Below are 110,637 nucleotides of genomic sequence, written 5' to 3'. Positions count from 1 at the left end.
GCTCTACCAACTGAGCTATTCCCGCAACAATTTGGTTGTCTTTAGGCTGGCTGATGATTGGAGCGGGAAACGAGACTCGAACTCGCGACCCCGACCTTGGCAAGGTCGTGCTCTACCAACTGAGCTATTCCCGCATCGGGCTGGTTTGCACCAGTGTCATCATCAGATTTTTGGAGCGGGAAACGAGACTCGAACTCGCGACCCCGACCTTGGCAAGGTCGTGCTCTACCAACTGAGCTATTCCCGCAACTACCTTAAAACAGGCCGTACAGCATTTGGTTGCTTGCGCTACTGTACGGGAGCCGAATTATAAGAGCAGTCATTCCAATTGCAAGGGCTTTTTTGTCTGGTTGCGCGCGTTCGCTCAAAAGCTGGTCGAACTGTCGATTTTAGCAGCCAGCGCATGACAACCCCTTGCCGGGGAATCAGATCTTGAAGACGTGGCTGCGATAGAACTGCAGCTCGGCGATGGATTCGCGGATGTCGTCCAGCGCCTGATGGGTGCCGCTCTTCTTGAACTGATCCAGCAGTTCCGGCTGCCAGCGGCGTACCAGCTCCTTGATGGTGCTGACGTCGACGTTGCGGTAGTGGAAGAAGGCTTCCAGATCGCTCATGTGCTTGACCATGAAGCGGCGATCCTGACCGATGCTGTTGCCGCACAGCGGGCTGGTGCGCTCCGGTACCCACTTGCGAATGAACTCGAGGGTCTCGGCAACGGCTTTCGCCTCGTCATGCTGGCTCGCCTTGACCCGGGCCACCAGACCGCTGTTGGTGTGGGTGTTGACGTTCCACTCATCCATCTTGGCCAGCTCTTCATCACTCTGATGGATGGCGATCACCGGCCCTTCGGCCAGCACGTTCAGGTCCTTGTCGGTGACGATGGTGGCAATCTCCAGTACCACGTTCTCTTCGGGGTCGAGACCCGTCATCTCCATGTCGATCCATACCAGGTTCTGCGCGCTGACTGTCATGATTACTCTCTCTGTTGGGAGGAATGGCGGAATTTTGCCAATTTGCATGTATCATACTGGCTTTGGATCTGTTCATAAACTGGCGAATCGAGTGGCAAAGAAAGCAAAACTCAATCTGGGTCAACAAAGACGCGTCCAGGCCAACCGCGAGCGTCGGCTGCAAAAAGAGCACACCACAGAGGTGGATGACACCCTGTTTGGCCCGGCCATCGAAGGGGTGGTGATCAGCCGTTTCGGTCAGCACGCGGACGTGGAAGCGAGCGATGGCACCATTCACCGCAGCAACCTGCGGCGCAGCAGCATCAGCAGTCTGGTGTGCGGCGACAAGGTGGTGTGGCGTCCCGGCCTCAATGCCGCCATCGCCGGCGTCATCGAGGCGGTGCATCCGCGCCACTCGGTTCTGACCCGGCCGGACTTCTACGACGGGGTCAAACCCATCGCCGCCAACATCGACCAGATCATCATCGTCTCGGCGGTGATGCCCGAGTTCTCCACCAACATCGTCGACCGCTATCTGGTGGCCGCCGAGGATGTGGAGATCCGCCCCCTCATCGTGCTGAACAAGGTCGATATGCTGGACGATGCCGCCAGAGCGCGCATCGAACGCCAGCTCGAAACCTACCGCAAACTCAATTACGAGGTATTGCTGGTGAGCTGCGAGAGCGGTGAAGGGCTCGATGAGCTGAAAGCCAAGCTCACCGACAAGATCAGCATCTTCGTCGGCCAGTCCGGGGTGGGCAAATCCTCGCTCACCAACGCCCTGATGCCGGGGCTGGATGTGCTCACCGGCGAGATCTCCGAAAACTCGGGGCTCGGCCAGCACACCACCACCACGGCGCGGCTCTACCACTTCCCGAGCGGTGGCGATCTCATCGACTCCCCCGGGATCCGCGAGTTCGCCCTCTGGCATCTGGAAGCCGACCGCATCACCTGGTGCTTCGTCGAGTTTCGCGACTATCTGGGTGGCTGCAAGTTCCGCGACTGTACCCACAAGGACGATCCCGGCTGTGCCCTGCGCGCCGCGGTCGACGCGGGCGCAATCAGCGCCGATCGCTTCCACAACTATCACCGCATCCTGGAAACCATGCAGGAAGCCCGTCACGGTCGCCAACAGGCGCGCCTGTGACCCTGTTTAACCTACGTTGATGATGAACATGAGCATTACTGACAACCTGAAAATTGCCGGTCAATACTGTCTGCCCAAGCACGCCCTCTCCCGTCTGATCGGCAAGTTTGCCGCCGCCGAAGCGGGCAACATCACCACCAAGGTGATCGAGGCTTTTATCAAGCAGTACAAGGTCGACATGAGCGAGGCGCTGCACGAGAGCCCGGCCCACTACAAGAGCTTCAACGAGTTCTTCACCCGCGAGCTCAAGCCCGGCATCCGCCCCGTGGTAGAAGATGCCATGACTCTGGCGCTGCCGGTCGATGGTACCGTCAGCCAGCTCGGCCCCATCCAGCAGGGTCGCATCATTCAGGCCAAGGGCCACGACTACAGCGCCCGCGAGCTGCTGGGCGGCTATGAGGATCTGGTTGCGCCGTTCAAGGATGGCGACTTCGCCACCATCTATCTGGCGCCCAAGGATTACCACCGCATCCACATGCCGCTGGACGGCGTGCTGGAGAGCATGGTGTTCGTGCCGGGGGATCTCTTCTCCGTCAACCCGCTCACCGCCGAGAACGTGCCGAACCTGTTTGCCCGCAACGAGCGGGTTGTGGCCACTTTCCGCACCCCGCACGGCCCCATGGCGCTGGTACTGGTCGGTGCCACTATCGTGGCCAGCATCGAGACCATCTGGGCTGGCAACATTGCGCCGACCAAAGAGAAGAAGGTGGTTCGCTGGGACTACACCGGCGACGAGGCCATTACCCTGCAAAAAGGAGCCGAGATGGGGCTGTTCAAACTGGGCAGCACGGTGGTCTGCCTGTTTGGCCCGGGCATGCTGGCCGGTTTTGAGCCGCATCTGGCCAACGGGGTCACCACCCGCATGGGCCAGCCCTTTGCCAAGCTGGCGGAGCAGGCATGAGCGAGCAACCGAACGCCTCGCAGAAGAACAACCCGCTGCATGGGCTGACGCTGGAAGCCATCGTCAGCGCGCTGGTCGAACACTACGGCTGGGAAGAGCTGGGGCAGCAGATCAATATCCGCTGCTTCACCCATGAGCCCAGCGTCAAATCCAGCCTGAAGTTCTTGCGCAAGACCCCATGGGCCCGGGAGAAGGTAGAGAGCCTCTACCTCTACGTTCAGCGCAAGCAAGCCAAATCAAAGGAATAACGCCATGGCGTTCAAGATTACCTACACCTACAAGAAGCAGGCCAAAACGATCGGCTATGCCAACGACAAGTTCAACAGCATCTATGATGCGGTTGCCGCTGCCGAAGGGATCGATCTCGCCAGCTTCCACGCCATGGAGGCTCAGCTGGCTCAGGTGTGCCGGCGCGACAAGAAGAGCGTGAAGGATTACCGGGAGAACTACTTCAAGGAGCTGGGGTTCTCCAACATCGTCATCGAACGGGACAACCTCGAAGAGGATCAGAAGTAAACATGCGAACCTTGACTCTGATGGCCGCCTCTCTGCTGCTGGCGGCATGCAGTACACCGGAACAACATCTGGTTGGCAGCGATCGCGACAGCTACGGCTGCATCGGCAGTGCGGGCTATCAGTGGTCAGCGCTGACCGGCAAATGCGTGCGCCTGTTCGAGGAGGGCATCCGGCTCAATCCGACCGATGCCAGCCAGACCAGCAGTGCATTCGTGCTGTTCAATACCGATCAGAGCAAGGCCGAGCTGACCCTGCCCACCGGCGAGCAGCACCAGCTTGCCCGTCAGGGCATGGAAGGCAACTGGTCGTGGCAGGGTAGCGGCTACACCCTATTCCCCTGGAAGGGCTATGTGCTCAAATCCGGTGACAAGGTGCTCTATCAGGGGGAGTGACCAGAGCGCCTGATATCTTCCCGATATCCGCCAAATAAAATGCCGACCCAAGGGGTCGGCATTTTTGTATGTGAAACAACCGGTTATCAGGCGCGACTGAGGTAATCCGCCTGCCCCACCCACTTGTAGCTGGTGAGCTCGGTCAGCCCCATGGGGCCACGAGCGTGCAGCATCTGGGTCGACACCGCCACCTCGGCCCCCAGCCCAAACTGGCCGCCATCGGTGAAACGGGTCGAGGCGTTGACGTAGACCGCCGCCGAACCGGCGCCGTTGACGAAACGCTCGGCGTTGGCCAGATCGTTGGTCAGAATGGCATCGGAGTGGCCTGCGTTATGCTCGCGCATATGGGCCAGCGCCTCGTTCACATCCGCCACCAGCTTGATCCCCAGAGTCAATCCCAGCCACTCGGTATCGAAATCCTCCGGCCCCGCCTCGCACAGGTTGTCGGCGCCCGCCAGCAGCGTCATGGCGTTGGCCGCGGCCACCAGCGTCACCTTGCGCTCGTTCATCAGCGTCACCAGCTGCGGCAGGAAAGTTGAAGCGACTTTCTCGTGTACCAAAAGGGTATCGAGGGCGTTGCAGGCGGAGGGGCGCTGCACCTTGGCGTTGTCGATAACCGCCAGAGAGCGCACCAGATCGGCACTCTCGTCGACGAAGATGTGGCTGATGCCGAAACCACCGATGATGACCGGAATGGAGCTGTTCTCCTTGCACATCTTGTGCAAGCCGGCACCACCGCGGGGAATGATCATGTCCACAAAGCGGTCGAGGCGCAGCAGCTCGGCCACCAGCGCCCGATCCGGGTTGTCGATGTACTGCACTGCAGCCTCGGGCAGGCCGGAGGCCGCCAGCGCATGCTGGATCACCCGCACCAACTCCAGATTGGAGTGGAAGGTCTCGCGCCCGCCGCGCAGTATGCTGGCGTTACCGGTCTTGAGGCAGAGGCTGGCGATGTCGATAGTGACGTTGGGGCGCGCCTCGTAGATAACGCCGATAACCCCGATGGGTACCCGACGACGGGAGAGGCGCAGGCCATTTTCCAGCACCCGGCTATCCATTTCGGCGCCGACCGGATCATCCAGCGTGATCACCTTGCGCACATCTGCCACGATACCGGCCAGCCGGGCCGGATTGAGCAGCAGGCGATCCAGCATCGCCTCTGACAAGCCCGCCTCACGGCCAGCGGCGATATCCTTGTCGTTGGCAGCGAGGATCTGCTCACTGCGCGCCTCCAGCTCGTCGGCGATGGCGGCCAGCGCCCGGTTCTTCTGCGCCGTGCTGACGGTAGCCAGCTGATAGGCGGCTTCTCGAGCCGCCAGCCCCATTTTCTCCAGACTCATCTCATTTCCCTTTGTTCATGCCGTGCCGCCCTGATTAGAGCAGCACCATGTCGTCTCGATGGATAGCCACAGAGCCGTAGCCATAGCCCAATACCTGTTCAATCTGATCAGAGTGGACGCCGCGCAGCTTATCCAGCTCCAGATGGTCGTAACGGCAGATGCCGCGGGCCAGCTCTGCGCCTTTGGGATCAAGAATTCGCACCACATCACCTCGAATAAAGTCGCCCTTGACCGCAACGATCCCCTTGGGCAGCAGGCTGGAGCCTTTATCCTTCATGGCGGCGACAGCCCCCTGATCAACATGGACTTCGCCGTGAGGAGGCGGGCCTGCCAGGATCCAGCTCTTGCGCCCTTCCAGCGGGGAGGCCAGCGCCGGGAAGAGGGTACCGATACGCTCGCCCTTGGCGAGACGGCCGATCACCTCCGGCATCTGGCCGGTCGCAATCACCACGTTGACGCCGGCGCGACGTGCCACATCGGCCGCCTGCAGCTTGGTGGCCATGCCGCCGGTACCGAGGCCGCTGACACTGTCACCTGCCAGCGAGCGCAGGGTATCGTCAATGGTCTGCACCTCTTCGATGAGCTGGGCATCGGGATTGGTACGCGGATCGGCGGTAAACAGCCCCTTCTGGTCGGTGAGCAGGATCAGCAGATCGGCATCCGCCAGGATGGCGGCGCGGGCGGAGAGGTTGTCGTTATCACCGACCTTGATCTCGGCGGTCGCTACCGCGTCGTTTTCGTTGATGACAGGAATAATGCGGTGATCGAGCAGGGTGCGCATGGTATCGCGGGCATTGAGATAGCGCTCCCGATCTTCCAGATCGGCGCGAGTCAGCAGCATCTGGCCGATATGCAAGCCATAGAGGTTGAACAGATCCTGCCACACCCGAATGAGTTGGGTCTGACCGACCGCCGCCAGCATCTGCTTGTTGGGCAAGGTTGGCGCCAGTGGCGGATGGCCCAGATGCTCACGCCCGGCGGCGATAGCCCCCGAGGTGACCACCACGACCCGATGGCCGTGACGGTGCAAGGCCGCACACTGTCTGACCAGCTCGACCATATGGGCACGATTGAGCTGGGAAGACCCCCCTGTGAGCACGCTGGTGCCCAACTTGACGACTATGGTTCTGTTTTCCATGGGAGCATAAAGGCTAAAAAAGTAAGGAATATCTTTATACCCACGGCCATGGAGCCCTGCAAGGCAATTCATGGTGCGGTGGAAGAGTAGAAAAAACGGGAGGAGAGAGAACTGAAGCCCTGCGAGTGACAGATGCAACTCGCAGGGCTTCAGGGGATCAGGCTGCCGTTACGGTCAACTCGTTGGTGACCTGCTCGGCAGGAGACAGGTGACACTCAAGCGCGGCCAGCTTGTCGCTGATGAGCTTGTAGAAGCGGTTGAGGGTGCGTTCCACCTCCACCTGATGCTTCTTGGGGATCGGCTTGTCGAGCCACTCGCCATCGGCATTGTAAAAACCGAACTGATAGTGATAGCGGAACTGGTGATCATCCTGCTCCAGCACCAGCCACCAGCCCCAGAACTCCCGCTTGTCCGGCGCCGGTTTGGCGCTGACGCAGACAGACAAACAGTCGAAGCGGTAACGCCCCTCTTCACAGAGATCTTCGCGCAGATAGGGGCCAATGGCAGCAAACTGCCGCAGCAGCCGCTTGTAGGTCACTCTTTCAGACATGTTAACCTCCCTGTTAAACAAGCCGCGCCACCTGGTGATGGCGTCAGATTTTTAGCGCAATATCAGGCACACAGGTGCCGTTTCAACCACTCGACAATCTCATCCAGCGCCTGGTCATAGACCTCCAGCAAGGGCTGTTTGTCAAACACGATGGCCTTGCCATTGCGGCTGGCCGACGCCAACGCCCGGACATCCTGCTCGGGACAGATGAAATCTCTCTTGTGTCCGATACTTAATATCGGCACCGATGTGCGAGTCCCGAGCAATCCTTGCGTTTTCAGTGAAAATACCTGGCACTTGGTGCGCATGGTATCCCACTGTGCCGCATCGGCCCCCAACCGGTTGGCCAGACTGTCCCGCATCATGCGCGGGCATCGGGCAAACAACTCCTGATTGGTAAACACCTGATTGACCCCGGCCCCGACGCAGACCACGGTTTTGAGCTTGAACGGCTCGATAAAGGCCAGCCGCGCCGCCACATTGCCCGCCAGTCGAAAACCGACCATGGCAATACGCTGGTGATCGACCCAGGCCACCTCGGAGAGGTAGTGCAGCACCGCCTGATGGAGACGACTGGTATCCTGCACCAGCGGCCAGTGCTCGGCATAGCCGATACCCGGCATATCCAGCGACAACATGCCGATGCCGTTGGGTTCGAGCCGTTTGAGGTAGAAGTTGAGAAAATCGAGCTGCAGGGAGTCGATCCCCCCGCTGATGATCACCAGCGGCACCGGCTTGTCGGTAGCCGGCAGGTGGAGATAGCCCTGGATATTCTTGCCGCGAAATGGCACCTGGATCTCTTTGAGCGGCACCTTGAACAGCCGGCCCGCTTCGCGATAGGCCATGTTGCCGAGCAGTTGGGCCTGATCCGCCAGTTCGTCATCTTTCAGATGGGGGTAGCTGGCGATGGAGTAGTAGCGCACCGCCTTGAGCAGTTGCTTGAGCGCCCCTTCCTTATCGCCCTGCTCGCACAGTTCGCGGCCCTGCTTGAAATAGGTGCCAGCCACCTGGCTCCACTCGTAGATCCAGTTGCCGGGCACATAGCCCTTGATGGTATCGAGATAGCAGTCGTGGGTGCGCTCGCCGGTCGCCATGGCGATGCGGGCCAGAGTCTGCTCCACCTCGACCGGATCTGCCCCCTGCCAAGCCCAGGATGGGCGGCGCAGTAAGCGATACCAGCTCTTTGACATGGAGCCGTCAATAAACATCTCGTCTGACTCGGCCTCGGCCAGTTCGGCAGGGCTGGAGTTGGAGATCTCGGAAGTTTCCAATACCTTCTTGACCCGGGTGAACAGTTTTTCGGTCAGATTAAGGTCGTCGTTCAAGTCCAAGATAATGTCTCTTTCAATCAGGCAATGGTTCATCTTAACCACTTTTACTGCCCGTCAGCCACCCCGCAACAGATTGATACACAAAAAAACAGGGCTCCTTCAAGGAGCCCTGTGAAACCATTACTCTTCGTCGCAGATTGGCGTGACAAACTCCAGCGCCATATCCCACGGTTGCTCGATCCAGGTGTCCTGCGGGATGGCAACTTCGAAATCATCCAGCAGCGGCTCACCCATCGGCTTGGCAAAAATGGCGATGAACTTGGCTTTTGGGTAGAGATCGCGAATGGCCTTGGCGGTTGTGCCGGTGTCCACCAGATCTTCCACTACCAGCCAACCTTCGCCGTCACCGGCAGTGGTCGCACCCTTCACAACCACCAGCTCGCGCTGGTTGTCATGGTCATAGCTGGAGATGCAGAGGGTCTCTACGTTGCGGATGCCGAGTTCACGGGCCATCAGGGCTGCGGGTACCAGACCGCCGCGGCTGACCGCGATGATCCCTTTCCACTGGTTGGCAGGCAGTTGACGACGAGCCAGACGGCGAGCTTCACGTTGCAGGTTGTCCCACGACACATAAAACTTTTTCGGCATATTATCGATCTCGAATAGTTGTACAAAAACAATCACTTAAAATAATGGCATCCGAAAGTATCCTCTCGAATGCCAATAAATGGCGGCTCTTGTCCGGCTGAATTCAGATTGCACTTGGTCTGCCTGAGAGATGACCTCGGCAGCAAATCTGATAACAGTGGAAGCAAGATGGACATATCCGGCGCTTGGGTCGATAAGAGTGCCAAAACCGCGGACAGGCTGTTGGGCCGATATGATAGCACCCTTTGCAGAGAAAATGCCTGGCAAACGTATGCCAAATTCAGGAAAAATTGGCCTCTTCATCTTCAAATGACCCAACCAGAGAGTCGAACGGCCAATCTTGTTCCCCTTTCGTCAGCGACAATTGACGCTCTTCGGCAAACGACAGATAAAAAAATAGCAGGGGGAGGATTTACCTCGCGCACCTGCTGCTTTGTCGTCTGCACCCAATCGGGTGACTTGCCCCTCAGGACAAGCTCGTCTTAGCGACGGCTGACGAAGGGGTTAGGGTAGCTGAAACCCTGGGTATAGAGAGATGGGGCGAACCAATAGGTAGAGTTGCTGCCTGGCATCTTGAATCTCCTGATTGCTTAACAAGTTACGTACCTTTATGCGGGCTCAAATCCTTGAACGAACACTCGGTTCCATGGAGGCGCACTTGCTTTGCTTCGGTTCCCTGGAGGCTTTCATCGTCATCCTGACGGGTGGCGAACCACGGGAGCTAATTTACCAGCCGGCACCGTAAATTCAATCTTTTTGTGAAGCTCGTCACATAAATTTCGTTTCTGCCAAACAGTGTCACCCGAGCCTGACAATTGCACTGCCCCGGTGGCCACCGACAGCACAACCGCCCTGCGATTTGCGCTAACCGCTCACATTTTTCTGCGATTGACTGTATTATCGTTATCCACTTTCCAGGCCCACTGACGGGGCCTCTCTCATTCCGTGCTGGTAAGGAGTCCTGACGTGGCACAACTAAGTTCCTTGTCCCCCCAACTGATTTGGCATTTCTTCGAACAGATCTGCTCCATCCCCCACCCTTCCAAGCATGAAGCCAAGCTGAGCGCCTGGATCGTCCAATGGGCGCAAGGGGAAGGTCTGGCGGTCAAACAGGATAACGTCGGCAACATCATCATCAAGAAACCGGCTACCCCGGGGATGGAAAACCGCAAAGGTGTGGTGCTGCAGGCCCACATCGACATGGTGCCGCAGGCCAACGCCGACACCAAACACGACTTCGCGACCGATCCCATCGATGCTTATGTCGATGGCGAGTGGGTCACTGCCCGTGGCACCACCCTGGGTGCCGACAACGGCATCGGTATGGCCGGTTGCCTGGCCGTGCTGGCGGACAAGACCATCAAGCACGGCCCGCTGGAAGTGCTGCTGACCACTGACGAAGAGACCGGCATGACCGGCGCCTTCGGTCTGGAAGCGGGTTGGCTGGAAGGCGAGATCCTGCTCAACACCGACTCCGAAGAGGATGGCGAGGTCTATATGGGCTGCGCCGGTGGGGTGGATGCCAATATCCGTTTCCCGCTCGAGCTGGCTGATGCTGCGGAAGGCGAAGCCCTCGAGCTGGCCGTCAAAGGGCTGCGTGGCGGTCACTCCGGTTGCGACATCCACCGCGGTCGTGGCAACGCCAACAAGCTGCTGGTGCGCCTGCTCAAAGCAGCCGAGCCGCTCGGTATCCGTCTGGCCGAGATCCACGGCGGCACCCTGCGCAACGCCATCCCGCGCGAAGCCCGTGCCACCCTGCTGGTACCCGCTGCCAGCGTAAACGAGTTCAAGGCCCTGGTTGACCGCTATACCGGGATCTACCAGACCGAGCTGGCCGCCACCGAGCCGAACCTGACTCTGCTGGTCAACAGCGCCGCCAAACCGGCCAAGCTGATGAGCGTCTCCCTGCAGCAGCGCCTGCTGGATGCCCTGATGGCCTGCCCGAATGGCGTGATGCGCATGAGCGATGCCATGCCCGGCGTGACCGAAACCTCTACCAACCTGGGGGTCATCAAGACTCAGGATGGCGAAGTGTACGTCCAGTGCCTGATCCGCTCCCTGATCGATTCCGGTCGCGAGAGCATCGAGCAGATGACCCGCTCCCTGTTCACCCTGGCGGGTGCCAGCTGCGAATTCACCGGTGCCTATCCGGGTTGGGCGCCGAACGTGGACTCCCCCGTCATGGCGCTGGTGCGCAACAGCTACCAGACCCTGTTCGGCACCATGCCCAACGTGATGGTGATCCACGCCGGTCTCGAGTGCGGTCTGTTCAAGAGCGCCTATCCGGAGTGGGACATGGTCTCCTTCGGCCCGACCATCCGCGGTGCCCACTCCCCTGATGAGAAGGTACACATCCCGGCAGTCGAGCGTTTCTGGCAACTGCTGGTACACGTACTGGAAGCCATTCCGGCCAAATAACCCGGCCTACGCCACACAGCAAAGCAAAGCCCCGCACTGCTGCGGGGCTTTTTATTGTCTTTTCCAGCCTGACTTTGGCGCTTAACGAATGCCGCGGGCCTCGCGGATCCACTCCCAGGCTTGCTGGATCTCCTGGGTCTTCTCCTTGGCCATCTCCATCATCTCCGGTGGCAATCCCTTGGCGGCCAGCTTGTCCGGGTGATGCTTGCTCATCTCCTTGCGGTAGGCGCGCTTGATATCCTGATCGCTGTCGCTCTCGCTTACCCCCAGCAACTGGTAGGCATTCTTGAGGCGATCCGCCGAGGGAGGCGCCTGCCGATACTGCTGGCCACCCGCACCGCCCCCCTGATACTGGCCATGGGCCTGATTGAAGAAGTTCATCTGCGCCTCGGCCATCGCCAGAATACGGGCCAGCTCGATGCGGCTGAAGCCCAGCTCGTCAGCAATGGTGTGCAGGATGGCGCGTTCACCATCCTCTAACCGACCATCGGCAAAGGCGGCCTGCAGCTGCACTTCCAGAAAGAAGCGCAGGATATCGCGCTGGCCCTGGCTGGCCCGACGAAACTCGGCCAGGGTCTCGCGCAGCGGGAAACCGGCCTCCTTGCCCTGCCGGAACGAATCCTGCGCGCGGCTGCGCAGCTCGCCGGAGAGACGCATCCGATCCATCAGATTGGAGGCGACCCGGATCTCCTGCTCGGTCACCTGGCCGCTCGATTTGGCGATATGGCCCATCACCGAGAAGGTGGCATGGAAGAAGACAGCCTGTTGCTCCTGAGTCGGGGTACGACGAAACGCCCCCTGCAGCCCCATGCCGCGATCGAAACGGTGGCCAATCCAGAGACCAATCAGGGCACCAACAATGTTGCCGAGCAGAAAACCGAAGAAGGCGCCCAGCACCTTACCCCAAATACGCATGGTTCAAGACCTCTTGATGTTATTGAGCGCGGCGCTGAAGCTGTTCGTCCAGCTCGCGCAGACGCTCGACAGTGCCGATATCGCGCCACTCGCCAGCCAGCAGGCAGCCACCTACCAGACCCTGCGCCATCCACTCCCGCAGCAGGGGAGCCAATTTGCGGGCACCGGCAGGCAGACCGGCAAAGGCTGCGGGCCGATAAAGACCGACGCCGCTGAACGTGAAGGCGGGGGTGTCTACGACCTTGCCAGCCTGCAGGGCGAAGTCCCCGGCCGGATGCTGGGGAGGATTGGGCGCCAGCCAGAGGTGGGCCAAATGTTCACCCAGGTGCAGCTCAACCAGAGAGCGATAGTCGAGATCGAGCCAAGTATCGCCATTGATCACCAGAAACGGCTCATCCCCCAACAGTGGCAGCGCCTGAATGATGCCGCCGGCCGTCTCCAGCGCACTCTCCTCGGCCGACCAGTGAATGGCCACGCCAAGCGCACTGCCATCACCCAGGCTCTCGACCAGCTTGTGGCCGAGCCAGGCGTGGTTGATCACCAGCTCGGTGACTCCGGCTGCTTTGAGCTTTTCGATATGGTGGACGATGAGCGGCTTGCCCCCGACAGCCAACAACGGCTTGGGCAGCAGGTCAGTCAGCGGGCGCATCCGCTCGCCACGGCCAGCGGCCAGGATCATCGCCTTCATGGTTTCACCCCGGCGTTGGCGATCCCCGGCAACACCACCTGCTCGAGCCACAAACCAAAACGAGCCAGCACCGGATAGGCGCTACCGTGGCTGCGACAGACATCCACCACGTAGCCGAGAGTACGGGGAATATCCTTGAGATAGCCGGATTTGCCGTCGCGATGATAGAGGCGGGTGAAGATTCCCGCCGCTTTCAGATGGCGCTGCATGCCGGTCAGGTCGGCATCGCGGCGGAAACTGGCGTAGTCGCGCTCGCCAAGCAGTCCCGCCTGCTGCAGAGTGGCAAAACCGTGTTGCATCCCCTGCTCGATCACTGCGTCCGGCCAGCGCACATAGCAATCTTTCAGCAGGGAAACCAGGTCATAAGTGAGCGGTCCGATGACCATATCCTGAAAATCGATGATGGCGAGTTCGCTGGTATCAGGAGTGTCTCCGCCGCACACCATCAGGTTGCGACTGTGGAAGTCACGGTGCATGACCCCTTGTGGCTGAGCCAGATTACAGGCGGTGAGGCAGGCAAAGGTCTCATCAAGCAATTGTTGCTCTTCATCGCTCAGGGTCAGTTGCAGATGATGGCCAAGCAGCCACTCGGGGAAAATGCTGTTCTCCCGCGCCATAAAGGCGGCATCGAAGGGCTCAAGCGCCAGCTCTACCGACCCCAGAGTTGGCAGCAGCTCTATCGCCTTGCCATACCAGGCCAGCACATTTTGCTCGTTCAGGCAGCTGATCAGCTGGGTATCGCCCAGGTCGCTGACCGCCAGCAAACCTTGTTCATAGTCAACGGCCTTGACCTCTGGCGCCAGGAGCTGACGCGCATGCAAGGCCGCAGCATTACGAACAAACTCATGATTTTTTTCGGTTTTCGGATTGGCATCCACCCATACCAGCCCGGCACCACGGTAGTAGCGGCGGAAGCTGGCATCACCGGAAATGAGGGTCAACTGAAGGGTGGCATCGCCTGAAATCTGGCGTGCCCACTGCAATAGCAGGGAATCGCGATCGTGCATAAGTCGGGGACCAAGGTGGAAAGCAGCACTTGGCTGTTAGCCCTGGCCGCAATAATGCTTTATCATTGCCGGCTAACATAAAGCAATGACATGCAATGTCAACTCGATGAAACCTGTCGTAAAATGCATGCCTTGGATCAACCGTATCTATCACGGATTGCACGAGTCTTTCACATGACAAAATGGACACTGGGATACCGTTATCCCATCGCCCTGACTATCAGCCTGGCACCGGCCCTGACATCCATGATGGTTCAGGCTGCCCCTTTTGAGACGCCGCCAGCCACAGGGATCCTCGACAGCCTCTGTTACGACTATGTCCCCAAGGTCGAAAAACCAGCCTCTGCCGAGGAGGCCAATGCGCTGCCGGTCGAGGTGGATGCTGACCGCCTCGAAGCCAAGCAGGGCGGCACCGCCGTCTATGAAGGGGATGTCAAGGTTCGTCAGGGGGTTCGCAAGTTTGACTCCGACTATGCCCAGCTCGACCAGAAGAGCCGGGATGTCATCGCCATCGGCAACATCTATTACAACGACGGTCAGGTGACCGTCACCAGCGACAAGACCCTCAAATCCAACCTGGATACCAAGAACTCCGAACTGGAAGAGGGCAAATATCAGGTTCATGGCTCACCGGTGCGCGGCTTTGCCAAGCGGGTCACCATGACCAACAACAACCAGAACATCACCATGGAGGGGGCCCAGTACACCACCTGCCCCCCGGGTCAGGAGGTGTGGACCCTCAAAGCGGGCAGCATCGACATCGACCAGAAAGAGGTGTTCGGCGAGGCGTGGAACGCCAGCCTCTGGCTCTATGACTATCCTGTTTTTTACTTTCCCTATATCAACTTCCCCATCAAGGATGAGCGGAAGACGGGCTTGCTCTACCCCGGCTATACCCAGAGCTCCAGCAACGGCATGGATATCACCCAGCCATTCTACTGGAACATAGCCCCCAACTACGATGCCACCATCACCTCCCGTTTTATGGACAAACGCGGCCTGATGGAGCAGGTGGAGTTCCGCTATATGCCGGACCCCGCCCACGCAGGCATCCTCTACTTTGAAAACCTGGCGGACGACAAGCAGTACGATGCCGGCAACCCCAGCTTCATCAACACGTCGACCGGCACCCCTTACCTGTCTGATGGCCACCGCTATCTGATGAACGTGCGTCACGGCTCAAGCCTGATGGATGGTTCCTTGCGCTTTGGTGTCGATTACACCCAGGTGCGCGACAAGGATTACAACTACTTCAACGACTTCAGTCCTCAGGTGGGCACCCAGGTCGACAGCCAGTTGCAGCAATCCTTTACTGCCGGTTACTACCAGCAGAACTGGAACCTCACTTCCGAGGTGCGCCGCTATCAGATCCTGAGCCCTTACGCGCTACTGCCCCACGAGATGCTGCCGCGTATCGACTACAACTACTACCAGCAGGGCAAGTGGTTCGATCTGGCCTGGAACAGCGAACTGACCAAATTTGGTTATGACAGCGGCAGTGCCAGTGCCCAGCAGTCCGGTGAGCGTTACACCGCCACCCGTCTGCACTTGGCTCCGACCCTGACCGTACCTCTCATCGATGCCCCTGGCTACTACCTCACCAGCCAGTACAAGCTGATGTTTACCTCCTACAACCAGGAGGTACCCAAGGATCTGGTCTACACGGATCGCTCGCGTTTTACCGACTCCAGCACTGGCCAGCTCACCCTTAAGGATGGCACTGTCAACCGTACCCTCCCCTCCTTCCGCCTCAAGGGTGGGCTCAACTTCGATCGCCCGGTTGACTGGTATGATGGCAAGGGTACCCAGACGCTGGAGCCGGAGTTCCAGTATCTCTATGTCCCCTATCGGGATCAGGACGACATCGGGATCTACGACTCCACCACCACCCGTCAGGATTACTACAGCCTGTTCAGTGATCGCCGCTACGCCGGTCTCGACCGCATCAGCGACGCCAACCGCGTCACTGCCGGTCTCACCAGCCGGATCTACGACAACGTAGGTGACGAGCGGCTGCGTTTGGCAGTAGCCCAGGCCTTCGAGATTACGCCGCCCAAGGTTCGCCTCTATCCTTCGGATCCCGAGAGCACCAACTCTCGCTCCCTGCTCTCCTTTGAGGGGGATGCCCGGGTCACGGAGCAGTGGTTTGCTCACGCTGGCACTCAATACGACACCGAGAAAAGTCAGTTCAGTGCGGCAAATGGCGCGGTGGAATACCGCAACGAGAAGTTCATCAGCCAGGTCAACTACCGCTTTATCAAGGATGGCAATAAGAGCTACTACAACAGTGCGGTGGCCGAAGACTTGAGCCAGGCAGGTTTGGTGATGATGGCGCCGATCGCCGATCAGTGGCAGATGTATGGTGGCTACTACCGTGACATCCAGCAAAACGTCAATATTGACCGCAAAATAGGCGTCAAATATGACTCCTGCTGCTGGAGCATCAACCTGAGTCTGGAGTGGCACAACCAGCCAGACAACATCACTCTGAAGCCCACCTCCGAGAAATCGATCGGTCTTCAATTCGAGATGAAGGGGCTTGGCAGTGTCGGTACCGGTGGCCGCAGCGTCACGCTGGATACCGAGCTGTTGCCCTATGTTCGCCCGTTTAATCTGAAAGACCAGCAATGATGCTGGTCCAGCCTTGAGAGATGGATATGAAAAAGACCCTGATTGCCCTGCTGACCGCGGGTATGTTTGGCGCCATGAGTCAGGCGGCACTGGCGGCCCCCGAGCTGATGGACAAGGTACTGGCCGTGGTCAACAAGGACGTGGTGCTTGCCAGTCAACAGGATGCACTGGTCAACAAGGTAAAGCTCTCCGCCCAAGAGAGCGGCCAGTCCCTGCCCGATGACGCCACCCTGCGCAAGCAGGCACTGGATCGCCTGATCCAGGAGAGTCTGCAGCTGCAACTGGCTGATCGCCAGGGCCTCAAGATCAGCGATACCCAGCTGGAGCAAGCTATCCAGGGGATCGCTGCCGACAACAAGATGACCATGGATCAGCTGCGTGCCCAGCTCGCCCGTGAAGGGATGAGCTATGCCCAGTATCGGGAGGAGGTGCGCCGCGAGATCCTGATGAACGAGGTACGCCGCAATCAGGTACGCCGTCGCATCAACATCTCCGATCAGGAGGTGAAGCAGGTGGTCGAGATCCTGAAAAAACAGGGTCAGCAACAGAACGAATACCACGTCGGCCATATCCAGATCTCCCTGCCGGATAACCCCACCGCAGCCCAGCTGGATGCCGCCAAGAGCAAGATCGAGCGTATCCTGGCTGCCCTCAAGCAGGGTGCCGACTTCCGCAAACTGGCCATTGCCGAAAGTAACGGCCCCAAGGCGCTGGAAGGTGGTGACTGGGGCTGGATGAGCCCGCAAGAGATGCCGACCCTGATGGCGGAAGCGGTACAGGGCGCCAAGAAGGGCGACATCGTCGGCCCGCTGCGCTCTGGTGCCGGTCTGCACATCATCAAGGTGTTCGACACCAAGGGCCAGCAGCAGGTGATGCTGACCGAGGTGAAGGCTCGCCACATTCTGATCAAGCCCTCCATCATCCTGAGCGAAGAGAAGGCCAAGGGGATGCTGGACGGCATCCTGCACGACATCAAGAGCGGCAAGGCAAGCTTCGCCAGCATGGCTGAGAAGTACTCCGAAGATCCGGGCTCTGCAGTACAGGGCGGCGAACTGGGCTGGTCTGATCCCAACGTCTATGTGCCCGAGTTCCGCGACATGGTCAACCGCCTGCAGCCGGGCCAAATCAGTGCCCCGTTCCGTACCAGCCATGGCTGGCACATCGTGCAGGTGGAAGATCGCCGTAGCCAGGACGCCACCGACAAGGCACAGGAGCAGCGCGCCTACCAGCTCATTTACAACCGTCGCTTCGTGGAAGAGTCCCAGGCGTGGCTGGACGAGCTGCGTGACGAGGCCTACATCCGCATCGAAGGCGCCGGTAGCTGATGAACTGCCGTCGTCTTGCCGTCACCCCGGGCGAACCGGCCGGGATTGGGCCTGATCTGGTGCTGCAGATTGCCCAGCAGGATTGGCCGCACCAGTTGGTGGTCATTGCCGATCCGGTATTGCTGCACGAGCGGGCGGCCCTGCTGGGGCTGCCCATCGAGCTTGAGCCCTATGATGCCAGTCAACCTGCTCAACCGCAGCGAGCCGGCACCCTGACGGTATGTTCTGTCTCTCTCGGTACCTCTGTGGTACCGGGCGAGCTGAACGAAGGCAACGGCGCCTATGTGCTGGCGACCCTGCAGCGCGCCTGCGATGGCAACATGAGCGGCGAATTTGCCGCCGTGGTGACCGGGCCGGTACACAAGGGGATCATCAATCAGGCCGGTGTCTCGTTTAGCGGTCATACCGAGTTCTTCGCCCAGCAGTCGGGCACCGCCGATGTGGTGATGATGCTGGCAACCGAGGGACTGCGGGTTGCGCTGGCGACCACCCATATCCCCCTTGCCTATGTGGCGATGGCGATCACGGAAGATCGCCTCGGCAAGGTGATCCGCATCCTCAATGCGGATCTCGCCACCAAGTTTGGCATCGCCAAACCCCGAATTTACGTCTGCGGCCTCAATCCCCACGCCGGGGAAGGCGGCCACCTCGGACGTGAAGAGATTGACGTGATCGAACCCGCTCTGGCCACGCTGCGCCAAGAGGGGATCGATCTGGCCGGCCCGTTGCCGGCCGACACCCTGTTCCAGGAGAAATACCTCAAGGATGCGGATGCGGTACTCGCCATGTACCACGACCAGGGGCTGCCCGTGCTCAAATACAAGGGCTTTGGCAGTTCGGTCAATATCACTCTGGGGCTTCCCTTCATCCGCACTTCGGTGGATCACGGCACCGCGCTGGATCTGGCAGGCAAGGGCCTGGCTGATTCGGGTAGCCTTGTCACCGCGATTAACCACGCCATCAAGATGGTAGAGAAAAAAAGATATGAGCAGTAAGGTGCACATGGGCCACACGGCCCGTAAGCGTTTCGGTCAGAACTTCTTGCACGATCGCTACGTGATCGACCAGATCGTGGCCGCCATCAATCCGCAGCCGGGCCAAAACCTGGTGGAGATCGGCCCGGGTCTGGCCGCGCTGACCGAGCCGGTTGCCGCCCAGATGGACAAGATGACCGTGGTCGAGCTGGACCGGGATCTGGCGGCGCGCCTGCGCGAGCACCCGACCCTGAAGGAGAAGCTCACCGTCATCGAAGCCGATGCCATGCGCTTCGACTTCAGCACCCTGATGGGTGAAGGCAAGGGGCCGCTGCGTATCTTCGGCAACCTGCCCTACAACATCTCCACCCCGCTCATCTTCCACCTGTGCGAGTTCGCCGATCGGGTCGAAGACATGCACTTCATGCTGCAAAAGGAAGTGGTATTGCGTCTGGCCGCCGGCCCCGGCAGCAAGGCTTATGGCCGTCTGAGCGTGATGACCCAGTACTACTGCCAGGTGATCCCGGTACTGGAAGTGGGCCCGGGCGCCTTCAAGCCAGCACCGAAGGTAGACTCTGCCGTGGTTCGTCTGGTGCCGCACAAGAACCCGACCATAGTCGCCAAAGACATCCGTTGTCTGAATCGCGTCTGCACTGAGGGCTTCGGCCAGCGTCGCAAGACCATCCGCAACAGCTTCTCCAACTTCATCACCGACGCCCAGCTGACCGAGCTTGGTATCGATGGCAATCTGCGCCCGGAGAACCTCTCCCTCGAGCAGTTTGTCATGATCGCCAACTGGCTGGCGGATCAGCCAAAGGCCTGATCCGGTGTCGCTCCCGCACATCGTTGTCCGCCCATACCCCTCGTATGTGGCGGATAGCAAAGACCCCTACCAGTTTCACTATCTTATCGAGATTGAGAATCTGGGGCCCGGCCCGGTGCAGCTGCTGCATCGGCGCTGGCTCATCACCGATGCCAATGGCAAGATGCAGGAAGTCTCGGGCCCCGGCGTGGTCGGGGAGCAACCCCTTATTGCCGAGGGAGAGACCTACCGCTACCAGAGCGGCGTGCCGCTGGCGACACCGCTCGGAGTGATGGAGGGGAGTTACACCCTGCAAGATGGCTCTGGCCAGCAGTTTGAGGCGCCCGTCGCCCCCTTCACGCTGGCCATCCCCAACATTATCAACTGAGGTTTCATGGCGAACTGTTTTGTCGGTGACATCCAGGGCTGTTACGACGACTTGCGCCGTCTGCTGGATCTTGCCAAGTTCGATCCCGAAAATGACGTGCTCTGGCTCTGCGGCGATCTGGTCGCCCGCGGCCCGGACTCGCTCAACACATTGCGATTCGTCAAGGATCTGGGCAACCGTGCCATTACCGTGCTCGGTAACCACGACCTGCACCTGTTGGCGGTGGCCAATGGCGTTGCACCGCTCAAGAAGAAAGACAAGCTGCAGAGCCTGATGGATGCGCCGGATCGGGACGAACTGCTGGAGTGGCTGCGCCACCGCCCGCTGCTGGCCGAACACCCCGACCTGCCCATCATGATGGTGCATGCCGGTATCTCTCCGGCGTGGGATGCCCGCACCGCCCGCAACTGCGCCCGCGAGGTAGAGAGCCTGCTGCGTGGCGATCAGTACCTGTGGCTACTGCACAACATGTATGGCGATCAGCCGGATGGCTGGAAAGATGATCTGGTCGGGATCGACCGCTACCGCTACATCATCAACACCTTCACCCGGATGCGCTTCTGCTACTTCGATGGTCGGCTCGACTTCAAATGCAAGAAGGGCCCCAAAGAGTCGACCCCGGGGCTGCGCCCCTGGTTCGAGCAGCGCGAGCATCACGTGGATGACCCCATTCTGGTGTTCGGCCACTGGGCGGCCCTGATGGGCAACACCGGCAAGAGCGATATAAAGGCGCTCGATACCGGCTGTGTCTGGGGCAACAGCCTCACTCTGTGGCGCTATGAGGATGATGCCCTCTTTGCCACCCCCTGCCCCACTCACGCCAGCTAGGGCAGTGATTGCAAAGACCTGAACCAAAAAGAGAGCCCGGCAACTTGCCGGGCTCTCTTTTTCCACAACAGCTCTGGTTACAACTTGCGCCCCAACCGTTTCTCGATCTGGCGTCGCTCCCACTCCGGGCCAAACAGTTTGAAAGGCTCGAATATCCGAATGGCATGGGACGCCAACCCCAATCCCCACCCCAATGCCGGCCACCAGGCCCAGATATACCCGGGGTTGCTCAGGTAGTTGATGGCAAACAACCCGCCAATCACCAGCAGATAGCTGGCGACATGGTGATAGAAGCCCTTGAGCCCCTCCACATACTTCATGGCGGCCCGCTCCTCAGCCGAGACCTGCAATCCATCCTGTTCCATCGTGTCACTCCCTCTCATCTCATGCTCCTGTTGCCGTGTGCCGTCCAGTTGCGCCACATCGAGCTCAAAGACGGCGGCCAGGGCCTTGAGGGATTCCAGTCCGGGTTGCTGACCCTGCTCGATCCGCTGAATGGTGCGAACGCTCAGGCCGGTAAAGGCTGCCAACTGCTCCTGTGACCAGCCCCGCTGCAATCTCAACTTCCTGACGATCATCTCGAACTCCTTGTGGTTGCTTGACGGAACCAGAATAGGGGCTGGAGGGTGGCACGCGACACGACAGCAGCCTGACACCAACCTGACTTTCCTTTTAATTCAGTACATTAGATAAAGGCTTGATATCCGGGATCCGGTTCCCCAACAGCCCCCTTGCGAAAATCTGACAGCGGGGCGACACCAGACTCTCTCTGCAAGATAGCGCCTTTGTATGCGGGGAGGCGAGCTTATAGATCCCGCATCAACCCGGCTGCGATCTCGAAAGAGCGCAAGCGAGCCTGATGATCGACGATGGGACCGTTGAACATCAGCTCATCGGCTCGGGTTTCCGCCAGCAACGCTTTGAGGCCATGGCGGATCTGCTCCGGATCGCCCACCAGAGAGCGGGCAAGGGTCTGCTCCATCGCCATCAGCTCGCGCGGCGACCATTGCTCGCCCAACTCGGCAACCGGTGCTGGCAGCTTGCCCGCATCGCCACGATGGAGGCGCAGGAACTGCTGCTGCAATGTAGTGAACTGGAAGCGCGCCTCCCGCTCGCTGTCGGCGGCGATCATGTTGATGCAGACCACCGCATGGGGCTTGGGCCAGCGAGCAGAAGGGCGATACTGGTTGCGATAGAGCTCAAGTGCTTGCAGCAACATGGCTGGCGCAAAATGGGAGGCAAAACCGAACGGCAAGCCCATCGCCGCAGCCAGTTGGGCACTGTAGAGGCTGGAGCCCAGCAGCCAGATGGGCAGATGCAGTCCCTGCCCGGGCACCGCCTGCACCGCGCCAATCTCGTCGCCAAAGTAGCTCATCAGCTCGCGGACATCGGCCGGGAACTCATCCACCTCACCACTGCGTTGGCGTCTGAGGGCCCGCATGGTGCGCTGATCGGTACCGGGGGCGCGACCAAGGCCGAGATCGATGCGGTCGGGATAGAGAGAAGCCAGGGTGCCAAACTGCTCGGCAATGACCAACGGCGAGTGGTTCGGCAGCATGATGCCACCCGCCCCGATCCGCAGGGTGCTGGTTGCCCCGGCAAGATGGCCGATCAACACAGATGTCGCTGCACTGGCAATACCCGGCATGTTGTGGTGTTCGGCCAGCCAGTAGCGATGGTAACCCCAACGCTCGGCATGTTGTGCCAGATCGCGCGAATGGTGGAACGATTCGGCAGGATGGGAACCCTCGGCAACCGGCACCAGATCGAGAAGGGAATAGGGAATGGCAGACATAAATACACTCCGTTGCATCACAATTTGCTAACAGAGGGGCACTCTACCATGAGATGTTCGAACGGAACACTTTCTGCCGTGGCAAACGCCAGATAGCAAAAGGCCACTCCATAGGGAGTGGCCTTAAGGCTATGGCAGTCTGTATCAGAACAGCAGATGAGCCATACCGGCAATTACCGGCAGGGTCACCAGAGTGCGCATCAGGAAGATAATAAAGAGCTCCCACAACTTGACCGGAATTTTGCTGCCCAGCAACAGCGCGCCCACTTCAGACATATAGATAAGCTGGGTCACCGACATGGCCGCGATGACGAAGCGGGTCATCTCGCTCTCGATGCTGGATGCCAGCACAGCCGGGATAAACATGTCGGCAAACCCGACCATGATGGTCTTGGCGGCCGCTTCGGCCTCCGGCAGTTGCAGCAGTTCGAGCAAGGGAACGAACGGCGCACCCAGCCAGTTGAAGACGGGGGTATGTTCAGCCAGCATCAGGGCACAAGTACCGATCGCCATCACCACTGGCAGCACGCCAAACACCATGTCCAGCGCGTTCTTCACCCCTTCCCGCACCACAGCGCCGAGATCGGTCATCTTCTCCGCCTTGGTCAGGGCACGCTCAAGACCATAGCTCAGCACACTGTGTTGATGCGGTACAGACTCCTGCTTGCGGCACAAGGGGGTGCCATCGATATAGACATCCCTCTTCCAGCAGAGCGGGGGCAGGCGTGGTACCACGATGGCCGCAACCACACCGGCCAAACAGACGGTCAGATAGAAGGGCACAAACATGTGCTCCAGCTTCACCTGAGAGATCACCACCAGACAGAAGGTGATGGAGACGGCAGAGAAGGTGGTACCAATGACGGCAGCTTCCCGCTGGGTATAAAACTTCCCTTCGTACTGCTTGCTGGTGAGCAGAATGCCGACGCTACCATCCCCCAGCCAGGAGGCAAAACAGTCCACGGCGGAGCGACCCGGCAGACGGAACACCGGGCGCATGATGCGGGTCATCATGGTGCCGACGAACTCCAGCAGCCCGAAATCGAGCAACAACGGCAGCAGCAGGCCGGCAAAAATGAAGACCGAGAAGAGCACTGGTAGCAGATCGTTGAGCACCAGCCCGCCGGTTGCGCCGGAGTGTAGCACTTCAGGCCCGGTCTGGAAGAAGGTCAGCAGTACGAAGATCCCGCCCAGCACCCGCACACAGGCCCAGAAGGGAGAGACGTTAAACAGGCTGTTGAGGAAAGGACGGTGCACCAGGATCGCCGGTTTGAACAACCAGGCGATGACGGTCATCAGCATGGTAGTAGTGATCACCGCGCTGACCATGGCGACCAGATAGTCGGCAAACACCCGCTGAACCAGCTTGGCCAGCACGGCTACCGGAATGGTGACATTCCCGTCATAAAGTACCGGAGTCATGAACAACAGGATCCCGATCAGCGAGGGGATCAAGAACATCAACAGATTGCGGCGGGTATTGACCGCAGGCGCTTCCAGACTCTTTTCCAACATAATCTACTGCCCTGACATAGCTAAAACTTATGCCGGATAATGCGCATATTCATGCACATCCAGCCAAACGGGGCGCAAGAATATCCCAATAGAATGGATTAAAAAAGCAATTTCAGATTAATTAACGAATAAATACCCAAATAAAACCGGCGTGAACGGGTAAACAGGCAGCTGACAGAATATTAATTCACTAAACACTCGGCCCGCCCCAAGCTAATCAGGTAGAGACAACAGAGACCAGGCGCCAGCCATAAAAAAACCGGAGCCTCTGCAGGCTCCGGTTTTTGGCAAAGAACAACGAAATCAATCGCGGACGTAGATCACTTCCACGCCATCATCATCTTCGTCATCCCAGTCATCATCATCGAGGCTCTCGTCGAAGGCCATGGAGGCGGCAAGCGCTTCCGCTTCGGCCTTGGCCAGCTGGTTCTTGTGGTAGTCATCCCACTTGAACTCCACTTTCTCGATCGCCTCTTTGGCATCCTGCTCCAGTTGACGGGGCATGGTATCCAGCAGATCCAGAATGTCGTAGCAGACCTTCTTGGTCCCTTCCTTGCTGATGGCAGTGATGGCGTAGACCGGCCCTTCATGGTTGAGGGCGGCTTTCACGCGGTCCATCACCTCCTGAGCCTCTTCTTCCAGAATCAGGTCCATCTTGTTGAACACCAGCCAGCGCGGCTTGCCAGCCAGCTCGGGGCTGTACTTCTCCAGCTCGCGCACGATGGTCACGGCATTTTCGGCCGGATCGGAACCATCAACCGGGCAGATATCCACCAGATGGATCAATACGCGGCAGCGCTCGAGGTGTTTCAGGAAGCGGATCCCGAGGCCCGCACCTTCGGCGGCCCCCTCGATCAGACCCGGGATATCGGCGATCACGAAGGAGCGTGAGTTCTCGCCACGTACTACGCCCAGGTTCGGCACCAGGGTAGTAAAGGGATAGTCAGCCACTTTCGGACGAGCGGCTGATACGGCGCGGATGAAGGTGGACTTGCCGGCATTCGGCAGACCCAGCATACCGACGTCAGCCAGCAGCAGCAGCTCCAGCTTCAGGGTACGCACTTCACCCGGAGTACCGTTGCTCTTCTGGCGCGGCGCCCGGTTGACCGAGCTCTTGAAGCGGGTATTGCCAAGACCGTGGAAGCCGCCCTTGGCGACCAGCAGCTTCTGCTCGTGGTGAGTCAGGTCACCCAGCAGCTCGCCGGTATCTTCGTCGGTCGCACGGGTACCGACCGGCACGCGCAGGATTTTGTCCTTGCCACGGCGACCGGTACAGTTGGCGCTCTGGCCATTCTCGCCACGTTCAGCGGCATGGAAGCGCTCAAAACGGTAGTCGATCAGGGTGTTGAGGTTCTCGTCGGCAACCAGATACACGTCGCCACCGTCACCACCATCGCCACCATCCGGACCACCGTTGGGAATATATTTTTCACGGCGAAAGCTTACACAACCGTTACCACCGTCACCGGCATCGACTCGAATCTGGACTTCATCAACAAACTTCATAGGTAACCGTCACCTTAATTCGAAAAACCGATACGCAATTATAGTGGTACAGACCCCTGCGGGCGATACGCATCTTGCCTCACCGAGCCATCTCTGCGCCCGGGTCATCTGCGTTCCGTTTTTTCGTCATCATTTCGGAAAAACAAAAGCCCCGCCTGTTGGCGGGGCTTCGGATCCTTGCGGTCCGTAATTACTCAGCAACGATGCTAACGTACTTACGGTTCAGCGGACCTTTAACTTCGAACTGCACCTTGCCGTTCGCGGTAGCGAACAGGGTGTGGTCCTTGCCCAGACCAACGTTCTCACCTGCGTGGAACTTGGTGCCGCGCTGACGAACGATGATGCTGCCAGCCAGAACTGTTTCGCCGCCGAAGCGCTTCACGCCCAGGCGTTTGGCTTCAGAATCGCGACCGTTGCGGGATGAACCGCCAGCTTTTTTGTGTGCCATCTATCGGACTCCTCTAATTAAGCGCTGATGCCAGTGATTTTGACTTCAGTGAACCACTGACGGTGGCCCGCTTGCTTACGGTGGTGCTTACGACGACGGAACTTGACGATAGTCACTTTCTCGCCACGGCCGTGAGCCACAACTTCAGCTACAACCTTGCCACCTTCAACGAAAGGAGCTCCTACTTTAAAAGTGTCGCCTGCAGCAACCATCAGAACTTCGTTGAAGTCGATGGTAGCGCCAGTCTCAACGTTCAGCTTTTCCAGACGAACGATTTGACCTTCGGCCACACGGTGTTGTTTTCCGCCGCTTTGGAATACCGCGTACATTTGATTAACTCCGTAAAGGCATGTCTTTTGCTCAAGGCAGACATGCACAAAAACCTATAACAATGGGCGGGCATTCTACGCAAATCGATCTGCTCAGGCAAGGCCATTTTCGCAAAAAGTTTATTTTGTGCGCATATCTGCCGCCGTGGATAAACGCTTAACTGTAACCCATTGTGAAATCGTGTAGAATCCCCAGCATTACTAAAAATCGCAGTTATTGCTGCTGTCACGTTACGAGACTTATGGACCAACAGACTATCCGTGCGCTCTGTGCCGCCGACATGACGGCGGTCAATGAACTGATCCTGGCCCGACTCCAGTCCGACGTTAGTCTGATCAATCAGCTGGGTTTCTATATTGTCAGTGCTGGCGGCAAGCGGATGCGCCCCATGCTGACTGTGATGGCTGCTCGCGCCTTGGGCTACGAAGGTGAGGATCACCTGAAACTGGCCGCCATTATTGAATTTATCCACACCTCTACCCTGCTGCATGACGACGTGGTCGATGAATCCGACCTGCGCCGTGGCCGCGAAACGGCCAACGCTCTGTTCGGCAATGCGGCAAGCGTTCTGGTGGGTGACTACCTCTACAGCCGCTCCTTCCAGATGATGGCCGAGCTCTCCAACCTGCGGGTGATGGAGATCCTCTCCGATGCCACCAACACCATCGCCGAAGGGGAAGTGTTGCAGCTGATGAACTGCAACGATCCGGATACCACCGAACAGAGCTATATGACGGTCATCTACTGCAAGACCGCCAAGCTGTTTGAAGCCGCGACCCGCCTCGCCGCAGTGCTGACTCATCAGCCCGCGCCCGTCGAGCAGGCGATGACCGATTACGGCAAGTATCTGGGCACCGCCTTCCAGATCATCGACGACGTGATGGACTACTGCTCTCAAAGCGAAGAGATGGGCAAGAATGTCGGCGACGATCTGGCCGAAGGCAAACCGACCCTACCGCTGCTGCGTGCCATGGAAGTGGGTTCGCCCGAGGAACGTCAGCTGGTACGCGATGCCATCGAGCACCGCAACGGCATGGAACACCTCGACCAGATCCTGGCCATTCTCGATCGTACCGGTGCGCTGGAATACTCCCGCATGCGGGCTCGCGAAGAGGCTGACAAGGCCATTGCCGCCCTCGCCATTCTGCCTGACTCCCAGCACAAGCTGGCTCTGGAAACACTGGCTCACATGGCCGTGCAGCGCAGCGCCTGATATCGTCACTGTTTTCATAAACAACAAGAGGCCATATGGGCCTCTTGTTGTTTATGCGTTTGCTACCAGCGGCTCACCATCCAGAGGATCACTGTGCCTGCAACAACCAGCGAACCGCCGATACGGCGCAGCTGCTCCGCCGGCTGATCGCTCAGCAGTCGCAGCATCTGCTGCCACCCTTTTGGCATCAGCAATGGCCCGAGCCCTTCAAACAACAGCAACAGGCCAATCCCTGTCAGTATGGATGTCATCATTGTGCCCTTCTCCCGTCAAAAACCACCTTATCCGATGGTTTGGCAGACAAATAAAAGGGCCTGACAATGCAGGCCCTTGGCAAGACAAACTCCGGCGATTACTGCTTGGTACCGTGAGGAGACTTGAGATAGCGGAAGAATTCGCTGTCCGGCTTGAGCACCATCAGCTCGTTGCCGCCGGTGAAGCTCTTGCGATAGGCCTCCATGCTGCGCACGAAGCTGAAAAACTCGGGGTCTTTCTTGTAGCTTTCGGCATAGATCTTGGCCGCTTCCGCATCACCTTCACCACGCAACTGACGCGCATTACTCTCGGCATCCGCCAGCATGACGGTTACCTTACGGTCGATATCGGCGCGCAGGATCTCGGCCTTCTCGCGACCCTGTGAACGATGCTCACGGGCCACCGCAGTACGCTCGGCACGCATCCGCTGATAGATGGAGTTGGAGACTTCCACCGGCAGGTTGATCTGCTTGATCCGCACATCCACCACCTTGATGCCGAGCTCGGAGGAGCGCGCCATCTTCTTCAGGGCATCTTCCATCACGGTACTGCGCTCACCGGAGACGATATCCTTGATGGTACGGTTACCGATTTCGGAGCGCAGACCGTTGTTGATCTTGCGCTTGAGCAGATCTTCTGCCTGCAGTTTGTTGCCACCACCGGTTGCCAGGTAGTACTTGGAGAAGTCCTCTATCTTCCACTTCACGTAGGAGTCGATGATCAGGTCTTTCTTCTCGGAGGTGACGAAACGGTCGGCCTGGCTGTCGATGGTCTGGATACGGGCATCCATCTTGCGAACCTGATCGATGAGCGGCACCTTGAAGTGCAGACCCGGCTCATAGAGACGGGGCTCACCGGAATCAACCCGCTTCACCTTGCCAAACTGCACCACGATCCCCTTCTGACCTTCATCAACGATAAAGACAGAGGAGAAGCAGACCATGGCAGCCACAGCGATTGCACCAATAGCTAGCTTTTTCATCTATCAGTTTCTCCCTGAGCTGAAGCGGTCACCGCTACGCAGCGGCATCGGAGTGGAGTTGGCACCCTCGTTGGGAACTGGCGCAGGCTCTGCTACCGGCACAGTCGCAGGACGAGCCTGCTGAGCAGCTGCCGGCTTGCCAGTCAGCTTGTCGAGCGGCAGATAGATCATGCTGTTGTTGCCAGCCGGCATATCAACAATGACCTTGTTGGCCTGCTGATAGAGCTCTTCCATGGTTTCCAGGTAGATACGGTTGCGAGTCAGCTCGGGCGCAGCCTGATACTGGGGCAGCAGCTCGTTGAAACGGGCCACTTCACCCTGTGCTTTCAGCACGATCTGGGACTTGTACGCTTCGGCTTCCTGCTCCAGACGCTTCACCTGACCACGGGCCTTGGGCTCGACTTCACGGGCATAGGCTTCCGCTTCGCGGATGAAACGCTGCTCATCTTCCTGAGCGGAGATGGCGTCATCGAACGCATCCTTCACCTCTTCCGGCGGACGCGCCGGCAGGAAGTTGACGTCGACAATCTGCAGACCCATCTGGTAAGGCTCGATGATGCCATCGATCACCTGCCAGGTCTCCTGACGCACTTTTTCACGACCAGTGGTCAGCACATCATCCATCTTGGTGTGGCCAACCACGTAACGCAGGGCGCTATCGGTAGCCTGACTCAGACTCTCGTCGGCATTGGTCACGCTGAACAGGTACTGCTCCGGATTGACGACACGATACTGCACGTCCATCTCGACCCGTACCACGTTCTCGTCCTGAGTCAGCATAAAGCCGGACGCAGGCAGGGAACGCACGGACTCAACGTCCACCGGGATCACCTGATCGATGAAAGTCGGCTTCCAGCGCAGGCCCGGCTCGACGATATGGGAAAACTTGCCAAAGCGCAGCACAGCGCCACGCTCGGCTTCACGAATGGTATAGAAGCCGCTCACGACCCATACCACCACGGCGACAACCAGCGCGATGGAGATACCAAAGCGGCCTACATCGCCGCCAGATTTGCCACTGCCAAACAGGCCGCCAAAGCGACGACTCATTTTGCGCAGCATCTCGTCCAGATCAGGGGGCCCCTGATTCTTGCCGTTATTCCCCCAGGGGTCACGGTCTTTGCCGTTGTTACCAGGCTCATTCCAAGCCATCAGCGTCTCCATTAATACATGCAGATGGATATCATCTCTATCGGGTCACTGCTCGTTGACGAAACCGCCAGGCGGTTATCCTCATCAACGGATCAATGCCTGATAAAGCGTTGTAAATTCTCACCTTCCTGTTTCACGAGGCGGTTCCAGTCAGCCAGTTGCAGGCGGACTTCCAGCACAAAATCCCCTTCCTCGCTAAAACCTTCCTGCTCGATCCCTTTCAACTGATAGAGCGCACTGCGCAATCTCGCAGCAGAAGGCGGCAGTTGCAGGGTGTGGTGCACCATGGAGCCAGCCAGCAATTCGGTCAGCGCCGCAAACAGATACTCACACCCCTCGCCAGTCTGGGCAGACAGCCAGACCCGCACCGGACGACCTTCCTCATCCCGCTCCAGACCCGCCGGGCGATCGGCCAGCTTGTCGATCTTGTTGCAGATCATTAGCTGGGGACGGTCATCTGCCTCGATTTCAGCCAGCACCTGTTGCACGGAGTCGATATTCTCCTGCATCTGCTCATCGGCACAATCCACCACATGGAGCAGCAGGTCCGCTTCGCGAGTCTCCTGCAGGGTCGCTTTGAATGCTGCGACCAGATCATGGGGCAAGTGTCGAATAAATCCAACCGTGTCGGCCAAAATCACATCGCCCACATCCCGGATCACCAATTTACGCAGCGTCGGATCAAGGGTTGCGAACAACTGGTCGGCAGCATACACGCTGGCAGCTGTAAGTTGGTTGAACAAAGTGGACTTTCCGGCGTTTGTGTAACCAACCAGAGAAACTGTCGGTACTTCATTGCGGTTGCGGGCACGTCGCCCCTGCTCCCGCTGTTTGGCCACCTTGTCGAGCCTGCGCAAAATCGCTTTGATGCGCTCGCGCAACAGGCGTCGGTCGGTTTCAAGCTGGGTTTCACCCGGGCCACGCAAGCCGATCCCGCCTTTTTGACGTTCAAGGTGGGTCCAGCCTCGAACCAGACGGGTAGAAAGATGACGCAACTGGGCCAGTTCGACCTGCAGTTTACCTTCATGGGTACGGGCGCGCTGGGCGAAGATATCAAGGATCAGACCGGTGCGATCCACTACCCGGCACTGGAACAGACGCTCCAGGTTACGCTCCTGGGCAGGGGTCAGGGCATGGTTGAAGATGACGACGTCGGCATCCAGCATCTGGACCTGGTACGCAATCTCTTCAGCCTTGCCACTGCCGACAAAATACTTGGCGCTGGGCGCACTGCGGCTGGTGGTGATGACACCCAGTGCATTGACGCCAGCCGAGCTCACCAGCATCTTGAGCTCTTCCAGATCCTCCCGCTCACCCTCATCACTGAAGTTGACGTGCACCAGAACGGCCTGTTCGCCAGCTTCATAACGGTCAAACAAGCGCTTGCTCCTTAACAGGTTTCATGATGAATCTGAGTTGGCGAGTCGACTCGCCCCGGGATATCACGCCTCGGCATCACCCTGTTCATCACCGGCGCCACCGGCAGCCTGCTGATGATGGTTGACGGCACGGGCCGGAACCACGGTAGAGATGGCATGCTTGTAGACCATCTGGCTCACGGTGTTCTTCAGCAGAATGACAAACTGGTCGAAGGACTCGATTTGACCTTGCAGTTTGATGCCGTTCACCAAATAGATAGAAACAGGAATCCGCTCACGGCGCAGCGCATTCAAAAACGGGTCTTGGAGAGATTGCCCCTTAGCCATTTTTCTTTTCCTTATAGTTTGTTGTTTTTAAACACCGGATATTCAATATAACAACCTGATTATACAGGGAGTGTCAAGCCGCACCAGCGCGAGCAAGCACGCGGGCGAGGTTGTCAGACTCACCGGATTCCAGCCAGGTCACATCGGCCCAACCGCGCAACCAGGTCATCTGCCGTTTTGCCAACTGGCGAGTGGCAACAATGCCACGATAACGCATCTCATCATACTCTATCTCGCCGTTCAGGTAGTCCCACATTTGGCGATAACCTACACAGCGAATGGAGGGGAGATCTGGGGTCAGATCGCCACGAGCCATCAAAGCCCGCACCTCCTGCTCGAAATCCCCCTGCAGCATCTTGTCGAAACGCTGTTCGATCCGCTGATGCAGCACGGCGCGATCGCTCGGGGCGATGGCAAACTGCTGTACCCGATAGGGCAGCCCCTCCCCCTGTACCTGGGTCAGCTCGGTGAGGGTCTTGCCGCTAATGCGGTAAACCTCGAGCGCCCGACTGAGCCGTTGCGGGTCATTGGGATGAATACGCGCCCCGGCGACCGGATCGATACGCACCAGCTCGTCATGCAGCGCCTGCCAGCCAAGACGGGCAGCCTCCTCTTCTATTCCGGCCCGAATGACGGGGTCGGCAGAAGGGAGCGGAGAAAGTCCTTCCAGCAACGCCTTGAAATAGAGCATGGTACCGCCCACCAGCAGCGGAATGCGGTCGCGGTCGGCGATCTCTTTCATCTCTCGCAGGGCATCCTTGCAAAAATCGGCTGCCGAATAGCTCATAACGGGATCGAGAATATCGATCAGCCGGTGCGGGGCCCGAGCCAGTTCATCGGCGGTCGGCTTGGCGGTGCCTATGTCCATGCCGCGATAGATCAGAGCCGAATCGACGCTGATGATGTCGCAGGGCAACACCTGACACAGTTCAATGGCGAGATCCGTCTTGCCGGAGGCCGTCGGCCCCATCAAAAAAATTGCGGTCGGCAAGTCACTCGCCATGTTCAAACTCCTCAAGCACAGCCGCCAGCGAGAGCGGGCGGGCCATGCGAATATCTGCCAGTTGGTCACTGAAATCGGCCACAAGTTCCGTCAGCAGACGACTGGCAGTTGAAAAATCGTATATTTTTTCGCGGCTTATCCCCTGCTCCACCAGCCATTGGCATAATACTTCAGCCTGCTGGCCAGCATCACTGTCAGATCCGCCCTCGATAATTTGCAGCAATTCGGGTAACAGACGCACCAGATCGGTCTGACGCAGCAGAGCAGGCACCCGCGTCAGGATCATGGTGTCGCGCCCCCCACTTTTCAACTCCAGCCCCATCCGTTTCAGCAGTCGCTCCTGCTCTTCTACCAGCGAACTCAGGTTCTTCGGCAGCTTGAAGGAAACCGGCAAGAGCAGCGGCTGGGCTGCCAGCCCCTGGCCCCAGGTCTCCAGCAGCCAGTGGCGCAGCAGCAAACGCTCGGCGCGTACGAGTGAAAGCAGCGCCAGCTGACCATCCCGCTCGAACAGCAGATAAGCCTGCTCCACCAGAGTCAGTGCCCGGCACCCGCCCTGTTTTGAAACAGTCTGAGTGGCAACACCCGGCTCGGGAGCTGAAACGGTTGTGGCAACGGGCAGCGTGGTAAGCAGGGCACCCATGCCACGCATCGCCTCCCGGCTCGGCGGCTCGGGTGGTTGATAGTTGCTGACCCGGCCTGCACCACCACCGCTCCCTTCCCGCACCTGCGCCGGTGCCCGATAGCTGTGTTCGGCGCCATACCACTCGGTACGCGGTGCCTGACCGGGATATTCAATCTGCGGGCTGGCCGGCAGCTCGACCAGCGTCTCGGCCAGCGGCTTCTCTTGCTCGTTGACGGCGCGGCCTTCGCGGCGCAAGGCGGTAAAGAGTGCCTGAAAGATAAAGTCGTGGATCAGCCGCGCCTGATGGAAGCGCACCTCGTGCTTGGCAGGGTGAACGTTGACGTCCACCTGACGGGGATCCAGCTCGATATAGAGCACATAAGCGGCAAAGCGGTCGGCGGGCAGCAGCTCGTCATAGGCCTGACGAATGGCGTGATTGATGAGCTTGTCGCGCATCATCCGGCCATTGACATAGGTGTATTGCAGATCGTTCTGTGGTCTGGCGCCCTCGGGGGTCGCCAGCCAGCCCCACAGACGCACGTCGCTGTGCTCGCTCTCCACCGCCAACGCATGGTGCATGAAGGGGGTACCGCAGACGGCAGCAAGACGCCGCTCCTGCTCCGGCACCGTATTGGCAGCCTTGTACTGGCGCACCACCTTGCCGTTGTGGCGCAGGATCAGGGTGACATCGAAGCGGGAGAGCGCGATGCGGCGCACCAGCTCGTCGATATGGGCAAACTCGGTCTTTTCGCTGCGCATGAACTTGCGCCGCGCCGGGGTATTGAAGAAGAGATCCACCACCTCCACCGTGGTGCCCACCGGATGGGCCGCCGGCTTGACGGTAACGCTCATCTCGCGCCCTTCGGCCTGCGCTTGCCAGGCCTCGCCCTGCTCGGCAGTGCGGGAGGTGAAGGTGAGGCGGGAGACCGAGCTGATAGAGGCGAGCGCCTCGCCACGAAAGCCCAGGCTGTTGATCCCCTCCAGGTCATCGAGGGTCGCCACCTTGGAGGTGGCGTGGCGCGACAACGCCAGCACCAGCTCATCCTTGGCAACGCCGCAGCCGTTGTCACGGATGCGGATCAGCTTGGCGCCCCCCTTGTCGATATCGATTTCGACCCGGTCGGCGCCCGCATCCAGACTGTTTTCCACCAACTCCTTGACCACGGAGGAGGGCCGCTCCACCACCTCTCCGGCGGCAATCTGGTTGGCCAGAATAGGTGGCAAAATACGGATCGGCATCGCTAGCTCCCGCTCAGTTATTGCTTGGGAATATAGAGCACCTGCCCTATCTGGATTTCCCGTGACTTGAGTTTGTTGATCTCCGCCAGTCTCGCCTGACTCACGCCGTACTTCTCGGCCAGGCGCGAGAGACTCTGACCGCGCGTGACCACATGGCGGATCATCTGCGACTTCTCGTTTTCCTGCACGCTGGTGACCGGAGCGCCGGTCTCTTTGGCCGCCTCGGAATAAGGCTTGATCACTCCGGCACCGGAGGAGCTGCCAGAAGCGCTTCCGCTGTCGCGCACCGTCGCCGGCATCCGGTTGGTCACAACCGGCTGGGACTGAACTGGAGCCGACTTGCTCGCAACCTGCCTGGCTGGCGCAGGTTTGCTGACAGCCACCTGTTTATGGGTCGCGGCCGGGACGCTGGCGACCCCCTTGCCAGTGAGCATGGCACCCTTGGTCGGGTGAGCACGGTAGTAGTTGCGGATACCTTCGAAAATGGCGCGAGCCAGCTGATCCTGATAGCTGGCGGTAGCCAGCAGCTGCTCTTCCGCATGGTTGGAGATAAAGCCGGTCTCAACCAGCACAGAGGGAATGTCAGGGGCTTTCAGTACCGCCAGACTGGCGTGCTCCGGCGCTCTCTTGTGCAGCCGTGCCACCTTGCCCAGCGAGCGCAGGATCTGGCGACTGACGTCATAACCCTCGGCACGGGACTTGTCCATCGAAAGGTCGAGGAAGGTCTGCGCCAGATAGGGGTTGGGATCGGATTCGGCCAACACCTTGCCGACACCACCCAGCAGCTCGCCCTGCTTCTCCTGCTTCTCCAGCCAGCTGCCCATCTCGCGGTTGGCGCGGTTGGTCGAGAGTACCCAGACCGAGGCACCACGCGGGGTGGAGTTGTGGAAGCTGTCCGCGTGCACCGATACCAGCAGGTCGGCCTTGGCCTTGCGCGCGATCTCGGAACGCTTGTTGAGATCAACGAAGTAGTCGCTGCGGCGGGTCAGCACGGCGCGCATGCCCGGCTCGCGGTCGATCAGTGCCGCCAGTTTCTGGGAGACCGCCAGGGTCACCCGCTTCTCATAGGTACGGCGCGGGCCGATGGAGCCCGGGTCTTCACCACCGTGGCCCGGGTCGATGGCAATCACCACCCCCTTGCCCTTGCCGCCAACCGGCGTGGACTGCACCGCAGCGGCCGAGCGCTTCTCTTCATAGGGAAGGTCGATCACCAGACGGTGACCATAGGGGCCGGCAGGCGCCAGCGGAAAGACTACCGGCTTGATGGCGGAGCTGAGATCGAGCACCAGACGCAGCCCCCCCTTCTCCAGCGGCGAACTTTCACGAATTTTACGCACCAGTTCGCTGCTGTTCTCGACCCGCGCCAGATTGGTGGCGTTGCTCGCCCCTTTCATGTCGATCACCAGCCGATCGGGGCCGGTGAGGGTGAAATAGTTGAAATCGGGGGCGCTGCTCATGTCGAGTACCACCCGGGTGTTATCAGGTGATGGCCAAATCCGCACGCTCTTGAGCTGATTAGCCCAGGAGGGTAACGCCATCAGGGAGAGAGCAATAGCAAGGATCAAACGCACGTGGATGACAACCGTTCCAGAATAGCTTCGCCAGTAGCAGAACGAGCTTCAATCAGAGCTTCGCGCTGCTCGCCTACATAAGTGAGGGTGATCTCGAGATCAGGCGCCGGCAACCAGCCCTCTCCCTTCTCCGACCACTCCACCAGACAGAGGGTATTGGCGGCAAAATAGTCGCGAATTCCCATGAATTCCAGCTCTTCCGGATCGGCCAGACGATAGAGATCGAAGTGGTAAACCTGCCACCCCTCCAGCTCGTAGGGTTCAACCAGGGTATAAGTCGGACTTTTCACCTTGCCCTGATGGCCAAGCCCCTGCACCCAGCCACGGGTCAGGGTTGTTTTGCCAGCCCCGAGCGTCCCGTGCAAAAACACGGTCGTCGCCTGCTGGCAAGCCTTTGCCAGACGGCCTCCCAGAGCCACTGTTGCTGCCTCGTCCGGCAGTGTCATCATCAACTGTTTTGCCATGTTCTTCTTTTTAACTTGTTATGGTGTCGGGATTAACCAGCTTGCGGATAAAGGGCAGCAGATCTGATGCCAGCATGCCACGCTCTCCGTCAGCAGCAGCCAGATCGGCCGCCTCGCCGTGGATCACGGCCCCCAGCCAGGTTGCCAGGGTGGCAGACCAACCCTGAGCCAAAAGGGCGGCGATTATACCAGATAACAGATCGCCCATGCCGCCACTTGCCATGCCGGGATTGCCTTCATTGCACACGGCAAGCCGCTCGCCATCATGGATGAGAGTTCCCGCCCCCTTGAGCAGCACCACTCCGCCGTAACGCTGTTGCAGCGCCCGCACGGCCGCAAACCGGTCTGCTTCAATCTCGGCAATGGAACACCCCAGCAGCCGCGCCGCTTCGCCGGGGTGCGGAGTGAGCACCCAATTATCCTGATGGCGGGGAGATTGCGCCAGCCAATTCAACCCGTCGGCGTCCAAAACCAGCGGCAATTGTTCGGTCAGGTGCCGAGCAAACTGCTGTCTGCCCCACTCCCCCTGACCCAGCCCGGGGCCAATGACCCGAACCGAGGCCCAACCGTTATCATCTTCTTCCCGCAGACTCATCAATTCAGGCTGATAGAGGCTGACTGGGGGTAACACAGGGTGCTGGCTGACTCGCACCAGACCGGCGCCAGCCCGCAGACAGGCCCTGCCGGCGAGCACAATGGCCCCCTGCATGCCGCACTCCCCGCCCACCAGCAACACCTTGCCGTGGGAACCCTTGTGCGAGGAGCGCTGACGCGGGGTCAGCAAGGATTGCAGCACCGGATAATCGAGCCGCCATGCTGCGGGGTGAATCTCATCATCAGGCATGACACCAAGCGGCTCACAATCGAGCTGACCGGTCACATCGACCCCGTCAGCGGTGAGCAGCCCCTGCTTGATACCGATAAAGGTAAGAGTTCGGGTCGCCCGCACGGCAGCCCGCATGATCCTGCCTGTATCGCCGTTGAGGCCAGAAGGAAGATCGACCGCCAGCACAGGTGCAGCCAACTCATTGATTGTTGCGACGATCTTTGTCAGTAACGGAGCAAGGGGTGTACTGACACCGGTGCCAAGCAGGGCATCGACAACCAGATCGGGAGGAGGAAATAGCGCCTGATCGAACTGCTCTGCCAGCCAGACCTCACCACCGGCCGCCAGCCAGCTGTCGGCGGCGATCCTGGCATCCCCTTCCAGTTGGTCGGGAGAGCGGGCGGCGATCACTACCGGCTCAAGGCCACGTTCACGGGCAAGGCGGGCCAGCACATAGCCATCGCCGCCATTGTTGCCGGGGCCGACAAAAATCCACCAGCAATTGCTCGCGGGCCAGTGGCTGCAGGCATAGGTGCACAGCGCCAGCCCTGCCCGCTCCATCAGCGCATAGAGGGGTTGCCCCTCACGCTCGGCCCAGCGCCGCTCTCGCGAGCGGATCTGTTCAGTCGACCACAGCCCCTGTGATAGACTGCTTCCCACTTTTTTGCACCAAGCGTCCCCGATGACCTCTACCATGATGGCTCCCGATCTGCTCTCTTTCGCTCCAAGTGCTCAAGTGCCGGGATGCCATGCAGCATGACAACACCTGATTTCAACCAGCTGGCTCAAGATATCAAGCTCTGGGCGAGCGAGCTAGGATTTGACCAGGTTGGCATCACCGACACGGATCTGCGGGCCGAAGAGCCGAAATTGCAGGCCTGGCTGGACGCCGGTTATCACGGCAGCATGGATTACATGGCGCGCCACGGCATGATGCGCGCTCGCCCCCATGAGCTGCTGCCGGGCACCTTGCGGGTTATATCGGTGCGAATGAACTACCTCCCCTTCGAGGCGGGCTTTGCCGCCACCCTGCGCGACCCGACTCTCGGCTATATCAGCCGCTACGCCCTCGGCCGCGACTACCACAAGGTGCTGCGCAATCGCCTCAAACAGCTGGGTGACCGAATCGAAGCGCGATACGCCGAGCTGTTTCAAGGCACATCTGACCCCCTTGGTGAGTGGCGCCCCTTCGTCGACTCCGCCCCCGTGCTGGAGCGGCCGTTGGCCGCCAAAGCGGGCCTCGGCTGGGTTGGCAAACACTCACTGCTACTCAATGAGTCAGCCGGGTCCTTCTTCTTTTTGGGGGAGCTGCTGGTAAGCCTGCCACTCCCCATCGATGCGCCGGTGGAAAAAGAGCAGTGCGGCAAGTGTGTCGCCTGCATCAACATCTGCCCCACCGGCGCCATTGTGGCTCCCTATGTGGTGGATGGCCGCCGCTGCATCTCCTATCTCACCATCGAGAACGATGGCCCTATTCCGGAAGAGTTCAGACCCCTGATGGGCAACCGCATCTACGGCTGCGACGACTGCCAGCTCATCTGCCCGTGGAATCGCTACGCAGATGCCAGCCCGGAACCCGATTTCAGCCCCCGCCCCAGCCTGCATCGCCCGCCCCTGCTGGCGCTGTGGCGCTGGAGCGAGGCCGAGTTCCTCAAACATACCGAGGGGAGCCCAATCCGCCGCATCGGCTATCAACGCTGGCGCCGCAATCTGGCGGTAGCCCTTGGCAACGGCCCGGCCAACCCGGAAGTGATGGCTGCCCTGCAGCAAGCACTGCCGGAAGCAGAGCCCATGGTAGCCGAACATATTGAATGGGCGCTGGCAACGCTGGCCAGACGCCAGGATGAAACGAACAAGAAAACCCGCCTGCTGATCCGTTGCATCGAAAAAGGTCTGCCGGATCACGCCTGAGTGATCTGCCCCTTGCCGGATTGCAGCAGTTTTTTCATGCTCTGCCGACCCACAAAGATCAGCACGCCATGGTTGAGCAACAATGGTCGGCACACAAAAAGGACATCACAGATGCAAATGTTGGGAGTGGATATTGGAGGCTCGGGGATCAAGGGCTGTCTGGTCGATACCGAAACCGGTGAGCTGATTGGCGAGCGCCATCGCATTGCCACACCACAGCCGGCCACCCCGGCCGCCATTGCCCATACCCTCAAGGCGCTGGTGGAACACTTCGACTGGAAAGGGCCGGTGGGTTGCGGCTTCCCGGCCACCATCCACAACGGCATTGCCAAGAGCGCGGCCAACATCGACAAGAGCTGGATTGAGACCGATGCCGAGCACCTGTTTGCCGATGTCACCGGCAAGCCCTGCTATGTGCTCAACGATGCCGACGCCGCCGGTCTGGCCGAGATGCGTTTTGGTGCCGGCAAGGATCGCAAGGGGGTTATCATCCTCATCACGGTCGGCACCGGCATCGGCACCGCTGTCTTCGTCAACGGTCACCTGCTGCCCAACACCGAGCTGGGCCATCTGATGCTGGAAGGGATGATTGCCGAGCACTACTGCTCCGACGCAGTGCGCAAACGCGAGGATCTCTCCTGGGGGCGCTGGGGCAAACGCTTCAACAAATATCTGGCTCGCCTCGAGTTTCTCTTCTCCCCCGACCTCTTCATTCTGGGCGGCGGCAGCGCAGCCAAACTGGAGAAGTTCGTCGATCGCATCGAGACCCGGGCACCGCTCATTCCCGCTGCCAGTCTCAACCAGGCCGGTATTATCGGTGCGGCGCTCTACGCCGCCGAACGACATCAGGGCTGATTGCACATCGGAGCCATGAGCTCCCGATACGAAGAGGGCCCAGCAGCAATGCCGGGCCCTCTCTCTATCTGGTGATCGACCCTCAGTCTTTGCTACAAGTCATCGAGCTGGTGAGCACCGTGCACCAAGCGGGTCAGACGGGTCTGTTCCAGTCGGGCCAAATTATCCAGCAATTCAGCCGTGCTCCGAGTCGGGCACTCCCGGGCCAGATGACCCAGTTCACCAATCAACTGCTCCTCCCAGCGGCAAACCAGGGCAACGATATCTTCGGTTCTGGCTGAAGCAGGCAACTCGCAGCGCATAATTGCTGGCAACATGTCCTCGCTAAAGCTCTGATCCAGCCAGGTCTCCCGCACCGGGCCGCCCAGCTGGCTGGCGTACTCCTGCAGATGGACACTGGCGGCATCCTCCCGCCCTTGCAGATAGACCAGCAACATCCGGCAGCGTTCGCTATCCACCTGATTGGCCAGACGCCGGTAACAGAGACCTAGCTGGTGATGCACCTGCTCGAGGTAGTGCAGCAACTCTTTGATCTGTTGGAATCTCATCGCTCTGCCCTCCATGGGAAATCCGCAACCTCAGTATAAAAAACGGCCAGCCAGGCCCCAATCACGATCCGGCATCTTCTTGCGCTGCATCAAAATTGGCCGAGGTATATATAAGTGGGCAGACAGGGGGTTCAACTTTATGCAATTCTGGGACTTGTGAGAGGTAGGCTCCACAGCCGGATAGTCGCGACAGGGATACCTAATAGAACAGAGCATCACACGCCATTAACCAACTTTAATTCGGCTCTTTGGCTTTAAAGCGAAATTCAATATGGAACAATGCCAAACCCTGCTATTCCTTATCTGCCAACCGAAAATCCTTATCACTTTTTTAGACGTCTAGACGTAAAAACATGCGTTGACACAGCCATCCGGACATCTTAGCATCATCCCCCATGATGGCAGTGCAACCTAGTGAAACCTCTGCCCAATTTTCTCGCCTGTAGCGCCCTGTGCTGTAAGGCTGTTAGCACGGAAGAATCCATGATTAAGTTGATCGGTCTCAACAAAGTCTACGGTACAGGCAGTGACGCCGTGCACGCCCTGCGTGACGTGAGTCTGCATGTACCCCAAGGCAAAATCTTCGGGGTGATCGGTGCATCCGGCGCCGGCAAGAGTACCCTCATCCGCTGTGTCAACCTGCTGGAGCGCCCGACAGAGGGTCAGGTGATTGTCGATGGCCAGGATCTGGTCGCCTTGAGCGAACGGGATCTGACCCAGGCCCGTCGCCACATCGGGATGATCTTCCAGCACTTCAACCTGCTCGCCTCCCGTACCGTGTTTGCCAACATCGCCTTTCCGCTGGAGCTGGCGGGCTGGAACAAGGATCAGATCAAGAGCCGGGTCGAAGAGCTGCTGGCGCTGGTCGGGCTGGAAGCCCGTGCCCACGCCTATCCATCCGAACTCTCCGGCGGCCAGAAACAGCGGGTCGCCATCGCCCGGGCATTGGCCCCTGCGCCCAAGGTGCTGCTCTGTGACGAGGCCACTTCGGCCCTCGATCCGCAGACCACCCGCTCGATCCTGACCCTGCTCAAGGAGATCAACGTCAAGCTGGGGCTCACCATCCTGCTCATCACCCACGAAATGGATGTGGTGAAGGGGATCTGTGACGAAGTGGCCATCATCAGCGATGGTAGCCTGATCGAACAGGGCGAAGTGGCCTGGTTCTTCAGCAATGCCAAGACCCAGCTGGCCCGCGATTTCATTCGCTCCACCATCCATCTCGAGGTACCGCAGGAGTATCAGGATCGGATGAGCAACGAGCGAGTGCCCGGCAGCTACCCGCTGCTGAAGCTTGGCTTTACCGGCAGCACGGTCGATACGCCGCTCATCTCCGAGGCGAGCCGCCGTTTCAATATCGATATCAGCATTCTGAGCGCCGACATCGAGTACGCCGGTGGTGTCAAGTTCGGTTTCCTGCTGGCAGAACTGTTCGGAGATGAAGCCCAGTGCGAGGCGACCCAGCAGTTCCTCATCGACAACCACATTCAGCTGGAGGTAATGGGTTATGTCCGAAGCCATGATTAATCTGCTCATCACGGCCCTGGGCGACACCCTTATCATGGTGTTTGCCTCCACCCTGTTTGGCTGCCTGCTCGGCCTGCCGCTCGGCGTGGCGCTGCATGTGACCAAAGCCGGCCAGATCCTGGCCAACCCACTGCTCAACCGTACCCTGGGCATGGTGGTCAACGTGGGTCGCTCGGTGCCCTTTATCATCCTGCTGGTCGCGATTATTCCGCTGACCCGGCTGATTGTCGGCACCAGTATCGGCACCATCGCCGCCATCGTGCCGCTGACCGTCGGTTGCATCCCTTTCATCGCCCGTCTGGTGGAAGGTGCCCTGATGGAAGTACCCGACGGCTTGCTGGAAGCGGCCAAGGCGATGGGCGCCAAGCCATTGCAAATCATCACCAAGGTGCTGCTGCCCGAGGCCCTGCCCGGCATCCTCAACAGCGTCACCATTACCCTCGTCACGCTGGTGAACTACTCCGCCATGGCAGGTGCCATCGGTGGTGGTGGTCTCGGTGATGTGGGCATCCGTTACGGCTATCAGCGCTTCGATCCGACCGTCATGCTGGTCACCGTCGTGATACTGGTCGTGCTGGTTCAACTTATCCAGAGCGCGGGTGAGCGCCTGGTCAACAAATGTGATCATCGTTAATCGTCGATTTCTGACAGGAGGTTTTATGAAATTTGGCATCAAATCCGTTGCGGCAGCCCTGCTGGCTGGTCTGGTACTGGCCGGTTGCGGTCAAAAGGAAGAGAACAAGACCCTGAAAGTAGGCGCCATTGCCGGCCCTGAGACCGAGCTGGTCGAAGTAGCCGCCAAGGTGGCAAAAGAGAAATATGGTCTGAACGTCGAGATCGTCAACTTCTCCGACTATGTCACCCCGAACGTGGCGCTGAACGATGGCAGCATTGACATCAACGCCTTCCAGCACAAACCCTATCTGGATGCACAGGTACGTGATCGCGGCTTCAAACTGGTACCGGTCGGCAACACCTTCGTCTACCCGATCGCCGGTTACTCCAAGAAGCTGAAGTCGCTGAGCGAGCTGAAAGATGGCGCCCAGATCGCGGTACCGAACGATCCGACCAACCTGGGCCGCTCGCTGATCCTGCTGGCCAAGCAGGGCCTGATCACCCTGAAAGATGGTGCTGGTCTGGAGGCGACCGTACTCGATATCGCCAGCAACCCGCGCAACTTCAAGATCGTTGAACTGGAAGCAGCTCAGCTGCCCCGCTCACTGGAAGACGTGGATCTCGCCATCATCAACAATACCTTTGCCGGCCAGATTGGTCTGACCCCGACCGAAAATGGCCTGTTTGTTGAAGACAAAGAGTCCCCCTACGTCAACCTGATCGTCGCCCGCGACAACAACAAGGATGACGAGAAGGTCAAACAGTTCGTACAGGCTTTCCAGACCGATGATGTCTACAAGAAAGGGCTGGAACTGTTCAAAGGCGGCCTGGTAAAAGGTTGGTAATTGCTCACTCGACAAAAAAGGCCACGCAATGCGTGGCCTTTTTTATTGCCGCCGCTATCATATCGGCGAGCACGGCAACACGAATATAACATCACATGAAAAAATGGTATCTGGCCTACTGCAAGCCAAAGGAAGAGGCCCGCGCCCGCGCCCACCTCGATGCCCAGGGCATTGAGTCCTACTACCCTATGGTGGAAATCGAGAAACTGCGTCGGGGCAAGCGAGTCCCGGTAAAGGAACCCATGTTTCCCAACTACCTCTTCATCTACGTCGATCTGGAAGAGGTCACCCCGGTCACCCTGAAATCGACCCGTGGCATCAGCCGGATCATCCACTTCGGCAGTGAATGGACACCCATCAGCAACAAGCTGGTCTATCAGCTGATGAGCCGCGATGATAGCGACGAGGCGCGCGCCAGTTACGCCAAACTGCCAAATGCGGGCGATAAGGTATTGATTGAAGAGGGGCCATTGGCAGGCTTTGAAGCCATCTATATGGAGCCGGATGGGGAGAAACGGGCCATTCTGCTGGTCAGTCTGCTCAATAAAGAGACCACCAGCAGCTTCGAAAACCACGCCTTCAGACGAATCGACTAAGAGGTGGGCAGGATACCCTGCCCACCCATCACTCCAGCTCGAAACGGGCGATCACCGCCGTCAGCTTGCCGGTATCACCCGCCAGACGGGCGACGATTCCCTCACCCTGCTGGCTCTGCTGACAGGATTGACGGCTCAGAGCGGCAATATCCTCTACCGTTCCAGCCACTTCGGCGGAGACCTTGGATTGTTGCTCGGTCGCCGTCGCGATGGCCTCCAGCTGGCCAGATAGCGCCTGCACCAGCTGGTTCATCGCATTCAACGTCTCGGTTACCAACCCGACTGCATCACGCCCCTGCTCGACCAGCTGGGTGCCACCGCTCACCGTGGTGACGGTCTGGCGGGTTTGCTGGGAAATGGCGCTAATGGTCTGGCTGATTTCGGCGGTTGACTGGTGGGTGCGGGTTGCCAGCTGACGTACCTCATCGGCGACCACGGCAAAACCGCGCCCCTGATCACCGGCCCGCGCAGCTTCTATTGCCGCATTAAGGGCCAGCAAATTGGTCTGTTCGGCTATGGTGGCGATCACTTCGGTGATCTGGCCGACCTGTTCGCTCTGCTTCTCAAGCAATCCCATCGCGTGATTGGCTTGCCCGATCATGGCGGCGATCTGCTGCATGGCATCTGTCATCCGTGCCAATGCATTCTGTCCCTGCCGGGTTTGCTGCTGCACCTGATGGGCACTATCGGCTGCATTGGCAATATTGCCCGCCACCTCTTTCGTACTGACCGACATCTGCTCGATCGCGCTGGCGACCGCTTTTACCCGGATATCCTGCGCGGTCAAATCGGTCACTATCGCCTGAGTTGTGCTGCCAACATCCTGACAGGCGACGTCAACCTGTCCCACCGCCCCCTGCAGCTCGCTCACCAGATTGCGTAGCTGGGCCGACATCCGGTTGATGGAGCCGGTCAAACCGCCCAGCTCATCCTGACTCAGTACGGGCAAAGGGTTGGCAGCCAGCTTGCCGTCGGCGACCTCACCTGCCCGCACAACCAGACTGGCGATGTCACGAGTCAAACGACGACTGAAGAGCCACGCCACCAGCATGCCAAGCACGATGGAACTCCCTGTTGCCAACAACAGAGTACGAGTGATGGAGTGGCCAGCCTGCGTCATCTCTCCAGAGATTGCAGTCACTTTGCTGCGGGTCTCCCCTACCTGTTTGGCCAGCCGCTCGTAGAGGATCTCCTGCATCGGCTCAATCTCTTTTGCCATCAGATAGTTGGCCTGATCCCAATCCGGTGCTTGCCGCTTGCTGATGACCTGGCCCACCAGCTCCGAGAAGGGGGTTCCCATCTCCTCAAACAGCTGCCAGAGGCTGCGCTCGGTTTCGGAAAAGAGACTGGACTGCTGCTTGAGTTCTGCCACCCGTTGCTGATGGAACTTGTAATAGTCCTCATACTTGCTGCGATATTCCGGGTCGCCGGAAATAAGAAAATCTCGCAGGGCGGAGAGCGCATTGGACAAGCTGTTGTAGGCATCTCCCACCTGCTTGAGCAACATGCGGCGATCTCCCGATAGCTGATCCTGAGGAGTCGCCACCTCTTCATTGGCGAAAGATTGCAGCTGATCGAGCGCCGCTTCGGCAAGCGGCCCGGCCTCCTGCAACATCAGGGTATGTGCTGGCAGATTCTCCTCTGTGTGGGCAATCGCCCACACCTTTTCCTGACTGCTCTTGAAACTCTTGAGTGACTGTACCAACCCCACATCAAACTGCTGGCTGGTAATAATCTGCCAGGCCCCCTCCCACTCCTGCTTCAATCTGGCTGCTTGGGCGGGATCCTTGCCAAGAATGAGATAACCACGCAGAGCTGAGACGGTGGCGACCAGCGCTTTCTGGCTAGCCTCATCCCGCTGCAGAGCCGGCAGCGCCTGCGCCAGCAGCGTCTGCTGGGATTGATTAATCTGGTTTAGCCGGTAGTAGACCAGCGCAGAGGAGAGGGCGATCAGAAGATTGATAAATCCGAAGCTGATCAAAAGCTTGTGTGAGATTTTCATGAACATCCTTGTTCAGATGAGGCCCGCAGACCAAAAGAATCAGATCGATATAAGTGTAGGCAATCTCTCCTGCCAGGAGCGGTGCCACTCCTGCAATTCACTGCGCGGCATCGGTCTGGCAGAGAAAAAGCCCTGACACACGTCACATCCAAGTTTTGCCAACTGTTGCCAGGTCAACTCATCCTCGACCCCTTCCGCCACCGATTTAAGCCCCAGCTTGCGGGCAAGCTCGATACTGGACTCGATAATGGCCAGACGGGATGGATCTGCATAGCAGCGATCGACGAAGGATCGATCCAGCTTCAACTCGGTAAAAGGCAGCAGAGCCAACTGCTGCATCGACGAGTAGCCGGTGCCGAAATCATCGATAGAGAGACCGAATCCATGCATCCGCAGTCGGGTCAGCACCTCCAGCGACTTGCCCACATCCTGCACGAAGGAGCTCTCGGTCACCTCCAGGGTGATCAGTTCTGGATTGATGCTCCAGCGCTGACATTGCGCAATCAGGGAGTTGCAGAGATCCCCCTCAATCAGCGAGGTAGTGGAAAGGTTCATCGACAGATTGAGGGAGAGACCGGTCTCCTCCCAGAGATGACCATCGCGCAGCGACTTGTTGATGATGATCTCGGTCAGTTGATCGATGAGCCCGTTGTTTTCCGCCAGCGGAATGAAGCGACCCGGCGAGACCAGGCCATATTCCGGGTGCTGCCAGCGCGCCAGAGCCTCCATCCCGACCCATTCACCAGTGGCAAAGCTGACTTTCGGTTGATACCAGGGGACGATTTGGTCGTCATCCAGTGCGCGTCGCAGCTCATCCAGCCCAAGCCGATGCCCATCCTCTTTTTGGGCCTGCTCCTGACGGGGAGACCACGACTCGATCAACACCTTTAACTGTTGCTTGGTCGATGGTTTTTCGATTCGTCCCAGCACCTGCAAACCATAGGCGGCACTCATCCGCAAAACCGCTTCCACGACGTCATCCTCCAATGCACTGGAGAGAATGATGCCACCGCTGAATCCTCCCAGGGAGAGGCGGCGCAACAGAGCCATCCCATCCATGCCGGGCATGCGCAGGTCACAAAAAAGGATATCAACCGAGTGACGCTGGCACAGCTCAAGTGCCTCCTGCCCATCACGAGCCTCCAGCAACTGTTGATAACCCAGGTCACGGATCTGGTGCATCAGGGCCTTGCGTTGAAACGCATGATCCTCGACAACCATGATGACCAATTCATCGTGTACGTTTTGTACGTTATTCATCGAGCCATAATCCAATTTCGTGGGAGATTGCGTTCATCAATACCTGTACCCCGCAAACCAACTCTTCCAGCTCCTCCGTCTGCTTCAATCGTGCGGCCGATTCGAGTCTGGCGGCCTGTGCTGCCAGCTCTTGCAGCCCCACCATGCGTGCGGCCCCCTTGATACGGTGGGCCGTTTCTACCAGCGCCTGAGTATCGTGGCAAGTCAGTGCCACCATCATATCCTTGCCATCCTGACGGTTGGAATCGAGATATTCTTTTGCCATTGCCCGAGCAGCCTCCTCATCACCAAAGAGCCCTTGCCAGCGTTCCGCCTGCTCGGCGATTTGCTGCTGTTCTGCGGGTTCTTCTGTTGAGACTGTAGCCACGTCAGCCAGCCAATGTGCCAATAGTTGACGCAGGGTCTCGAGAGGATATGGCTTGAACAGCATGTCACTCATGCCCGCCTCAACCATCCGCGCACTCGCCTCTTCCGAAGTATCAGCCGTTACCCCGATTATGGGCGCAGTCACACCTTGGGCTCGCAACGCCCTGGCCAGACTATAGCCATCCATCACCGGCATATGACAATCAGTCAGCAGCAGAGAGAAATCCTGCCCCTGCCATGCCCGCAAAGCCTTCTCGCCATCCTCAACCACCTGCGCCTCTATCCCGAGAATGGCGAGCTGTCTGGCCAGCAGAGCACGATTGACCGGATGATCGTCGGCCACCAGCACCCTCCCTCCCAGCTTCTCCCCAAGTGCCGTGAGCATGGGGGTAACCTGCTCATTGAGCAATTCGTTGCAACTCTCCAGCAGCAGATCCGGATAGAGAGGGGAGAGTCCCAGTCGCCACCAGTGAGCAGCACCGAGGCGCCCGCGAAGCGCCTCGCGGGGAGACACAATGATCCCTTTGAGAGCCCTTTGTTGAAGCCAGCTTTGCCACTCGGGCCCCAGCGTCTGCTCCAGCCAAAGTTCGTCTGCCAGCAGCAATCCCTGCAAATCATCACTAAAATTCGAAGCTTCAATGGGTTTTAGCTTGGCACCAAGACGTCTCATGGCCATCTCCAGCACCGGATCGTTGCTGAAATACCACCACTCGCTCCCTGCCAAAGCTGGCAGATCCCATTGTGGTTTCTGCAGCGGTACGGTGAAGGTAAAACTCGATCCCTCACCCGGCTTGCTGACCAGATGCAGGTTGCCCCCCATTTTGCGCACCAGCTGATCGCAGATGGCCAGCCCCAGCCCTGTACCACCGAAGCGGCGATTGATGTCTGACTCCACCTGTTCAAAAGGAGTGAAGAGCAGCGCCTGCTTCTCTTCGGCAATCCCGATACCGGTATCGGCGACCATAATGCTCAACAACCCGTCGAGGTAGTTAACAGCAAGAGTGATGCCCCCCAGCTCGGTAAACTTGACGGCATTGTTGAGCAGATTGGAGATGACTTGCCCTACCCTGACGCCATCCATCTCGGCCTGATCGGGCACGGATTGACCCCACTCCAGCACCACCTGCAACCCTTTGCTATGCGCGAGCGTCGCATGGCCACGGATCGCGTCACAAATAACTGATTGCACGCGACAGAGCTGATAGTGCAATCGCAACTGGCCAGCCTCTATCTTGGAAAAGTCGAGGATGTCATTCACCAGATAGAGCAGGTTGTTGGTTGAAGTGACGACATTGCGCACCATGTAGCGCTGATCGTCATCCAGCTCGCTCATCTGCAACAGCTCCAGCATGCCGTGCATACCGGAGATGGGGGTTCTCAACTCATGGCTCATGGTGGCAAGAAAGCGGCTACGCGCCTGCATGGCCTGCTCGGCATAGGCTTGCGCCTCGCGCAACTGGTGCTCCTGCAGCTTGAGCGCCGTAATGTCCTGGATCACCCCGTTGAGGATCAGCTCCTGCTGCTCCTGGCGCACGAAACTGCCGCGTACCTGCAGATAGCGATCCCCCTCCGGCCGCTCGACCTTGACCTCGAGATCAAGCGGGGCCAGGGTCTCGGCATGATTGGCCACCTTGCTGACAAAGTCCTGCAGCGCCTCCTCGGTAAACCCGAAGATCTCTCCTCCCGACTCGGCAGCAAAAAGCTCCTGATGACTGACCCCGAGGATCTCGCGAGCCCCCTGGGAGGCATAGAGAAAACGTCCCTTGCCCGGTCCCTGCCACAGATACTGGTAGACAATGCCCGGCATACTGTCGGTAATCTGGGTCAGGCGGGTTTCCGCCTTGCGCGCCCGCGCCTCCGCATCCTTGATCTGGCTGACATCGGTGAGCACGGTCAATACCCCAAGCATCTTGCCTGCCGGGTCGCGATAGGGGAGTTTGGCGTACATCACATGAAACGGTGAACCATCGGCCCGCACACTGTTGCCCGCCCCCTCCAGCTTGCGACCGCTCTGCCAGACGGCTCGCTCCTCCTGTACCATCTGGCGACGAACCGGCTCGGGCATATGCGCGAGATCGTCTCGCGGCTGCCCATCATGCTCGATGAAAAAGGTCTCGCGATAGGCTTGATTGCAAAGGGTGATATGTTGCTCGTTGTCACGCAGCGCCACCATGGTCGGCAAGGAGTTGAGCAGTGTCTGCACAAAAGAGAGCTGCTCATTCAACTTGCTTTCCGCAACCTTGCGCTGGGCAATCTGGCGGCGCAGGCTGCGCGCCCACAGCAACACCAGCAGACCCGAGGTACCAAGAGCTGCTACGGCAAAGGCCAGCCATTTGTATAGAGGGCTATTGTCCACCGCCATATTGACCGAGATGTTGAGCCAGCGGCGATCGAACAACTGCCACTCTTCATCGGTAATGGTCTGCAGCAACTTGTCCATAATCCTGGTCAACTCGGGCTGTGCGATATCGACCGCCATACTGATCGGCACCGAAAATTCTGGGCTCCCCAGCACAACCTGATACTTCTCGTTGAATCCTTTCATCGCCTGCTGGCCAAGGTTGGTCATGGTCAGCAGTACATAATCGACCTTGCCCGAGTCGAGCAACTTCAGAAGATCTGCATCGCGGCCAACCTCAACAATCTTCCCGCCAAAGTTGCGAATCAACGATGCCTCGTAGGAACCTGTCACCCCCCCGATCTGACGCCCCTTTAAATCAGCCAGAGATTTCAAGCTGCGAGCTCCGATCCTGGCAACGATGTAGCTGTCAAACTTGAGGTAAGAGGAAGTAAAGGAGGCGAACTCCCGCCGATCCTTCAGGGGAGTCATCAGAGGGATCAAATCAATCTTGTGCGCTTGCAGTAGTTCGATGGACTCTTGCCAGGTGCGGGTCGGAACCAGCTCAAACCGGACTCCGGAACGCAGACTAATGAGCTTCATCAGGTCAGCGGCATACCCGTGCAATCGCCCCTCTTCATCGATCTCGCTGATACCGGAAAAAGAGGGAGCTACGGCAAACCGGATCACTTTTTTCTGTTTTAACCATGCCATCTCGGCAGGCTCCAGCAGCAGATCGACCTTGAAGCGGCTATCCCCCTCCGCCAGGCGCAGGCGGGAATCGGTAACCGGGATCCTCTGATATGCCTGCCAGATCCGCTCTGTCAGCTCACTATTATTTGTACTGGTCGCAATCGTCAGGGCGCTGCTGCTCAACCAGCGAGGCGTCGCAATCCCCATGGTGTCCGGGAGGCGCTGCAGCTCCCGCACCAGAATAGGACCCAGCGCCAGATAACCATCGGCCAGACCCAGCTTGACCATATAGGTTGCCTCATCACGGCTCTCGACCTGGGTCACGTTGGGCATTCCCAGCGATGCCAGCTCACGGCAACTGCCAAACCCGCGGATACAGACCCAGCGCATTTTTTTTGCCTGCTCGATCGTCAACCGCTGGTTGGGATGTTGCATCAGGATAGCGCGGCCATAAGAGCCGAGGTGACCGATATGGTTCACCCCCTCCACCGGCAAGGCATCAAGCTCCACCCCGACCAGCGCATCAACCTTCCCCTTCTTCAGCGCTTCCTGAGCTTCAATATAAGAGTTAAAGGATACGCAACGCAGCGTTAATCCCATCTCGGCGGCAATCCGCAGGGCCAGCTCCTTGAGCGGACCGGCGTACTGTTTCGATGGCACCTCGTAGATAAAGGGGGGATAGCCCCCACGGGGGACGCCCACCACCAGTTCCTGAGAGAAGCCCTGCTCATCAATTGCTCTTTGTTCCTCTTCGGGCGATGACTCTGCAGCAACGTGCCAACTCAGCAGAAGCAGTGAGCAAAAAATCAGTAGGAGATGACAAGCGCGAGACATGAGCTATTTGTCCTGATGAGTGAGGCCAATACGATTCATCCTCGACCCTCTAGATAATGGCTCTAGCCGGTGAGAAAACAAACAGTTCCGCTATAAACGGGGCCGAGAGGATAGAGGGATATTGGCTGAATGTGAATAAACAATCCTTTTTAAAGCAAAAAACGTGACAGATTTTGGTCTGTCACGTCATTTTTTCGCAACGTTAAAGAGATTGGGGGGAACAACGCCCCCACCACATCAGGTTATTCGATTCCCAAGCCGGAAGCCTGTTTGATACTCGCGCTCACGGATATGGGAGATCTGCCCCTCATACCCTTCCAGACCGATATCTTTCAGCAGGGCAGGCGAGAGATTGATCACGGCGAGACGACGCTCGACCTTGGCGATCCGCTTTTGTACCAAAGACTCGACGCTACGCAGTAAAACCAGTTCGATAGACATGACATTCTCCAGTTGAACATGCGGTTCTCCCGGAGAAAGTGGATATCACCCTGCGGGACGAACCGCGGGTGATAAAAAGACAGGGGCTACCTGTTTACGCCACGCGGTAAAAGAGCACGAGATTTCACGCCGCACGCAGTGCCGCGAGAGAATGCAAGATTTAGCATCTGATGGTGCATTTTCGTCTCCTTACCGGATAAAAGTTGAACAGGTTGCAGCAGTCTAAAAAAACTCCGAATTTAACACAAGCCTCTTGCGACTCCTTTTTAAACGTTTTTACGGTATTTTATGCTGCCAGAAAGGGAGTCCGGGTTATCAGATCCCCGATAGCAGGCGGTACTCTTCCAGCACATAGGTATCCGTCATGCCGCTGACATAGTCGAGCAGCAGGCGTACCCGGTAATACCACTCCTGCTCATGCTGGCAGACAAAGCGTGGATCCGGGGTGGCGATCGCCAGTCGATAGGCCTTGATATGACGTGCCGAGAGGCGGTGATAGAGGCGGCGAGCAAAAAAGAGTTCACTCCCCCCCTCGCCCGCCAGCAGACGGGAAAATTGCCCGGATGGCATTGCCAGCAGGCAGGAGTAGGTGGCGAGCACACCGCGCAGGGCGGCGTAGCCTTCCAGTTCGAGCGCCTCTACCTCGGGGCGCATGAAAACCTGCGCTCGCGCAACCTGTTTGAGGATATCGAGCACCCGCGCCGCGGGAGCCTGACCGTGGAGCAGGGCCTGTGGATAGCTCCCCTGCAGGATCGCCTCATGCTCGCTGATATAAGTGCTGGCCGCCAGCGCCACCAGATCTCTGGTCAACTGGTGACGAAAATGGGGGAAGAAACCCCAGCTGGAGCGCTGTGCATCACCAAGCAGGGTCGTCATGTAATCGCTGCCATCAGCGCTGCAGAGGGCAGCCAGCAGCTCATTCAGGGTGAGAATGCGCCTGTCTACCGCATCCTCCAGATCAGCGATGCAGTAGGAGATGTCATCCGCCGCCTCCATGATGTAGGCAAGCGGATGGCGGCAGCCTGGGGCCAACCCCAGACTCTGGCCGAGGGCGCGATAGAGGGGCTGTTCACTGAAGAAGATGCCGCGCTTGCTGCTCCAGCCATGATGCTGGCCGTAACTCACACCGGGTTGCGGCTGCTGCGGGTATTTGCACAGCGCCCCCAGCTGGCCGAGAGTCAGGTTGAGCTCGTGCAGGCTGTGTACCAACCGCAAGCTCTGGGCATTGCCGTCAAACAACAGCAGATCCTGACGCAGCTCCGCCCACTGGACCGAGGGGGGCTGTGCCAGTGCCTGCTGATAGAGGGGATCGAGCATTTCACCGAGCCACTGGCTCATCACCTGCTCGCCGAAGTGGCCGAACGGCGGGTTGCCCACGTCGTGCAAGAGGCAGGACATCTCCACCAGATTGATAAAAGCCCCCTCGCACACCACACCGGCTGGCAATTCCGCCAGAATGCGGCGACTGATCTGGCGGCCGGTCTCCTGCACCTCCAGCGAATGGGTGAGACGGCTGCGCACCGAGGCTTTCACATCGAGCGGAAAAACCTGGGTCTTCTGCTGCAACCGGCGCACCGGCGCCGCCTGCACTATGCGGGCGCGATCCAGTTCGGTCGCCTCCAACAGATCCTCATTTCCCCAGGGGTGAACACGCTCGGGGGTGATCAAACGGCTATACATCCTGTGGCTCCTTGCCCGCGGCTCCCATTGGATTCAAGACAACAACCAGCGGCGCAGACGGGCGATATCACCCGGGTATTCCCGGCGCAGCGTCTCAATCCAGTCTTCCACATTCTCCCACCAGGCGGGATGATCCGGGCTCTGGATGAGTTGCGCCGTCTGCTGCAGGCGACGCAGGCCGATGGAGCCTGCCGCCCCCTTGATCTTGTGCGCCTCCTCCACCACGCCAGCCTGATCCCGCGCGATCATGTTAGAGTCGAGCACCGCCATGTAGTCGGGCATCATCTTCTCGAACAGCTCGACGCTGGAGAGCAGTACCGGCTTGCCCACGGTATCGGCATAGTCGGTGAGGAAAGGGAGATCCAGCAACGCATCCTGAGCCACCGCATCAGCCTGCTCGTCCGCCTCGTCGTCGGCCAGATCGGCAAACAGGTGACCAATCACCTCGCGCACCGCCTTCGAGCCGAGCGGCTTGTTAATCACATCCCGCATGCCGCGATCCAGATAGTACTGGCGATCGCCGGTTACATTGGCCGTCAGGGCAACCATGGGCGGCAAACTTTCGCCGTAGCGCTCGAGCAGGGTTGCCGCCACATCGAACCCGGTCATGTCCGGCAGCTGGATATCGAGCAGGATAAGGTCGAAATCATCCGGGTTGGCCATCGCCAGCGCCTGGGCGCCATCGCGTGCCACCTTGACCTGATGGCCGAGCTTGTTCAGCAGGGCGCAGGCAACCGTCACATTGAGCTCGACATCCTCCACCAGCAGGATGTCGAGGGAAGGCATCTCCTCTTCCAGTTCCGGCAACGCCTGTTCGACACAGGCGACCTCCAGCTCGGCGGTAAAGCAGGAACCCTCACCCGGCTCGCTATCCACGTAGAGCTGGCCGCCCATGGCCTGTACCAGCTGACGGGAGACCGCGAGGCCGATCCCGGTACCGGTTGCGTGTTTCTTGCCCTGCACCTGATAGTACATGGCGAAGATCTTCTCCTGCTGGGCGCGGGGAATACCGACGCCGGTGTCTTCCACCTCGAAGTGGAGCGCCAGCTTGCCTGGCTCGTCGGCAGGATGGGAGAGGCAGCGCACGGTGACGCCGCCCTCATCGGTAAACTTGACTGCATTGCCCACCAGATTCCACAACACCTGACGCAGTCGGGTGCCATCCGCCATCACGAACTGCGGCATGTCGCCATCGCGATCAAAGTGCAGATAGAGCCCCTTCTGCTCCGCCTGAATGCGCGACAGCGTCTCCAGCTCGTCGAGGAAAGCAGGCAGGTCGATCCGAGTTGGCGCGATCTCAAGCCGGCGCCGATCGAGTTTGTCCAGGTCGATGATGTCGTTGAAGATGTTGCCGAGGGTGACCGCACTTAAGTGAATGGTCTTGAGCTGCTGGCGCTGGCTCGGGTCGAGTGGAGTATCCATCAGCATCCGGCTCAACCCCACAATGCCGTTGAGCGGGGTACGCAGCTCGTGGCTGATGGTGGAGATGAAGGTGGTCTTGTCGCGGCTCGCCTTCTCCAGCTTGTCCTGATACTGCTTGCGTTCGGTGATGTCACGGCCAAAACCGAGCAGGCCGAGTCGCTTGCCGAAGCGATCGAAGAAGGGCACCTTGCGCAGCTCGAAGTAGGCCTTGCGACCATCAGGGTACTCCAGCCACTGCTCGTAGGTGAGCGGCTCGTTGCTGGCAAAGACCTGGCGGTCGGTCTCTACCACCTTGTTGGCGATCTCCTGCTTGTAGACATCGAACGGGGTAAGGCCAATCAGCTCGCTCTCTGCCTTGCCGGTCAGCTCCTCCATGGCGCGGTTGCAGCCGGAGAACTGCTCATCCTCATTGCGGTAGTAAACCAGATCGGGGGAACAGTCGATAAAGGAGCGCAGCAGAGCGGTGCGCTCTCCCAGATGAAGCTGTGCTTTTTCACGCTGGAACACCTCGTTCTCCAGATCCTCGATGGCCTGCAGACGCAGACTCTCGGCCCGGTTGGTCTCGGCGATCTGGCTGTTGAGGCGGCTGATGTTCTCCTGCAGCTGATTGTTGAGCTCGAGATCCCGCTCGCGCATATCCTGCAGCTTGCGCACCATCCGGCTCAGCCGCTGACGGGAATCCTCCAGCTGATCCACCACGATGGAGAGAAAATAGACCGCCCAGGGGGTGACCAGCAGACCAAAAAACACCGAGCGCACGAAATCGATGACATCGATGCTGCCCCGCAAAAACAGGGTAACCCCCATCTGGATGGCGACCGCCAGCACTATGATGCCGGTGGCCAGAAACATGCTGAAACGCACCAGACCCAGCTTGGTCATCAGATCGACGTAATATTGCGCCCAGGATTTAATCTGCTTCATCTTGTTGTTTTCTCCCCGATATTCGCCGGACAGAATACCAGCACAACGCGCTTAACTCTTGTGTGATAAGCCAATAATTGGAGATTCCTGTATCATATGTGACCATTGCACTCGCCCGGGTAATACCAAGGTGACATCAGCAGCACGAGCATCCCGGGCTTTACACCTCAACAGTTTGATATATCAGGAGTCTTTTGATGCGCAACCTCACCTTGCTGGGTCTCGGCCTGCTTGCGAGCCACGCAGCCTACGCCGATCTGGGCGAAATTCCGCGCCAGTCCGGTTGGTCCGGCTTCCTGCTGGGCGGCGTCAGCGCCACCAGCTACAAGTCCAACTTCTATGCAGGTGACGACAACCACAGTCGCATCAACGATCTGGGCTCACCGGATAGCGAGAACAAGCTGACTCCGCTGATCAATGCCGATATCCGCTACACCTTTGCCGATACCCGCACCCAGATCTTCCTCGGTAACCTCATTCAGGATGCCATCCGCTTCGACTTTACCCAGCAGTTCGGTCTGCGTCAGGAGATGGGCGACAAGGGGATCGTCGCTACCTCGCTGGTATTCAACGCCATGCCGGTCGAGCTGTGGAGCGATCCTTTTGCCACCGGCGTGGATCGCAGCTCCACCGACCTGAAATCCAAAGGGGCGCGTTTCGCCTGGGACAAGATCTGGGGCAGCAACTTCAACGGCAGCATCACCGCTCGCAGCATCGACATGGATGATGAGCAGAGCGGCCAGCAGTATGACCGGGTTCATGGCACTCACTACGCATCCATGCTGGATCGCAATGGCAAGATGTATGACATGCAGCTCTCCTACAAGTGGACCTTCGCCGACGGTCAGGCTCTGGAACCTGCGCTGATCTACAAACAAGCCAACCTCGATGGCAGCGCCGAGAGCTTCGAAAACACCGGCCTGCAACTGACCTATGCCAAACGCGGCCCCCAGTGGTCGATTGTCAGCAACGTCTATGCCGGCAAGCGCAAGTATGACGAAGCCAACCCCATCTTCGGCCAGCGCGCCGATGCGGACGAATTCGCCATCAACGGCACCTTCTTCTGGCACAGCCTGTTCGGGGTGAAACCGCTCAGCGCGACCTTTACCCTCTCCTATGCCAACGCAAGCTCCGATATCGGCTTCTACGATACCGAAGCGAGCCGCGTCAGCACCGGCCTGCTCTACAACTTCTAACCTCAGCAAAGCCGCGATAAAAAAGGCCACCCCATGGGTGGCCTTCTTATTGCTGCCGTAGACCTGCTTCAGATACCAAGCGAGTCGAGCAGGTCGTCGTGATCGTTGCTGGCGGCCGGAGCTGCTGCTGGCGCCGGTTTGGCTGCATCCTGCTTGGCCTGAGCGATCAGGGCATCGGGATCCAGCTCCTCGTGCTCCATCCCCTCATTGTGGATGCGGATGAACTCGGTCTTGTCCATCGCCAGCTCCAGATAGAAGATGTTGTTGCGAGCGGTGAAGAAGGTGACGCGGCGGGATTCCGGGCTGTCGAGATTGGTATCGACGCTCAGCATCACCTGCTTGTTGAGGGCCAGCATCTTCGGCTGGTTCTGGGTGATGTGAGTCTGCAGATCGCGGCCCACCTTGACGGTGAAGCTGCCGACGATCTGGTTCATCAGCTCGCCCATCACGTTGCTCACCTCGTCAGAAGTGTGGGAGATGGCGAGATCCTCCTTGGAGAGCCCCATGCTCAGCATGTAGCTCTCATAGAGCTCCATGGCGGCAGCGGCGGAGAAGTTGATCACCACCAGACCGGAGAAGCCGCCATCGAATAGCACGAAGCAGCCGATATCGGGCTTGAGGCAGGTCTTGCTGATCCGCTGCACCATACCGGAAAAACGTACCTGACTCATGGTCGCGGCACTCAATACGTCGGTTACCGAGTTGCACAGACTGAGCAGTACATCCTCAGTCGTCAACACGACGTCATCATCGGATCTTGTAACTATCATGTGTCCTTCCTGAACATCGAGAATGGGCTTATCTATACCATAACTCTAACAGATGGCGCGGCCAGAAGACTGAAATAGCGACACGCCTCTCAGTTGACTCTGTTATCAGTGGCCGCCGGGGTAAATCCGTCCAGATTGCCGAGTCGCGTAAGCCAGCGATCGGCCTCATGTTGCAGAGTCTCTGGCTGGTAGGGAACGGCAGGATGAGCTCCCCAGATGGGGCCAGGCCAGGCGGCATCGGTGGCAAAGCGGGCGACATGATGAATGTGCAGTTGCGGCACCAGATTGCCGAGCGCCCCGATGTTGATCTTGTCCGGACTGAGGGCCTGCTCCATCAGCGCCGCGACGGCGCAGGACTCCTGCATCAGCTGTTGCTGCTGCTCCGGTGCCAGATGGTGGATCTCGCGCAGGTTGGCCACTCGCGGCACCAGAATCAGCCAGGGGTATTGACTGTCTTTGGCCAGCAGGACGCGGCAGAGCGGCAGATCGCCAAGCCAGCAGGTATCGGCCTGCAGGCGGGAATGCAATTCAAACATGAACACCTCGTTGAGTACGATGAAGAGGGCATCCGACAGGGATGCCCACGTTACTGCAACGGGCGGCAAACTTAAAGCTGCGGCACGGCCCAACTGATAAAGCGCTTGCGCAGGGCCGGGTCTGCCTTGAGGAACAGCTGCTGCAACTGCCCTTCCAGCTCGCTGGCAGCCACAACAGGTTGAGAGCCACCAGAAACTGCATTGATTGACGGAGCCGCAACCACTCCCGCCGTCAGCGCCGCCTTGCCACCACTGCGGTTGTATTCAGCCAGTTTCCCGTTCCAATCCACCCCAAGCAGCATGCCGCTGGTCACCAGTGCATCCTGCTGGATGGCAAGTGCCCGGCCACTCTCCTGCAACGCCACTGCGGGCGATTTGGCATAGGCCTGCATCCCCTGCTCATCGGCCGGTACGCTCGCCACCAGTTGCAACCGCTGGTTGCTCGCCTGATAGCGCACCACCTGCGGCTCGGAGCGAACCTGCCGATCATTCTCGCTGCTGCTGCGGCTGGGGATAACCCCCTCGAAACGCACCAGCAGTTGCTGCTCCCCATCGCTCAGGGTGGCGTGCTGCTCATCCTGCAGCGTGCCACTGCTCACCGCGAGGATCCGAAAATTCTCCGGCACACTCACTTCAACCGCCGCCTGCACGCTGGCGATGCCGCACAGCAGCGCCAATCCCGCCCATCTCCAATGCTTGTTCATCGTTTCTCGCTTCCTGATGCCGACAATGGGCGCAGGGTAGCAGCCGAAGATGACAGAAAAATAACGCAGTCGGGCCCCATCAGTGCAGCCGGAGCGATACGCCCTCTTACAGCAGATAACGGGGATGATCGGCAAACCACTGGGCCAGCACCTGCTTGAACAAGCGGATTTTGCGTGGCACCCGCCGCTGCTGGGCATGCAGCACATGAAGCTGGTGCAGGCCGCTCTGCCAGTCGTCGAGCACGGTCACCAGCTCTCCCGTCGCCAGCAGGGCATCCACCGCCACCAGCGGGCATTTGGCATAGCCCATGCCTGCCCGGGCCAGCTCAATGACGGTGCTGTATTGATTGGCCCGCACCCTGCCCTGCACCAGAATGTGGGTCTCTTCGCCCTTGCGGCTGAAGTGCCACTGCTCCCAGGCCGGATTGCTCCCCATGGGCAGGCAGGATAGCCCCCCCAACTCATAGGGAGTTGCCGGTTTCCCCTCCCTCGCTACCAGCGCAGGACTGGCCACCACCACATCCTTAAGCCGGCCAAGGGGGAGTGCGACCAGATTGTCCGGCACCTCATTGATGGCGCGCAGGGCGATGTCATTCTCCCCCTGGCTCATGTCGACCACCTGATTGGTGAAGTTGAGCTCGACCGCCACCCCGGGACAGAGCGCGGCAAAGCGAGCGATCAGCTCGCTCACCATGCGATCGCCGGTGCTGATCGGGCAGGTGAAGCGCAGTCGTCCGCTATCCTCTTCGGTCAGCGCCTGAATATCCTGCTCCGCCTGCCGTGCCAGCGCGAAGATCTCGCCCGCCTGCAGATAGAGGGTCGACCCAGCCTCGGTCAGACTGAGCCGGCGGGTGGTGCGTTGCAGCAACTGGGCGTTGAGGGAGGACTCCAGCGCGCTGACGTGGCGACTCAGCATCCCCTTGCTGACCCCCAGTGCATCGGCGGCGGCAGAGAAACTGCCCCGCAAAACCACCTCGTAAAAGCTGGCCAGATGGGCGATATCCATCATTAGCTCCAATATGGAAACAATGGGTTTATTTTACGCGCTTTTTCTCTTTTTTTGTTGCACTAGAATCAACACATCCCAACCGAGGAGTGACAGAGATGAAGATTGTGATTGTGGGTGCGTCCGGCACCATAGGTTCTGCCGTCAGCGAATTGCTTGCCAAAGATCATCAGGTGATCCGGGTCGGCCACAGCCAGGGGGATGCCACGGTCGACATGCGCGATCCGGCCTCCATCAAGGCGCTGTTCGCCGGGCTGGGCCAGTTTGATGCGCTGGTAGTGGCCAGCGGCAACGTGGCCTTCAACGCCCTGACCGAGATGACCGACGAGCAGTGGCAGGTGGGGCTTCAGAGCAAGCTGATGGGCCAGATCAACCTGACCCGTGCCGCGATCCCCCACCTGAGCGACAAAGGTTCCATCACCCTGATCAGCGGCATCCTGAGCGAAGAGCCCATCAACTGGGGGGCGAGTGCGACCACCATCAATGGCGCCATAGAGCACTTCGTCAAAGCGGCCGCCTGCGAGCTGCCCAGGGGCCTTCGCATCAACGTGGTAAGCCCGACCGTGCTGGCGGAGTCGATGGACAAATACGCCGACTTCTTCCCGGGCTTCGTGCCGGTGCCCGCCGCCAAAGTGGCGCAGGCCTACAAGAAGTCGGTGCTGGGCATCCAGACCGGCCAGGTGTTCAAGGTCAACGGCTGATCGCCGTGCGTCGGATACAAAAAACGGGCCCCGCAATGGGGCCCGTCTGTTTCTCTGCGTCTCTTCTTCATCATCAGCAAACGTTTGTTTCCTGATGACAAAAAAGAGCGAAACCCTTAGTCGATCAGACCGTACTGCGCGCGCAGGACATCGATGATCTCCTGCTTCGGGTTGGCCGACAGTTCCAGCTTGTGGCCGATGATCTTCTCGGCGATCCCGACGTAGGTGCTGGAGATGTCCATCATCACTTCGGTCGGCAGCTTGTTGTCGCGGGCCAGGGCGAAGCGTTCCGGCATGCGGTTCTTGTTGAGCAGGATGTCCGGATCCGGGAAGTGGTTGAGCAGCCACTGACGGAAACCCTCTTTCGACTTCTCGACGATCTGGCCGTCGCGCAGGGCCGCGCCATCCCAGATGCGGGAGCTGTCGGGTGTACCCACTTCATCCATGTAGATGAGCTTTTCGTTGCCGGCGGCATCGTGGACGTAGCCAAACTCGAACTTGGTATCGACGAACACCTGATCCAGCTCGGCCAGCGCGTCGCTGATGACGTTGAAGCCCTCTTTGAGCAGCACTTCGTAGCGGTCGATATCGGCCGGCTTGCTGAAGTTGAAGCCCTGGTAGTGGCGCTCGATATCGGCACGGGAGACGTTGACGTCATCGGCTTCCGGCACGCCATCCAGTCCTTTCAGCACGCCCTTGGTGGACGGGGTGATGAGGATCTCCGGCAGCTTCTGATCCTTCTTGAGCCCTTCCGGCAGGGTGATGCCGCAGAACTCGCGCTCGCCATCCTTGTAGGCACGCCACATGGAACCTGTGATGTACTGGCGGGCGATCGCCTCGATCATCACCGGACGGGCTTTTTGCACGATCCAGACAAAGGGGTGCGGGATGTCAAGAATGTGGCTGTCGGCCAGCCCCTTCTCCTTGAACAGCTTGAACCAGTGGCTGGAGATGGCGTTGAGCGCCGCTCCTTTGCCCGGTACGCCGTTCAGCCCGTTCACACCTTGCCAGATGCAGTCGAAGGCAGAGATCCTGTCGCTGATCACCATGATGGCGAGCGGCGCATCCGCTGGCACGTCATAACCCTTCTCGCGGATGAGACGGGCGCTGTCTGCGGCGGTCAGCCAGTAGACACTACGCACTTTACCGGAATGGACAGGCTTATCGGTACGGATCGGCAAATCGTCATTCACCGCCAATACTTGGTCTGCAAGACTCATGGCTAATAACACTTCCTGTTTGTGGGGGGTATTAAGAGAGGAGCCGCAAGCTCCGCTCTCGTTGGGGGTAATCAATCCATGCCCTGCACGCCAGCATCCACATTGAGTGGCTGGCCAGCCGTGCAGAGATAAAAAAACAGGGGCACAAGGCCCCTGTATTTATTCTGATTTTGCTGCCTGTGCAGCCAGTCCTTTGGCAAACGCCTCGGACATGCTGATGTACATCTGGGAGATAACCCCGGACGACACCGGCTTCTTGTCCTTGTCGAACAGGGTGATGGAGGTCTTGCCTCCTGCCATTTCACCCAGCTGGAAGCGGTACTTCTCCTCTTCCAGTTTGAACGGCTCGCTCCCTTTCGCCTTCCAGAACTCGGCGGACGGGGCTTCATACTCGACGTCGATCCAGCCCAGCGACTGCTGGGTATCCTTGATGACGAAGCCGTAGCCCGGCAGCACCTGGTTGAGACGGCGCCATACCTGCTCGAAGGAGCCATCGGCAATCCAGGCGCTCAGCTCGTTGTTGTCCAGACCCAGTTCCAGCCCCATGCCCTCGTTGGACTTGTGCTGTTCGCGGGACTTGAGCTGGCTGTCGTAATAGAGAGAGAACTGGTTGAGCACCCGCACAGCATAACGCTGCGCTTCAGCCGGGCTCAGCTGGGTAGTGGTCTCGCCATCGAAGCTCTCTTCGTGATCCAGTACCCGTACCGACATGTTGACGGCGTGGCGCGCAGCATCGTTGCGCACGGTGAACTGGTAACGCTGACGGATTTTGAAATCGTCGTCATCTTCACCCCAGCCATCGAGGGCGACCGTGTTGTCAAACCAGCCGGTCTGCAGCACGCCGGCCTGCTGGTCCAGCTTCTCGGTGGTGACCTTGTACTTGGCCAGGAAGTTCATCAGGAACGACCAGGTGTCGCGCTCCACGCTCTGGCTGGTGCTCAGGGCATAGTAGGCAATGGTCGGTTCACTGGCATTCTGGACGACCTGGCTACCCGGCACCACGGTCAGCAGCTGGGCGGGCGGACGCACGTCGATCTTGGCGCCGAGGGCACCGTCACGGCTGCTCTCTGGCAACGGCGGAATATCGAACTGGCTGTTGAAGGCGGGGGCGCTCAATCCTGACGGGATCAGGAATGCACGGCCCTCGAGGCGGGCATCTTCATAACCGAAGTCGCGGTTGGCCATTTTGCGATCCTGGGGCGTGCTGCACGCGGCCAGCACAGCGGCGGTCGCAACAGTCAGCACCAGACGGGCACTATTTCCCTTTCCATTTGATTTAAACACTCGCCATCAACTCCGCAGTGGTCAGTGCTCGCGCCATCTGCTGTTCACCCTCGGGAGAGAGTTCAACCAGCGGCAGACGCAAGGTTGCTGTTGCAATCAATCCCAGCTGGGCACAGGCCCATTTCACCGGGGTGGGGCTCGGTTCGCAGAACAGAGTCTTGTGCAACGGCATCAAGAGATTGTTGATGTCGTGGGCCAGACCGGCATCACCGGCCAGCGCAGCACGACACATGTCGGCCATCTGGGCCGCTGCAATATTGGTGGTGACCGAAATGACACCATCACCGCCTTGCAGCATAAAATCACAGCCAGTGGCATCGTCGCCACTGTAGAGCGCAAAATCCGGCCCGCACAGCTCGCGCAGCAGCGGGGTGCGACTCAAATCGCCGGTTGCCTCTTTCAGGCCGATAATACCGGGCACCTTGGCCAGACGGGCCACGGTCTCCGGTTTCAGATCGCAGCAGGTGCGACCGGGCACATTATAAAGAATTTGGGGCAGACCACTAGCCTCGGCGATCGCACAATAGTGGCGATAGAGACCTTCCTGAGTGGGTTTGTTGTAGTAAGGGGTCACCGAGAGACCAGCAACCACGCCGGTTTTGGCCAGGCGTTTGCTCAGTTCGATGGCGTGGGCAGTATTGTTGGAGCCACTGCCGGCAATGACAGGAATGCGACCGGCAGCATATTCAACGGTCTTTTCAACGACGGCAATGTGCTCTTGCTCGCTCAGGGTCACCGACTCCCCTGTGGTACCAACCGCGACAATGGCGCTGGTTCCGGCGCTGACATGATACTCGACCAGCTTGGCCAGACTGGCCCAATCGACTTCACCTGAAGCCAGCATAGGGGTAACGAGGGCAACAATACTACCGCGCAACATGGATATTTCTCCCGATTTTCAGGGCCGTAATGGTAAAGCTGCCCCCTTTGAAAAACAAGGGAGAGAGGGGACAAGCCGTGATACCATCGGCCACAAAAAGCAATAAATGAGAGTCGGAGGAGCACCTCGCGGCGGGCCATCAACAGCCCGAAAATCGGCAATCCTGTGCGGCTTTCAAGATACATAACGGACGAGAGAAGATTTATGACTCACTATCTGGTCGTAACGGCCATCGGCACGGACAGGCCTGGCATCGTCAATGAAGTGACCCGTCACGTCAGTAGCTGTGGTTGCAACATTGTGGACAGCCGTCTTGGCATCTTCGGCAATGAATTCACCTTTATCATGCTGCTCTCGGGCGACTGGAACAGCATGATGCAACTCGAGATCAGCCTCCCCCTGCGCAGCCAGGAGTGGGACCTCATCACCATGATGAAGCGCACCGAGCGCCACCAGTCGCTCCACTATGACGTGAGCGCCAGCGTCGGGATCCTGATCCGTGACGAGCCGGGCATCGTAAGCCAATGCACCCAGTTCTTCAGCGAACATGGCTGGAACATTCAGGCGATGCAGTCCATGACCCTGGAACAGCAGCCATTCAACCTGCTCAAGATGAGTTTCCAGCTCAATCTGGCCAAAGAGGGAGAGGTTGAACGGTCGCAGACCGCCTTCGCCGGATTCTGTCGTGAACTGGGCGCAGAATCGTTCGAGTTTATCGTCAATCGCAAACACGCCTGAGCACTCACTCAAGGAGACCCCATGCAACCATTACAAGCTGGCAGCCCCGCCCCCGACTTCACTTTGCCCGACCAGAACGGCAATCCGCTGCAACTCTCCTCCCTGCGCGGCAAAAAAGTGCTGGTCTACTTCTACCCCAAGGCGATGACCCCCGGCTGCACCACCCAGGCCTGCAGCCTGCGTGACGTGAACGCCGAGCTGGCCGCCCTCAATGTGGTAGTGCTCGGTATCAGCCCGGATCCGGCCAAACGCCTGAAAAAGTTCGAAGAGCGCGATCAGCTCAACTTCACCCTGCTGGCCGATGAGGATCACGCCGTCGCCGATGCCTTTGGCGTCTGGGGTCCGAAGAAGTTCATGGGCAAGGAGTATGACGGTATTCACCGCCAGAGCTTCCTGATCGACGAAGAGGGCAAGATTGCCCACCACTTCGACAAGTTCAAGACCAGCGATCACCATCAGGTGGTGCTGGATTTCCTCAAGGGGTAACCCTCCCCTGCATTATTGAAAGGCCTGCCACGCAGGCCTTTTTGTGCAGGCAAGCCATCCCTTGCCTGAAGATTTTTCTCACCAACTCCCCCGCCCAGATCAAAAAATTCATTTTATATATGGGTTAACGTGACCCCAGAATCATCTTCCAGCGAGATATCCCATGAATATGAGCAACACTGAGCGTTTGATCCTGAGCAACCAGTACGAAATTCTGGCGAAACTCAATCCGGAGAAAGCGGACTTCTACCAGCGCGCCAGCACCATCATCGAGCGCGGCTACTGCCTGCAGATCCTCGAGCTGGAGAAGAGCTTCGGCCATCTGGATCTGGCGACCTGCCAGGAGGTGATCGATACCCTGGAGCTGCACCACGCACTGGCCATCTCATGGGGCAATCTTGATGCGGCCGATCAGGGCGAGATCAACGCCAGCCGGCTGGAGTTCAACGGCTACAGCCGCAGTCAGGAGCGTGAACTGGCCGACTATGTTTGCTTCCTGCTGGAAGTGGACAAGCGCTTCCCCGAGCTCAAGTGCCCGTGCGACGAGCTCTCCAGCGACATCGCCATGCGCGACAAGTACCAGCGGATGCTGACTATATGGCGCCAGTGTCCCCGTCAGTACAAGCTCTCCATCCAGGAGATCCGCAAGGTACTGGCGGCCTGATCCGCACACCGACCGCAACAAAAAAGGCGCCACTGGCGCCTTTTTGCATCTGAATCGGGTTATTCGTAGAGAAAGGATTTATCGAGCTGCTGGAAGGCGGCCTTGAGGGTATCGGCCAGCTCTTCATAGCGGGGTTGTGACACCAGCTGACGACGACCACCCTGCTCGTTCATCTTGCCGTTGATCTCCCGATACCAGCTCGCCAACGAAGGGGGCAAACGGGTGTCGGCCCGCTGACCGAGCCAGTAGTAACCCTGCAGCGGCAAACTGAGCAAAAACAGCACAGAAGTGATGACGGAGGGCCAGTAGTGCAGCTCCCCAAACTGGAACTGCAGCATTACGCTCAGCACCGCCAACGCCGGAATCACCTTGAGAGCGAATTCGGTCGCCTTGATCACCCGATTTTCAGGAAACATCGAATTGAGCTCGGGACGGCGCGGCCAAAGCGTCATATAATGGCGGCCTTGCTGTAACTTAGTTCCAAAAATGTTCATGCTCATACTACCTCCGAGCGCTTTTTGAACGTACTAACGGCAAAACCTCGACAAAATTTGATGCAAAGTAACAAAGGTTGAGGATGACTTTGTTATTTTTCAACAATCGGGTTATCCTTTGTACGCCCATTTTTGCGTCAAAAGCATCTTGCTATTGACCTGTCAGGGACGTCTGGATTTCGGGTCTTGTATCACTATACAAGGGGCAAGCAACAGATTGCCAACCCTCATAAGGATAAGTTGAAAGTTTTTGGACGTCCGGCGTCCAACGCATCCGCCTACACAACCCAATCTGCGATAGGATTTATTCATGAGTAAGCTGGTTCTTGTTCTTAACTGTGGCAGCTCTTCCCTGAAGTTTGCTGTCATTGACGCAACCACCGGTGATGACCTGCTGTCCGGCCTGGCCGAGTGCTTCAACCTCGACGACGCCCGCATCAAGTGGAAACTGAATGGCGAGAAAGGCAGTGCCGATCTGGGCGCTGGTGCCGCTCACCAGGAAGCGCTGGACTTCATCGTCAACAAGATCCTGCCGCTCAATCCGGAACTGTCCAAGAACCTGATCGCCATCGGTCACCGTGTTGTTCACGGCGGTGAGCGCTTCACCTCTTCCGTCGTTATCTGTGACGACGTGATCGCCGGCATCGAAGCCGCCGTTCCGTACGCGCCGCTGCACAACCCGGCTCACCTGATCGGTATCCGTGAAGCCCGCCGCGTATTCCCGGCGCTGGCTGACAAGAACGTGGCCGTATTCGATACCGCGTTCCACCAGTCCATGCCGGAAGAAGCCTTCCTGTACGCTCTGCCGTACAAGCTCTACAAAGAGAACGGCATCCGTCGCTACGGCGCTCACGGCACCAGCCACTACTACATCAGTCTGGAAGCTGCCAAGCAGCTGAACAAGCCGGTTGAAGAGCTGAACATCATCAACTGCCACCTGGGCAACGGCGGCTCCGTCTGCGCCATCAAGAACGGCAAATCTGTTGATACTTCAATGGGCCTGACTCCGCTGGAAGGTCTGGTGATGGGTACCCGTTCCGGTGATCTGGACCCGGCCATCATCTTCTTCCTGCACGACAAGCTGGGCATGAGCGTGGCCGATATCAACACCATGCTGACCAAAGAGTCCGGCCTGCAGGGTCTGACCGAAGTGACCTCCGACTGCCGTTTTGTTGAAGACAACTACGACAGCAAAGAAGAAGCCAAGCGTGCCATGGACGTTTACTGCTATCGCCTGGCCAAGTACATCGGCGCCTATGCTGCCGCCATGGACGGTCGTCTGGACGCCGTTGTTTTTACCGGTGGTATCGGTGAAAACTCCGCCCCGATCCGTGAAATCACCCTGAACAAGCTGGGCCTGCTGGGCTTTGACGTCGATCACGACGCCAACCTGAAGGCTCGTTTCGGCAAGGGTGGCGAGATCACCAAGGCTGGTTCTACCAAGGCTCTGGTAATCCCGACCAACGAAGAGTGGGTTATCGCCCACGACGCGCTGGAACTGGTCGGCGCTTAATTGACGCAGTAACTCGAGGCCGCCCACCAGGGCGGCCTTTTCCTGATCCCAAAAAATGAACAAGGGGTATAAAGTGGCACGCACTATTATGCTTATCCCGGTCGGCACTGGTGTCGGCGTAACTTCCGTAAGCCTTGGCGTTGTTCGCGCCATGGAGCGTCACGGTGTCAATGTCAGCTTCTTCAAACCGGTTGCCCAGCCGCGTCCGGGTGAAACCGGTGCCGAGCGCTCAACCGCCGTTATCCGCGCAGCTGCCAACATCAATCCGCCCGAGCCCTTCACCCTCTCCTACGCCGAGAACATGATCAGCTCCAGCAACACCGATATCCTGCTGGAAGAGATCGTTGCCCGTTTCGAAGAGCACGTAAAATCCAGCGGTGCCGAAGTGCTGGTTGTCGAAGGTATGGTGCCGACCGACAAGCAGCCCTTTGCCAACAAGCTGAACTACGACGTTGCCAAGGCGCTGGATGCCGACATGGTATTCGTGACCCACCCGGGCCATGACTCCAGCCAGAAGCTGAAAGAGCGCATCGAACTGGCCTGCTCCAACTTCGGTGGTGTCAACAACCCCCGCATCGTTGGTTGCGTTATCAACAAGGTTGGCGCGCCGGTTGACGAGCATGGCGTAACCCGCCCTGACCTGACCGAGATGTTCGAAGCCCATCACCACGCTTCCGACGCTGCCCACAACCTGGAAGTGCTGCAAGTGTTTGGCAAGAGCCCGCTGCGCATCCTGGGTTGCATCCCCTGGAACACCCAGCTGATCGCCCCGCGCGCCAAGGATCTCGCCAAGCATCTGGCCGCCAAGATCCTGCACAAGGGTGAGCTGGACAGCCGTCGCCTGCAGACCGTGACCTTCTGTGCCCGCTCCATCCACAACATGGTCGAGCACTTCCGTCCGGGCAGCCTGCTGGTCACCTCTGGCGATCGCTCTGACGTCATCGTCTCTGCCTGCCTCTCCGCCATGAACGGCGTCAAGCTGGGCGCCCTGCTGCTGACCGGTAACTATCATCCGGAGCCGCAGGTAATGGCGCTGTGCCAACAGGCCATGGCCACCGGCCTGCCGATCATGATGACCGGTACCAACACCTGGCAGACCGCCGTCAGCCTGCAGAACTTCAACGTCGATATTCCGGAAGATGACCGCGAGCGTATCGAACTGGTACAGGACTACGTCGCTGGCCACATCGACAAACACTGGATCGAGTCGCTGACCATCAGCTCTACCCGTTCCCGTCGTCTGAGCCCGCCGGCATTCCGTTATCAGCTGACCGAGCTGGCCCGTCAGGCCAACAAACGTGTCGTGCTGCCGGAAGGCGACGAGCCGCGCACCATCAAGGCTGCCGCCATCTGTGCCGAGCGTGGCATTGCCCGTCCGGTGCTGCTGGGCAACCCGGAAGAGATCCGTCGCGTTGCCGAGCAGCAGGGTGTTGTTCTGACCGATCGCGTCGAAATCATCGATCCGGCCGTTGTGCGCGAGCGCTATGTGCCGCGTCTGGTCGAGCTGCGCAAGAACAAGGGCATGACCGAAGTGGTTGCCCGCGAGCAGCTGGAAGACAACGTGGTACTGGGTACCATGATGCTGGAGCGCAATGAAGTTGACGGCTTGGTATCCGGCGCGGTGCACACCACTGCCAACACCATCCGTCCGCCGATGCAGATCATCAAGACCGCTCCGGGCTCTTCCCTGATCTCCTCCATCTTCTTCATGCTGCTGCCTGACCAGGTTCTGGTCTACGGTGACTGCGCGATCAACCCGGATCCGACTGCCGAGCAGCTGGCCGAGATCGCCATCCAGTCCGCCGACTCCGCTGCCGCATTCGGCATCGAGCCGCGCGTCGCCATGATCTCCTACTCCACCGGTACCTCTGGCGCCGGTGCCGATGTAGAGAAAGTGCGTGAAGCGACCGAGCTGGCCAAGGCCAAGCGCCCCGACCTCATCATCGACGGCCCGCTGCAGTACGACGCGGCCATCATGGAGAACGTGGCCAAGTCCAAGGCGCCGAACTCACCGGTTGCCGGTAAAGCTACCGTGTTCGTCTTCCCTGACCTGAACACCGGTAACACCACTTACAAAGCGGTGCAGCGTTCCGCTGACCTGGTCTCCATCGGCCCGATGCTGCAAGGCATGCGCAAGCCGGTCAACGACCTCTCCCGTGGCGCCCTGGTTGACGACATCGTCTACACCATCGCCCTGACCGGTATCCAGGCTGCCCAGGCTGACGAACAAGCCTAATCAGCTTTAGTCTGAAAAAACCGATCACAAAGGCTGCTCACCCAAGGTGAGCAGCCTTTTTTGTTGGGAATTTTTCTGAAGGCAGCATAACCAGTCGAAGATTCAGGAGCAGACAGATAAAAGTATGAGAGCACGATGAGCGCTACGCTCCCTGTCACACAATACTTTCCATTTTGTATGTACTAATAAAAGTCTTTATATATCTTGTCGTTAGTCGAAAACTGCCATCTCTTATAGCAAAGCAAGCCGCACTCAATACCTGTAAAAAATGACAGCCGTCACACCTTCCAAATCTGGTTAATCATCCATACGAATCCCCCACCACAAGGAAGTGTGAAATGCGTAAAAACAGCTTGTCCATCATCATGTTGCTGTCCGCCCTGCCATTGTTCACCCAGCCCTCACTGGCGGCAGACAAGGTCGCACCGAAGCAGGCCACCACGGTTGCCGCCAAGCAGGAGAGCGGCAAAGTGGATATCAATACGGCAACCCTTGCCGAGCTCACCAACCTCAAGGGAATTGGTGACAAGAAGGCACAAGCCATCGTCGACTATCGCGAAAAACAGGGGAAATTTACCTCAGTTGATCAACTGGTTGATGTAAACGGCATCGGCCCGGCCACGCTGGAAGCCAACCGTGACATGATCATCGTCAAATAACGTCCGAGCACTGCATATGCAAATGGGGCAGCCTGTGGCTGCCCCATTTTTCTTCGGGTATCATGGGCCCACTTTGTATCTCTGGATATCTCTCCATGAAAAAGACACCTCTCGTTGTTCGCAAGGCCGTGCTCCCGGTAGCCGGTCTGGGTACCCGCATGCTTCCCGCCACCAAGGCCATTCCGAAAGAGATGCTGCCGGTGGTCGACAAACCGCTGATCCAGTACGTTGTGCGCGAAGCGATCGCCGCCGGTATCAAAGAGATCGTGCTGGTCACCCACTCCAGTAAGAACTCCATCGAAAACCACTTCGACAAGAGTTTCGAACTGGAAGCGACCCTCGAGAAGCGGGTCAAGCGTCAGCTGCTGGAAGAGGTGCAACAAATCTGCCCGAAAGACGTCACCATCATGCACGTCCGTCAGGGTGAGGCGAAAGGTCTGGGCCACGCAGTGCTCTGCGCCCGCCCGCTGATCGGTGACAACCCGTTTGCCGTGCTGCTGCCGGATGTGCTGATCGACGACGTTGCCAGCGACTTGAAAAAAGACAACCTGGCCGAAATGGTGCACATGTTTGAAGAAGACCAGATCAGCCAGATCATGGTGGAAGCTGTGCCCGAGAGTGAAGTGGACAAGTACGGCATCGCCGACATCAAGGGGGAAGCACTGACCGAAGGGATGTCCCTGCCGATGCAGGCGATCGTCGAAAAACCACCACGCGATGAAGCCCCCTCCAATCTGGCGGTAGTGGGCCGTTATGTGCTCTCTTCCAATATCTGGCCGCTGCTGGAAAAAACCCCTGCCGGTGCCGGTGACGAGATCCAGCTGACCGATGCCATCGCCATGCTGATGGAGCAGGAGCAGGTCAACGCCTACTTCATGAAGGGCAAGAGCCACGACTGCGGCAGCAAGATCGGTTATATGAAAGCGAATGTGGAGTATGCCGTGCGTCACCGCGAGCTGAACGGCGAATTCATCGGCTGGCTGAAGCAGTTCGTCAAGCAGTTGTAATAGCTGAAAATTCCGTTTTTCATAGTGGTATTCAAGGAGCATCAAATGATGCTCCTTTTTCATTTGCGCAACAAAAAATCAATCAAGAATAAATAAATCCTCAGCAAATCATAATGTTGTAATTTATTCACACATGCTCTATAAGGATTGAGGCGTGTTTCTCGCCCTTGCATAAAAAACTCAAAAAAATATAAGACACAGGTGGAAGTTCCAATGAATAACCCGTCAAAAGGGACCTTTTTAGGTCACCCTAAAGGGCTTTTTTTGCTCTTTAGTACCGAACTCTGGGAGAGATTCTCCTATTACGGCATGCGTGCCGTACTGGTGCTCTATCTGACCGACCTGACTGCCAATGGCGGTCTGGGCTGGAGTCAGGCAGACGCCCTCAAACTCTACGGTATCTATACCGGTCTGGTTTACATCACTCCGCTGATCGGCGGCTGGCTGGCTGACACCTTCCTGGGTCAACGCCGTGCCATCCTGATCGGTGCCGTGCTGATGGCCGCAGGCCAATTCACTCTGGCTCTGCCCCATGCAATGTTCCCGGATATGGTCAACAGCGTCTTCTATACCGGTCTGGCTCTGCTGATCGTGGGTAACGGTCTGTTCAAGCCGAACATCTCCACCATGGTAGGCGACCTCTATGCAGAGGGTGACCACCGTCGTGACGGTGCCTTCACCATCTTCTACATGGGTATCAACCTGGGCTCCCTGCTGGCAGGTGTGATCTGTGGTGCTGCCGCGACCGCCTACGGCTGGCAAGCAGCCTTCGTCGGCGCCGGTATCGGTATGCTGCTCTCTCTGGTGATCCAGGCGACTCTGGCCCAGCGTTTCCTCGGCGACATCGGCCGTGTGACTGCCGCCCAGCGTGCCGCCGCTCTGCGTACTACCGAGCAGAAAGCGCCGCTGACCAAGCAGGAAGTGGATCGCATCAAGGTCATTCTGGTGCTGGGCCTGTTCACCATCATCTTCTGGGCTGGTTTCGAACAGGCCGGCGGTCTGATGAACCTCTATACCCAGGAGTACACCGACCGCATGATCGGCTCTTTTGAAGTGCCGACTGCCTGGTTCCAGTCCCTGAACCCCTTCTTCATCATCACTCTGGCGCCGGTCGTTGCGGCCATCTGGATCAAGCTCGGCAAGAAAGAGCCGAACTCTCCGGTGAAATTCGCCATGGGTCTGCTGTTCCTGGCCGTTGGTTTCCTGTTCATGGTCGGTGCAGTGCTGCAGCAGGGTGGTGACAACACCGTCAAGACCTCCATGTTCTGGCTGGTTGGCGCGTACCTGTTCCACACCCTGGGCGAGCTCTGCCTCTCCCCGATCGGTCTCTCCATGGTGACCAAGCTGGCTCCGCTGCGTCTGGCCTCCCTGATGATGGGTGCCTGGTTCGGCTTCGTGGCACTGGCCAACTACGCAGCGGGCTTTATCGGCTCCTTCGTGGGTGAAGCCGGCCCCATCGCCATCTTCGGCGGTATCGCTCTGGCTGCCGTGATCAGTGCCGTGATCCTGCTGACCATGGCCAACCGTCTGGTCTACTGGATGCACGGTGCCGAAGGCCCGGCAAAATCCACTGACCATCAGGATGAAAAACTGCAGTCCGCTACTGCATAAGCAAGTTGGACAAGCAGACATAAGAGAGGGCGCCGATGGGCGCCCTCTCTTTTTATCTGACCGATATTCAACTATGGCGCCATGGCCATCAGTGGTAACGCACCTGAACATGAAGGGCGCTGCCGCTATCGCTGCAAAACTGCAGGTCAAAGGGCTCGTGCCAGCTTCGCTTGTGCAGGGCATAGTGGCTGCTGCGCATCAAGCCAAGGGGCAAGCCACCCGAGCGCATCAGCCAGCGGGGAGAGGTGAGCCCAGCATTGGCAAACACCAGCCCATCCTCCTGATCAAACAGCAGTGCCGCCATGGCAAAAGAGCTGCGCAGCCCCGACTCCATCAACTGATGATTGAGGTAGTCGAGCAACCGGTGTGGCTGACTTAACAGCTGACTCTCTTTGCGCTGGAACTGGCGATAAGGAACATTCATCAACGAGCGCACCAGCGCCCCGCAGAAGGCGGCATCCGTCCCCATGATGGGCAACTCCATCACCAATACCAGTAACTTGTCCCCCACCTTGAAGGTGTCGGGAATAAAGAGCTGGCCCAGCCCCTTGAACGTAATCTGCCAGGGGCCCCACTCCTGCAATCCCGGCGGTTTCAGCCCGGCCAGCAAACGGCTGGCGGCCCGATCGTGGGCACTGAAGTACTCCATATGATCCATCAGCTCCAGCTGCTGACTGCGTGTCCCCTGACTCTTGAGGCACTGCTCTATGCTGCGCTCGACCAGCGCGTAATCTTCCAGCGGCTTGAGCAGGTAATCGCGCGCACCGGCGCGCAGGGCACCAGCCACGGCCTCCATGGTGCTCTGGGCCGAGATGACGATAACCGGGATATCGGGGTAGCGAGCAGAGAGGCAGGCGATCACTTCGTGACCATCCATATTGGGCATATTGAGATCGCAGAGCACCACATCGGGATGGTAGAGAGCTGCGGCCGACAGGCCCTCAATCCCGTCTTCGGCCTGAAAAACCGTTGCCCCGTCCCGTGCGAGGTAACTCACTAGCGAGTGGCGAAAAACGGCTTCGTCCTCCACCACCAGGATCCGTAGCCCGGCTCTTAACATCTTGATAAAGCTCTTATTAGTCAATTGGTTATTTAGGTATTAAGACTAGTTCAAAAGTGAGGTATCCGCGGAAACGATGCGTCAAAAATAGACCTTGGTCAGGTTCTGAACGACAGATTGCTCTATTAACAACCACATAGCAGCACAACCTCTCCCCACAATGTCGCTACCTCCATGCGAATTGTGCAAGCCCCTGCCATAGGGGATAATGGCCGCCACACAAGCGCATAAAGAAGACCATGACTCCAGCCGAATACAGTGCCCTCGCCCACCCCAGATTGTCCCATCCGGCCCGCAGTCTCTATACCCTGCAGCTGCGCAGACTGGTGCTGGAAAATCAGCTGGCCCGGCTCAACTATCCCGAGCTGGGTCGTGCACTGGCGGTGGTCGACCCTGGTGATCCATGCGGCTTCTCGTTTCAGGTCAATGCCCGCCAGCTCACCGAGCTGTTCGATGAACTGATGGAGGCGGGCCTGCTGCAGGTCGAGGCTCAGCCCGAGAGTGAGCACTACCATCAGTGCCCTTTTCAGTTGCCGCTGCTGACCCAGAAATTGCGCAGCCCGCTGCCGGAGCGACCCTTCCAGATGCATCTGCAATGGCGCCCGGACGAAGAGCTGCCCGCCCTCGCCCGTCTGTGCGGGGTGATCGATGCCAGCTATAGCGAAGAGGATCTGGGAGAATTTATCGCCTACTGGCTGGGGCGCCCCGAGGTATTCGACTCCCAGCATCAATGGATGCTCAAGTTTATTCGCGCCCTCAAGACCCGCCGCTATACCCGTCGCAAGCCGATGGAGGTGCAGGGCTATCAGCAGGTGACGCCGGCCCCGGCAGAGTCGGGTCCCAGCAAACGGGCCCAACAGATGATTGAAGAGGCAAAGCGGCTGGCAGAGAGCCAGCAGATGCCTGCCCAGACACCGGATAATGATTGATACCATCTGCCTGCTGCAGGCAGAATCAGACCCCTGTCCCATCCCTGATCAAGCAGAAGGAGCATTCCATGACTGACCCGCAAGATCCCCTGCGCCAGGAGCTGGAAGAGATCGAAGCCAAGCGCCAGAAGATCGCCAAGGCCAAGCAGGACCACCGTGTTCACGACCCGGAATTGAGCCGCCATGTGGGTAGCCTGCTGGAGCGCATTCGTCGCCTGCAGCAAGAGACCGGCGGCGGCCAGTATGACTACGAGACCCTGCGCAAGGAGTATGACGCCAAGGCCAACGCCGAGGTGCGCGAGCTGCAGAAGGCGGCCCGTCAGGAGCGGATCCAGAAGCTGATCGCCCAGGCCGACCTCAACCCAGACTGGGTGTTCGACAAGATGGATGCCACAGATCCGGCGCTGCAATATCCCATCGAGACCGCCCGTTACTTTATCAGCGGTTTCGAGCACTGGGAGAAGAGCGGTGGCGGCTGCATGCTCATCTACGGCGACTACGGCACCGGCAAGTCAACGCTGGCGGGGGCGGTTGCGCACGAGCTGATCGAGCGTCACCAAAAATCGGTGATCTTCCAGCAGTGGGCCTCCATCGTCGATCGCCTCTTCTTCAACGTGATCCCCGATCAGGACGAGCGCAACCAGTACCGCCGTGCGCTGGAAGAGGTGGATCTGCTGATCATCGACGAGGTATCGGCCAACCGCGCCAAGATGGCGGAGAGTCAGTCCAGTTTCCTCGGCCACCTGCTGCGCCGCCGTCGCAACCTGTCAAAAAGCGTCATCATCATTACCAACCACACGCCCCAGACCCTGCATCAGGCGATCGGTGATTTCAGCTATGAGGCGATCAAGGCATTCAATCCGGTGGATATCCACCTGAGCGGCCCCAGCCGTCGCCCCAGCATCGGCAACTACAACGGCTGATCCCCTCTCAGCGGGTGCGAATCGCTGGCAGCTCGCACCCGCGCCTCTCTGCTGGCTCACAAATAGAAACAACTCTCATTTACAGCGAGCGAACAAGCCACTAGGCTAACCCCTTTTGCCAAGGGAGCTCAGCTATGCCAACCACACTGATTTTCGGAGCCAGCCGCGGGCTGGGCCGCGCCTTTACTCACCACGCTCTCGCTGAGGGTCATCGGGTGATTGCGCTGGTGCGCAGCCCTGAGATGGCTACGGAACTGGAGGCGCTGGGAGTTGAGGTGATCGAGGGGGATGCGCTGGATCCGGCTGCGGTGCTGCAGGCGTGTGCCCGGGCGGGACAAGATGCTCAGGTTGTCTCCACCCTCGGCAGCTTCCGTCAGGCCGCGCCGGTGGACTATCAGGGCAACCGTCATGTGATCGATGCCATGGAGCAGGCAGGCCTGAAACGGCTGCTGCTGGTCACCTCTCTCGGCTGTGGCGACAGCTGGCAATATTTGCCGCAGCGGGCCCGCGCCGCCTTCGGCCACGAGGTGCGCCTCAAGAGTCTGGCGGAGAGCTGGCTGCAGACCAGCTCCCTCGCGTGGACCATTCTGCGCCCGGCGGGCCTGCAGGATGGCGACGCCACCGGCCGCGCCGAACTCAGTCAGGACAAGGAGGTGCACGGACTGGTGCGCCGCGCAGATGTGGCCGCCCAAGGGCTGCGCCTGCTGGCGGATGAGACGGCGGTAGGACAGATCTACGCCATCGGAGATCCCACGCTCCAGCGCGGCTAAAGCAGCAGTAAAACCGCTTACCCCCACCACATACCAAAACGGTCAGCCCAAGGGCTGACCGTTTCCGCTATACCGCACACGCTATCTCACGCGCGCTTGCTCCATCCCGCTTAACTGGCGCTCGTTTCACTCTGAGCGACTGATGAGCCAGCAACCGGCAGCAACCGCTGCCGCCAACGCAGCAGCAGGCAGGCCAGCGCGCCGTAGAGCAGCGCCAGTCCCCACAACTGCCACCAGTAGCGGGCAACCTGGGCGAAGTCGGCCCCCATCTGGTTGAGGCGCAGAAAACCCTCGATCGCCGGGATAGTGGGCACCCACTGAGCCAGCCAGTTGAGGGGGGCCGGGATCAGCTCGAGCGGCCAAATAAAGCCCGCCAGAAAAACCAGCGGCAGGGAGGAGATCAGCACCACCTGAGTGGGCAGATCCCGCCGGGTAAATATCGCGCCGAGCACCACGCCAAACCAGCAGGTCGCCAGCAGGAATGGCAGGGCGAACAGCCAAAGCTGCACAGGGTCAGCATGGCGAGCGATATTGTAGTGATCGAAGCAGAAGCCGAGGAAGTAGCTCACCGGCAGCAGGAACAACCCCGCCAGCACCAGAGTTCTGGCCAGCAGCAGCGGCAACACCGGCGCGCTTTGCCAGTAACCATGCTCGCCGCGACAGCTGCGCTGGTTCTGGGTCGCCCCCAGGATCCCCGCCCCCATCAGCAACACCTGATGGAGGATCAGCACGAACACCGCCGGCACCACGTAGTTGACGTAGCCCATAGTGGGGTTGAACACCGGCACCACGTTGAGGGCCACCGCATTCCAGCCCATCGCCGCTTGTGGCAGCGCCTCGCCGTGGCTCAACAGCCGCGCCACCTTCACCTGCGCGGCGAGTGTGCCGCCGGCCTGCGCCAGCCCCTCGGCAATGGTACCGTAGACCAGAAAGTAGGAGGCATCACCGGCATAACTCAGGGTGACGCTCTTACCCAGCATCAGATCCCGATAGAAGTGGTTGGGGATATGCAGGATCCCGCTCGCCTTCCCGGCCATCATCAGCTGCCGCGCTTCATCCAGCGAATTGGCCCGCGCTACCAGCTTCACCTGTGGCGTAGCATCGGCCATAAATTCCAGCTGGCGCGATAGCTGACTGCCATCTTCGTTGACCACCACCACCGCCTCTTCCCGCGGCAACTGATGCAGATAGGGTTGGGGGTAGAGGAAGGAGTAGAAGAACACCCCGCCAAACAGGGTGAGCATGATGGCGCGATCCGCCAGCAAGGTGCGCAACTCGAGGCGCAACAGATCGACAAATCCCAGCATCACTCAGGCTCCTTTTCGGCGACTGCCACTGCGGCTGATTGACGGGCCAGCTCGGCCTGCTGCTTGTAACGACGAACCACCAGCAGCAAGGGGAGCAGAAACAGCAGCAAGGCCCCCAGTTGCGGCAGCGCCGATGCGAGGGGCAGACCGTAGTTGCTCTGACCAATCTGTAGCTCCACATAGTGAGAGACCGGCAACAGGCTGCGCCAGAAGCGGGCAAAATCCCCCATGGCGCTCACCGGAAAGGTGACCCCCATAAAGGCAAAGCCGGGCGCAGTGTAAGCCCCCGCCAGCGACAGGGCGCGGGCCGGATCCCGGATGATGCCGTAAAAGAAGGCCCCCATGGTGACGCAGGCGGCCGAGGCGAGCCCCAGCCCCACCAGCAATACCAGCCAGCTACCGTGCATGGGGTAGGAGAAGCCCTTGAACAGCAGCAGCGTCCAGACAATCCCCCAGCCCCAGCCAATCAGCACGTGGGGCAGCAGGGTGCGCCAGAGACCAAACCAGACACCGCGAGTGGTCCAGTCCAGCCCCAGCCGATCGGTACGGGCCAGCGCATTGAGGCCGAACAGCACCACCAGGATCTGCCACACCGCAGGCAGAATGGCGCTCAGCAGAAACTGGGCGTAGCTGGAGTTGAGGTTGTAGAGCGCAGTGACCTGACTGCTGATGGGCACCGACTGTCCAATCGCACCGGGCAGCGCCTTGCCGTCAGCCATCGCCTCCAGCACGCCCACCTGACCGTTAAGAGTGCCTACCACCTGCGCCAGCGCAGAGTTGACCAGCTTGGCGATGAGGATGAACTGGCCGTTGTTGAACACTGTCACCTGCGGCTGGGTGCCCTGACGGGCATCCCGCTCCAGATGGTTGGGGATCACCACCAGCGCATAGATGTCGCCACCGCGCAGGGCGTGCGCCCCGGCATCGATGGAGTCAAACTGTTGCGCGACCTTGAGCCCGGCCGAGCCATCCAGCGAGAAGGCGAGCTGGCGCGAGAGCATGCTGTGGTCGAGATCCACCAGCCCCACCTTGAGGTCGCGGGCCAGCCCTGCCGAGAAGATCCAGCAGAGGATCCCCATCAACAGCAGCGGCACCCAGCTCATCAGGGCACGACTGAACGGATCCTGCCACAGCAGCCGAAATTCACGTCCCATCAGAGTTCAACCAGCACACTCATGCCAACCCGCAGCCCCTCAACCGGTTGCAGCGGGCGAGCCTCCACCTGGAAGCTCTTCATGTCGAAGCCCTGACGGGTATCGGTGGCACGCCAGGTGGCGAAATCCCCCATCACGGCCACATGGGTCACCTTGAAGCGCACGATCTGATCGCCAAGGCCCGGGATGCGGGCATCGAACTCGGTACCGACCGGGAAGCGGGGCAGCAGATCTTCGCGCACGTGGAACTGGGCCCAGGCATCGCTCATGTCGAGCAGGGTCACTACGGGGAAGCCTTGCGGCGCCAGCTCGCCGCTGCGCAGCAGCACCTGACTAACCTCACCGGTGTGGGGGCTGACGATACGGGTATCGGCCAGATAGGCCTCAACCTCGGCCACCGAACCAGCCGCCATCTTGGCCTTCTCGCGAGCAGCGATCTTGGTCTCTTCCCGCGCCCCCTCAAGAGCCATCTGGTACTGTTGCCATGCCATCCCTTCGCTGTAGCGGGCGGCTTGCCAGGCGGTCCAGGCCTCATCGCGTTTTTGCAGCGGCATCACGCCGTCGCGGTGCAGGCTGGCCACCCGCTCATAGGTCTTGCCACGCAGGGCTGCAGCGGCCTTGGCTTTTTGCCACTGATCCTTGGCCGCAGCGATCTGCTGGGCTCGGGCTCCTTTCTCCGCCTCTTGCGCCAGCGCACCCGCAGCCGCTTCACCCGCCTTGGCCTGGCTCAGCTTGGCTTCAATCTCGGGGCTCGCCAGAGTAAAGACCAGCTGGTCTTTGGTCAGCTGATCACCCTTTTTCACCAGCACTTCGTCGATACGCCCCGGCACCTTGGAGGAGACCGAATACTGCTGTGCTTCAATTTGCCCTTGCAGATGCACCGGCTCCGGCTGATAGGCGAGCCAGAAGCGCCAGCCCAGCCAGACCACCAGGATCACCAGCACCAGCGGCAACAACAGCGGTTTACCCTGGCTCATCTTCTTTTTGATGGGGGGATGGCTCATCACTTCACCTCGACAAACGGGCGACCCTTGGCGGTCGAAACAGAGATAGAAAAAGGCACGGACTGGTGTGCGATCAGGAGTGCGATCATGAGTTCACCTCGGTCACCTGACCGTGCTGATATTGATTGAAACTGTTCATCTGGCCGGAGAGCGCCAGCAGGCGGGCCAGCGACACCACATATTGATAAGCCGCCGCCGCGCGCTGGGTCTTGACCCCTGCCAGCTGGTTCTGGGCATCCACCACATCGAGTGACGTGGAGAGCCCCTGCCCGAAGGCCTTGTCCCGCAGCAGCACGTTCTCCTCGGCCAGCGCCTGGGTGGAAGAGAGGGATTGATACTCCTCCAGCCCCTGCGCCGCTTCACGCCAGGTCTTTTCCACCAGCAGCTTCAGATCCTCACGGGTCTTGGCCTGCAGCAGATTGACCTGCAGCTCGGCACTCTTGGCGGCCTGCACCGTCTCGGAGCGGCCATCGCGGCTCACCAGCGGCATGCTGACGCCCACCCCCACCAGCCAGTCCGGCGCGGTCTTGGAAGCTATCGAATCATCTTCATAGAGGTTGTAGTTACCGAACAGGAACACCTCGGGGGCATATTTGCCCTGCTCGACCCGGATCATCCCCTTGGCCTGCTCTTTCTTGGCACTGAGCAATTTGAGGCCGGGGTGAACTTCCAGGGTCTGTTGCACCAGCCCATCGAGACGCGGCAGCTCACTGTTGACGAACAGGCCGCTGCCCGGCTGGGCATCTGGCAACTTCAGCATGCGGCCAAGGGCCAGTTCGGCGATCTCGAGACTGCGGCGCGCCTTCTGGGTATCGATGCGGGCGCGGTCATAGGCCGACTGGGCGGAGAGGCGCTCCACCTTGGCAATCTGCCCCTGCGCTTCGAGCTTCCTCGCGTGATCCAGATGGCGGGCCAGCCCGTCCTCAATATCCTGCTTGGTCTGTACCACCTGACCTGCCAGCACCACACCGAAATAGGCCTGGGAGAGGCTCTCGAAAGTGGACTGCTCCTTGAGCACCAGCAGCTGTTGCGCCTCGCTCACCTGTGCCTGGCGAATGTCCTGCGCCGCATCGATGCGACCGCCGGTAAAGAGTGGCCAGAGCATCTTGACCGAACTGGTCACGACATTCTGCTTGGTGAGAGGTGTAACGAAGTCGTCATGTGAGAGTTGGGGAAGTGGTACCGGAAATTGGCCCAGTATGCCCTGCAGCGCCTTGATCATCTCCGGATGGTTGGCGATGGGGTTGAGATCCATCATGTCGAGTTCCATCGGCTGATCGAGGTGGGTATAGCTGGCGCCCACATCTACCTTGGGCAGATACATGGATTTGGCAGCCTCGCGCAGCTGCTTGGCGCGATCGACCCCTGCTTGTTCGGCGGCCAGCCCCTCATCCTGCTGGATGACCCGGGTCCAGGCCTCGCTGAAACTGATGGTCTGTGCCTGCGCCGACCCCAGCACGGCACCCAGCAGACACGGCCAGAGTGATGTAATGAACCTTGACGTCATAGATCCCCAATCCGCATTGTTGCAAAAATGTTTGGAGCTTTTGCTCGCATAAGCCCGCCATCATAACGCAAACGAGGCCGACAAGTGGACAGACAATTATGCAAGGGGCTGGCCCGAATGGTACAGCACTCCCTGACGGTCAATCTGGCCGTTTTTCAATAACTCCAGAATTTGCAAGCCTTGGCGCGACGTTTTTTTCAGAAAAAAATGGCTGACGCTCAAATACTAACCTTTTCTCCTGCCTAAAAAATGCGTAATATACGCCGCCCTAAGCCGATGGTAACCGTGGAATGCAGATAGGTCCCCACACGCTTGAAACTCCCTTGATCGTGGCTCCCATGGCCGGTGTAACTGACCGACCATTCCGTGAACTTTGTTTGCGACTGGGGGCCGGCATGGCCGTTTCCGAGATGCTGCTGGCCAACCCGGATGTCTGGGATACCCAGAAAACCCGGATGAGGATGGATCACTCTGCAGAAGGCGGTTTGCGATCGGTCCAGATTGCCGGAGCCGACCCCGAGATGATGGCGTTTGCTGCCCGCTACAACGTGGAGCAGGGCGCACAGATCGTCGACATCAACATGGGATGTCCGGCAAAAAAAGTGAATAAGAAGCTGGCAGGTTCAGCCCTGCTGCGATACCCCGATCAGGTCAAAGCAATTTGCCGGGCCGTGGTGGATGCAGTGGAGGTGCCTGTCACCTTGAAGATCCGCACAGGATGGGATCCGGATAACCGCAATGGCGTGGAGATCGCCCGAATCGCCGAAGATTGCGGTATCGCGGCCCTCGCCGTGCATGGTCGTACCCGTGCCTGCCTCTACAAGGGCGAAGCGGAGTACGACACTATCAGGGCGATTAAGCAGGCCGTATCGATTCCTGTTGTCGCCAATGGCGACATCAACAGCCCGGAAAAGGCCCGGTATGTCCTCGACTATACCGGCGTCGACGCCGTGATGATCGGCCGCGCTGCGCAAGGACGACCCTGGATTTTCCGGGAAATCCGTCATTTTCTTGAGACGGGCACCAAGCTGCCGCCTCCCGAAAGGGAAGAGGTTCGCACCCTGATGAACGAGCATGTAACCAACCTGCACCAGTTTTATGGTGCATATCTGGGAGCGCGCATAGCCCGTAAACACGTGGGCTGGTATCTGGATGAAGAAGAGACGGGCCGAGAATTCCGTAAGCACTTCAATGCCCTGGATTGTGCAGACGCACAACTTGAGGCACTCGAAGCGTATTTCGATGGATTAGGTTAACGCATAACTAAAGAGCCGACCGAATATGTTCGAACAAACCCTGACTTCTGATGCATTGGTAACAACTACTCACAATCACGCTGCCGAGCCGACCCAGCGCCCCCTGCGTGACTCTGTGCAACAGGCCCTGCGTAACTACCTGGCCCAGTTGAACGGTCAGGAAGTGATTGATCTGTACGATATGGTTCTTTCCGAAGTCGAAGCGCCGATGCTGGACGTGATCATGCAGTACACCCGCGGTAACCAGACTCGCGCCGCCGTGATGATGGGCATCAACCGTGGTACCCTGCGCAAGAAGCTCAAGCGTTACGGCATGAACTGATTGCTGGCCTGATGCCGCGCAAGCGGAACAGGGCAAAGATGAAAGGCGCCGGGTAGTAATACCCGGCGCCTTTCTTTATGCTCCCCTTCCCACTTCCCCACTACAAGCGCTATGAACCGCACGCCCCTGCTGCTGATGGTACTGGTCACCCTGCTGGCCGCCGCCGGCTGGCTCTTCTCGAAAGAGGCGATCCGCGAACTGCCGCCCGCCGCCTTTATCGGCAGCCGCTTTCTGCTGGCCGCCCTGCTTTTGCTCCCCCTGGCCTGGTTGCGCGAGCCACCGCCGAGCCGAGCCCAGATGGTGCGCGCCGCCGGTTGTGGCATCCTGCTCGGCGCCAGCCTGTTGCTGTGGGTCACCGCCATCAGCCAGAGCGATGCGCTCGGCAGCGGCGCCTTTATCATGAGCGTTGCGACCCTGATGGCCCCACTGGCCGCCTGGGCAGCCTTTCGGGCCAAACCCGGCCGCCACTACTGGCTCACCCTGCCCATCGCCATCGCCGGTTTGCTGCTGCTCTCCAGCAGCACCCACTGGGGCGTGTCGCTCTCGCTGTTCTGGTTTCTGGCGGCGGCCACCACCCTCGGCATCCAGCTTGCCGTCCATCGCCACTTCGCCCAATCCATCGCCCCCACCTGGCTCACCTGCATCCAGCTGGCGATGACCGGTCTGCTCGGCACCCTGCTCTCCCTGCTGACCGAACAGTGGCCCGAGGCTGGAGTCAGCCACGGCATCTGGGGCTGGTTTGCGGCGAGCGTCTTGATCGCCACCACATTGCGCTACTGGCTGCTCACCCATGCACTGAGCAAGATGACTACCGCTCACGCAGCCCTGATGATGCTGCTGGAGCCGGTCTGGACCCTGATCCTGAGCACCCTCTTCTATAGCGAACCCCTCGGCGGTGCCAAACTGGCCGGAGCCGGACTGTTGCTCGGCGCCCTGGTGCTTTACCAACTGCCCCTGCTGCTGCGCAGTGCACGGCTCAACACGCCCGTCTGATACGCGTCACCGCCCTGCAGGGCGGTGTCACCATCTCCCTCCTGTTTGCGTATCTTGTCCTGCCAATGCTGACGTTCTGTTAACGGCATTTAACCCTTGGTATCCATAGGGTTAAAGGGCATACCCCATGAAAAAATGCCATATGGCCAGCTTGATGAAGGTCACATTCCTCCCCCGCGCCCCTCCCTATCATGCCCCCATCATCGGTCTGGACAATCCTGACGATGGCCACACATGGGAATAACAAGAGAAAAAACTATGCAGCAAACCAGCCCCCTCAAGACGGTCACGGTCAGCATATTGGCAACCGCCATGCTGATCTTTGTGGCCCAGTACCTGATAGGCAAACAGGAGATCAAGATCGGCATCGCCATCATCCCGATCCTGCCGATGCTCTTTGCCGTCATCATCGGCATGATTGTCTCCGCCAAACCGGTCAAGGATCGCATCCCCGGCTGGAAGCAGCTCTTCACCGAAAAAGAAGAGGGCTTCTGCGGCAAGATGGTGGGCTTCAGCCTGCTGATCCTGGGCACCCAGTATGCGGGGATGATCATCCCCAACCTGAAGATGATCCTGAGCGTCGGCGTACCGCTGTTCCTGCAGGAGATTGGCAATCTGCTGCCGATCCTGATCGCCATTCCGCTGGCGGTGAAGTTCGGCTTTGGCCGCCGCGCCATCGGGGCCTGCTCCTCCATCAGCCGTGAGCCGTCCGTCGCGGTAATTCAGGGCAAGTTCGGCACCGGCTCTCAGGAGTACATCGGCGTGCTGGCCATCTACTTGTGCGGCTCCGTCATCGGCACCCTCTGGTTCAGCGTGCTGGGCAGCATCGCCCCGCTCACTGGCCTGCACCCGCTGGCGCTGGCTGCCGGTTCCGGCGTGGGATCAGGCTCCATGCTGAGTGCCGCCTCCGGTGCCCTGATCAACGGTCTCGACGAAGCACTGGCTCAGCAGGTGCTGAGTATCGCGGCTGCCTCGAATCTGCTCTCGTCTGCCCTCGGTGCCCTCTCCCTTACCTATCTGGGTCTGCCGCTCGCTGAAAAAATCTATGCCCTGACTGCCAAAGGAGAGAAAGCATGAAAAGCATCGTAATGGATATGCGGTTCGTCTTTCTGGCGATCCTGCTGGCCATGTTTACCCAGACCCTGACCACCGGCACTCCGCTCTGGCTGATGGGTGACAGCTTCGTCGCCATGTCACTGGTGGTGTTCGCTTCGCTGATTGCCAAGCGTTACCTGCCCTCCTCCCTGCCGGCGTTTGCCTATGCCACCATCATCGGCATTCTCATCTGCCTGCCGGAGACCCCGGTGCGCGGCCTCTTTATCGACGCCGTCGCCAAGATCTCCTTCCTCTCCTGCTGCGTACCGCTGCTGGCCTTTGCCGGTCTCTCGGTGGGCGGTCAGCTGGAAGAGCTGAAGAAGATGTCCTGGAAAGTGATCCTGATCTTCATGATCGTCTCTACCTGCTGCTTCTTCGGCGCCTCGCTGGTGGCCCAGCTCGGCTTCTCCATCCAAGGGATCATCTGATGAACAACATCCACATTGAACCGGCCCTGCTGGCCCTGCGCGACTTCAGTCAGGAAGTGCGCCACCACCTGCACTCCATTCCGGAAGCCTCCGGCGTCGAGTTCAAGACCTCGGCCTACTGCCGCGAGCTGATGGCAGGCTTTGGCTACCGTCTCACCGACTATCCGGGCTTCACCGGTTTCCACGGCGATCTGGTGGTTGACCCGGTACTGCCGACCATCGCCTTCCGTGCCGACATGGATGGCCTCGAGATGCACGACATGAGCGACGTTGCGTTCAAATCGACCCACGAGGGAATGGCCCATAACTGCGGTCACGACTCCCATATGGCGATCGCCCTGACCGCAGCCAAATTCCTCTCAGAACAGCGCTCCCGCCTGCAGTACAACGTCCGCTTTATCTTCCAGATGGCGGAAGAGGATATGCGGGTGCCGGGCGCCGAGAAGATGGTTGAACTGGGCTGCATGAAGGGGGTGGACGAGGTCTATGCCCTCCATAACGACGGCGCCATGGAGACCGGCACCATCAAGTTCAACCACGGTGTCATGTCCTCCTGGGGCTCAGCCTGGACGCTGGATGTGCATGGCATCTCCGCCCACGGCTCGACCCCCCACAAGGGGCTGGATGCCATCCGTGAAGCAGTGCGGATCATCGAGGACATGGACTACATCGTCGCCAAGCGCACCAGTCCGTTCAGCCCGGCGGTATTCGGCTGCGGCATGATCAACGGCGGCACCATCCCCAACGCCATCGCCGACCATGTGCAGGCGCGCGGCACCATCCGTGCCATGGATGCCGAGACCGACCAGATCCTGAAGAACAGCTTCAAGGAGATCGTGGCCCAGAGCGAACTGCGCGGCTTCAAGACCAAGATGGTCTATGCCGGGTATCCGGCGGTGGAGAACCACGCCGATGCCTGCGCCCGTCTGCTGCAAGCGGCCGCCGACGTATTGCCTTCTGAAGGGATCAACGCTCAGGGTCAGCCGATGACCGGCAGCGAAGACTTCAGCTACATGGTCAACGCCTGCCGTGGCCGCAAGGGGGCCATGTTCTTCCTCGGCAGCGGCTGTCAGGCCAAGGGGATCTGCAACTACCTGCATGCAAATCCCTACTACCTCGATGACGACTGCCTGCTGGTCGGTGCCCAGATTTTTATCAACCTGGCGACCCGCAGCGCTTAATCCCGCATACCGATAAAACCAGAAGAGAGGCCAAGGCCTCTCTTTTTTTGTCTCTGTATTTTTGCTCTGTGTACGACAAACAACCTGCGGCTAGAGCCACGGCAACTCCGCCATATTGGCAGTCGGCGGCTGATTGATCAGATGAAGTTGCACCGTCTCCCGGCTGATATGGGGGGCGTAGAGGTGGATAAAGTCGTACATGTAGTCGCGCAGATGGGCATGTTTGCGCAGGCAGATGTGGGTGGCGCTCGAGGCGATCAGGTGGTCGATATTGAGGCTCACCAGATCCTCCCTGTCCCCCTCGTCGAAGGCCACACTGGCAATCACCCCGACCCCCATCCCGAGCCGGACGTAGTGCTTGATCACATCGGTATCGGTGGCGGTCAGCACGGTTTTCGGCGAGAGGCCGTGGCGGCTGAAGGCTTTGTCCATCTTGGAGCGGCCGGTAAAGCCGAACACATAGGTGATGAGGGGATAGCGGGCCAGATCGGCCATCGACAGCGGCTGACAGTCGATCAGCGGATGACCGTGGGGCACCACCACGCTGCGCCCCCAGCGATAACAGGGCACCGCAGCCAGCTCGTCGAACAGATACATGGACTCGGTGGCGATCGCCATATCCACATCGCCGCTTTGCACCATCTGGGCCAGCTGGGCAGGCGCCCCCTGATGGAGCTGGATCGCCACATCGGGATAACGACGGCTGAACTCGGTGATCACCGCTGGCAGCTTGTAGCGCGCCTGAGTGTGGGTGGTGGCGATACGCAGCACCCCGCTGGTGGCCAGTTGCTCCCCCAGCGACAGCTGGTTGATCTGCTCCACCTGCGCCACTACCCCCTTGGCCAACTCCATCACCTGCTCGCCTGCGCTGGTCAAGCCGACCAGATTTTTCCCCTTGCGGGTAAAGAGGGCGAGTCCCAGCTCATCTTCCAGCATTTTCATCTGCTTGCTGAGGGTGGGCTGGGAGGTGTAAAGCTTCTCCGCCGTCGCCGAGATGTTGAAGTTGTTCTTCACGATCTCGGTAAAGTTCTTGAGCCGGGCGATGTTCATCTGGGCAAGGGATCTCGCTGCTGCGGCCAGTGGGGCTGACCTGAAAAAGAGAGAGCGGGGCTGGCCCCGCAGCTGACTGCCGACCATAGCACAGCGTGGCGCACGATAATCTGCCTCAGGTCAGAAAGCCGCGCGCTAGTCGCTGGCGAGCTTGATCCCGAGCCCGACAAACAGAGTGCCGATGCCCCGGTTGAGCCAGCGGCCGAGACGCTGTGACAAGCGTACCCTGTGGCTGGCATAGACGGTGGTAAAGACCAGCAGGTGACACCAGATGATACCGCCCAGATTGAAGATGCAGCCGAGCAGGATAAAGGCGAGCGCCTTGTCGGGGGCATCCGGTGCGATGAACTGGGGCACAAAGGCGAGGAAAAAGAGCGCCACCTTGGGGTTGAGCACATTGGTCAGCACTCCCTGCCGGTAAATCTGGCCATAGGAGAGGGCTGGCAGGGTCGCCCCTCTCTCCATGGAACCCGTTGCTTGCTGGCGCAGCAGGGAGAACCCCAGATAGATGAGGTAGATGGCGCCAGCCAGCTTGATGAGGGCAAACAGCTCGGCCGACGCGCTGAGCAGGGCCGACAGACCGAGGGCCGCCGCCAGCACATGCACCATGACACCGGTGCCGATGCCCAACGTCGCAACCGAACCGGCACGCCACCCTTGCGAGCCGCTGCGCAGCATGACCAGCAGGGAGTCCGGCCCTGGCATGATATTGAGCAGCAACCCCGAGACCATAAACAGTGCAAGATCATGAATACCGAACATCACCCCTCCCCTCGTAAAGAAAAACCAAACAAAAAGGGCTCCGCAGAGCCCTCTTTTCTTTCACTCTGCGGCAGCTGACGTGTCATCAGCTGTCCCGCCAGCCATCAGGGCCGCAGCGCCTTGTCCGCCCGCGAGATGCCGCAGACGCCGGAGCGCACCACTTCGATGATCTCGTTGGTCTGGGCGGCAGTCTTGATAAAGGCATCCAGCTTCTCGCTGGTGCCCACCAGCTGTACCGTGTACTGCTCGGGGGTGACGTCGACGATCTGGCCACGGAAGATATCCGCCAACCGTTTCAGCTCATCACGGGCCCCACCGGCGGCACGCGCCTTGACCAGCGCGATCTCCCGCTCGATATGCTCCCCTTCGCTCAGGTCGCACACCTTGAGCACATCCACCAGCTTGTGCAGCTGCTTCTGGATCTGCTCCAGCACCCGCTCGTCACCCATGGTGACGATGGTCATACGTGACAGGGTGGGATCCTCGGTCGGCGCTACCGTCAGGGTCTCGATGTTGTAGCCGCGCTGGGAGAAGAGACCCACCACCCGGCTCAGGGCGCCGGATTCGTTCTCCAGCAGTACTGAAATGATGTGTCTCATCAGGTTCTCTCCGTCTTGCTCAGCCACATCTCGTCCATGGCGCCAAACTTGATCTGCATCGGATAGACGTGCTCATCCGGGTCGACCGAGATATCCATGAACACCAGCCGATCCTTCATGGCGAAGGCTTTCTCCATAGCGCTCTCCAGCTCGGCCGGATCGCTCACCGCGATACCGACGTGGCCGTAGGCTTCCGCCAGTTTGACGAAGTCCGGCAGGGACTCCATGTAGGAGTGGCTGTGACGGCCGCCGTAGAACATCTTCTGCCACTGCTTGACCATGCCCAGCGCACGGTTGTTGATGGAGATGATCTTGATGGGCACCCCGTACTGCATGCAGGTAGAGAGCTCCTGAATGTTCATCTGCACCGAGCCGTCGCCGGTGACGCAGCAGACCACCGCATCCGGGTTGGCAAACTGGGCCCCCATGGCGGCCGGAATGCCGAAGCCCATGGTGCCGAGGCCCCCCGAGTTTATCCACTGGCGCGGTTTGGCAAACGGGTAGTAGAGCGCGGCAAACATCTGGTGCTGGCCGACGTCGGAGGCAACGAACGCCTCACCCTGCGTCACCTTGTAGAGGGTCTCGATCACCTGCTGCGGCTTGATCTGGGTAGCCGACTTTTCGTAGGCAAGGCAGTGACGGGAGCGCCACTGGTTGATCTGGCCCCACCAGTCCGCCAGCGCCTCCTTGTCGTTATCGAAGCCACACTCGCGGATCACTTCAAGCATCTGCTCCAACACGGTTTCCACCGAGCCGACGATGGGCACATGGGCCTGCACTGTCTTGGAGATGGAGGTGGGGTCGATGTCGATATGGACCACAGTCGCATTGGGGCAGAACTTGGCCACGTTGTTGGTGACGCGGTCATCGAAGCGGGCACCCACGGCGAAGATGAGATCCGAGTTGTGCATGGTCTTGTTGGCTTCGAAGGTACCGTGCATCCCCAGCATGCCGATGGATTGCGGATGGGTGCCCGGGAAGGCGCCCAACCCCATCAGGGTAGTGGTCACCGGCAGGTTCAGCAGCTCCGCCAGCTTGAGCACCAGATGATCCGCGTTGGCGTTGATGGCGCCGCCACCCACGTACATGACCGGGCGCTGGGCATCCACCAGCAGCTTGGCGGCCCGCTTTATCTGGCCCTTGTGGCCCGACTTGGTCGGGTTGTAGGAGCGCAGGGAGACCGTCTCGGGGTATTCGTAGGGGAATTTCTCCTTCGGATTCTGCACATCTTTGGGCAGATCCACCACCACCGGCCCCGGGCGGCCGCTGGCGGCAATGTAATAGGCCTTCTTGATGGCGGCCGGAATGTCGCTGGCTTTCTTGCACAGGAAGCTGTGCTTCACCACCGGACGGGAGATACCGATCATGTCGGTCTCCTGAAACGCATCCTCACCGATCATGCTGGTCGGCACCTGGCCGGAGAGGATCACCAGCGGAATGGAATCCATATAGGCGGTGGCAATACCGGTAATGCAGTTGGTTGCCCCCGGGCCGGAAGTAACCAGCACTGTCCCCACCTTGCCGGTGGAACGGGCGTAACCGTCAGCCATGTGCACTGCGGCCTGCTCGTGCCGCACCAAGACATGCTCCATCTTGCCGTTTTCGAAGAGAGCGTCATAGATGTCGAGCACCGAGCCACCAGGGTAGCCAAAGACGTGCTCAACTCCCTGATCCTCCAGCGCTCTAACCACCATCTGGGCGCCTGATAACATCTCCATGATAAAGCCCTCCAGGCTTTGCTCCGTTTAGCGAATCCCGCCGACGATGCCGTGCTTCCCGGCACGGCCCGATCCGTTTCTTGTTGTTATCTGAAGGCAGATCGGCCCAATTCAGCCCCGTCGGCAGCAGAAAAAAAGGATTTTTCCATCATTGACCCGAAAATCGGGTGAAAAACCAACTTAACCCGCCAATGAACGCTTGTCCACGGCTTTGTCGGCGGGTGCCAGTCAGACATTTCAGACAGTGCCCGACCATAAAAGCGGCGGTGACAGAAACAGGAAGATGTCACGCTAATAGACAGAGAATTGTGCTGGCAGGTGAAAAAACGGCAATAAAAAAGCCCGCCGACAGGGGCGGGCTTTGTGGCAGCAGTGCGACCTAGTGGTCATCTTCCGGCTCGGCCAACCAGATCTGCTGATCCGGATCGGTCTCTTCACTGACCGAGATGCTGACACCCATATCGAGCAGTTCGTGCAGGGTGAGATTGTCAGCCAGGTTCATGACTTCGCCGTTTTCATTGGTAAAGCGCATTTGCTCCATCCTCTCCTTGGTGGGATCGCCTTTCAGTCTAGTCAACCGCGCTCACTTGCGATAACCAGCAGCCAGACAAACCTTCACCACCCTCCAGCTCGCTCAGGCGATCGCTCACCTCTTCGGGAAACAGCGTCCTCCCCCAGAGCCGACGTGACAGAGAGGAGACGCTCTCCTCGGCCCCTGCAGCCAGCCAGCAGGCCAGCTCTCGCGCCACATCGGGGTAGCAGACCATCCCCGGCGAGGCGCTGTCGAGCCAGCTGCGCACCAGATTGGCATCGAGGCAATCCATCAGGGTCGCCAGCCCCATCATCTCCAGAGTCTTGCCATTGGTCAGCTGCTCGAACTGGCCGCCAAGGGGCTTGACCAGCAACTTCTTGCCGAGACTGAGCGCCTCGGAGGCGAGCTCGAAGCCGGCGTTGGAGATGACGCCGCGACATCCTGCCAGCACCGTAAGAAAAGCGGGGCGCGAGGGGGGCTCGAAGCGCAGGTTGCGCCACTGGCTCGGGCTGCGAATGGCTGGGTGAAAGCAGACGAAGCGCTGCTGGCCAAAGCGCGACAACAGGGCGGCGATCGCCTCGGTCTGCTCGAACGGCAGATAAACCAGGATCTCGCCGTTATCCGGCATCACCCGAACAGGATCGATCACCGGTGGCAAAATCGGCTGGCCGAAGTGAAACCAGTGCAGCCCGAGCGGCTGATTGACCGGCGCAAAGTGGCGCATCAGCTGGCGACTCAAGCCATCCTCACCCCAGCGGGGGATCGGCCAGTTGAAGCTGGCCTGATGGCTGACGGTAAGGCTCGGGATGCCGCAGCGGCGGGCGGCATGGGCGGTCAGCGGCTCAAAATCGCTCACCACCAAATCATATCCGTGGCAGTCGAGCCTTTGCAGATCCCGCCAGAAGGTGAGCGGCGACGCCGCCTGCAGGGTACGCCACGGCGAGACCCGCCCCTCATGACTGACAAAGGTGAGCCCGGCAAAAGTGCGGTACTCCCCGAACTCCTCCATATCGAAGTAGCGGTCGGCGGGTCGCCCGCTGAAAAGATAATCCACCTCGACCCCGGCTGCTCGCAGCGCCCTGGCCAAGGTGCGGCTGCGGCTGATATGGCCGTTGCCGGTGCCTTGCACGCCAAAGAGTATCTTCATCCCTGACTCCAGCAGAGGGCCATCAGAGCGCGGCCGCCACCCAGCAGGGCGCCGGCCACCAGATCGCTCAGGTAGTGAACTCCGAGCAACAACCGGGATGCCCCCACCAGCGCCGCCCAGCCAAACAGCAGCGGCGCCCAGAGCGGAAAACCGGTCGCCAGTATGGTGGCCATCAAGAAGGCAGCGGCGGTATGGCCGGAGGGAAGGCTGTAACGATCGGAAGGGGTGATAAAAACCGGCAAACCGACTGGCCGTTGCCGTTTCAGGCTGTTTTTCAGCAGCAGATAGAGCGGCAACTCGATGACAAAGGCGAGCAGCGCCAGCTTCACCAGCTCGCGTTCACTCTCCCCCTGCCACCAGAGCAGGGCGGCCAGCACAGCGTAAAGCGGGCCGTCACCGGTACGGGAGACAAGGCGACTCACCCTGGCTTGCTGCCGGTTATAGGTGTGCAGCAGACAGACCCGGCATACCTGCAGGTCCCATTGCTGGATCTTGTTCATAACCCCTCCTTCCCCGAGATCTCGTTGCAGAGTAGGGAGGCGGGATGACAGGGTGTTGAACGGGGGGTAACAGATTTATGAAAAAAGGGCCAAACGGCCCTTTTTAATCGATGGGTTGTGCGGTTATCAGTGATTGCCGCGCAAACCGGTCTCCATCAGGCGGCAGTTGTGATCCGCCAGACGAGCCATGAACTGTTCGTCCACTTTCAGGCCAAATACCTGTTCGTAAAGATCTTTCATCACGAACGGCTGCCACATCATGCTGAGGAAGGAGATCTTCAGCATCTCGGGATCCAGATTGTCACCCAGTTCGCCGTTGGTTTTCATGGTTTCCAGCAGGGCGTCGAACTGCGGCAGTTGACGCTCCAGCAGGCGGCTCAGCACAAAATCCCGCCCCGGGCTCTTCTCGGTCGACAATGCGCTGGAGATAGCGGAGGTCAGTTCGCTGTTGGGCGCCATCACCTGATAGTAGGTGTTGAGCAGCTCGTTGAGGCTGTGGTTGCTGTGTTCATCTTGCCAGGCATGGTCAAGCGGCTCGGCCACATCACCCAGTACCGCCTTGTAAAGACCCTCTTTACTGCCGAAGTAGTAGTGGATCATCGCCAAGTTGGAGCCAGCCAGCTCCGCGATTTCGCGTGTAGTTACCTTGCTATAGGGAGTATTGAGAAAACGCTCACGGGCGGCAGCAAGCAACTTGTCACGAATGTCAGAACGTCCGACCGGACGACCTGGTCTACGTTTTTCCATTTAACACCTCAGAAAATTCAGCCAATGCTGATAAGTCGATCTGGTTGTGCAGAGATAGAGAGCACAGCAGGAATGACCAGATAATCCGTCATGGGCCGAATATGGGACAAGGAAATTTGCAATCCTTTACAATCCGATTAAATATCCCAGCAGATTTCCCCTGACTGCGCGTGTTGACACAGCATAAAAATCTCGATATTGGTAAAGGCGTTATCGACTGCAAGGACAACAACGTCATGCGTATTGCCACCCCGCTACTACTAATCTCCCTAATCGCGTTAACTCGCGCGGGATCCTTGTAGCCGGGCTAAGGCATAGCCGGAATTTACAAAAACCCGTGCACCCTGCACGGGTTTTTTTATGCCGCCGCAGGATGCACGTCACCGAACTTAGGAAGAGGGAAGTCACATGTCAGATCGGGTCATCATATTCGATACTACCTTGCGTGATGGTGAGCAGGCCCTGGCGGCCAGTTTGACAGTCAAGGAGAAGCTGCAGATTGCCCAGGCGCTGGAGCGGCTCGGTGTCGACGTCATGGAGGTAGGCTTCCCGGTCTCCTCTCCCGGCGATTTTCACTCGGTGCAGACCATCGCCCGCCACATCAAAAACAGCCGGGTCTGCGCCCTCGCCCGCGCCCTGCCCAAGGATATCGATGCCGCCGGTGAGGCCTTGCGAGTTGCCGACGCCTTTCGCATCCACACCTTCATCTCCACCTCCTCCATCCATGTGGAGAGCAAGCTGAAAAAGAGCTTCGAGGATGTGCTGGAGATGGGCACCAGCGCCATCAAGCATGCGCTGCGCTACACCGACGATGTGGAGTTCTCCTGCGAGGATGCAGGCCGCACCCCCATCGATAACCTCTGCCGCATGGTGGAAGCCGCCATCAAGGCGGGCGCCCGCACCATCAATATCCCGGATACCGTCGGCTACACGGTGCCGACCGAATTCTCCGGCATCATCCATACCCTGTTCAACCGGGTGCCAAACATCGACAAGGCCATCATCTCGGTGCACTGCCACGACGATCTGGGGCTCTCGGTAGCCAACTCCATCGGCGCAGTGCAGATGGGAGCTCGCCAGATCGAGTGCACCATCAACGGTATCGGCGAGCGGGCCGGCAACTGCTCGCTGGAAGAGGTGGCGATGATCCTCAAAACCCGCGCCGACCTGCTCGGGGTGCACACCAATATCCGCCACAGCGAAATTCATCGCACCAGCACCCTCGTCAGCCAGCTCTGCAACATGCCGGTGCAGCCCAACAAGGCGATCGTCGGTGCCAACGCCTTCTCCCACAGCTCCGGCATCCATCAGGATGGCGTGCTCAAGGCGAAAAACACCTATGAAATCATCACCCCCGAGAGCATTGGCCTGACCCAGAACAACCTCAACATGACCTCCCGCTCCGGCCGCCACGTCATCAAGCACCGGATGGAATCCATGGGCTACGCCGAGAGCAGCTACGACCTCGACCATCTCTACGCCAAGTTCCTCACCCTGGCCGACAAGAAAGGTCAGGTGTTCGACTACGACCTGGAGGCGCTCGCCTTCTTCAGCCAGATCCACGAGGAGCCGGAGCACTTCAAGCTGGAGTACCTCGGGGTACAGAGCGGCAGCTCGGTAATGGCGACCGCCTCGGTCAAGCTCAAGGTGGGCGGTGAGGTGGTGAGTGAAGCCGCCACCGGCAACGGTCCGGTGGATGCGGTCTACCAGTGCATCAACCGCATCACCGGCTACGAGATCCGCATCGACAAATATGCCCTCAAGAGCAAGGGCGAAGGGGAGGATGCTCTCGGTCAGGTCGATATCGTCGCCGAGTACAAAGGGCGCAAATTCCACGGCATGGGGCTCGCCACCGACATCATCGAATCTTCAGCCCATGCCCTGCTGCATGTGATCAACAGCATCTGGCGCGCCGATCAGGTCGCCGAACAGATGGAACGCAATAACACAATCAAGACGGAGACAGTATGAGCAGTTATCGGATCGCAGTATTGCCGGGTGACGGCATTGGCCCGGAAGTGATGGCCGAGGCCCTCAAGGTACTGGCAAAAGTACAGGCAAAATTCGGCTTCTCCCTCGACTATCAGCACTTTGATGTGGGCGGTATTGCCATCGACAACCATGGCACCCCGCTGCCGCAGAGCACCATCGCGGGTTGCGAAGCATCCGATGCCGTGCTGTTCGGCTCGGTCGGTGGCCCGAAATGGGAGCATCTGCCGCCTAATGATCAGCCGGAGCGTGGTGCCCTGCTGCCCCTGCGCGCTCACTTCAAACTGTTCTGCAACCTGCGTCCGGCCCGCATCTACACCGGTCTGGAGCAGTTCTCACCCCTGCGCGCCGATATCTCCGATCGCGGTTTTGACATCGCCTGTGTGCGCGAGCTGACCGGCGGCATCTACTTCGGCCAGCCCAAGGGGCGCGAGGGTGAAGGGGCGAACGAGAAGGCGTTCGATACCGAGGTGTACCACCGTTTCGAAATCGAGCGCATCGCCAAGATAGCGTTCGAATCGGCTCGCGTGCGCCGTGGCAAGGTCACCTCCATCGACAAGGCCAACGTGCTCGCCTCCTCCATTCTGTGGCGCGAGGTGGTGACGCAAGTGGCCAAGGATTATCCCGATGTCGAACTGAATCATATGTATATCGACAACGCCACCATGCAGCTCATCAAGGATCCCTCCCAGTTCGACGTGCTGCTCTGCTCCAACCTGTTCGGTGACATCCTCTCCGACGAGTGCGCCATGATCACCGGCTCCATGGGGCTGCTCCCCTCCGCCAGCCTCAACGAATCGGGTTTCGGCCTGTTCGAACCGGCCGGTGGCTCGGCCCCGGATATCGCCGGCAAAGGGATCGCCAACCCCATCGCCCAGATCCTCTCCGCCGCCCTGATGCTGCGTTACAGCCTGGGTCAGGAAGCTGCCGCCCAGGCCATCGAGCAGGCCGTGGCCCAGACCCTGGCCGAGGGTTACTTCACCGCCGATCTGCATCAGGCCAGCGCCCGCCATCCGGTGCAGAGCACAGCCACCATGGGCGACCAGATCGCCGCCCGGATCTGAGCTGAAAAACAGATAACAAGGAAGAGAGAAGCAATGGCAAAGACCCTCTATCAGAAAGTATTCGACGCCCATGTGGTACGGGAAGTAGAAGGCGAAACGCCCCTCATCTACATCGACCGCCATCTGGTACATGAAGTGACCAGCCCGCAGGCATTCGATGGCCTGCGCGCCATGAACCGCCAGCTGCGCCGCCCGGATCTGACCTGGGCCACCATGGATCACAACGTCTCCACCACCACCAAGGACATCGCCGCCTCCGGCGAGATGGCCCGCATCCAGATGGAGACGCTGGCCGCCAACTGCAAGGAGTTCGGGGTTCGCCTCTACGATCTCAATCACAAATATCAGGGGATCGTCCATGTGATGGGTCCCGAGCTCGGTATCACCCTGCCCGGCACCACCATCGTCTGCGGCGACTCCCACACCGCCACCCACGGCGCCTTCGGTTCGCTGGCGTTCGGTATCGGCACCTCCGAGGTGGAGCATGTGATGGCCACCCAGACCCTGAAACAGGGTCGCGCAAAGACCATGCGGATTTCGGTCAATGGCAAGCTGGCCGAGGGGATCAGCGCCAAGGATGTAGTGCTGGCCATCATAGGCAAGGTCGGCCACGCCGGTGGTACTGGCTACGTGGTGGAGTTCGCTGGCGAAGCCATCGAAGGGCTTACCATGGAAGGGCGGATGACGGTGTGCAACATGGCCATCGAGCTCGGTGCCAAGGCGGGAATGATCGCCCCCGACCAGACCACCATCGACTACATCCGTGGCAAGGAGTTTGCCCCCAAGGGCGAGGTGCTGGAGCAGGCCATCGCCTACTGGCAGAGCCTCAAGAGCGATGAAGGTGCCTGTTTCGATGCAGAGGTAGTGCTGGACGCCGCCGACATCGCCCCTCAGGTCACCTGGGGCACCAACCCGGGTCAGGTGATTGCCGTCAATGACCCCATTCCGGCGCCGGAATCCTTCAGCGATCTGATGGAGCAGCAGTCCGCCCGCAAGGCGCTCGCCTACATGGACTTGCAGCCGGGCCAGAAGCTCTCCGACGTTGCCATCGACAAGGTGTTTATCGGCTCGTGCACCAACAGCCGCATCGAGGATCTGCGCGCCGCAGCCGCTATCGCCCGCGGTCGCAAGGTCGCGGCCGGGGTGCAGGCGCTGGTGGTGCCGGGCTCCGAACAGGTGAAGGCACAGGCCGAAGCTGAGGGCTTGGACAAGATCTTCATCGAGGCCGGCTTTGAGTGGCGCCTGCCCGGCTGCTCCATGTGTCTGGCCATGAACAACGACCGGCTGCAACCTGGGGAGCGCTGCGCCTCCACCAGCAACCGCAACTTCGAAGGGCGTCAGGGCCGCGCCGGCCGCACTCATCTGGTGAGCCCGGCCATGGCCGCTGCCGCCGCCGTCACCGGCCGCTTCGCCGACATTCGCGCACTGTAAGAGGAAAGAGCGATGACAGGATTCAAACAGCATAAAGGGATCGTCGTCCCCCTCGACAGCGCCAACGTCGACACCGACGCCATCATTCCCAAGCAGTTTTTGCAGAAGGTCAACCGCATCGGTTTTGGCAAGCACCTGTTCCACGACTGGCGCTTTCTGGACGATGCTGGCCAGCAGCCCAACCCCGAGTTCGTACTCAACCAGCCGCAGTTTGCTGGCGCCAGCATCCTGCTGGCCCGCGAAAACTTCGGCTGCGGCTCGAGCCGCGAGCACGCACCCTGGGCGCTGGCCGACTACGGCTTCAAGACCATCATTGCCCCGAGCTTTGCCGACATTTTCTACGGCAACGCCATCAACAATGGCATGGTACCGGTGCGCCTGAAGGAGGAGGAGGTCGATGCCCTGTTCCAGCTGGTGACCGCCAAACCGGGCATCCAGATTGAAGTGGATCTGGAGGCCAATCAGGTGCGCGCCGGTGAGCTCAGCTTCGGTTTCGAGATCGACGAGTTCCGCCGTTACTGCCTGCTCAACGGGCTGGATGCCATCGGCCTGACCCTGCAGCACGAGGCTGCCATCAGCGCTTTTGAAGCGAAGCAGCCGAGCTGGATTTAAGGCGCCAGTTGCAAAAAAACGAGTAGAATCAACAGGGAGCTTCGGCTCCCTCTTTTATTTCCGACAATGCACTTCACCCAGCAGGCCAGGGATGCGGCCTCCAGACAGGATAAGGACGATGAAGAGAACGACGGCGATATTTTTACTCTGCACTTTGCTGGCGCTGCCGGTTGCAGCTGCCCAGACCTACTTCACCAACAGCCTCGGCCAGATCAATGTCGGCTGGCAAGATAGCGCTGGCAAACCCCGCCAGCTCACCTATCGGCTGGAGCAGGGCAAACTGCCGCCCCTTATCGCCTATCGTCCGGCACGAATGGAAGAGGAGGTACTGCAAACCCTGCTGCGCGGGGTACGCGAGAACTACCCCGAGGTGCAGTTTACCCTCTCTCGCCCCTCCCTCGAGCTGCATCTGAAAAGTCACAATCAGGATAAGGCCAAAGAGGCCATGGCCTGGCTGGAAACGCAACGGGGCAAAGAGGAGCAGGCGTGGCTGACCAAACACTACTTCCAGTACTTTACTCCACCGGATGGCCAGCTGGCGGTGAAGCAGGACCATGTTCGCATTGCGTTGGAGAGCCGCAGCACGGTGGCGCCGCTGGCTGAGCAGTTGAAACAACAGGGGAGCAGCGAGCCAGAAGCGCGTCAGAAAACCGTGGCCGAGATGCTCGCCTTTATCCAGAGCATCCCCTACCAGCAGCTGGACAGTCTGAACGGACGGCAGGGCAAGGGGTTTCTCACTCCCCGTCAGGTACTGGAACAGAACCGAGGCGATTGCGACAGCAAGGTGACCCTGATGGCCGCCATGTTGGCCCAGCTTTTTCCCGAATTGAAACAGGCCATGGTCTTTATCCCGGGCCACGCGATGCTGGCGGTCGACCTGCCCGCCAAACCGGGTGATGCCACCATCAGCTGGCTGGGACAATCCTATCTGCTGCTCGAACCTACCGGCCCTGCCGCATTACCGGCTGGCCAAATAGCATCGACCAGCAAAACGCTGGTCGATGGCAAGCAGTTGAGTGTGCAACCGGTTCAGCCCAAAGGCTGAAACTCTACCGCCAGCAGCAATCCTGTCTCCTCCTCCAGCACCCGAATGATCCGGGCATGGGCTTCGAAAGGGGGAAGCAGGTTGTTGTTGGTTGCGAGGCTGATCCGGATCGGCTGGGTTGTATCAAGCTGGTGTTCCGCCACCGAGATCCCCATGCCGTTGGCACTGAGATCCCGACAGATGCCCTCCAGTACCTGATGCTGCTGATAGACGGTAACCGGAGCATTGATGACCATACGTGCAAAGGCACGTCTTTCCTTGGTACTGGTAAGCACGCGAAGATCCTCTGTTGAGTGGGAATCATCTCATGAGCAGCGCACAATTGTGCTGGTCTACCCAAAAGAACGTTAATACAATGCGGTGCGTTTCTCAAACGGGGTGCGGTTTACCGCTGAGATTATACCCGTGAACCTGATCCAGATAATGCTGGCGGAGGAATTTGAGGCACGGCGCTCATTTTTTGCGCCCTCATCCGCTGGCACCTCATAATGGAGTGCCCTTGATGAAAACCCTGCTGCTGGTCGCCACCAGCCTGCTCTCGGCTCAGGCCTTTGCCGCTGATACCCTCACCGTCTACACCTACAGCTCCTTCACTGCCGACTGGGGACCCGGTCCCAAGATCAAGCAGGCCTTCGAGAAGGAGTGCGGCTGTACCCTCAATCTGGTTCCCCTCGAAGATGGCGTCGCCATCCTCAACCGGTTGCGGCTGGAGGGCAACCACAGCAAGGCCGACCTGGTGCTGGGGCTGGATGATGCACTCATCAGTGAAGCCAAGCAGAGCGGCCTGTTCGCCCCCCATCCCGCCAAGCTGGATGGCATCAAGGTGCCGGGTGGCTGGCAGGATGACACCTTTGTCCCCTACGACTACGGCTACTTCGCCTTCGTCTACGACAAGAGCAAGCTCAAGACCCCGCCCAAGAGCCTGAAAGAGCTGGTGGAACGCCCCGATCTCAAGGTGATCTATCAGGATCCCCGTACCTCTACCCCGGGACAGGGGCTGATGCTGTGGATGAAGTCTGTCTACGGTGACAAGGCTCCTGAAGCCTGGGCCACGCTTGCCAAGAAGACAGTCACCGTCACCAAGGGGTGGTCAGAGGCCTATGGCATGTTCCTCGATGGCGAAGCGGACATGGTGCTCTCCTACACTACCTCCCCCGCTTACCACCTTATTGCCGAGAACAAGCCCCAGTATCAGGCTGCCGCCTTTGAGGAGGGTCACTACCGTCAGGTGGAAGTGGCCGCCAAGCTGAAGAGCGCCAAACAGGAGAAGCTGGCTGACCAGTTCCTGCAGTTTATGGTGAGCCCCGCCTTCCAGAACGAGATCCCGACCGGCAACTGGATGTATCCGGTTATCGACACGCCGCTGCCCAAGGGCTTCGAGCAGATGATCACCGTAGCCAAGCCGCTCGCCTTCAGCAGCGATGAGGTGGCCGCCAATCGCAAAGGGTGGATCCGCGAATGGCTGCAAGCCGTCGCCCAGTGAGCCAGCTCGCGCTGAAGCAACAGGATCGCCCCCTCTGGTGGCTGCCGGGCAGTGCCGCCACCCTGCTGATCCTGCTGTTGTCCCTCGGGCCGCTGGCGGCCCTGCTGTGGCAGGCCGGTTCGCTGGCGCCGCGCACTTTGCTGGCAGACCCCTATCTGCGCCATGTGCTGGGCTTCAGCCTCTGGCAGGCGCTGCTCTCCACCCTGCTGAGCCTGGGGCTCGCCATTCCGGTGGCCCGGGCGCTGGCTCGGCGCCGCTTCATAGGCCGAACCCTGCTGATCAAGCTGTTCGGTCTCTCGCTGGTACTGCCGGTCATCATCGCCATCTTCGGCATCGTGGCGGTTCATGGCAAACAGGGGTGGCTGCCGCAACTGCTGCGCAGCTTGGGACTGGATCCCGGCAACTATCTCTACGGCCTGTTCGGCATTCTGCTGGCCCATGTCTTCTTCAACATGCCACTGGCGGCGCGTCTCATCCTGCAGAGCATCGAGAGCATTCCCGAATCGAGCTGGCGCCTCGCCAGCCAGCTCGGCATGCGCTCATCCCATATCTTCCGGCTGCTGGAGTGGCCGCTCATTCGCTGCATATTGCCGGGGCTTGCCAGCCTCATCTTTATGCTCTGCTTCACCAGCTTCACTACCGTGCTGGCGCTGGGCGGCGGCCCCAAATCGACCACCCTGGAGGTGGCCGTCTATCAGGCGCTGCGCTTTGACTTCGATCTCGCCACCGCTGGCGGATTGGCGCTGGTGCAGCTCACCCTGACCGTCACCCTGCTGCTCCTGCAGCACAAGCTGCAGACTACGCCAGCCAGTCGGGTGACTCCCCGTCGTCCCTGTCTGCGGCCGGATCGCCGTCAGCCGGGCACGGCCGTGGTGGATCTCTTCTCGCTCTGTATCGGCCTCGCCATCTTTCTGCCGCCGCTGCTGGCCATCGTCGTCGCCGGCCTCCACCCTGGCCTGCTGACAGCGCTCACCTCCGCCAAGCTGTGGCAGGCGAGCGGTCAGTCGCTGTTGATTGCATTGGCAGCCGGAACCTTGGCCACCCTGCTCGGTGGCGCACTGCTGCTCACCAGCCGTCATCTGCGGGTACGGGCTCGCAAGCGACGGGCTGCCGCCCTGTGGGAGGCCAGCGGTTCGGTGATCCTGATGATCCCGGCGGTGGTGCTCTCTACCGGTCTCTTCATCCTGTTTATGCCCTTTGCCGACGTGTTCGCCCTCGGCCCCTGGCTGGTGGTGCTGGTCAACGCCCTGATGGCGCTACCCTATGTGCTGCGCACCCTCTCCGCCCCCATGCAGCTGGTGGTGCGCCAGTACGACCGGCTGGCTGACAGCCTGGGGGTACGTGGCCTGCATCGCCTGCGGCTGGTAGAGTGGCCGCTGCTGCGCCGTCCGCTGGCACTGGCGATGGCACTGTCGATGATCCTCTCGCTGGGGGATCTTGGCGCCATCGCCATGTTTGGCAGCCAGGAGCTCACCACCCTGCCCTGGCTGCTCTACCAGCTGCTCGGCAGTTACCGGCTGACCGAGGCGGCCGCCACCGCCCTGCTGCTGCTGACACTCTGTTTCTCCCTGTTCTGGCTGGTTGAACGGGGACTTGGAGGAAAACATGCTGAACATTGATACGCTGGTGACCAGCTACCCCGACTGGCGCGTCAGCTTCAGCGCGAAGCTGCCCAAAGGGGAGATCACCGCGCTCATTGGCCCAAGCGGTGCAGGCAAGTCGACCCTGCTCGGGATGATCGCCGGTTTCGTACCGGTGGAGTCAGGCAGCCTCAGCTTCGATGACGAAGATCTGTTGCCGCTGGACCCGGCTGAGCGGCCAGTCACCACCCTGTTTCAGGATCACAACCTGTTCCTGCACCTGTCGGTGTTCAACAACATCGCTATCGGCCTTCACCCGGGTCTGCGCCTGAGTGCCGCCCAGCGGACACAAGTGATCGATGCCGCCGCGCGGGTTGGTCTCGGCGAGATGCTAAGCCGCCTGCCTGAACAGCTCTCCGGCGGCCAGCAGCAGCGGGTCGGGCTGGCCCGTGCGCTGGTGCGGGGCAAACCGCTGCTGCTGCTGGATGAACCCTTCTCGGCCCTCGATCCGGCCCTGCGTCGGGAGATGCTGGCGGAAGTGGCCCGCCTCGCCTGCGAGCAGGGCATTACCGTACTGATGGTCTCCCACAATCCGGAAGATGCCCAGCTGATTGCCGATCAGGTGCTCTTTATAGACGAGGGCCGCATCGCCCTGCAGGGGAAGCCGGATATTTTGCAAAACAACAACCACCCGGGGCTGCTGCGCTATCTGGGTCAATAGCCCTTGGCACAAGACTGCACCGGGATCAAAAAGGGGAGGCCGATTGGCCTCCCCTTTTAATGCAAACATATCGGGTGAAATCAGAGGTTCTCCTCGGCGAACGAAGCCAGTCGGCTGCGTACCACCCCGTTGAGGAAGATGTTGGCACTGCCGTCAAAATCCTTGAAACGCTCGACTATGTAGGTCAGACCCGAGGTCACCGGGCTCAGGTAGTTGGAGTCGATTTGGGCCAGGTTGCCAGAGCAGACGATCTTGGTGCCCTCCCCGCAACGGGTAATGATGGTCTTGATCTGGGATGCGGTCAGGTTCTGGCACTCATCCAGCAGCACGAAGGTGTTCTGGATGCTACGCCCGCGCATAAAGTTGACCGATTTGAACTGGATGTTGGCCTTCTCCATGATGTAGCTGAGCGAGCCGCTCATGTTCTCGTCCTGCTTGTGCAGCACCTCCAGGGTGTCGGTTACCGCCGCCAGCCAAGGCATCATCTTTTCCTCCTCGGTACCGGGCAGGAAGCCGATGCTCTCGGCAATTTCCGGGGTATTTCGAGTGACGATCACCTTCTCGTAGATCCCCTTCTCGATCACCAGCTCCAGCGCGGCAGCCATCGCCAGCAAGGTTTTGCCGCAACCGGCCGGGCCGGTCAGGATCACCAGATCGATGTGCGGATCCAGCAGTGCATCCAGCGCCATCCCCTGATAGACGTTCTTGGGATGTACACCCCACGCCTTGCGGGACATCAGTCGCTCGCGGCCCAGATCCTTGATGCGGATCTTCTGGCCATCGTGGCTGAGCACCCGGGCTGCGAAGAAATTCTCCTCATCCACCAGATACTGGTTTACGTGAACCCCCTCCAGCAGATTGGCATCGATCACATGGATGGTATCGCGGCCGTGGGTCTCGCTCTCACACTCGCCAACCCGCTCCCAGAAGCTGCCGGGCACCACCTGAAAGCCCTTGGCCAGAAGGCGGATATCGTCGATCAGCTGGTCGCTGCGATAATCCTCAACATGGGCAAGACCGGCACCTTTGGCCTTGAGGCGCATGTTGATGTCTTTGGTGACCAGCACCACCTGACGCTTCAACTCATGCTTTTGCAGATAGAGGGCCGCGTTGATGATGCGGTTGTCGGCCTCCTTGTCGGTGAACACCTCGGCATCCTGCGGCAGATGGTGATCGCTGAAGATGCAGATATGGCCGCTCGCCTCGCCGGCCAGCGGTACTCCTTGCGCAATCTGCTCCGGAGTCGCATCGCGGAACACATCTTCCAGCGCACGGATGGCTACCCGCGCATCGCGGCTGACATCCTTGTGGCGATCCTTGATGTTATCGAGCTCTTCCAGCACCGTCATGGGGATGAGCACGTCGTGCTCTTTGAAGGAGTAGATAGCGAGGGGTTCGTGAAGCAGAACGTTGGTATCCAGGATAAACAGCTTTCGGTCCGTATTGTCCATAAGCATCCTCCTTGGCACTGAAGGGCCACGTGTGTGAATCTCGGATGTCATTGAAACCACACGGCCGTGACAGTTTTATTACCTTCAACGCTACGCCCGATTTTACCATCACGCAACAAATGACTTGCAGCACCAGAATCGTTCGAACAGAAAAGCAGCAATAAAAAACCGGCCATCGGGCCGGTCTTTTTATTTATCTAGCGGATTAACCACATTTGGAGTCGCCACAATTGAGGCAAGTCATGCAGCCATCCTTCAGCACCAGCGCCTTGGTATGGCACTTGTAGCAGAGCGCCGCATTGGCCGGGAAACCGCTGCCAGCCTGTTGCTCTTCGGCCTCCTGAGCGGCTTTCAACTCGGCCTGTTTCTCGGCCAGAAACGCCTGCTGATGCTCGTCCAGCCCCGGCGCCTTGAGCATGCCGATCTCGGTGAGATGGCTCTCGATCACGTTGCCAATTTCGGCGATCAGCGATGGAACGTACTTGCCCTTGTTCCAGTAGCCGCCCTTGGGATCAAACACCGAGCGCAGCTCCTCCACCAGGAAGGTGACATCCCCACCCTTGCGGAATACGGCGGAGATAATGCGGGTCAGCGCAACGATCCACTGGTAGTGTTCCAGGCTCTTTGAGTTAATGAAAATCTCGAACGGGCGGCGGGTTTCGTGAACAGTACCCTCGTTGAGAATGATGTCGTTGATGGTGATGAAGAGCGAGTGCTCGGAGACATGCTCCGGCGTCTTCAGCTTGTAGGTGGTTCCCATCAGTCGCTCCGGACGCAGCACGGTTTCATGCATGTGCACCACGTCATCCTGCGGGGCCAGCTCTTCTTGCGGCTCATCCTTGGTACGCACCTTGTAGGCGACGATTTTCTTGTCGATCTTTTTGACCATAATGTCGTTCTCAGAATTTACCGTAATAGCCTTCTTTCAAGGCGTCGTAGAGGTTGGCAGCAGTGTGCAGCTCACCATCGTATTCAATCTCTTCGTTCCCCTTGACGGAGATGACGGTGCCATCCTCCAGGGTGAAATCGTACAGGGTGTTCTCCAGATCCTTCTCCTTCACCAGCACGCCCTGGAAGGCCTCCGGATTGAAGCGGAAGGTGGTGCAGCCCTTGAGGCCGGAGTCCGAGGCATACATGTAGATGTCCTTGAACTGCTCGAACGGGAAATCAGTCGGCACGTTGGCAGTCTTGGAGATGGAGGAGTCGATCCAGCGCTGGGCCGCCGCCTGAATGTCCACATGTTGCGCCGGGGTGATGTCATCAGCAGTAATGAAGTAGTCCGGCAGACGGCTCGCCTCATCATCGGCATACGGCATGGCGGACGGATTCACCAGCTCGCGATAGGCCAGCAGCTCGAAGGAGTAGACATCCACGCTCTCCTTGCTCTTCTTGCCCGGCTTGATGACGTTGCGGCTGTAGTGGTGAGCAAAGCTCGGCTCGATGCCGTTGCTGGCGTTGTTGGCCAGTGACAGCGAGATGGTGCCGGTGGGCGCAATACTGCTGTGGTGAGTGAAGCGCCCACCCACTTCGGCCAGCTCGGCGACCAGCGCAGGATCCACTTCGGCAACCTGCTGCATATAGCGGCTGTAGCGCGCATGCAGCACCTTGCCCTTCACCTTGTCACCCACCTTGATACCATCAGCAGCCATTTCGGGACGCAGGCGCAGCATCTTGCCAGTCACTTCAAACTCCTGCTCCATGATGGGGGCAGAGCCTTTCTCCCTGGCCAGACGCAGGGACTCCTGCCAGCCGGTCATCGCCAGCTCCTGGGATACCTGCTCGGTAAAGGCGACGGACGCGGCAGAACCGTACTTGATCTGCAGCATGGTCAGAGTCGAGCCAAGCCCGAGGAAGCCCATGCCATGCCGGCGCTTGGCTGTGATCTCCTCGCGCTGCTTGGCCAGCGGCAGCTGATTGATCTCCACCACGTTGTCGAGCATGCGGGTAAAGATGGCCACTACCTTGCGAAATGCGGTCCAGTCGAAGGCCGCCTTGTCGGTGAAGGGATCGCGAACGAAGCGGGTCAGGTTGACCGAACCCAACAGGCAGGCGCCATAAGGCGGCAAAGGCTGCTCACCACAGGGGTTGGTCGCACGGATCTCCTCACAGAACCAGTTGTTGTTCATCTGGTTGACCTTGTCGATCAGGATGAAACCGGGCTCTGCATAGTCGTAGGTGGAGGTCATGATGACATTCCAGAGCTTACGGGCCGGCAGGGTCTTGTAGACCTTGCAGGCGACCTGCCCCAGCTCGTTAAAGACAACCCCCTCCTTGTTGGGCCAGTCTGCCCAGAGCACCTGAGCAGGATCGTCTAGCGCAATACCGTCCTGCTCCACCTCTTTGGCGGTGTAGGGGAAGATCAGCGACCAGGGCGCATCCTCTTTCACTGCCTTGACGAAATCCTCGGTGATCAGCAGGGAGAGATTGAACTGGCGCAGACGGCCATCTTCACGCTTGGCCTGAATAAACTCGATCACATCAGGATGACGGATATCCATGGTGCCCATCTGGGCGCCACGACGGCCACCGGCTGACGAGACGGTGAAACACATCTTGTCGTAGATATCCATGAACGAGAGCGGGCCTGAGGTGTAAGCACCTGCACCGGAGACAAAAGCACCGCGTGGGCGCAGGGTCGAGAAGTCATAGCCGATGCCGCAGCCAGCCTTCAGGGTCAGCCCCGCCTCGTGCACCTTGCCGAGAATATCATCCATCGAATCCTCGATGGTGCCGGAGACGGTACAGTTGATGGTCGAAGTGGCAGGCTTGTGCTCAAAAGCCCCGGCGTTGGAGGTGATCCGGCCCGCCGGAATGGCACCATTGCGCAGAGCCCACAGGAAAGGCTCATACCAGGCTTCCGGTTCCAGCTCCTGCTCCGCCAGCGCCCGAGCAACGCGCTGGTAGGTCTCGTCGATAGTGCCATCGACAGGATGTCCATCCTTGCTCTTGAGGCGATATTTGCTATCCCAGATCTCGAGGGACGTTTCCTGGAGGGGAATGAGGCGGGAGCCAGCTTCGCTCTCCAGCACCGGGTTGGATTTAGCCATTTTCAATCAACCTTATATGAATGCATCAACGTCATGACAGTAGTAGAAAACACAACCAATAGCACCATTAAAAGAAAACAACACAATATATAGTGGTGATGCTGCCATGAGGGCGCAGATTCTATCCTAAAAAAATGCCCCGGCCAGCAGGTTTCTGCGCCAGGGCACTTAACTGATTAATTTACTGAGAGATTTAACACTCAGACATGGATCAGGGCTTCTTGACGTAAACGGTCGGCGTATCACCCGCCATATTCAGATAGAACTCATAAACCCCGTCAGCATCCGGTGAGAACTTCATATCCTCATATTTGGAACAGGGATTGACCGGCACCGCCTCGCCACCGAGTACGGCAACGCCATCGCTCGGGCTCTTGTAGCCAAAGTTGGTGCCACAGCTCCAACCGGAGTCAGCAAACTTGAACTTGTAGGGGGCCCACTCTTTCTTGAGGGTGCCTTTCGCCATGTAGAGTTTGTCGGCTACCTTGACCACCTTGCTCGCATCGGTCGCCATCCAGTCGTTCATCTCACCGCGCAGATAGATGGACTTGCCGCCAAAATCGCTATTGTCAGTAGCCTGCTCCGCTCCACCGTGGGATGCACAACCACCTAATACCAGGGTTCCCGCCGCCAGTATCATCGTTACTGTTCTTTTGAACATGTCTCTATTCCTTAATTTATTGTGATTCCTTGGTCCATCCATGTGGACGAAGGCATTAAAGCAGAGCCGGAATCACAAGAAAGGTAGAATCATCACATTCTGTGCTTTTTATGCCCAACCCCGGGCGGGCAAGTCAAAAGGTGAGAGCAAAATCACTCCGGTTTTGGTGCAACAAAATTGAATAGAAAAGGATTAAAAAGCGAAGTGATTGAATGGATTAGTGGAAATAGAGGCTTTTCGGGAAGGTGGCGTAATTTTCAGGCAATAAAAAACCCCGCTCGATGAGCGGGGTTTCTTGTATTGGGTGCCTGGCAGTGTCCTACTCTCGCATGGCGAATGCCACACTACCATCGGCGCTACCGCGTTTCACTTCTGAGTTCGGCATGGGATCAGGTGGTTCCACGGCGCTATTGCCGCCAGGCAAAAATCTTCAATCTGAGAAAGCTGACGTAAGTAGTGATGTTGCACTTGGCTTGTCACTATCACTGAATTTGAGTAGTTCGTTCATTCGCTACAAGGCCCAGAACACTTCTTGGGTGTTGTATGGTTAA

At 59.2% G+C, this 110,637-nt stretch carries 104 protein-coding genes, 2 tRNA genes, 1 rRNA gene and 1 riboswitch; of the genes, 46 read left to right on the top strand and 61 right to left on the bottom strand.

The features are described from left to right. Nucleotides 1–58: 58 nt before the first annotated feature. From BS300_RS18330 to orn, 3 genes are all read right to left on the bottom strand, one after another. Nucleotides 59–134 (bottom strand) — tRNA-Gly (locus BS300_RS18330). Between the two features lie 37 nt (nucleotides 135–171). Next, nucleotides 172–247, bottom strand: a tRNA-Gly gene (locus BS300_RS18325). A 178-nt stretch (nucleotides 248–425) separates the two neighbouring features. Then, nucleotides 426–971 (bottom strand): oligoribonuclease, encoded by a 546-nt coding sequence (gene orn, locus BS300_RS18320; protein ID WP_071914488.1) that lies wholly within the window; start codon nucleotides 969–971, stop codon nucleotides 426–428. A 91-nt stretch (nucleotides 972–1,062) separates the two neighbouring features. On the opposite strand from orn, the gene rsgA reads away from it, so the two are divergent. Genes rsgA through BS300_RS18295 form a run of 5 tightly spaced genes read left to right on the top strand, consistent with a single transcriptional unit; the run spans nucleotide 1,063 to nucleotide 3,906 of the window. Next, complete coding sequence (rsgA, locus tag BS300_RS18315; protein WP_071914490.1) at nucleotides 1,063–2,097, top strand: small ribosomal subunit biogenesis GTPase RsgA; 1,035 nt, start codon at nucleotides 1,063–1,065, stop codon at nucleotides 2,095–2,097. 28 nt (nucleotides 2,098–2,125) lie between these two features. Then, nucleotides 2,126–2,998, top strand: coding sequence for an archaetidylserine decarboxylase (asd, locus tag BS300_RS18310; RefSeq protein WP_064341070.1), 873 nt, complete (start codon nucleotides 2,126–2,128; stop codon nucleotides 2,996–2,998). After that, nucleotides 2,995–3,246 (top strand): VF530 family protein, encoded by a 252-nt coding sequence (locus tag BS300_RS18305; RefSeq protein ID WP_071914487.1) that lies wholly within the window; start codon nucleotides 2,995–2,997, stop codon nucleotides 3,244–3,246. The genes asd and BS300_RS18305 overlap by 4 nt, the downstream gene beginning before the upstream one ends. 4 nt (nucleotides 3,247–3,250) lie before the next feature. After that, on the top strand, nucleotides 3,251–3,514 hold the full coding sequence (locus BS300_RS18300; RefSeq protein WP_033114870.1) for a DUF2960 domain-containing protein: 264 nt from the start codon (nucleotides 3,251–3,253) through the stop codon (nucleotides 3,512–3,514). 2 nt (nucleotides 3,515–3,516) lie between these two features. Further along, on the top strand, nucleotides 3,517–3,906 hold the full coding sequence (locus BS300_RS18295) for a hypothetical protein (protein WP_071914485.1): 390 nt from the start codon (nucleotides 3,517–3,519) through the stop codon (nucleotides 3,904–3,906). Between the two features lie 86 nt (nucleotides 3,907–3,992). Here BS300_RS18295 and BS300_RS18290 read toward each other — a convergent pair whose 3' ends face one another. The 5 genes from BS300_RS18290 to gpt all read right to left on the bottom strand — a co-directional run bounded on the left by BS300_RS18290 (nucleotide 3,993) and on the right by gpt (nucleotide 8,853). After that, nucleotides 3,993–5,246: a glutamate-5-semialdehyde dehydrogenase gene (locus BS300_RS18290; protein ID WP_071914477.1), complete on the bottom strand. Its 1,254-nt coding sequence runs from the start codon at nucleotides 5,244–5,246 to the stop codon at nucleotides 3,993–3,995. 34 nt (nucleotides 5,247–5,280) lie between these two features. Next, nucleotides 5,281–6,384: a glutamate 5-kinase gene (proB, locus tag BS300_RS18285; RefSeq protein WP_005338991.1), complete on the bottom strand. Its 1,104-nt coding sequence runs from the start codon at nucleotides 6,382–6,384 to the stop codon at nucleotides 5,281–5,283. Between the two features lie 157 nt (nucleotides 6,385–6,541). Continuing rightward, entirely contained in the window at nucleotides 6,542–6,934 is a 393-nt protein-coding gene (gene crl / locus BS300_RS18280; RefSeq protein WP_042031710.1) for a sigma factor-binding protein Crl, read from the bottom strand. A 62-nt stretch (nucleotides 6,935–6,996) separates the two neighbouring features. Beyond that, nucleotides 6,997–8,265, bottom strand: coding sequence for an esterase FrsA (frsA, locus tag BS300_RS18275; RefSeq protein WP_041210452.1), 1,269 nt, complete (start codon nucleotides 8,263–8,265; stop codon nucleotides 6,997–6,999). A 120-nt stretch (nucleotides 8,266–8,385) separates the two neighbouring features. Then, a complete protein-coding gene (gene gpt, locus BS300_RS18270; RefSeq protein WP_033114875.1) occupies nucleotides 8,386–8,853 on the bottom strand; it encodes a xanthine phosphoribosyltransferase in 468 nt (155 codons plus the stop codon). A 966-nt stretch (nucleotides 8,854–9,819) separates the two neighbouring features. On the opposite strand from gpt, the gene BS300_RS18265 reads away from it, so the two are divergent. After that, a complete protein-coding gene (locus BS300_RS18265) occupies nucleotides 9,820–11,271 on the top strand; it encodes an aminoacyl-histidine dipeptidase (RefSeq protein ID WP_071914473.1) in 1,452 nt (483 codons plus the stop codon). Between the two features lie 81 nt (nucleotides 11,272–11,352). On the opposite strand, the gene djlA is transcribed toward BS300_RS18265, so the two are convergent. Genes djlA through BS300_RS18250 form a run of 3 tightly spaced genes read right to left on the bottom strand, consistent with a single transcriptional unit; the run spans nucleotide 11,353 to nucleotide 13,881 of the window. Next, entirely contained in the window at nucleotides 11,353–12,186 is an 834-nt protein-coding gene (djlA, locus tag BS300_RS18260; RefSeq protein ID WP_071914471.1) for a co-chaperone DjlA, read from the bottom strand. A gap of 19 nt (nucleotides 12,187–12,205) precedes the next feature. After that, nucleotides 12,206–12,874: an N-acetylmuramate alpha-1-phosphate uridylyltransferase MurU gene (murU, locus tag BS300_RS18255; RefSeq protein WP_071914469.1), complete on the bottom strand. Its 669-nt coding sequence runs from the start codon at nucleotides 12,872–12,874 to the stop codon at nucleotides 12,206–12,208. Then, a complete protein-coding gene (locus BS300_RS18250) occupies nucleotides 12,871–13,881 on the bottom strand; it encodes a phosphotransferase (RefSeq protein WP_071914466.1) in 1,011 nt (336 codons plus the stop codon). The genes murU and BS300_RS18250 overlap by 4 nt, the downstream gene beginning before the upstream one ends. A gap of 174 nt (nucleotides 13,882–14,055) precedes the next feature. Here BS300_RS18250 and lptD point away from each other — a divergent pair, with 174 nt between their 5' ends. Genes lptD through BS300_RS18220 form a run of 6 tightly spaced genes read left to right on the top strand, consistent with a single transcriptional unit; the run spans nucleotide 14,056 to nucleotide 20,829 of the window. Further along, a complete protein-coding gene (gene lptD / locus BS300_RS18245; RefSeq protein ID WP_071914464.1) occupies nucleotides 14,056–16,512 on the top strand; it encodes an LPS assembly protein LptD in 2,457 nt (818 codons plus the stop codon). A 26-nt stretch (nucleotides 16,513–16,538) separates the two neighbouring features. Then, nucleotides 16,539–17,837, top strand: a complete 1,299-nt coding sequence (gene surA / locus BS300_RS18240) for a peptidylprolyl isomerase SurA (RefSeq protein WP_071914489.1) — start codon at nucleotides 16,539–16,541, stop codon at nucleotides 17,835–17,837. Further along, a complete protein-coding gene (pdxA, locus tag BS300_RS18235) occupies nucleotides 17,837–18,832 on the top strand; it encodes a 4-hydroxythreonine-4-phosphate dehydrogenase PdxA (protein ID WP_071914463.1) in 996 nt (331 codons plus the stop codon). The genes surA and pdxA overlap by 1 nt, the downstream gene beginning before the upstream one ends. Beyond that, nucleotides 18,822–19,634, top strand: a complete 813-nt coding sequence (gene rsmA / locus BS300_RS18230) for a 16S rRNA (adenine(1518)-N(6)/adenine(1519)-N(6))-dimethyltransferase RsmA (RefSeq protein ID WP_041210436.1) — start codon at nucleotides 18,822–18,824, stop codon at nucleotides 19,632–19,634. The genes pdxA and rsmA overlap by 11 nt, the downstream gene beginning before the upstream one ends. Before the next feature lie 4 nt (nucleotides 19,635–19,638). Then, nucleotides 19,639–20,001, top strand: a complete 363-nt coding sequence (gene apaG, locus BS300_RS18225; RefSeq protein ID WP_071914462.1) for a Co2+/Mg2+ efflux protein ApaG — start codon at nucleotides 19,639–19,641, stop codon at nucleotides 19,999–20,001. 6 nt (nucleotides 20,002–20,007) lie between these two features. Next, complete coding sequence (locus BS300_RS18220; protein ID WP_043851782.1) at nucleotides 20,008–20,829, top strand: symmetrical bis(5'-nucleosyl)-tetraphosphatase; 822 nt, start codon at nucleotides 20,008–20,010, stop codon at nucleotides 20,827–20,829. A 77-nt stretch (nucleotides 20,830–20,906) separates the two neighbouring features. Here the strand turns inward: BS300_RS18220 and BS300_RS18215 are convergent, their stop codons facing one another. The 6 genes from BS300_RS18215 to rplU form a co-directional block, all read right to left on the bottom strand. Then, on the bottom strand, nucleotides 20,907–21,407 hold the full coding sequence (locus BS300_RS18215; protein ID WP_043851783.1) for a 2TM domain-containing protein: 501 nt from the start codon (nucleotides 21,405–21,407) through the stop codon (nucleotides 20,907–20,909). A gap of 227 nt (nucleotides 21,408–21,634) precedes the next feature. Further along, nucleotides 21,635–22,624, bottom strand: a complete 990-nt coding sequence (locus BS300_RS18210; protein WP_071914461.1) for a luciferase-like monooxygenase — start codon at nucleotides 22,622–22,624, stop codon at nucleotides 21,635–21,637. Between the two features lie 144 nt (nucleotides 22,625–22,768). Beyond that, the gene (locus tag BS300_RS18205; protein WP_071914460.1) at nucleotides 22,769–24,139 is read right to left on the bottom strand and encodes a YjiH family protein; all 1,371 of its coding nucleotides are present in this window, start codon (nucleotides 24,137–24,139) and stop codon (nucleotides 22,769–22,771) included. A gap of 303 nt (nucleotides 24,140–24,442) precedes the next feature. Next, entirely contained in the window at nucleotides 24,443–25,645 is a 1,203-nt protein-coding gene (gene cgtA / locus BS300_RS18200) for an Obg family GTPase CgtA (RefSeq protein WP_041210430.1), read from the bottom strand. Between the two features lie 190 nt (nucleotides 25,646–25,835). After that, on the bottom strand, nucleotides 25,836–26,093 hold the full coding sequence (gene rpmA, locus BS300_RS18195) for a 50S ribosomal protein L27 (RefSeq protein ID WP_005304202.1): 258 nt from the start codon (nucleotides 26,091–26,093) through the stop codon (nucleotides 25,836–25,838). Between the two features lie 17 nt (nucleotides 26,094–26,110). Continuing rightward, complete coding sequence (gene rplU, locus BS300_RS18190) at nucleotides 26,111–26,422, bottom strand: 50S ribosomal protein L21 (protein ID WP_005304210.1); 312 nt, start codon at nucleotides 26,420–26,422, stop codon at nucleotides 26,111–26,113. 242 nt (nucleotides 26,423–26,664) lie between these two features. Here rplU and ispB point away from each other — a divergent pair, with 242 nt between their 5' ends. Beyond that, on the top strand, nucleotides 26,665–27,636 hold the full coding sequence (ispB, locus tag BS300_RS18185; RefSeq protein ID WP_071914459.1) for an octaprenyl diphosphate synthase: 972 nt from the start codon (nucleotides 26,665–26,667) through the stop codon (nucleotides 27,634–27,636). 62 nt (nucleotides 27,637–27,698) lie between these two features. Here the strand turns inward: ispB and BS300_RS18180 are convergent, their stop codons facing one another. The 10 genes from BS300_RS18180 to BS300_RS18135 form a co-directional block, all read right to left on the bottom strand. Next, nucleotides 27,699–27,890 (bottom strand): DUF2065 family protein, encoded by a 192-nt coding sequence (locus BS300_RS18180; RefSeq protein WP_071914458.1) that lies wholly within the window; start codon nucleotides 27,888–27,890, stop codon nucleotides 27,699–27,701. A gap of 98 nt (nucleotides 27,891–27,988) precedes the next feature. After that, nucleotides 27,989–28,873 carry a protease modulator HflC gene (gene hflC / locus BS300_RS18175; RefSeq protein ID WP_041210428.1) on the bottom strand — a complete coding sequence of 295 codons (885 nt, stop codon included), beginning with the start codon at nucleotides 28,871–28,873 and terminating at the stop codon, nucleotides 27,989–27,991. 3 nt (nucleotides 28,874–28,876) lie between these two features. After that, nucleotides 28,877–30,025 carry an FtsH protease activity modulator HflK gene (gene hflK, locus BS300_RS18170; protein WP_071914456.1) on the bottom strand — a complete coding sequence of 383 codons (1,149 nt, stop codon included), beginning with the start codon at nucleotides 30,023–30,025 and terminating at the stop codon, nucleotides 28,877–28,879. 92 nt (nucleotides 30,026–30,117) lie between these two features. After that, the gene (gene hflX / locus BS300_RS18165) at nucleotides 30,118–31,404 is read right to left on the bottom strand and encodes a ribosome rescue GTPase HflX (RefSeq protein WP_071914454.1); all 1,287 of its coding nucleotides are present in this window, start codon (nucleotides 31,402–31,404) and stop codon (nucleotides 30,118–30,120) included. 63 nt (nucleotides 31,405–31,467) lie between these two features. Beyond that, entirely contained in the window at nucleotides 31,468–31,731 is a 264-nt protein-coding gene (gene hfq / locus BS300_RS18160) for an RNA chaperone Hfq (RefSeq protein ID WP_033114894.1), read from the bottom strand. Nucleotides 31,732–31,804: 73 nt separating this feature from the next. Beyond that, nucleotides 31,805–32,734: a tRNA (adenosine(37)-N6)-dimethylallyltransferase MiaA gene (gene miaA, locus BS300_RS18155; protein ID WP_071914452.1), complete on the bottom strand. Its 930-nt coding sequence runs from the start codon at nucleotides 32,732–32,734 to the stop codon at nucleotides 31,805–31,807. Then, entirely contained in the window at nucleotides 32,724–34,595 is a 1,872-nt protein-coding gene (mutL, locus tag BS300_RS18150; RefSeq protein WP_071914450.1) for a DNA mismatch repair endonuclease MutL, read from the bottom strand. Before mutL ends, miaA begins: the two co-directional genes overlap by 11 nt. 17 nt (nucleotides 34,596–34,612) lie before the next feature. After that, nucleotides 34,613–36,166 carry an N-acetylmuramoyl-L-alanine amidase gene (locus BS300_RS18145; RefSeq protein ID WP_071914448.1) on the bottom strand — a complete coding sequence of 518 codons (1,554 nt, stop codon included), beginning with the start codon at nucleotides 36,164–36,166 and terminating at the stop codon, nucleotides 34,613–34,615. Continuing rightward, nucleotides 36,157–36,630 (bottom strand): tRNA (adenosine(37)-N6)-threonylcarbamoyltransferase complex ATPase subunit type 1 TsaE, encoded by a 474-nt coding sequence (gene tsaE, locus BS300_RS18140; protein WP_041210423.1) that lies wholly within the window; start codon nucleotides 36,628–36,630, stop codon nucleotides 36,157–36,159. The genes BS300_RS18145 and tsaE overlap by 10 nt, the downstream gene beginning before the upstream one ends. Before the next feature lie 10 nt (nucleotides 36,631–36,640). Next, complete coding sequence (locus BS300_RS18135; protein ID WP_071914446.1) at nucleotides 36,641–38,152, bottom strand: bifunctional ADP-dependent NAD(P)H-hydrate dehydratase/NAD(P)H-hydrate epimerase; 1,512 nt, start codon at nucleotides 38,150–38,152, stop codon at nucleotides 36,641–36,643. 60 nt (nucleotides 38,153–38,212) lie between these two features. On the opposite strand from BS300_RS18135, the gene queG reads away from it, so the two are divergent. Continuing rightward, on the top strand, nucleotides 38,213–39,367 hold the full coding sequence (gene queG / locus BS300_RS18130) for a tRNA epoxyqueuosine(34) reductase QueG (protein ID WP_071914444.1): 1,155 nt from the start codon (nucleotides 38,213–38,215) through the stop codon (nucleotides 39,365–39,367). Between the two features lie 111 nt (nucleotides 39,368–39,478). Then, complete coding sequence (locus BS300_RS18125; RefSeq protein ID WP_041210420.1) at nucleotides 39,479–40,222, top strand: ROK family protein; 744 nt, start codon at nucleotides 39,479–39,481, stop codon at nucleotides 40,220–40,222. A gap of 92 nt (nucleotides 40,223–40,314) precedes the next feature. Here the strand turns inward: BS300_RS18125 and BS300_RS18120 are convergent, their stop codons facing one another. Next, complete coding sequence (locus tag BS300_RS18120; protein ID WP_071914441.1) at nucleotides 40,315–40,770, bottom strand: hypothetical protein; 456 nt, start codon at nucleotides 40,768–40,770, stop codon at nucleotides 40,315–40,317. Between the two features lie 483 nt (nucleotides 40,771–41,253). On the opposite strand from BS300_RS18120, the gene metN reads away from it, so the two are divergent. From metN to rfaH, 4 genes are all read left to right on the top strand, one after another. Further along, the gene (gene metN / locus BS300_RS18115) at nucleotides 41,254–42,297 is read left to right on the top strand and encodes a methionine ABC transporter ATP-binding protein MetN (RefSeq protein WP_071914439.1); all 1,044 of its coding nucleotides are present in this window, start codon (nucleotides 41,254–41,256) and stop codon (nucleotides 42,295–42,297) included. Beyond that, nucleotides 42,278–42,931 (top strand): methionine ABC transporter permease, encoded by a 654-nt coding sequence (locus BS300_RS18110; RefSeq protein WP_071914438.1) that lies wholly within the window; start codon nucleotides 42,278–42,280, stop codon nucleotides 42,929–42,931. The genes metN and BS300_RS18110 overlap by 20 nt, the downstream gene beginning before the upstream one ends. 25 nt (nucleotides 42,932–42,956) lie before the next feature. Further along, on the top strand, nucleotides 42,957–43,757 hold the full coding sequence (gene metQ, locus BS300_RS18105; RefSeq protein ID WP_041210417.1) for a methionine ABC transporter substrate-binding lipoprotein MetQ: 801 nt from the start codon (nucleotides 42,957–42,959) through the stop codon (nucleotides 43,755–43,757). Between the two features lie 95 nt (nucleotides 43,758–43,852). Beyond that, nucleotides 43,853–44,353, top strand: a complete 501-nt coding sequence (gene rfaH, locus BS300_RS18100) for a transcription/translation regulatory transformer protein RfaH (protein ID WP_041210416.1) — start codon at nucleotides 43,853–43,855, stop codon at nucleotides 44,351–44,353. Nucleotides 44,354–44,381: 28 nt separating this feature from the next. Here the strand turns inward: rfaH and BS300_RS18095 are convergent, their stop codons facing one another. From BS300_RS18095 to arcB, 6 genes are all read right to left on the bottom strand, one after another. Further along, nucleotides 44,382–46,355: a methyl-accepting chemotaxis protein gene (locus BS300_RS18095; RefSeq protein ID WP_071914436.1), complete on the bottom strand. Its 1,974-nt coding sequence runs from the start codon at nucleotides 46,353–46,355 to the stop codon at nucleotides 44,382–44,384. Nucleotides 46,356–46,394: 39 nt separating this feature from the next. Then, nucleotides 46,395–47,615: an EAL domain-containing response regulator gene (locus BS300_RS18090; RefSeq protein ID WP_042031788.1), complete on the bottom strand. Its 1,221-nt coding sequence runs from the start codon at nucleotides 47,613–47,615 to the stop codon at nucleotides 46,395–46,397. Continuing rightward, entirely contained in the window at nucleotides 47,608–51,846 is a 4,239-nt protein-coding gene (locus BS300_RS18085; RefSeq protein WP_071914434.1) for a transporter substrate-binding domain-containing protein, read from the bottom strand. The genes BS300_RS18090 and BS300_RS18085 overlap by 8 nt, the downstream gene beginning before the upstream one ends. Nucleotides 51,847–52,083: 237 nt before the next feature. Then, nucleotides 52,084–52,287 (bottom strand): hypothetical protein, encoded by a 204-nt coding sequence (locus BS300_RS18080; RefSeq protein WP_033114907.1) that lies wholly within the window; start codon nucleotides 52,285–52,287, stop codon nucleotides 52,084–52,086. A gap of 315 nt (nucleotides 52,288–52,602) precedes the next feature. Further along, nucleotides 52,603–53,967 (bottom strand): dGTPase, encoded by a 1,365-nt coding sequence (gene dgt / locus BS300_RS18075; protein WP_071914432.1) that lies wholly within the window; start codon nucleotides 53,965–53,967, stop codon nucleotides 52,603–52,605. 33 nt (nucleotides 53,968–54,000) lie between these two features. Continuing rightward, entirely contained in the window at nucleotides 54,001–56,313 is a 2,313-nt protein-coding gene (gene arcB, locus BS300_RS18070; protein WP_071914430.1) for an aerobic respiration two-component sensor histidine kinase ArcB, read from the bottom strand. A 197-nt stretch (nucleotides 56,314–56,510) separates the two neighbouring features. Here arcB and BS300_RS18065 point away from each other — a divergent pair, with 197 nt between their 5' ends. Further along, entirely contained in the window at nucleotides 56,511–57,509 is a 999-nt protein-coding gene (locus BS300_RS18065) for a DUF2860 family protein (protein ID WP_071914428.1), read from the top strand. A 68-nt stretch (nucleotides 57,510–57,577) separates the two neighbouring features. On the opposite strand, the gene BS300_RS18060 is transcribed toward BS300_RS18065, so the two are convergent. From BS300_RS18060 to BS300_RS18045, 4 genes are all read right to left on the bottom strand, one after another. Next, on the bottom strand, nucleotides 57,578–58,279 hold the full coding sequence (locus BS300_RS18060) for a DUF3334 family protein (protein WP_033114911.1): 702 nt from the start codon (nucleotides 58,277–58,279) through the stop codon (nucleotides 57,578–57,580). An 89-nt stretch (nucleotides 58,280–58,368) separates the two neighbouring features. Then, nucleotides 58,369–58,815, bottom strand: a complete 447-nt coding sequence (locus BS300_RS18055; protein WP_071914426.1) for an HIT domain-containing protein — start codon at nucleotides 58,813–58,815, stop codon at nucleotides 58,369–58,371. 71 nt (nucleotides 58,816–58,886) lie between these two features. Continuing rightward, nucleotides 58,887–59,519, bottom strand: a complete 633-nt coding sequence (locus tag BS300_RS18050) for a DUF2057 domain-containing protein (protein WP_071914424.1) — start codon at nucleotides 59,517–59,519, stop codon at nucleotides 58,887–58,889. Between the two features lie 106 nt (nucleotides 59,520–59,625). Then, nucleotides 59,626–60,525 carry a LysR family transcriptional regulator gene (locus tag BS300_RS18045; protein ID WP_071914422.1) on the bottom strand — a complete coding sequence of 300 codons (900 nt, stop codon included), beginning with the start codon at nucleotides 60,523–60,525 and terminating at the stop codon, nucleotides 59,626–59,628. Between the two features lie 98 nt (nucleotides 60,526–60,623). Here BS300_RS18045 and BS300_RS18040 point away from each other — a divergent pair, with 98 nt between their 5' ends. Then, on the top strand, nucleotides 60,624–61,226 hold the full coding sequence (locus tag BS300_RS18040) for a short chain dehydrogenase (RefSeq protein ID WP_071914420.1): 603 nt from the start codon (nucleotides 60,624–60,626) through the stop codon (nucleotides 61,224–61,226). A gap of 116 nt (nucleotides 61,227–61,342) precedes the next feature. Here the strand turns inward: BS300_RS18040 and BS300_RS18035 are convergent, their stop codons facing one another. The 3 genes from BS300_RS18035 to dapA form a co-directional block, all read right to left on the bottom strand. Further along, nucleotides 61,343–62,446 (bottom strand): phosphoribosylaminoimidazolesuccinocarboxamide synthase, encoded by a 1,104-nt coding sequence (locus BS300_RS18035; RefSeq protein WP_071914418.1) that lies wholly within the window; start codon nucleotides 62,444–62,446, stop codon nucleotides 61,343–61,345. A 159-nt stretch (nucleotides 62,447–62,605) separates the two neighbouring features. Next, nucleotides 62,606–63,730, bottom strand: coding sequence for an outer membrane protein assembly factor BamC (bamC, locus tag BS300_RS18030; RefSeq protein ID WP_041210404.1), 1,125 nt, complete (start codon nucleotides 63,728–63,730; stop codon nucleotides 62,606–62,608). Next, nucleotides 63,723–64,610, bottom strand: coding sequence for a 4-hydroxy-tetrahydrodipicolinate synthase (gene dapA, locus BS300_RS18025; RefSeq protein ID WP_041210403.1), 888 nt, complete (start codon nucleotides 64,608–64,610; stop codon nucleotides 63,723–63,725). Before dapA ends, bamC begins: the two co-directional genes overlap by 8 nt. Before the next feature lie 204 nt (nucleotides 64,611–64,814). On the opposite strand from dapA, the gene BS300_RS18020 reads away from it, so the two are divergent. From BS300_RS18020 to BS300_RS18010, 3 genes are all read left to right on the top strand, one after another. Next, complete coding sequence (locus BS300_RS18020; RefSeq protein ID WP_071914416.1) at nucleotides 64,815–65,348, top strand: ACT domain-containing protein; 534 nt, start codon at nucleotides 64,815–64,817, stop codon at nucleotides 65,346–65,348. Nucleotides 65,349–65,369: 21 nt separating this feature from the next. Then, nucleotides 65,370–65,834 carry a thioredoxin-dependent thiol peroxidase gene (gene bcp / locus BS300_RS18015; RefSeq protein ID WP_042031799.1) on the top strand — a complete coding sequence of 155 codons (465 nt, stop codon included), beginning with the start codon at nucleotides 65,370–65,372 and terminating at the stop codon, nucleotides 65,832–65,834. A gap of 163 nt (nucleotides 65,835–65,997) precedes the next feature. Then, nucleotides 65,998–66,498 carry a YfbU family protein gene (locus BS300_RS18010; protein WP_071914414.1) on the top strand — a complete coding sequence of 167 codons (501 nt, stop codon included), beginning with the start codon at nucleotides 65,998–66,000 and terminating at the stop codon, nucleotides 66,496–66,498. A gap of 59 nt (nucleotides 66,499–66,557) precedes the next feature. On the opposite strand, the gene yfbV is transcribed toward BS300_RS18010, so the two are convergent. Further along, a complete protein-coding gene (yfbV, locus tag BS300_RS18005) occupies nucleotides 66,558–66,998 on the bottom strand; it encodes a terminus macrodomain insulation protein YfbV (RefSeq protein WP_005339116.1) in 441 nt (146 codons plus the stop codon). 304 nt (nucleotides 66,999–67,302) lie between these two features. Here yfbV and BS300_RS18000 point away from each other — a divergent pair, with 304 nt between their 5' ends. The 5 genes from BS300_RS18000 (at nucleotide 67,303) to BS300_RS17980 (ending at nucleotide 74,018) form a co-directional block, all read left to right on the top strand. Continuing rightward, complete coding sequence (locus tag BS300_RS18000; RefSeq protein WP_005339118.1) at nucleotides 67,303–68,505, top strand: acetate kinase; 1,203 nt, start codon at nucleotides 67,303–67,305, stop codon at nucleotides 68,503–68,505. Between the two features lie 55 nt (nucleotides 68,506–68,560). Beyond that, nucleotides 68,561–70,741, top strand: a complete 2,181-nt coding sequence (gene pta, locus BS300_RS17995; RefSeq protein ID WP_041210398.1) for a phosphate acetyltransferase — start codon at nucleotides 68,561–68,563, stop codon at nucleotides 70,739–70,741. Nucleotides 70,742–71,079: 338 nt separating this feature from the next. Continuing rightward, nucleotides 71,080–71,400 carry a helix-hairpin-helix domain-containing protein gene (locus BS300_RS17990; protein ID WP_033114923.1) on the top strand — a complete coding sequence of 107 codons (321 nt, stop codon included), beginning with the start codon at nucleotides 71,080–71,082 and terminating at the stop codon, nucleotides 71,398–71,400. A 95-nt stretch (nucleotides 71,401–71,495) separates the two neighbouring features. Beyond that, nucleotides 71,496–72,407, top strand: coding sequence for a UTP--glucose-1-phosphate uridylyltransferase GalU (galU, locus tag BS300_RS17985; RefSeq protein ID WP_041210396.1), 912 nt, complete (start codon nucleotides 71,496–71,498; stop codon nucleotides 72,405–72,407). Between the two features lie 213 nt (nucleotides 72,408–72,620). After that, entirely contained in the window at nucleotides 72,621–74,018 is a 1,398-nt protein-coding gene (locus BS300_RS17980; RefSeq protein WP_042031806.1) for a peptide MFS transporter, read from the top strand. Between the two features lie 88 nt (nucleotides 74,019–74,106). On the opposite strand, the gene BS300_RS17975 is transcribed toward BS300_RS17980, so the two are convergent. Continuing rightward, a complete protein-coding gene (locus BS300_RS17975; protein ID WP_071914412.1) occupies nucleotides 74,107–75,078 on the bottom strand; it encodes a response regulator in 972 nt (323 codons plus the stop codon). Nucleotides 75,079–75,317: 239 nt separating this feature from the next. Between BS300_RS17975 and BS300_RS17970 the strand changes: the two genes are divergently transcribed. From BS300_RS17970 to BS300_RS17960, 3 genes are all read left to right on the top strand, one after another. Continuing rightward, a complete protein-coding gene (locus tag BS300_RS17970; protein WP_043851814.1) occupies nucleotides 75,318–76,007 on the top strand; it encodes a DnaT-like ssDNA-binding domain-containing protein in 690 nt (229 codons plus the stop codon). Between the two features lie 68 nt (nucleotides 76,008–76,075). Then, entirely contained in the window at nucleotides 76,076–76,930 is an 855-nt protein-coding gene (locus BS300_RS17965; RefSeq protein ID WP_071914410.1) for a DnaA/Hda family protein, read from the top strand. Between the two features lie 134 nt (nucleotides 76,931–77,064). Beyond that, on the top strand, nucleotides 77,065–77,700 hold the full coding sequence (locus BS300_RS17960) for an SDR family oxidoreductase (RefSeq protein WP_071914407.1): 636 nt from the start codon (nucleotides 77,065–77,067) through the stop codon (nucleotides 77,698–77,700). A 110-nt stretch (nucleotides 77,701–77,810) separates the two neighbouring features. Here BS300_RS17960 and BS300_RS17955 read toward each other — a convergent pair whose 3' ends face one another. The 4 genes from BS300_RS17955 to BS300_RS17940 all read right to left on the bottom strand — a co-directional run bounded on the left by BS300_RS17955 (nucleotide 77,811) and on the right by BS300_RS17940 (nucleotide 82,672). Next, nucleotides 77,811–79,007, bottom strand: coding sequence for an ABC transporter permease (locus BS300_RS17955; protein WP_071914405.1), 1,197 nt, complete (start codon nucleotides 79,005–79,007; stop codon nucleotides 77,811–77,813). After that, complete coding sequence (locus BS300_RS17950) at nucleotides 79,007–80,161, bottom strand: ABC transporter permease (protein ID WP_041210389.1); 1,155 nt, start codon at nucleotides 80,159–80,161, stop codon at nucleotides 79,007–79,009. The genes BS300_RS17955 and BS300_RS17950 overlap by 1 nt, the downstream gene beginning before the upstream one ends. After that, nucleotides 80,161–81,165: a biotin/lipoyl-binding protein gene (locus tag BS300_RS17945; RefSeq protein WP_071914403.1), complete on the bottom strand. Its 1,005-nt coding sequence runs from the start codon at nucleotides 81,163–81,165 to the stop codon at nucleotides 80,161–80,163. Before BS300_RS17945 ends, BS300_RS17950 begins: the two co-directional genes overlap by 1 nt. A gap of 85 nt (nucleotides 81,166–81,250) precedes the next feature. Continuing rightward, nucleotides 81,251–82,672 carry a TolC family protein gene (locus BS300_RS17940; protein ID WP_071914401.1) on the bottom strand — a complete coding sequence of 474 codons (1,422 nt, stop codon included), beginning with the start codon at nucleotides 82,670–82,672 and terminating at the stop codon, nucleotides 81,251–81,253. A gap of 290 nt (nucleotides 82,673–82,962) precedes the next feature. Between BS300_RS17940 and dusB the strand changes: the two genes are divergently transcribed. The 6 genes from dusB to BS300_RS17910 all read left to right on the top strand — a co-directional run bounded on the left by dusB (nucleotide 82,963) and on the right by BS300_RS17910 (nucleotide 87,947). Next, nucleotides 82,963–83,928: a tRNA dihydrouridine synthase DusB gene (gene dusB / locus BS300_RS17935; RefSeq protein ID WP_033114933.1), complete on the top strand. Its 966-nt coding sequence runs from the start codon at nucleotides 82,963–82,965 to the stop codon at nucleotides 83,926–83,928. 25 nt (nucleotides 83,929–83,953) lie between these two features. Continuing rightward, nucleotides 83,954–84,250, top strand: coding sequence for a DNA-binding transcriptional regulator Fis (gene fis, locus BS300_RS17930; RefSeq protein ID WP_005309538.1), 297 nt, complete (start codon nucleotides 83,954–83,956; stop codon nucleotides 84,248–84,250). A gap of 111 nt (nucleotides 84,251–84,361) precedes the next feature. Then, nucleotides 84,362–85,243, top strand: a complete 882-nt coding sequence (locus BS300_RS17925; RefSeq protein WP_071914399.1) for a DMT family transporter — start codon at nucleotides 84,362–84,364, stop codon at nucleotides 85,241–85,243. A gap of 258 nt (nucleotides 85,244–85,501) precedes the next feature. After that, nucleotides 85,502–86,320, top strand: a complete 819-nt coding sequence (locus BS300_RS17920; RefSeq protein WP_005339140.1) for a DUF3100 domain-containing protein — start codon at nucleotides 85,502–85,504, stop codon at nucleotides 86,318–86,320. Further along, nucleotides 86,317–86,766, top strand: a complete 450-nt coding sequence (locus tag BS300_RS17915) for a hypothetical protein (RefSeq protein WP_005349183.1) — start codon at nucleotides 86,317–86,319, stop codon at nucleotides 86,764–86,766. The genes BS300_RS17920 and BS300_RS17915 overlap by 4 nt, the downstream gene beginning before the upstream one ends. Further along, the gene (locus BS300_RS17910) at nucleotides 86,766–87,947 is read left to right on the top strand and encodes a M20 family metallopeptidase (RefSeq protein ID WP_071914397.1); all 1,182 of its coding nucleotides are present in this window, start codon (nucleotides 86,766–86,768) and stop codon (nucleotides 87,945–87,947) included. Before BS300_RS17915 ends, BS300_RS17910 begins: the two co-directional genes overlap by 1 nt. Before the next feature lie 90 nt (nucleotides 87,948–88,037). Here BS300_RS17910 and BS300_RS17905 read toward each other — a convergent pair whose 3' ends face one another. The 8 genes from BS300_RS17905 to BS300_RS17875 form a co-directional block, all read right to left on the bottom strand. Next, nucleotides 88,038–88,997 (bottom strand): LysR substrate-binding domain-containing protein, encoded by a 960-nt coding sequence (locus BS300_RS17905; RefSeq protein ID WP_042031819.1) that lies wholly within the window; start codon nucleotides 88,995–88,997, stop codon nucleotides 88,038–88,040. A gap of 135 nt (nucleotides 88,998–89,132) precedes the next feature. Continuing rightward, the gene (locus BS300_RS17900) at nucleotides 89,133–89,759 is read right to left on the bottom strand and encodes a LysE family translocator (RefSeq protein ID WP_047436232.1); all 627 of its coding nucleotides are present in this window, start codon (nucleotides 89,757–89,759) and stop codon (nucleotides 89,133–89,135) included. 104 nt (nucleotides 89,760–89,863) lie between these two features. After that, nucleotides 89,864–90,358, bottom strand: a complete 495-nt coding sequence (ilvN, locus tag BS300_RS17895; RefSeq protein ID WP_005311605.1) for an acetolactate synthase small subunit — start codon at nucleotides 90,356–90,358, stop codon at nucleotides 89,864–89,866. Next, complete coding sequence (locus BS300_RS17890) at nucleotides 90,358–92,076, bottom strand: acetolactate synthase 3 large subunit (protein ID WP_071914395.1); 1,719 nt, start codon at nucleotides 92,074–92,076, stop codon at nucleotides 90,358–90,360. Before BS300_RS17890 ends, ilvN begins: the two co-directional genes overlap by 1 nt. Nucleotides 92,077–92,455: 379 nt before the next feature. Beyond that, nucleotides 92,456–92,608 carry a hypothetical protein gene (locus BS300_RS21210; protein ID WP_104015791.1) on the bottom strand — a complete coding sequence of 51 codons (153 nt, stop codon included), beginning with the start codon at nucleotides 92,606–92,608 and terminating at the stop codon, nucleotides 92,456–92,458. A 37-nt stretch (nucleotides 92,609–92,645) separates the two neighbouring features. Next, complete coding sequence (locus tag BS300_RS17885; RefSeq protein WP_071914393.1) at nucleotides 92,646–93,755, bottom strand: MJ1255/VC2487 family glycosyltransferase; 1,110 nt, start codon at nucleotides 93,753–93,755, stop codon at nucleotides 92,646–92,648. Next, entirely contained in the window at nucleotides 93,752–94,255 is a 504-nt protein-coding gene (locus tag BS300_RS17880; protein ID WP_071914391.1) for a phosphatase PAP2 family protein, read from the bottom strand. The genes BS300_RS17885 and BS300_RS17880 overlap by 4 nt, the downstream gene beginning before the upstream one ends. A 126-nt stretch (nucleotides 94,256–94,381) precedes the next feature. Next, complete coding sequence (locus BS300_RS17875; RefSeq protein WP_033114941.1) at nucleotides 94,382–95,002, bottom strand: TetR/AcrR family transcriptional regulator; 621 nt, start codon at nucleotides 95,000–95,002, stop codon at nucleotides 94,382–94,384. A 408-nt stretch (nucleotides 95,003–95,410) separates the two neighbouring features. Between BS300_RS17875 and leuA the strand changes: the two genes are divergently transcribed. The 5 genes from leuA to BS300_RS17850 all read left to right on the top strand — a co-directional run bounded on the left by leuA (nucleotide 95,411) and on the right by BS300_RS17850 (nucleotide 101,143). Continuing rightward, a complete protein-coding gene (leuA, locus tag BS300_RS17870) occupies nucleotides 95,411–96,973 on the top strand; it encodes a 2-isopropylmalate synthase (RefSeq protein WP_071914389.1) in 1,563 nt (520 codons plus the stop codon). After that, nucleotides 96,970–98,055: a 3-isopropylmalate dehydrogenase gene (gene leuB, locus BS300_RS17865; protein WP_071914388.1), complete on the top strand. Its 1,086-nt coding sequence runs from the start codon at nucleotides 96,970–96,972 to the stop codon at nucleotides 98,053–98,055. The genes leuA and leuB overlap by 4 nt, the downstream gene beginning before the upstream one ends. Nucleotides 98,056–98,088: 33 nt before the next feature. Continuing rightward, complete coding sequence (gene leuC / locus BS300_RS17860) at nucleotides 98,089–99,486, top strand: 3-isopropylmalate dehydratase large subunit (protein WP_071914386.1); 1,398 nt, start codon at nucleotides 98,089–98,091, stop codon at nucleotides 99,484–99,486. Between the two features lie 12 nt (nucleotides 99,487–99,498). Continuing rightward, complete coding sequence (gene leuD / locus BS300_RS17855) at nucleotides 99,499–100,098, top strand: 3-isopropylmalate dehydratase small subunit (RefSeq protein WP_071914384.1); 600 nt, start codon at nucleotides 99,499–99,501, stop codon at nucleotides 100,096–100,098. 118 nt (nucleotides 100,099–100,216) lie between these two features. Beyond that, nucleotides 100,217–101,143, top strand: a complete 927-nt coding sequence (locus BS300_RS17850) for a hypothetical protein (protein WP_071914382.1) — start codon at nucleotides 100,217–100,219, stop codon at nucleotides 101,141–101,143. Here the strand turns inward: BS300_RS17850 and BS300_RS17845 are convergent. Beyond that, entirely contained in the window at nucleotides 101,128–101,418 is a 291-nt protein-coding gene (locus BS300_RS17845; protein ID WP_041210374.1) for a PilZ domain-containing protein, read from the bottom strand. The two genes, BS300_RS17850 and BS300_RS17845, sit on opposite strands and share 16 nt — an antisense overlap. Nucleotides 101,419–101,507: 89 nt before the next feature. After that, a riboswitch (TPP riboswitch) is annotated at nucleotides 101,508–101,598 on the top strand. A gap of 47 nt (nucleotides 101,599–101,645) precedes the next feature. Between BS300_RS17845 and thiB the strand changes: the two genes are divergently transcribed. The 3 genes from thiB to thiQ are packed head-to-tail and all read left to right on the top strand — an operon-like array spanning nucleotide 101,646 to nucleotide 104,927. Further along, nucleotides 101,646–102,626 carry a thiamine ABC transporter substrate binding subunit gene (thiB, locus tag BS300_RS17840; protein ID WP_071914380.1) on the top strand — a complete coding sequence of 327 codons (981 nt, stop codon included), beginning with the start codon at nucleotides 101,646–101,648 and terminating at the stop codon, nucleotides 102,624–102,626. Continuing rightward, nucleotides 102,623–104,245 carry a thiamine/thiamine pyrophosphate ABC transporter permease gene (thiP, locus tag BS300_RS17835; RefSeq protein ID WP_143241845.1) on the top strand — a complete coding sequence of 541 codons (1,623 nt, stop codon included), beginning with the start codon at nucleotides 102,623–102,625 and terminating at the stop codon, nucleotides 104,243–104,245. The genes thiB and thiP overlap by 4 nt, the downstream gene beginning before the upstream one ends. Then, on the top strand, nucleotides 104,232–104,927 hold the full coding sequence (thiQ, locus tag BS300_RS17830; RefSeq protein ID WP_071914376.1) for a thiamine ABC transporter ATP-binding protein: 696 nt from the start codon (nucleotides 104,232–104,234) through the stop codon (nucleotides 104,925–104,927). The genes thiP and thiQ overlap by 14 nt, the downstream gene beginning before the upstream one ends. A gap of 80 nt (nucleotides 104,928–105,007) precedes the next feature. Here thiQ and BS300_RS17825 read toward each other — a convergent pair whose 3' ends face one another. From BS300_RS17825 to rrf, 5 genes are all read right to left on the bottom strand, one after another. Beyond that, nucleotides 105,008–106,378: a PhoH family protein gene (locus tag BS300_RS17825; RefSeq protein WP_041210371.1), complete on the bottom strand. Its 1,371-nt coding sequence runs from the start codon at nucleotides 106,376–106,378 to the stop codon at nucleotides 105,008–105,010. A gap of 205 nt (nucleotides 106,379–106,583) precedes the next feature. After that, nucleotides 106,584–107,267 (bottom strand): NrdJb, encoded by a 684-nt coding sequence (locus BS300_RS17820; RefSeq protein ID WP_041210370.1) that lies wholly within the window; start codon nucleotides 107,265–107,267, stop codon nucleotides 106,584–106,586. A gap of 10 nt (nucleotides 107,268–107,277) precedes the next feature. Next, nucleotides 107,278–109,425 (bottom strand): adenosylcobalamin-dependent ribonucleoside-diphosphate reductase, encoded by a 2,148-nt coding sequence (locus BS300_RS17815; protein ID WP_071914373.1) that lies wholly within the window; start codon nucleotides 109,423–109,425, stop codon nucleotides 107,278–107,280. A 211-nt stretch (nucleotides 109,426–109,636) separates the two neighbouring features. Further along, complete coding sequence (locus tag BS300_RS17810; protein ID WP_042031835.1) at nucleotides 109,637–110,086, bottom strand: pullulanase; 450 nt, start codon at nucleotides 110,084–110,086, stop codon at nucleotides 109,637–109,639. 306 nt (nucleotides 110,087–110,392) lie between these two features. Further along, a 5S ribosomal RNA gene (gene rrf / locus BS300_RS17805) occupies nucleotides 110,393–110,507 on the bottom strand. Nucleotides 110,508–110,637: the final 130 nt, after the last annotated feature.

It is taken from the genome of Aeromonas sp. SCS5 (assembly GCF_001887375.1).
Classification (GTDB): Bacteria; Pseudomonadota; Gammaproteobacteria; order Enterobacterales; family Aeromonadaceae; genus Aeromonas; species Aeromonas jandaei.
The sequence above is the reverse complement of the archived record's forward strand: the minus strand, read 5'-3'. Positions and strand labels throughout refer to the sequence as shown.

Bases quoted from the DNA above. Each gene is read 5' to 3' on its own strand.
- orn (WP_071914488.1), bottom strand. From the start codon at position 971: ATGACAGTCAGCGCGCAGAACCTGGTATGGATCGACATGGAGATGACG.
- asd (WP_064341070.1), top strand. From the start codon at position 2,126: ATGAGCATTACTGACAACCTGAAAATTGCCGGTCAATACTGTCTGCCC.
- BS300_RS18305 (WP_071914487.1), top strand. From the start codon at position 2,995: ATGAGCGAGCAACCGAACGCCTCGCAGAAGAACAACCCGCTGCATGGG.
- BS300_RS18300 (WP_033114870.1), top strand. From the start codon at position 3,251: ATGGCGTTCAAGATTACCTACACCTACAAGAAGCAGGCCAAAACGATC.
- BS300_RS18295 (WP_071914485.1), top strand. From the start codon at position 3,517: ATGCGAACCTTGACTCTGATGGCCGCCTCTCTGCTGCTGGCGGCATGC.
- BS300_RS18290 (WP_071914477.1), bottom strand. From the start codon at position 5,246: ATGAGTCTGGAGAAAATGGGGCTGGCGGCTCGAGAAGCCGCCTATCAG.
- proB (WP_005338991.1), bottom strand. From the start codon at position 6,384: ATGGAAAACAGAACCATAGTCGTCAAGTTGGGCACCAGCGTGCTCACA.
- crl (WP_042031710.1), bottom strand. From the start codon at position 6,934: ATGTCTGAAAGAGTGACCTACAAGCGGCTGCTGCGGCAGTTTGCTGCC.
- gpt (WP_033114875.1), bottom strand. From the start codon at position 8,853: ATGCCGAAAAAGTTTTATGTGTCGTGGGACAACCTGCAACGTGAAGCT.
- djlA (WP_071914471.1), bottom strand. From the start codon at position 12,186: ATGCGTATTTGGGGTAAGGTGCTGGGCGCCTTCTTCGGTTTTCTGCTC.
- murU (WP_071914469.1), bottom strand. From the start codon at position 12,874: ATGAAGGCGATGATCCTGGCCGCTGGCCGTGGCGAGCGGATGCGCCCG.
- BS300_RS18250 (WP_071914466.1), bottom strand. From the start codon at position 13,881: ATGCACGATCGCGATTCCCTGCTATTGCAGTGGGCACGCCAGATTTCA.
- lptD (WP_071914464.1), top strand. From the start codon at position 14,056: ATGACAAAATGGACACTGGGATACCGTTATCCCATCGCCCTGACTATC.
- surA (WP_071914489.1), top strand. From the start codon at position 16,539: ATGAAAAAGACCCTGATTGCCCTGCTGACCGCGGGTATGTTTGGCGCC.
- pdxA (WP_071914463.1), top strand. From the start codon at position 17,837: ATGAACTGCCGTCGTCTTGCCGTCACCCCGGGCGAACCGGCCGGGATT.
- rsmA (WP_041210436.1), top strand. From the start codon at position 18,822: ATGAGCAGTAAGGTGCACATGGGCCACACGGCCCGTAAGCGTTTCGGT.
- BS300_RS18220 (WP_043851782.1), top strand. From the start codon at position 20,008: ATGGCGAACTGTTTTGTCGGTGACATCCAGGGCTGTTACGACGACTTG.
- BS300_RS18215 (WP_043851783.1), bottom strand. From the start codon at position 21,407: ATGATCGTCAGGAAGTTGAGATTGCAGCGGGGCTGGTCACAGGAGCAG.
- BS300_RS18210 (WP_071914461.1), bottom strand. From the start codon at position 22,624: ATGTCTGCCATTCCCTATTCCCTTCTCGATCTGGTGCCGGTTGCCGAG.
- BS300_RS18205 (WP_071914460.1), bottom strand. From the start codon at position 24,139: ATGTTGGAAAAGAGTCTGGAAGCGCCTGCGGTCAATACCCGCCGCAAT.
- cgtA (WP_041210430.1), bottom strand. From the start codon at position 25,645: ATGAAGTTTGTTGATGAAGTCCAGATTCGAGTCGATGCCGGTGACGGT.
- rpmA (WP_005304202.1), bottom strand. From the start codon at position 26,093: ATGGCACACAAAAAAGCTGGCGGTTCATCCCGCAACGGTCGCGATTCT.
- rplU (WP_005304210.1), bottom strand. From the start codon at position 26,422: ATGTACGCGGTATTCCAAAGCGGCGGAAAACAACACCGTGTGGCCGAA.
- ispB (WP_071914459.1), top strand. From the start codon at position 26,665: ATGGACCAACAGACTATCCGTGCGCTCTGTGCCGCCGACATGACGGCG.
- BS300_RS18180 (WP_071914458.1), bottom strand. From the start codon at position 27,890: ATGATGACATCCATACTGACAGGGATTGGCCTGTTGCTGTTGTTTGAA.
- hflC (WP_041210428.1), bottom strand. From the start codon at position 28,873: ATGAAAAAGCTAGCTATTGGTGCAATCGCTGTGGCTGCCATGGTCTGC.
- hflK (WP_071914456.1), bottom strand. From the start codon at position 30,025: ATGGCTTGGAATGAGCCTGGTAACAACGGCAAAGACCGTGACCCCTGG.
- hfq (WP_033114894.1), bottom strand. From the start codon at position 31,731: ATGGCTAAGGGGCAATCTCTCCAAGACCCGTTTTTGAATGCGCTGCGC.
- miaA (WP_071914452.1), bottom strand. From the start codon at position 32,734: ATGGCGAGTGACTTGCCGACCGCAATTTTTTTGATGGGGCCGACGGCC.
- mutL (WP_071914450.1), bottom strand. From the start codon at position 34,595: ATGCCGATCCGTATTTTGCCACCTATTCTGGCCAACCAGATTGCCGCC.
- tsaE (WP_041210423.1), bottom strand. From the start codon at position 36,630: ATGGCAAAACAGTTGATGATGACACTGCCGGACGAGGCAGCAACAGTG.
- BS300_RS18135 (WP_071914446.1), bottom strand. From the start codon at position 38,152: ATGGTAGAGGTCATCGGGGACGCTTGGTGCAAAAAAGTGGGAAGCAGT.
- queG (WP_071914444.1), top strand. From the start codon at position 38,213: ATGACAACACCTGATTTCAACCAGCTGGCTCAAGATATCAAGCTCTGG.
- BS300_RS18125 (WP_041210420.1), top strand. From the start codon at position 39,479: ATGCAAATGTTGGGAGTGGATATTGGAGGCTCGGGGATCAAGGGCTGT.
- BS300_RS18120 (WP_071914441.1), bottom strand. From the start codon at position 40,770: ATGAGATTCCAACAGATCAAAGAGTTGCTGCACTACCTCGAGCAGGTG.
- metN (WP_071914439.1), top strand. From the start codon at position 41,254: ATGATTAAGTTGATCGGTCTCAACAAAGTCTACGGTACAGGCAGTGAC.
- BS300_RS18110 (WP_071914438.1), top strand. From the start codon at position 42,278: ATGTCCGAAGCCATGATTAATCTGCTCATCACGGCCCTGGGCGACACC.
- metQ (WP_041210417.1), top strand. From the start codon at position 42,957: ATGAAATTTGGCATCAAATCCGTTGCGGCAGCCCTGCTGGCTGGTCTG.
- rfaH (WP_041210416.1), top strand. From the start codon at position 43,853: ATGAAAAAATGGTATCTGGCCTACTGCAAGCCAAAGGAAGAGGCCCGC.
- BS300_RS18095 (WP_071914436.1), bottom strand. From the start codon at position 46,355: ATGAAAATCTCACACAAGCTTTTGATCAGCTTCGGATTTATCAATCTT.
- BS300_RS18090 (WP_042031788.1), bottom strand. From the start codon at position 47,615: ATGAATAACGTACAAAACGTACACGATGAATTGGTCATCATGGTTGTC.
- BS300_RS18085 (WP_071914434.1), bottom strand. From the start codon at position 51,846: ATGTCTCGCGCTTGTCATCTCCTACTGATTTTTTGCTCACTGCTTCTG.
- BS300_RS18080 (WP_033114907.1), bottom strand. From the start codon at position 52,287: ATGTCTATCGAACTGGTTTTACTGCGTAGCGTCGAGTCTTTGGTACAA.
- dgt (WP_071914432.1), bottom strand. From the start codon at position 53,967: ATGTATAGCCGTTTGATCACCCCCGAGCGTGTTCACCCCTGGGGAAAT.
- arcB (WP_071914430.1), bottom strand. From the start codon at position 56,313: ATGAAGCAGATTAAATCCTGGGCGCAATATTACGTCGATCTGATGACC.
- BS300_RS18065 (WP_071914428.1), top strand. From the start codon at position 56,511: ATGCGCAACCTCACCTTGCTGGGTCTCGGCCTGCTTGCGAGCCACGCA.
- BS300_RS18060 (WP_033114911.1), bottom strand. From the start codon at position 58,279: ATGATAGTTACAAGATCCGATGATGACGTCGTGTTGACGACTGAGGAT.
- BS300_RS18055 (WP_071914426.1), bottom strand. From the start codon at position 58,815: ATGTTTGAATTGCATTCCCGCCTGCAGGCCGATACCTGCTGGCTTGGC.
- BS300_RS18050 (WP_071914424.1), bottom strand. From the start codon at position 59,519: ATGAACAAGCATTGGAGATGGGCGGGATTGGCGCTGCTGTGCGGCATC.
- BS300_RS18045 (WP_071914422.1), bottom strand. From the start codon at position 60,525: ATGGATATCGCCCATCTGGCCAGCTTTTACGAGGTGGTTTTGCGGGGC.
- BS300_RS18040 (WP_071914420.1), top strand. From the start codon at position 60,624: ATGAAGATTGTGATTGTGGGTGCGTCCGGCACCATAGGTTCTGCCGTC.
- BS300_RS18035 (WP_071914418.1), bottom strand. From the start codon at position 62,446: ATGAGTCTTGCAGACCAAGTATTGGCGGTGAATGACGATTTGCCGATC.
- dapA (WP_041210403.1), bottom strand. From the start codon at position 64,610: ATGTTGCGCGGTAGTATTGTTGCCCTCGTTACCCCTATGCTGGCTTCA.
- BS300_RS18020 (WP_071914416.1), top strand. From the start codon at position 64,815: ATGACTCACTATCTGGTCGTAACGGCCATCGGCACGGACAGGCCTGGC.
- bcp (WP_042031799.1), top strand. From the start codon at position 65,370: ATGCAACCATTACAAGCTGGCAGCCCCGCCCCCGACTTCACTTTGCCC.
- BS300_RS18010 (WP_071914414.1), top strand. From the start codon at position 65,998: ATGAATATGAGCAACACTGAGCGTTTGATCCTGAGCAACCAGTACGAA.
- yfbV (WP_005339116.1), bottom strand. From the start codon at position 66,998: ATGAGCATGAACATTTTTGGAACTAAGTTACAGCAAGGCCGCCATTAT.
- BS300_RS18000 (WP_005339118.1), top strand. From the start codon at position 67,303: ATGAGTAAGCTGGTTCTTGTTCTTAACTGTGGCAGCTCTTCCCTGAAG.
- pta (WP_041210398.1), top strand. From the start codon at position 68,561: ATGAACAAGGGGTATAAAGTGGCACGCACTATTATGCTTATCCCGGTC.
- BS300_RS17990 (WP_033114923.1), top strand. From the start codon at position 71,080: ATGCGTAAAAACAGCTTGTCCATCATCATGTTGCTGTCCGCCCTGCCA.
- galU (WP_041210396.1), top strand. From the start codon at position 71,496: ATGAAAAAGACACCTCTCGTTGTTCGCAAGGCCGTGCTCCCGGTAGCC.
- BS300_RS17980 (WP_042031806.1), top strand. From the start codon at position 72,621: ATGAATAACCCGTCAAAAGGGACCTTTTTAGGTCACCCTAAAGGGCTT.
- BS300_RS17975 (WP_071914412.1), bottom strand. From the start codon at position 75,078: ATGTTAAGAGCCGGGCTACGGATCCTGGTGGTGGAGGACGAAGCCGTT.
- BS300_RS17970 (WP_043851814.1), top strand. From the start codon at position 75,318: ATGACTCCAGCCGAATACAGTGCCCTCGCCCACCCCAGATTGTCCCAT.
- BS300_RS17965 (WP_071914410.1), top strand. From the start codon at position 76,076: ATGACTGACCCGCAAGATCCCCTGCGCCAGGAGCTGGAAGAGATCGAA.
- BS300_RS17960 (WP_071914407.1), top strand. From the start codon at position 77,065: ATGCCAACCACACTGATTTTCGGAGCCAGCCGCGGGCTGGGCCGCGCC.
- BS300_RS17955 (WP_071914405.1), bottom strand. From the start codon at position 79,007: ATGCTGGGATTTGTCGATCTGTTGCGCCTCGAGTTGCGCACCTTGCTG.
- BS300_RS17950 (WP_041210389.1), bottom strand. From the start codon at position 80,161: ATGGGACGTGAATTTCGGCTGCTGTGGCAGGATCCGTTCAGTCGTGCC.
- BS300_RS17945 (WP_071914403.1), bottom strand. From the start codon at position 81,165: ATGAGCCATCCCCCCATCAAAAAGAAGATGAGCCAGGGTAAACCGCTG.
- BS300_RS17940 (WP_071914401.1), bottom strand. From the start codon at position 82,672: ATGACGTCAAGGTTCATTACATCACTCTGGCCGTGTCTGCTGGGTGCC.
- dusB (WP_033114933.1), top strand. From the start codon at position 82,963: ATGCAGATAGGTCCCCACACGCTTGAAACTCCCTTGATCGTGGCTCCC.
- fis (WP_005309538.1), top strand. From the start codon at position 83,954: ATGTTCGAACAAACCCTGACTTCTGATGCATTGGTAACAACTACTCAC.
- BS300_RS17925 (WP_071914399.1), top strand. From the start codon at position 84,362: ATGAACCGCACGCCCCTGCTGCTGATGGTACTGGTCACCCTGCTGGCC.
- BS300_RS17920 (WP_005339140.1), top strand. From the start codon at position 85,502: ATGCAGCAAACCAGCCCCCTCAAGACGGTCACGGTCAGCATATTGGCA.
- BS300_RS17915 (WP_005349183.1), top strand. From the start codon at position 86,317: ATGAAAAGCATCGTAATGGATATGCGGTTCGTCTTTCTGGCGATCCTG.
- BS300_RS17910 (WP_071914397.1), top strand. From the start codon at position 86,766: ATGAACAACATCCACATTGAACCGGCCCTGCTGGCCCTGCGCGACTTC.
- BS300_RS17905 (WP_042031819.1), bottom strand. From the start codon at position 88,997: ATGAACATCGCCCGGCTCAAGAACTTTACCGAGATCGTGAAGAACAAC.
- BS300_RS17900 (WP_047436232.1), bottom strand. From the start codon at position 89,759: ATGTTCGGTATTCATGATCTTGCACTGTTTATGGTCTCGGGGTTGCTG.
- ilvN (WP_005311605.1), bottom strand. From the start codon at position 90,358: ATGAGACACATCATTTCAGTACTGCTGGAGAACGAATCCGGCGCCCTG.
- BS300_RS17890 (WP_071914395.1), bottom strand. From the start codon at position 92,076: ATGGAGATGTTATCAGGCGCCCAGATGGTGGTTAGAGCGCTGGAGGAT.
- BS300_RS21210 (WP_104015791.1), bottom strand. From the start codon at position 92,608: ATGCGCTTTACCAATGAAAACGGCGAAGTCATGAACCTGGCTGACAAT.
- BS300_RS17885 (WP_071914393.1), bottom strand. From the start codon at position 93,755: ATGAAGATACTCTTTGGCGTGCAAGGCACCGGCAACGGCCATATCAGC.
- BS300_RS17880 (WP_071914391.1), bottom strand. From the start codon at position 94,255: ATGAACAAGATCCAGCAATGGGACCTGCAGGTATGCCGGGTCTGTCTG.
- BS300_RS17875 (WP_033114941.1), bottom strand. From the start codon at position 95,002: ATGGAAAAACGTAGACCAGGTCGTCCGGTCGGACGTTCTGACATTCGT.
- leuA (WP_071914389.1), top strand. From the start codon at position 95,411: ATGTCAGATCGGGTCATCATATTCGATACTACCTTGCGTGATGGTGAG.
- leuB (WP_071914388.1), top strand. From the start codon at position 96,970: ATGAGCAGTTATCGGATCGCAGTATTGCCGGGTGACGGCATTGGCCCG.
- leuC (WP_071914386.1), top strand. From the start codon at position 98,089: ATGGCAAAGACCCTCTATCAGAAAGTATTCGACGCCCATGTGGTACGG.
- leuD (WP_071914384.1), top strand. From the start codon at position 99,499: ATGACAGGATTCAAACAGCATAAAGGGATCGTCGTCCCCCTCGACAGC.
- BS300_RS17850 (WP_071914382.1), top strand. From the start codon at position 100,217: ATGAAGAGAACGACGGCGATATTTTTACTCTGCACTTTGCTGGCGCTG.
- thiB (WP_071914380.1), top strand. From the start codon at position 101,646: ATGAAAACCCTGCTGCTGGTCGCCACCAGCCTGCTCTCGGCTCAGGCC.
- thiQ (WP_071914376.1), top strand. From the start codon at position 104,232: ATGCTGAACATTGATACGCTGGTGACCAGCTACCCCGACTGGCGCGTC.
- BS300_RS17825 (WP_041210371.1), bottom strand. From the start codon at position 106,378: ATGGACAATACGGACCGAAAGCTGTTTATCCTGGATACCAACGTTCTG.
- BS300_RS17820 (WP_041210370.1), bottom strand. From the start codon at position 107,267: ATGGTCAAAAAGATCGACAAGAAAATCGTCGCCTACAAGGTGCGTACC.
- BS300_RS17815 (WP_071914373.1), bottom strand. From the start codon at position 109,425: ATGGCTAAATCCAACCCGGTGCTGGAGAGCGAAGCTGGCTCCCGCCTC.
- BS300_RS17810 (WP_042031835.1), bottom strand. From the start codon at position 110,086: ATGTTCAAAAGAACAGTAACGATGATACTGGCGGCGGGAACCCTGGTA.